General features: G+C 68.9%; 106 protein-coding genes, 5 tRNA genes and 1 pseudogene (2 of these 112 running past the window's edge). 74 read left to right on the forward strand and 38 right to left on the reverse strand.

Features of this window, described 5'->3' with window-relative positions:
* A protein-coding gene (gene glmS, locus BLQ14_RS11440; protein WP_092500700.1) for a glutamine--fructose-6-phosphate transaminase (isomerizing) crosses the window boundary here: on the reverse strand, positions 1 to 1,536 show its 5' portion. Its footprint begins 291 nt before the window's first position; the window shows 1,536 of its 1,827 coding nt (coding positions 1-1,536); its start codon is at positions 1,534 to 1,536; the stop codon falls past the left edge of the window.
* A gap of 3 nt (positions 1,537 to 1,539) precedes the next feature.
* Entirely contained in the window at positions 1,540 to 2,895 is a 1,356-nt protein-coding gene (gene glmU, locus BLQ14_RS11445; RefSeq protein ID WP_092500701.1) for a bifunctional UDP-N-acetylglucosamine diphosphorylase/glucosamine-1-phosphate N-acetyltransferase GlmU, read from the reverse strand.
* A 101-nt stretch (positions 2,896 to 2,996) separates the two neighbouring features.
* Here glmU and BLQ14_RS11450 point away from each other — a divergent pair, with 101 nt between their 5' ends.
* Both BLQ14_RS11450 and BLQ14_RS11455 read left to right on the forward strand, forming a co-directional pair.
* The gene (locus tag BLQ14_RS11450; protein ID WP_092500702.1) at positions 2,997 to 3,707 is read left to right on the forward strand and encodes an HAD family hydrolase; all 711 of its coding nucleotides are present in this window, start codon (positions 2,997 to 2,999) and stop codon (positions 3,705 to 3,707) included.
* 116 nt (positions 3,708 to 3,823) lie between these two features.
* The gene (locus BLQ14_RS11455) at positions 3,824 to 5,962 is read left to right on the forward strand and encodes a malate synthase G (RefSeq protein WP_092500703.1); all 2,139 of its coding nucleotides are present in this window, start codon (positions 3,824 to 3,826) and stop codon (positions 5,960 to 5,962) included.
* A 226-nt stretch (positions 5,963 to 6,188) separates the two neighbouring features.
* Here the strand turns inward: BLQ14_RS11455 and BLQ14_RS11460 are convergent, their stop codons facing one another.
* Positions 6,189 to 6,854 (reverse strand): DUF1028 domain-containing protein, encoded by a 666-nt coding sequence (locus tag BLQ14_RS11460; protein WP_092500704.1) that lies wholly within the window; start codon positions 6,852 to 6,854, stop codon positions 6,189 to 6,191.
* Between the two features lie 140 nt (positions 6,855 to 6,994).
* Here BLQ14_RS11460 and BLQ14_RS11465 point away from each other — a divergent pair, with 140 nt between their 5' ends.
* From BLQ14_RS11465 to BLQ14_RS11555, 19 genes are all read left to right on the forward strand, one after another.
* Positions 6,995 to 8,584: an ABC transporter substrate-binding protein gene (locus BLQ14_RS11465; protein WP_092500705.1), complete on the forward strand. Its 1,590-nt coding sequence runs from the start codon at positions 6,995 to 6,997 to the stop codon at positions 8,582 to 8,584.
* An 80-nt stretch (positions 8,585 to 8,664) separates the two neighbouring features.
* A complete protein-coding gene (locus BLQ14_RS11470; RefSeq protein WP_092500706.1) occupies positions 8,665 to 9,612 on the forward strand; it encodes an ABC transporter permease in 948 nt (315 codons plus the stop codon).
* Positions 9,609 to 11,483: a dipeptide/oligopeptide/nickel ABC transporter permease/ATP-binding protein gene (locus BLQ14_RS11475; protein ID WP_092500707.1), complete on the forward strand. Its 1,875-nt coding sequence runs from the start codon at positions 9,609 to 9,611 to the stop codon at positions 11,481 to 11,483. The genes BLQ14_RS11470 and BLQ14_RS11475 overlap by 4 nt, the downstream gene beginning before the upstream one ends.
* On the forward strand, positions 11,480 to 12,445 hold the full coding sequence (locus BLQ14_RS11480) for an ABC transporter ATP-binding protein (protein WP_092500708.1): 966 nt from the start codon (positions 11,480 to 11,482) through the stop codon (positions 12,443 to 12,445). The genes BLQ14_RS11475 and BLQ14_RS11480 overlap by 4 nt, the downstream gene beginning before the upstream one ends.
* Positions 12,405 to 13,181: a FadR/GntR family transcriptional regulator gene (locus BLQ14_RS11485; RefSeq protein ID WP_092500709.1), complete on the forward strand. Its 777-nt coding sequence runs from the start codon at positions 12,405 to 12,407 to the stop codon at positions 13,179 to 13,181. The genes BLQ14_RS11480 and BLQ14_RS11485 overlap by 41 nt, the downstream gene beginning before the upstream one ends.
* Before the next feature lie 126 nt (positions 13,182 to 13,307).
* The gene (locus tag BLQ14_RS15300; protein ID WP_143004489.1) at positions 13,308 to 13,499 is read left to right on the forward strand and encodes a hypothetical protein; all 192 of its coding nucleotides are present in this window, start codon (positions 13,308 to 13,310) and stop codon (positions 13,497 to 13,499) included.
* Between the two features lie 297 nt (positions 13,500 to 13,796).
* The gene (locus BLQ14_RS11495) at positions 13,797 to 15,050 is read left to right on the forward strand and encodes a tyrosine-type recombinase/integrase (RefSeq protein WP_092500710.1); all 1,254 of its coding nucleotides are present in this window, start codon (positions 13,797 to 13,799) and stop codon (positions 15,048 to 15,050) included.
* On the forward strand, positions 15,050 to 15,775 hold the full coding sequence (locus tag BLQ14_RS11500) for a hypothetical protein (RefSeq protein ID WP_092500711.1): 726 nt from the start codon (positions 15,050 to 15,052) through the stop codon (positions 15,773 to 15,775). Before BLQ14_RS11495 ends, BLQ14_RS11500 begins: the two co-directional genes overlap by 1 nt.
* Positions 15,776 to 15,811: 36 nt before the next feature.
* Positions 15,812 to 16,000: a helix-turn-helix transcriptional regulator gene (locus BLQ14_RS11505; RefSeq protein ID WP_092500712.1), complete on the forward strand. Its 189-nt coding sequence runs from the start codon at positions 15,812 to 15,814 to the stop codon at positions 15,998 to 16,000.
* The gene (locus tag BLQ14_RS11510; RefSeq protein WP_143004490.1) at positions 15,997 to 16,530 is read left to right on the forward strand and encodes a hypothetical protein; all 534 of its coding nucleotides are present in this window, start codon (positions 15,997 to 15,999) and stop codon (positions 16,528 to 16,530) included. Before BLQ14_RS11505 ends, BLQ14_RS11510 begins: the two co-directional genes overlap by 4 nt.
* Positions 16,530 to 17,723: an AAA family ATPase gene (locus BLQ14_RS11515; RefSeq protein ID WP_092500714.1), complete on the forward strand. Its 1,194-nt coding sequence runs from the start codon at positions 16,530 to 16,532 to the stop codon at positions 17,721 to 17,723. The genes BLQ14_RS11510 and BLQ14_RS11515 overlap by 1 nt, the downstream gene beginning before the upstream one ends.
* 237 nt (positions 17,724 to 17,960) lie before the next feature.
* Positions 17,961 to 19,475, forward strand: coding sequence for a terminase TerL endonuclease subunit (locus BLQ14_RS11520; RefSeq protein ID WP_176759546.1), 1,515 nt, complete (start codon positions 17,961 to 17,963; stop codon positions 19,473 to 19,475).
* Complete coding sequence (locus BLQ14_RS11525) at positions 19,466 to 19,822, forward strand: hypothetical protein (RefSeq protein ID WP_092500715.1); 357 nt, start codon at positions 19,466 to 19,468, stop codon at positions 19,820 to 19,822. The genes BLQ14_RS11520 and BLQ14_RS11525 overlap by 10 nt, the downstream gene beginning before the upstream one ends.
* The gene (locus BLQ14_RS11530; protein ID WP_092500716.1) at positions 19,815 to 20,156 is read left to right on the forward strand and encodes an HNH endonuclease; all 342 of its coding nucleotides are present in this window, start codon (positions 19,815 to 19,817) and stop codon (positions 20,154 to 20,156) included. The genes BLQ14_RS11525 and BLQ14_RS11530 overlap by 8 nt, the downstream gene beginning before the upstream one ends.
* Complete coding sequence (locus tag BLQ14_RS11535) at positions 20,149 to 21,405, forward strand: phage major capsid protein (RefSeq protein ID WP_092500717.1); 1,257 nt, start codon at positions 20,149 to 20,151, stop codon at positions 21,403 to 21,405. Before BLQ14_RS11530 ends, BLQ14_RS11535 begins: the two co-directional genes overlap by 8 nt.
* Positions 21,405 to 21,977: an HK97 family phage prohead protease gene (locus BLQ14_RS11540; protein ID WP_092500718.1), complete on the forward strand. Its 573-nt coding sequence runs from the start codon at positions 21,405 to 21,407 to the stop codon at positions 21,975 to 21,977. The genes BLQ14_RS11535 and BLQ14_RS11540 overlap by 1 nt, the downstream gene beginning before the upstream one ends.
* Position 21,978: 1 nt before the next feature.
* Positions 21,979 to 22,518, forward strand: a complete 540-nt coding sequence (locus tag BLQ14_RS11545; RefSeq protein WP_092500719.1) for a hypothetical protein — start codon at positions 21,979 to 21,981, stop codon at positions 22,516 to 22,518.
* Positions 22,519 to 22,520: 2 nt separating this feature from the next.
* Positions 22,521 to 23,576, forward strand: coding sequence for a phage portal protein (locus BLQ14_RS11550; RefSeq protein ID WP_092500720.1), 1,056 nt, complete (start codon positions 22,521 to 22,523; stop codon positions 23,574 to 23,576).
* The gene (locus tag BLQ14_RS11555) at positions 23,573 to 23,746 is read left to right on the forward strand and encodes a YodC family protein (protein WP_092500721.1); all 174 of its coding nucleotides are present in this window, start codon (positions 23,573 to 23,575) and stop codon (positions 23,744 to 23,746) included. The genes BLQ14_RS11550 and BLQ14_RS11555 overlap by 4 nt, the downstream gene beginning before the upstream one ends.
* A gap of 88 nt (positions 23,747 to 23,834) precedes the next feature.
* Here the strand turns inward: BLQ14_RS11555 and BLQ14_RS11560 are convergent.
* The 4 genes from BLQ14_RS11560 to BLQ14_RS11575 form a co-directional block, all read right to left on the reverse strand.
* Positions 23,835 to 23,909, reverse strand: a tRNA-Asn gene (locus tag BLQ14_RS11560).
* Positions 23,910 to 23,968: 59 nt separating this feature from the next.
* Complete coding sequence (locus BLQ14_RS11565) at positions 23,969 to 24,892, reverse strand: MBL fold metallo-hydrolase (protein ID WP_245657092.1); 924 nt, start codon at positions 24,890 to 24,892, stop codon at positions 23,969 to 23,971.
* Between the two features lies 1 nt (position 24,893).
* Positions 24,894 to 26,831 (reverse strand): elongation factor G, encoded by a 1,938-nt coding sequence (locus BLQ14_RS11570; RefSeq protein ID WP_092500722.1) that lies wholly within the window; start codon positions 26,829 to 26,831, stop codon positions 24,894 to 24,896.
* Between the two features lie 216 nt (positions 26,832 to 27,047).
* Positions 27,048 to 27,123: transfer RNA gene (locus BLQ14_RS11575), tRNA-Ile, on the reverse strand.
* A gap of 140 nt (positions 27,124 to 27,263) precedes the next feature.
* On the opposite strand from BLQ14_RS11575, the gene purM reads away from it, so the two are divergent.
* The 12 genes from purM to BLQ14_RS11635 all read left to right on the forward strand — a co-directional run bounded on the left by purM (position 27,264) and on the right by BLQ14_RS11635 (position 36,068).
* The gene (purM, locus tag BLQ14_RS11580) at positions 27,264 to 28,310 is read left to right on the forward strand and encodes a phosphoribosylformylglycinamidine cyclo-ligase (RefSeq protein ID WP_092500723.1); all 1,047 of its coding nucleotides are present in this window, start codon (positions 27,264 to 27,266) and stop codon (positions 28,308 to 28,310) included.
* Positions 28,311 to 28,312: 2 nt separating this feature from the next.
* The gene (gene purN / locus BLQ14_RS11585) at positions 28,313 to 28,930 is read left to right on the forward strand and encodes a phosphoribosylglycinamide formyltransferase (RefSeq protein WP_092500888.1); all 618 of its coding nucleotides are present in this window, start codon (positions 28,313 to 28,315) and stop codon (positions 28,928 to 28,930) included.
* A gap of 182 nt (positions 28,931 to 29,112) precedes the next feature.
* Positions 29,113 to 29,436 (forward strand): preprotein translocase subunit YajC, encoded by a 324-nt coding sequence (gene yajC / locus BLQ14_RS11590; protein ID WP_092500724.1) that lies wholly within the window; start codon positions 29,113 to 29,115, stop codon positions 29,434 to 29,436.
* A 55-nt stretch (positions 29,437 to 29,491) separates the two neighbouring features.
* Complete coding sequence (secD, locus tag BLQ14_RS11595) at positions 29,492 to 31,156, forward strand: protein translocase subunit SecD (protein ID WP_092500725.1); 1,665 nt, start codon at positions 29,492 to 29,494, stop codon at positions 31,154 to 31,156.
* Between the two features lies 1 nt (position 31,157).
* Positions 31,158 to 32,132, forward strand: coding sequence for a protein translocase subunit SecF (gene secF, locus BLQ14_RS11600; protein ID WP_092500726.1), 975 nt, complete (start codon positions 31,158 to 31,160; stop codon positions 32,130 to 32,132).
* Positions 32,133 to 32,141: 9 nt separating this feature from the next.
* A complete protein-coding gene (locus BLQ14_RS11605; protein ID WP_092500727.1) occupies positions 32,142 to 32,891 on the forward strand; it encodes a sulfite exporter TauE/SafE family protein in 750 nt (249 codons plus the stop codon).
* A gap of 12 nt (positions 32,892 to 32,903) precedes the next feature.
* On the forward strand, positions 32,904 to 33,254 hold the full coding sequence (locus tag BLQ14_RS11610) for an Mth938-like domain-containing protein (protein WP_092500728.1): 351 nt from the start codon (positions 32,904 to 32,906) through the stop codon (positions 33,252 to 33,254).
* Positions 33,255 to 33,322: 68 nt separating this feature from the next.
* On the forward strand, positions 33,323 to 33,940 hold the full coding sequence (ccmA, locus tag BLQ14_RS11615) for a heme ABC exporter ATP-binding protein CcmA (protein ID WP_092500729.1): 618 nt from the start codon (positions 33,323 to 33,325) through the stop codon (positions 33,938 to 33,940).
* On the forward strand, positions 33,937 to 34,593 hold the full coding sequence (gene ccmB / locus BLQ14_RS11620; RefSeq protein ID WP_092500730.1) for a heme exporter protein CcmB: 657 nt from the start codon (positions 33,937 to 33,939) through the stop codon (positions 34,591 to 34,593). The genes ccmA and ccmB overlap by 4 nt, the downstream gene beginning before the upstream one ends.
* Before the next feature lie 41 nt (positions 34,594 to 34,634).
* On the forward strand, positions 34,635 to 35,381 hold the full coding sequence (locus BLQ14_RS11625) for a heme ABC transporter permease (RefSeq protein ID WP_092500731.1): 747 nt from the start codon (positions 34,635 to 34,637) through the stop codon (positions 35,379 to 35,381).
* The gene (gene ccmD / locus BLQ14_RS11630; RefSeq protein ID WP_176759547.1) at positions 35,378 to 35,533 is read left to right on the forward strand and encodes a heme exporter protein CcmD; all 156 of its coding nucleotides are present in this window, start codon (positions 35,378 to 35,380) and stop codon (positions 35,531 to 35,533) included. Before BLQ14_RS11625 ends, ccmD begins: the two co-directional genes overlap by 4 nt.
* Positions 35,526 to 36,068 (forward strand): DsbE family thiol:disulfide interchange protein, encoded by a 543-nt coding sequence (locus tag BLQ14_RS11635; RefSeq protein WP_092500732.1) that lies wholly within the window; start codon positions 35,526 to 35,528, stop codon positions 36,066 to 36,068. Before ccmD ends, BLQ14_RS11635 begins: the two co-directional genes overlap by 8 nt.
* A 3-nt stretch (positions 36,069 to 36,071) precedes the next feature.
* On the opposite strand, the gene BLQ14_RS15630 is transcribed toward BLQ14_RS11635, so the two are convergent.
* The 3 genes from BLQ14_RS15630 to BLQ14_RS11645 form a co-directional block, all read right to left on the reverse strand.
* Complete coding sequence (locus tag BLQ14_RS15630) at positions 36,072 to 36,197, reverse strand: hypothetical protein (protein ID WP_281220852.1); 126 nt, start codon at positions 36,195 to 36,197, stop codon at positions 36,072 to 36,074.
* A gap of 227 nt (positions 36,198 to 36,424) precedes the next feature.
* Positions 36,425 to 40,120, reverse strand: coding sequence for an efflux RND transporter permease subunit (locus BLQ14_RS11640; RefSeq protein ID WP_092500733.1), 3,696 nt, complete (start codon positions 40,118 to 40,120; stop codon positions 36,425 to 36,427).
* Positions 40,117 to 41,676 carry an efflux RND transporter periplasmic adaptor subunit gene (locus BLQ14_RS11645; RefSeq protein WP_092500890.1) on the reverse strand — a complete coding sequence of 520 codons (1,560 nt, stop codon included), beginning with the start codon at positions 41,674 to 41,676 and terminating at the stop codon, positions 40,117 to 40,119. The genes BLQ14_RS11640 and BLQ14_RS11645 overlap by 4 nt, the downstream gene beginning before the upstream one ends.
* 290 nt (positions 41,677 to 41,966) lie before the next feature.
* Here BLQ14_RS11645 and BLQ14_RS11650 point away from each other — a divergent pair, with 290 nt between their 5' ends.
* The 3 genes from BLQ14_RS11650 to der all read left to right on the forward strand — a co-directional run bounded on the left by BLQ14_RS11650 (position 41,967) and on the right by der (position 45,605).
* Positions 41,967 to 42,620 (forward strand): tetratricopeptide repeat protein, encoded by a 654-nt coding sequence (locus BLQ14_RS11650; RefSeq protein WP_092500734.1) that lies wholly within the window; start codon positions 41,967 to 41,969, stop codon positions 42,618 to 42,620.
* 60 nt (positions 42,621 to 42,680) lie between these two features.
* Positions 42,681 to 44,027 (forward strand): PQQ-like beta-propeller repeat protein, encoded by a 1,347-nt coding sequence (locus BLQ14_RS11655; RefSeq protein ID WP_245657093.1) that lies wholly within the window; start codon positions 42,681 to 42,683, stop codon positions 44,025 to 44,027.
* A 111-nt stretch (positions 44,028 to 44,138) separates the two neighbouring features.
* Positions 44,139 to 45,605, forward strand: a complete 1,467-nt coding sequence (gene der / locus BLQ14_RS11660) for a ribosome biogenesis GTPase Der (RefSeq protein ID WP_092500735.1) — start codon at positions 44,139 to 44,141, stop codon at positions 45,603 to 45,605.
* 69 nt (positions 45,606 to 45,674) lie between these two features.
* On the opposite strand, the gene BLQ14_RS11665 is transcribed toward der, so the two are convergent.
* The 4 genes from BLQ14_RS11665 to BLQ14_RS11680 all read right to left on the reverse strand — a co-directional run bounded on the left by BLQ14_RS11665 (position 45,675) and on the right by BLQ14_RS11680 (position 47,891).
* Positions 45,675 to 46,055: a HesB/IscA family protein gene (locus BLQ14_RS11665; protein WP_092500736.1), complete on the reverse strand. Its 381-nt coding sequence runs from the start codon at positions 46,053 to 46,055 to the stop codon at positions 45,675 to 45,677.
* Positions 46,056 to 46,081: 26 nt separating this feature from the next.
* On the reverse strand, positions 46,082 to 46,798 hold the full coding sequence (locus BLQ14_RS11670; RefSeq protein ID WP_092500737.1) for a DUF3307 domain-containing protein: 717 nt from the start codon (positions 46,796 to 46,798) through the stop codon (positions 46,082 to 46,084).
* Positions 46,795 to 47,445, reverse strand: a complete 651-nt coding sequence (locus BLQ14_RS11675) for a hypothetical protein (RefSeq protein WP_092500738.1) — start codon at positions 47,443 to 47,445, stop codon at positions 46,795 to 46,797. The genes BLQ14_RS11670 and BLQ14_RS11675 overlap by 4 nt, the downstream gene beginning before the upstream one ends.
* A gap of 80 nt (positions 47,446 to 47,525) precedes the next feature.
* A complete protein-coding gene (locus tag BLQ14_RS11680) occupies positions 47,526 to 47,891 on the reverse strand; it encodes an SUF system Fe-S cluster assembly protein (RefSeq protein ID WP_092500739.1) in 366 nt (121 codons plus the stop codon).
* A 144-nt stretch (positions 47,892 to 48,035) separates the two neighbouring features.
* Here BLQ14_RS11680 and tgt point away from each other — a divergent pair, with 144 nt between their 5' ends.
* On the forward strand, positions 48,036 to 49,163 hold the full coding sequence (gene tgt / locus BLQ14_RS11685; RefSeq protein ID WP_092500740.1) for a tRNA guanosine(34) transglycosylase Tgt: 1,128 nt from the start codon (positions 48,036 to 48,038) through the stop codon (positions 49,161 to 49,163).
* Between the two features lie 118 nt (positions 49,164 to 49,281).
* On the forward strand, positions 49,282 to 49,524 hold the full coding sequence (locus BLQ14_RS11690) for a CDGSH iron-sulfur domain-containing protein (protein ID WP_092500741.1): 243 nt from the start codon (positions 49,282 to 49,284) through the stop codon (positions 49,522 to 49,524).
* A 22-nt stretch (positions 49,525 to 49,546) separates the two neighbouring features.
* Here BLQ14_RS11690 and hpt read toward each other — a convergent pair whose 3' ends face one another.
* A complete protein-coding gene (gene hpt, locus BLQ14_RS11695) occupies positions 49,547 to 50,131 on the reverse strand; it encodes a hypoxanthine phosphoribosyltransferase (protein ID WP_092500742.1) in 585 nt (194 codons plus the stop codon).
* Positions 50,132 to 50,212: 81 nt separating this feature from the next.
* On the opposite strand from hpt, the gene BLQ14_RS11700 reads away from it, so the two are divergent.
* From BLQ14_RS11700 to BLQ14_RS11720, 5 genes are all read left to right on the forward strand, one after another.
* On the forward strand, positions 50,213 to 50,686 hold the full coding sequence (locus BLQ14_RS11700; RefSeq protein ID WP_092500743.1) for a type II toxin-antitoxin system RatA family toxin: 474 nt from the start codon (positions 50,213 to 50,215) through the stop codon (positions 50,684 to 50,686).
* A 9-nt stretch (positions 50,687 to 50,695) separates the two neighbouring features.
* Positions 50,696 to 52,012 carry an MmgE/PrpD family protein gene (locus tag BLQ14_RS11705; protein WP_092500744.1) on the forward strand — a complete coding sequence of 439 codons (1,317 nt, stop codon included), beginning with the start codon at positions 50,696 to 50,698 and terminating at the stop codon, positions 52,010 to 52,012.
* Positions 52,013 to 52,129: 117 nt separating this feature from the next.
* Positions 52,130 to 52,642: a peptidylprolyl isomerase gene (locus BLQ14_RS11710; protein WP_092500745.1), complete on the forward strand. Its 513-nt coding sequence runs from the start codon at positions 52,130 to 52,132 to the stop codon at positions 52,640 to 52,642.
* Entirely contained in the window at positions 52,635 to 53,282 is a 648-nt protein-coding gene (locus tag BLQ14_RS11715) for a peptidylprolyl isomerase (RefSeq protein WP_092500746.1), read from the forward strand. Before BLQ14_RS11710 ends, BLQ14_RS11715 begins: the two co-directional genes overlap by 8 nt.
* Before the next feature lie 105 nt (positions 53,283 to 53,387).
* Positions 53,388 to 54,356, forward strand: coding sequence for a DUF3179 domain-containing protein (locus BLQ14_RS11720; protein ID WP_092500747.1), 969 nt, complete (start codon positions 53,388 to 53,390; stop codon positions 54,354 to 54,356).
* A gap of 137 nt (positions 54,357 to 54,493) precedes the next feature.
* Here BLQ14_RS11720 and BLQ14_RS11725 read toward each other — a convergent pair.
* A tRNA-Gly gene (locus tag BLQ14_RS11725) sits at positions 54,494 to 54,567 on the reverse strand.
* Positions 54,568 to 54,870: 303 nt separating this feature from the next.
* Between BLQ14_RS11725 and BLQ14_RS11730 the strand changes: the two genes are divergently transcribed.
* The 5 genes from BLQ14_RS11730 (at position 54,871) to BLQ14_RS11750 (ending at position 60,838) form a co-directional block, all read left to right on the forward strand.
* Positions 54,871 to 55,899 (forward strand): ABC transporter ATP-binding protein, encoded by a 1,029-nt coding sequence (locus tag BLQ14_RS11730; RefSeq protein WP_092500748.1) that lies wholly within the window; start codon positions 54,871 to 54,873, stop codon positions 55,897 to 55,899.
* A complete protein-coding gene (locus BLQ14_RS11735) occupies positions 55,892 to 56,989 on the forward strand; it encodes an ABC transporter ATP-binding protein (RefSeq protein WP_092500749.1) in 1,098 nt (365 codons plus the stop codon). The genes BLQ14_RS11730 and BLQ14_RS11735 overlap by 8 nt, the downstream gene beginning before the upstream one ends.
* On the forward strand, positions 56,986 to 58,719 hold the full coding sequence (locus tag BLQ14_RS11740; RefSeq protein WP_092500750.1) for a peptide ABC transporter substrate-binding protein: 1,734 nt from the start codon (positions 56,986 to 56,988) through the stop codon (positions 58,717 to 58,719). The genes BLQ14_RS11735 and BLQ14_RS11740 overlap by 4 nt, the downstream gene beginning before the upstream one ends.
* Before the next feature lie 75 nt (positions 58,720 to 58,794).
* The gene (locus tag BLQ14_RS11745; protein ID WP_092500751.1) at positions 58,795 to 59,859 is read left to right on the forward strand and encodes an ABC transporter permease; all 1,065 of its coding nucleotides are present in this window, start codon (positions 58,795 to 58,797) and stop codon (positions 59,857 to 59,859) included.
* On the forward strand, positions 59,852 to 60,838 hold the full coding sequence (locus BLQ14_RS11750) for an ABC transporter permease (protein ID WP_092500752.1): 987 nt from the start codon (positions 59,852 to 59,854) through the stop codon (positions 60,836 to 60,838). The genes BLQ14_RS11745 and BLQ14_RS11750 overlap by 8 nt, the downstream gene beginning before the upstream one ends.
* Positions 60,839 to 60,919: 81 nt before the next feature.
* On the opposite strand, the gene BLQ14_RS11755 is transcribed toward BLQ14_RS11750, so the two are convergent.
* Complete coding sequence (locus tag BLQ14_RS11755) at positions 60,920 to 62,206, reverse strand: DUF3422 family protein (protein ID WP_092500753.1); 1,287 nt, start codon at positions 62,204 to 62,206, stop codon at positions 60,920 to 60,922.
* A 163-nt stretch (positions 62,207 to 62,369) separates the two neighbouring features.
* Here BLQ14_RS11755 and BLQ14_RS11760 point away from each other — a divergent pair, with 163 nt between their 5' ends.
* Positions 62,370 to 63,329 (forward strand): NAD(P)-dependent oxidoreductase, encoded by a 960-nt coding sequence (locus tag BLQ14_RS11760; RefSeq protein ID WP_092500754.1) that lies wholly within the window; start codon positions 62,370 to 62,372, stop codon positions 63,327 to 63,329.
* 135 nt (positions 63,330 to 63,464) lie between these two features.
* A complete protein-coding gene (locus BLQ14_RS11765; RefSeq protein WP_092500755.1) occupies positions 63,465 to 65,291 on the forward strand; it encodes an ABCB family ABC transporter ATP-binding protein/permease in 1,827 nt (608 codons plus the stop codon).
* Between the two features lie 9 nt (positions 65,292 to 65,300).
* Here BLQ14_RS11765 and BLQ14_RS11770 read toward each other — a convergent pair whose 3' ends face one another.
* From BLQ14_RS11770 to BLQ14_RS11780, 3 genes are read right to left on the reverse strand one after another with little or no spacing between them, the layout of a single operon-like run.
* On the reverse strand, positions 65,301 to 65,882 hold the full coding sequence (locus BLQ14_RS11770; protein WP_092500756.1) for a retropepsin-like aspartic protease family protein: 582 nt from the start codon (positions 65,880 to 65,882) through the stop codon (positions 65,301 to 65,303).
* 49 nt (positions 65,883 to 65,931) lie between these two features.
* A complete protein-coding gene (locus BLQ14_RS11775; protein ID WP_092500757.1) occupies positions 65,932 to 66,570 on the reverse strand; it encodes a MarC family protein in 639 nt (212 codons plus the stop codon).
* The gene (locus BLQ14_RS11780; RefSeq protein ID WP_092500758.1) at positions 66,567 to 68,450 is read right to left on the reverse strand and encodes an ABC-F family ATP-binding cassette domain-containing protein; all 1,884 of its coding nucleotides are present in this window, start codon (positions 68,448 to 68,450) and stop codon (positions 66,567 to 66,569) included. Before BLQ14_RS11780 ends, BLQ14_RS11775 begins: the two co-directional genes overlap by 4 nt.
* A gap of 157 nt (positions 68,451 to 68,607) precedes the next feature.
* Here BLQ14_RS11780 and ndk point away from each other — a divergent pair, with 157 nt between their 5' ends.
* Complete coding sequence (gene ndk / locus BLQ14_RS11785; protein ID WP_092500759.1) at positions 68,608 to 69,030, forward strand: nucleoside-diphosphate kinase; 423 nt, start codon at positions 68,608 to 68,610, stop codon at positions 69,028 to 69,030.
* An 18-nt stretch (positions 69,031 to 69,048) separates the two neighbouring features.
* Here ndk and BLQ14_RS11790 read toward each other — a convergent pair whose 3' ends face one another.
* Both BLQ14_RS11790 and BLQ14_RS11795 read right to left on the reverse strand, forming a co-directional pair.
* Entirely contained in the window at positions 69,049 to 69,381 is a 333-nt protein-coding gene (locus BLQ14_RS11790; RefSeq protein WP_092500760.1) for a TfoX/Sxy family DNA transformation protein, read from the reverse strand.
* A 26-nt stretch (positions 69,382 to 69,407) separates the two neighbouring features.
* On the reverse strand, positions 69,408 to 70,142 hold the full coding sequence (locus BLQ14_RS11795; protein ID WP_092500761.1) for a CAP domain-containing protein: 735 nt from the start codon (positions 70,140 to 70,142) through the stop codon (positions 69,408 to 69,410).
* A gap of 141 nt (positions 70,143 to 70,283) precedes the next feature.
* Between BLQ14_RS11795 and BLQ14_RS11800 the strand changes: the two genes are divergently transcribed.
* Positions 70,284 to 70,359, forward strand: a tRNA-Thr gene (locus BLQ14_RS11800).
* A 325-nt stretch (positions 70,360 to 70,684) separates the two neighbouring features.
* Here BLQ14_RS11800 and BLQ14_RS11805 read toward each other — a convergent pair.
* Positions 70,685 to 70,768: transfer RNA gene (locus BLQ14_RS11805), tRNA-Tyr, on the reverse strand.
* Between the two features lie 159 nt (positions 70,769 to 70,927).
* Here BLQ14_RS11805 and rlmB point away from each other — a divergent pair.
* The 3 genes from rlmB to BLQ14_RS11820 all read left to right on the forward strand — a co-directional run bounded on the left by rlmB (position 70,928) and on the right by BLQ14_RS11820 (position 72,797).
* Positions 70,928 to 71,728 carry a 23S rRNA (guanosine(2251)-2'-O)-methyltransferase RlmB gene (rlmB, locus tag BLQ14_RS11810; RefSeq protein ID WP_092500762.1) on the forward strand — a complete coding sequence of 267 codons (801 nt, stop codon included), beginning with the start codon at positions 70,928 to 70,930 and terminating at the stop codon, positions 71,726 to 71,728.
* Between the two features lie 25 nt (positions 71,729 to 71,753).
* The gene (locus BLQ14_RS11815; protein ID WP_092500763.1) at positions 71,754 to 72,119 is read left to right on the forward strand and encodes a hypothetical protein; all 366 of its coding nucleotides are present in this window, start codon (positions 71,754 to 71,756) and stop codon (positions 72,117 to 72,119) included.
* A 204-nt stretch (positions 72,120 to 72,323) separates the two neighbouring features.
* Positions 72,324 to 72,797 (forward strand): CoA-binding protein, encoded by a 474-nt coding sequence (locus BLQ14_RS11820; protein WP_092500764.1) that lies wholly within the window; start codon positions 72,324 to 72,326, stop codon positions 72,795 to 72,797.
* Positions 72,798 to 72,820: 23 nt separating this feature from the next.
* Here the strand turns inward: BLQ14_RS11820 and BLQ14_RS11825 are convergent, their stop codons facing one another.
* Both BLQ14_RS11825 and BLQ14_RS11830 read right to left on the reverse strand, forming a co-directional pair.
* Positions 72,821 to 75,523: a cation-transporting P-type ATPase gene (locus BLQ14_RS11825; RefSeq protein WP_092500765.1), complete on the reverse strand. Its 2,703-nt coding sequence runs from the start codon at positions 75,521 to 75,523 to the stop codon at positions 72,821 to 72,823.
* Between the two features lie 109 nt (positions 75,524 to 75,632).
* Positions 75,633 to 76,658, reverse strand: coding sequence for a Gfo/Idh/MocA family protein (locus BLQ14_RS11830; RefSeq protein WP_092500766.1), 1,026 nt, complete (start codon positions 76,656 to 76,658; stop codon positions 75,633 to 75,635).
* Between the two features lie 239 nt (positions 76,659 to 76,897).
* On the opposite strand from BLQ14_RS11830, the gene BLQ14_RS11835 reads away from it, so the two are divergent.
* The 7 genes from BLQ14_RS11835 to BLQ14_RS11865 all read left to right on the forward strand — a co-directional run bounded on the left by BLQ14_RS11835 (position 76,898) and on the right by BLQ14_RS11865 (position 84,312).
* The gene (locus tag BLQ14_RS11835; RefSeq protein WP_092500767.1) at positions 76,898 to 78,106 is read left to right on the forward strand and encodes an LptF/LptG family permease; all 1,209 of its coding nucleotides are present in this window, start codon (positions 76,898 to 76,900) and stop codon (positions 78,104 to 78,106) included.
* A 3-nt stretch (positions 78,107 to 78,109) separates the two neighbouring features.
* On the forward strand, positions 78,110 to 79,231 hold the full coding sequence (locus BLQ14_RS11840; protein ID WP_092500768.1) for an LptF/LptG family permease: 1,122 nt from the start codon (positions 78,110 to 78,112) through the stop codon (positions 79,229 to 79,231).
* A gap of 117 nt (positions 79,232 to 79,348) precedes the next feature.
* Complete coding sequence (locus tag BLQ14_RS11845; protein WP_092500769.1) at positions 79,349 to 80,104, forward strand: DUF2334 domain-containing protein; 756 nt, start codon at positions 79,349 to 79,351, stop codon at positions 80,102 to 80,104.
* A 3-nt stretch (positions 80,105 to 80,107) separates the two neighbouring features.
* Positions 80,108 to 81,328, forward strand: a complete 1,221-nt coding sequence (locus BLQ14_RS11850) for a lipid-A-disaccharide synthase-related protein (RefSeq protein ID WP_092500770.1) — start codon at positions 80,108 to 80,110, stop codon at positions 81,326 to 81,328.
* On the forward strand, positions 81,325 to 82,326 hold the full coding sequence (locus tag BLQ14_RS11855; RefSeq protein ID WP_092500771.1) for a glycosyltransferase family 2 protein: 1,002 nt from the start codon (positions 81,325 to 81,327) through the stop codon (positions 82,324 to 82,326). Before BLQ14_RS11850 ends, BLQ14_RS11855 begins: the two co-directional genes overlap by 4 nt.
* A complete protein-coding gene (locus tag BLQ14_RS11860; protein ID WP_092500772.1) occupies positions 82,316 to 83,095 on the forward strand; it encodes a GNAT family N-acetyltransferase in 780 nt (259 codons plus the stop codon). Before BLQ14_RS11855 ends, BLQ14_RS11860 begins: the two co-directional genes overlap by 11 nt.
* Before the next feature lie 5 nt (positions 83,096 to 83,100).
* On the forward strand, positions 83,101 to 84,312 hold the full coding sequence (locus BLQ14_RS11865; RefSeq protein WP_092500773.1) for a glycosyltransferase family protein: 1,212 nt from the start codon (positions 83,101 to 83,103) through the stop codon (positions 84,310 to 84,312).
* Here the strand turns inward: BLQ14_RS11865 and BLQ14_RS15305 are convergent.
* A complete protein-coding gene (locus BLQ14_RS15305; RefSeq protein ID WP_106176376.1) occupies positions 84,288 to 85,130 on the reverse strand; it encodes a PaaX family transcriptional regulator in 843 nt (280 codons plus the stop codon). The two genes, BLQ14_RS11865 and BLQ14_RS15305, sit on opposite strands and share 25 nt — an antisense overlap.
* Positions 85,131 to 85,200: 70 nt before the next feature.
* Between BLQ14_RS15305 and BLQ14_RS15310 the strand changes: the two genes are divergently transcribed.
* From BLQ14_RS15310 to BLQ14_RS11885, 4 genes are all read left to right on the forward strand, one after another.
* Positions 85,201 to 85,638: a PaaI family thioesterase gene (locus BLQ14_RS15310; protein WP_106176375.1), complete on the forward strand. Its 438-nt coding sequence runs from the start codon at positions 85,201 to 85,203 to the stop codon at positions 85,636 to 85,638.
* A 141-nt stretch (positions 85,639 to 85,779) separates the two neighbouring features.
* The gene (gene paaI / locus BLQ14_RS11875) at positions 85,780 to 86,268 is read left to right on the forward strand and encodes a hydroxyphenylacetyl-CoA thioesterase PaaI (protein WP_425412108.1); all 489 of its coding nucleotides are present in this window, start codon (positions 85,780 to 85,782) and stop codon (positions 86,266 to 86,268) included.
* On the forward strand, positions 86,265 to 87,575 hold the full coding sequence (gene paaK, locus BLQ14_RS11880; protein ID WP_092500775.1) for a phenylacetate--CoA ligase PaaK: 1,311 nt from the start codon (positions 86,265 to 86,267) through the stop codon (positions 87,573 to 87,575). Before paaI ends, paaK begins: the two co-directional genes overlap by 4 nt.
* A gap of 4 nt (positions 87,576 to 87,579) precedes the next feature.
* Positions 87,580 to 88,197, forward strand: coding sequence for a TetR/AcrR family transcriptional regulator (locus BLQ14_RS11885; protein WP_092500776.1), 618 nt, complete (start codon positions 87,580 to 87,582; stop codon positions 88,195 to 88,197).
* A gap of 34 nt (positions 88,198 to 88,231) precedes the next feature.
* On the opposite strand, the gene BLQ14_RS11890 is transcribed toward BLQ14_RS11885, so the two are convergent.
* The 7 genes and pseudogenes from BLQ14_RS11890 to BLQ14_RS11920 form a co-directional block, all read right to left on the reverse strand.
* Positions 88,232 to 89,647: an FGGY-family carbohydrate kinase gene (locus BLQ14_RS11890; protein ID WP_092500777.1), complete on the reverse strand. Its 1,416-nt coding sequence runs from the start codon at positions 89,645 to 89,647 to the stop codon at positions 88,232 to 88,234.
* A gap of 5 nt (positions 89,648 to 89,652) precedes the next feature.
* Positions 89,653 to 89,967, reverse strand: coding sequence for an L-rhamnose mutarotase (gene rhaM / locus BLQ14_RS11895; protein ID WP_092500778.1), 315 nt, complete (start codon positions 89,965 to 89,967; stop codon positions 89,653 to 89,655).
* Positions 89,968 to 90,969 (reverse strand): ABC transporter permease, encoded by a 1,002-nt coding sequence (locus BLQ14_RS11900; RefSeq protein ID WP_092500779.1) that lies wholly within the window; start codon positions 90,967 to 90,969, stop codon positions 89,968 to 89,970.
* Complete coding sequence (locus BLQ14_RS11905) at positions 90,966 to 91,952, reverse strand: ABC transporter permease (protein WP_092500780.1); 987 nt, start codon at positions 91,950 to 91,952, stop codon at positions 90,966 to 90,968. The genes BLQ14_RS11900 and BLQ14_RS11905 overlap by 4 nt, the downstream gene beginning before the upstream one ends.
* On the reverse strand, positions 91,949 to 93,499 hold the full coding sequence (locus tag BLQ14_RS11910) for a sugar ABC transporter ATP-binding protein (protein WP_092500893.1): 1,551 nt from the start codon (positions 93,497 to 93,499) through the stop codon (positions 91,949 to 91,951). The genes BLQ14_RS11905 and BLQ14_RS11910 overlap by 4 nt, the downstream gene beginning before the upstream one ends.
* Positions 93,500 to 93,575: 76 nt before the next feature.
* Positions 93,576 to 94,523: pseudogene (gene rhaS / locus BLQ14_RS11915) on the reverse strand (rhamnose ABC transporter substrate-binding protein).
* Positions 94,524 to 94,621: 98 nt separating this feature from the next.
* Positions 94,622 to 95,428, reverse strand: coding sequence for a DeoR/GlpR family DNA-binding transcription regulator (locus tag BLQ14_RS11920; RefSeq protein ID WP_092500781.1), 807 nt, complete (start codon positions 95,426 to 95,428; stop codon positions 94,622 to 94,624).
* A 188-nt stretch (positions 95,429 to 95,616) separates the two neighbouring features.
* On the opposite strand from BLQ14_RS11920, the gene BLQ14_RS11925 reads away from it, so the two are divergent.
* Both BLQ14_RS11925 and BLQ14_RS11930 read left to right on the forward strand, forming a co-directional pair.
* Positions 95,617 to 97,719: a bifunctional rhamnulose-1-phosphate aldolase/short-chain dehydrogenase gene (locus BLQ14_RS11925; RefSeq protein WP_092500782.1), complete on the forward strand. Its 2,103-nt coding sequence runs from the start codon at positions 95,617 to 95,619 to the stop codon at positions 97,717 to 97,719.
* Positions 97,720 to 97,756: 37 nt separating this feature from the next.
* A complete protein-coding gene (locus BLQ14_RS11930) occupies positions 97,757 to 98,995 on the forward strand; it encodes an L-rhamnose isomerase (protein WP_092500783.1) in 1,239 nt (412 codons plus the stop codon).
* Positions 98,996 to 99,038: 43 nt separating this feature from the next.
* Here the strand turns inward: BLQ14_RS11930 and BLQ14_RS11935 are convergent, their stop codons facing one another.
* Positions 99,039 to 99,977 carry a LysR substrate-binding domain-containing protein gene (locus BLQ14_RS11935; RefSeq protein ID WP_092500784.1) on the reverse strand — a complete coding sequence of 313 codons (939 nt, stop codon included), beginning with the start codon at positions 99,975 to 99,977 and terminating at the stop codon, positions 99,039 to 99,041.
* 194 nt (positions 99,978 to 100,171) lie between these two features.
* Here BLQ14_RS11935 and chvE point away from each other — a divergent pair, with 194 nt between their 5' ends.
* The 6 genes from chvE to BLQ14_RS11965 all read left to right on the forward strand — a co-directional run bounded on the left by chvE (position 100,172) and on the right by BLQ14_RS11965 (position 107,727).
* Positions 100,172 to 101,242, forward strand: a complete 1,071-nt coding sequence (gene chvE, locus BLQ14_RS11940) for a multiple monosaccharide ABC transporter substrate-binding protein (protein ID WP_092500785.1) — start codon at positions 100,172 to 100,174, stop codon at positions 101,240 to 101,242.
* 119 nt (positions 101,243 to 101,361) lie between these two features.
* Positions 101,362 to 102,900 (forward strand): multiple monosaccharide ABC transporter ATP-binding protein, encoded by a 1,539-nt coding sequence (gene mmsA, locus BLQ14_RS11945; RefSeq protein WP_092500786.1) that lies wholly within the window; start codon positions 101,362 to 101,364, stop codon positions 102,898 to 102,900.
* Positions 102,897 to 104,132, forward strand: coding sequence for a multiple monosaccharide ABC transporter permease (mmsB, locus tag BLQ14_RS11950; protein ID WP_092500787.1), 1,236 nt, complete (start codon positions 102,897 to 102,899; stop codon positions 104,130 to 104,132). Before mmsA ends, mmsB begins: the two co-directional genes overlap by 4 nt.
* Positions 104,132 to 105,874 carry an L-arabinonate dehydratase gene (gene araD / locus BLQ14_RS11955; RefSeq protein WP_092500788.1) on the forward strand — a complete coding sequence of 581 codons (1,743 nt, stop codon included), beginning with the start codon at positions 104,132 to 104,134 and terminating at the stop codon, positions 105,872 to 105,874. The genes mmsB and araD overlap by 1 nt, the downstream gene beginning before the upstream one ends.
* Complete coding sequence (locus BLQ14_RS11960) at positions 105,874 to 106,797, forward strand: Gfo/Idh/MocA family protein (protein WP_092500789.1); 924 nt, start codon at positions 105,874 to 105,876, stop codon at positions 106,795 to 106,797. Before araD ends, BLQ14_RS11960 begins: the two co-directional genes overlap by 1 nt.
* Positions 106,798 to 106,809: 12 nt before the next feature.
* Positions 106,810 to 107,727: a dihydrodipicolinate synthase family protein gene (locus tag BLQ14_RS11965; RefSeq protein WP_092500790.1), complete on the forward strand. Its 918-nt coding sequence runs from the start codon at positions 106,810 to 106,812 to the stop codon at positions 107,725 to 107,727.
* Positions 107,728 to 107,751: 24 nt separating this feature from the next.
* On the opposite strand, the gene ureG is transcribed toward BLQ14_RS11965, so the two are convergent.
* The 4 genes in view from ureG to ureC are tightly spaced (each overlapping or abutting the next) and all read right to left on the reverse strand, a layout consistent with a single transcriptional unit that may run on beyond the window.
* A complete protein-coding gene (gene ureG / locus BLQ14_RS11970; RefSeq protein WP_092500791.1) occupies positions 107,752 to 108,381 on the reverse strand; it encodes an urease accessory protein UreG in 630 nt (209 codons plus the stop codon).
* A complete protein-coding gene (locus BLQ14_RS11975) occupies positions 108,378 to 109,055 on the reverse strand; it encodes an urease accessory protein UreF (protein WP_092500792.1) in 678 nt (225 codons plus the stop codon). The genes ureG and BLQ14_RS11975 overlap by 4 nt, the downstream gene beginning before the upstream one ends.
* Positions 109,039 to 109,488, reverse strand: a complete 450-nt coding sequence (locus BLQ14_RS11980) for an urease accessory protein UreE (protein ID WP_425412111.1) — start codon at positions 109,486 to 109,488, stop codon at positions 109,039 to 109,041. Before BLQ14_RS11980 ends, BLQ14_RS11975 begins: the two co-directional genes overlap by 17 nt.
* Positions 109,485 to 110,335, reverse strand: partial view of an urease subunit alpha gene (gene ureC / locus BLQ14_RS11985; RefSeq protein ID WP_092500794.1) — the final stretch only. 859 nt of this gene lie beyond the right edge of the window; only the last 851 of its 1,710 coding nucleotides appear in the window; its start codon lies beyond the right edge, outside the window; its stop codon occupies positions 109,485 to 109,487. Before ureC ends, BLQ14_RS11980 begins: the two co-directional genes overlap by 4 nt.

Here is a 110,335-nt window from a genome sequence, read left to right on the forward strand (position 1 = left end):
CGACTTGTCGATCAGCGCGATGGGGCCGTGCTTGAGTTCTCCCGCCGCGTAACCTTCGGCGTGGATGTAGCTGATTTCCTTGAGTTTCAGCGCACCTTCCAGCGCGATCGGATAGATCGCGCCGCGCCCCAGATAGAGCACGTCGCGCGCCTCCGCGAGCCGCTCGGCGAGCGCGGCGATGCGCCCGTCGAGATCGAGCGCGCGCGCCACCAGCCCCGGCAGGCTGGCAAGCGCCCGGAGATGCCCGGCAAGCTCGCCCTCGTCGATCCTGCCCCGGTCGAGCGCGGCCTGAAGCGCAAGGCAGGCCAGCACCGCGAGCTGGCAGGTGAAGGCCTTGGTCGAGGCGACGCCGATCTCGGGCCCGGCGAGGATCGGCAGGGCAAGGTCGGATTCGCGGGCGATCGAGCTTTCGGGCACATTGACCACCGAAAGGATGTGCTCGGCCCGTCCCTGGCAGAAGCGCAGCGCGGCCAGCGTGTCGGCGGTCTCGCCGGACTGGCTGACGAAGAGCGCCGCGGTGCCGGCGGTGATCGGCGGCTCGCGGTAGCGGAACTCCGAGGCGATATCGACGTCCACGGGCAGGCCGGCGAGCTGCTCGAACCAGTATTTCGCCACCATGCAGGCATAGAAGGCGGTGCCGCAGGCAACGAGGCTCAGCCGGTCGACGCGGGCGAAATCGGGCGTGGCCTCGGGCAGGGCAAGGCCGCGGCCGTCTTCGGTGAGATAGTGACGGATGACATTGCCAAGCACGGTCGGCTGCTCGGCGATCTCCTTCATCATGAAATGGCGGTAGCCGCCCTTCTCGACCCGCGCCGCGTCGATCTCCACCACCCGCACGGGGCGGTTCGCCCGCCGTCCCTCGGCATCGTAGATTTCCACCGAATGGCGGGTCAGCACCGCCCAGTCGCCCTCCTCCAGATAGGTCAGCTCGCGGGTCAGGGGCCCAAGGGCGATGGCGTCCGAACCCACGAACACCTCGCCATCCCCATGCCCGATGGCGAGCGGCGAGCCGCGGCGGGCGACGATCATCAGATCAGGCTCGCCCTCGAAGAGGAAGGCGAGCGCAAAGGCGCCCTCAAGGCGCGCGATGGTCTGCTCGGCGGCGTCGCGGGGGGCGAGGCCTTGGTCGAGGAAGCTCTCGCACAGCACCGCCACCGTCTCGGTGTCGGTCTCGGTGCCGAAGGCATAGCCCTTCGCCTCGAGCGCGGCGCGCAGCTCCTTGAAATTCTCGATGATGCCGTTGTGCACCACCGCCACGCGCCCGGCCTGGTGGGGATGCGCGTTGGTCTCGGTGGCAGCGCCATGGGTGGCCCAGCGGGTGTGGCCGATGCCCGAGGTGCCGGTCAGCGGCTCGTGCACGAGCCGGTCGGAGAGATTGACGAGCTTGCCCACCGCGCGCCGCCGGTCGAGCCGGCCGGAGGCATCGACCGTGGCGATGCCGGCGCTGTCATAGCCGCGGTATTCGAGCCGCTTGAGCGCCTCGACGATGATCGGCGCCGCCTCGTGCCGGCCCAGAACCCCGACGATCCCGCACATCCCTCACCCCTCCTGTTCCGCCTTGCGCGCCTTGATCTGCCGCAGCCGCGCCATCAGTCGGCGCGCAAGCCCCGGCTTGACCTCTTGCCGCGCCCTCGCGATGGCAAGCGCGCCCTCGGGCACGTCCTCGGTGATCACCGATCCCGAGGCGGTCATCGCCTCCGCGCCCACCTTGACCGGCGCGACCAGCATGGTGTCCGAGCCGATGAAGGCGCGCGCGCCGATCTCGGTGCGGTGCTTCATCACCCCGTCATAGTTGCAGGTGATCGTGCCCGCGCCGATGTTCGCCGCCTCGCCCACCGCCGCATCGCCGATGTAGCTGAGATGGTTGACCTTGGCGCCGGGGCCGATCTCGGCCGCCTTGACCTCGACGAAATTGCCCACCTTCGCGCCTTCCCCGATCTCGGCGCCGGGCCGCAGCCGGGCGAAGGGGCCGATCACCGCCCCGTCGCTCACATGGCAGCCCTCCAGATGGCTGAAGGCGCGGATCTGCGCGCCCGTCTCCACCGTCACGCCGGGGCCGAAGACGACGTTGGGTTCGACCACCACGTCGCGCCCGATCACCGTGTCGAAGGAGAAGAACACCGTCTCGGGGGCGACGAGCGTGACGCCGTCCTCCAACGCCTCGGCGCGGCGGCGGCGCTGAAACACCGCCTCGGCGCGGGCAAGCTCGGCGCGGGAATTGACGCCGAGCGTCTCCTCCTCGTCGCAGCGCACGACGGTTGCGGTGAGCCCGCGCGCCCGCGCGATGGCCACGATGTCGGTGAGGTAGTATTCGCCGGCGGCGTTGTCGTTGCCCACCTCCTCGATGAGCGAGAACAGCGTCGGCGCATCGGCCATCACCACGCCAGAGTTGCACAGGGTGATCCGAAGCTCCTCGGGCGAGGCATCCTTGGCCTCGACGATGCGCTCGAGCGCGTCGCCCTCCACCACCAGCCGGCCGTAGCGGCCCGGCTCGGCGGCCTCGAAGCCCAGCACCACCAGATCGGCGCGCCCGCGCGCCGCGCGCATCGCCTCGAGCGTCTCGGGACGCACGAGCGGCGTGTCGCCGTAGAGCACCAGCGCGTCGCCCGCGAAACCCTCGAGAAGCGGCCGCGCCTGGGCCACCGCATGCGCGGTGCCGAGCTGCTGTTCCTGAACGGCCACCTCGATTGCGGGGTCGATCTCCTGCGCAAGCGCTCTCACCGCCTCCGCGCCGTGCCCGGCCACCACCACCACGCGGGCGGGCTCGAGCGCCCGGCCCGCGGCCAGCGCATGGGCGAGGAGCGGCGCTCCGGCAAGCTCGTGCAGAACCTTGGGTTTTTCGGATTTCATCCGCGTGCCGAGGCCGGCGGCCAGCACGATCAGCGAAAGCGCCATGGGCAATACCATCGTCAATTCCGCCTCAGGGTATTGCCCATCGCCCGGCACTCTGCAAGGGGAGGGGAGCGGGCGGCATCTTCCCGCCGACAGGAGGCGCGATGCGGACGGTGATCTTCGATCTTGACGGCACGCTTGCCGATACAAGCGGCGATCTCATCGCCGCGGCCAACGCCCGCTTCGAGGCGCTGGGGCTTGGCCGGCCGCTCGACCCGGTGGCCGATGCCGCCACCGCCTTCCGGGGTGGGCGGGCGATGCTGCGGCTCGGTTTTCAGCGCGTCCTCGGCCGGGTGGACGAGGCAAGGGTCGATGCCGAATACGCGCCCTTCCTTGCCGCCTATGCCGAAGCGCTCGACACCCACAGTCGCCTCTACCCCGGCGCGGCGGCTGCGCTCGAGGCGCTCGCGGGCGAGGGCTGCCGTCTGGGCGTGTGCACCAACAAGCCCGAGGCGCTGGCCGAGGAGCTTCTTTGCCGCCTCGGCGTGCGGGGCCTCTTCGCTTCGCTCATCGGCGCGGACACGCTCGAGGTGCGCAAGCCCCACCCCCGGCCGCTGCTCGAGGCGATTGCGCGGGCCGGCGGCGAGCGGGCGCGGGCGGTGCTCATCGGCGATACGGAGACCGACCGCGCCACCGCCGCGGCGGCGGGCGTTCCGGCCGTGCTCGTCACATTCGGTCCCGAAGGCGAGGCGGTGAAGGCGCTGGCCCCCGAGGCGCTCCTGCGCTCATACGGCGAGCTTCCCGCGGTGGTCGCGCGCCTCATCGGCCCTGCCGCCACTTCGGAGCGGGACGCGCAAATTGGTTCGGATATCTGACCGATTTCTTGCGGCTGGCCGAAAACGGGGCTAGTTTGCCCGCCGGTCCGGGGCGGCGTGTCCGAACCGCGGCCGCAACGAGGATATCTCGGCAAGACATTCAGTGAGGGACGGCGATGAGCGCGCGCGTTGAGAAATTCGGTCTGCAGGTGGATGCGGGGCTTGCCGCGTTCCTGGAGGAGGAGGCGCTGCCGGGCACCGGCGTGACGGCGGAGGCGTTCTGGAAGGGGCTTTCCGAGCTTGCCCATGAGTTCGGCCCGAGAAATCGCGCCCTTCTCGAGACGCGCGAGAAGCTGCAGGCGGCGATCGATGCCTGGCATGTGGAGCGCCGCGGCCAGCCGCATGACCCCGAGGCCTACGTGGCGTTCTTGCGCGAGATCGGCTATCTGGTGGAGGAGGGTCCCGATTTCGAGATCGACACCGACCGCATCGACCCGGAGATCGCCGAAATCCCAGGCCCCCAGCTTGTGGTGCCGATCACCAACGCCCGCTACGCGCTCAATGCCGCGAACGCGCGCTGGGGCTCACTCTATGACGCGCTCTACGGCACCGATGCTCTGGGCGATGCGCCCAAGCCCGGCCCCTACGACCCCGAGCGCGGCGCGCGGGTCATCGCCTGGGGCCGCGCCTTCCTCGACGAGGCGGTGCCGCTCGCCGAGGGCAGCCACGCCGACGTGGAGGCCTACCGGGTCGAGAACGGCCGGCTCGTGCCGGCCCTGCGCGATCCGGCCAAGTTGGCAGGCTACACCGGCGATCCGGCGAATCCGTCTTCGGTGCTTCTGAAGAACAATCACCTGCATATCGAGATCGTCATCGACCCCGACCACCCCGTCGGGCGCACCGACAAGGCAGGCGTGGCCGACATCCGCCTCGAGGCGGCCGTCTCGGCGATCATGGACTGCGAGGACTCGGTCGCCGCGGTCGATGCCGAGGACAAGACGCTGTGCTACCGCAACTGGCTTGGGCTGATGAAGGGCGACCTGACCGCCTCCTTCGAGAAGGGCGGCAGGACCATGACCCGCGCCATGGCGCCCGACCGCGCATTCACCGCGCCCGATGGCACGCCCTTCACGCTCAAGGGCCGCTCGCTGATGCTGGTGCGCAACGTCGGGCACCTGATGACCAACCCGGCCATCCTCACCCGTGACGGCGAGGAGATCTTCGAGGGGCTGATGGACGCGATGTTCACCACCCTCATCGCGATCCACGACCTCAAGGGCAACGGCGCGTTCCGGAACTCGGCCGCGGGCTCGATCTACGTGGTCAAGCCCAAGATGCACGGGCCTGCCGAGGTGGCCTTTGCCGACGAGGTCTTCTCCCACGTGGAGCGCGCGCTCGGGCTTGAGCCCTACACGGTGAAGCTCGGCATCATGGATGAGGAGCGGCGCACCTCCGCCAACCTCAAGGAATGCATCCGCGCCGCGAAGCACCGCGTGGCCTTCATCAACACCGGCTTCCTCGACCGCACCGGCGACGAGATCCACACCTCGATGGAAGCGGGGCCGATGATCCCCAAGGGCGAGATGAAGCACGCCACCTGGCTCAAGGCCTATGAGGATCGCAACGTCGACATCGGGCTTGCCTGCGGGCTCGCGGGCCGGGCGCAGATCGGCAAGGGCATGTGGGCCGCGCCCGACCTCATGGCGGCGATGCTGAAGGAAAAGATCGCCCACCCGCAGGCCGGAGCCAACTGCGCCTGGGTGCCTTCACCGACGGCGGCGACGCTGCATGCGACGCACTACCACAAGGTCGATGTCTTCGCCCGTCAGCGCGAGATCGCCGCGGGCGGCCCGCGCGCGAGCCTGCGCGCGCTTCTGACCATCCCGGTGATGGAGGGGCGCAACCTCGGCGAGGACGAGGTGATGCGCGAGATCGACAACAACGCGCAGGGCATTCTCGGCTATGTGGTGCGCTGGATCGATCAGGGCATCGGCTGTTCGAAGGTGCCCGACATCAACGACATCGGGCTGATGGAAGACCGCGCCACCTGCCGCATCTCGAGCCAGGCCATCGCCAACTGGCTGCACCACGGGCTTGTGGAACGCGAGAAGGTGATGGAGGCGATGAAGCGCATGGCGCAGGTGGTGGACCGGCAGAACGCGGGCGATCCGAACTACACGCCGATGGCGCCGTCCTACGATGGTGAAGCCTTCAAGGCCGCCTGCGCGCTGGTCTTCGAGGGGCGGGTGCAGCCCTCGGGCTACACCGAGCCGATCCTCCACCGCTACCGGCTCATGCGCAAGGCGCGCGGCTGAGGCGCGCGGCATGAAACAGGCAAGCGGCCCGTGCCATTCGGCGCGGGCCGTCCTGCTTCAGCAGGCCCCGCATCCGGCAGTGAGTCCGGCGGACCCGCTCCCCAGACAAGGTTCTTGCATCGACGTCAGCCCGTTCGCCGAACGGCGGCGGACGAGAAGGACATGAACCGCGCCGGGTTGGCCTGAGGGCGGCACCGCGCCTTGTGCCGCGGCGGGGCGGCGCCGGTCAGGCGAGGCCGCGCTCGCGGTCTGTCGCCACGGGCACGTGGCGCAGCCAGTCCGCATAGTCCCCGGTCGTGGCGCGGCGATGCAGCTCGCGCAGCGCGCACAGAGGGTCGTCGGGATGGAAATCGATGCGCAGGGTAAGCGGCGGCCGGTTCCGGCTCAGGACGAGGAGCGCCGCAGATTGCAACCCGCGATGGTCGCCACCCGCTTCCGCGGCCGCCTCGAGCGCCGCGAGCAGCCGCTCGTCGAGCGGGCCTGCGGTGGCGCGGAACCCGTCCACCAGCGCGGCCAGAACGCCCTCGTCGCTCAGCATGTTGCCGGCGGCAACGCCTCCGTCAAACAGCACGTGCCCCTTGGCATCGCCGTTTCGCGCGCCGGTGAAGGCGGCGCCTTCTCCTCCTTCGGAGAGCGCCGAGAGCTGCCGCCATTCGCGGCCGCGATCGCTGCCGACGACCCTGTCGAGTGCCGCCTGCGCAGACATGCCCTCGCGCAGCAGCGTCAACACATCCTCGCCCCAGAACGTGGATGGCGCCGCGCCCTGGCTGGCGGACATGCCCGCCCCCAGAGCGCCCCTCAGCACCCAGCCGCCCACGCACAGGCTTCCCGTGGCCGCCGCACCGCCGATGGCTCCCGTCTGCGCGTCGCGGGCGAGAATGGAAAAGGTCATCGCACACCTCCGTGCGCGAAGAATTATCATGATAAATTGACCGGCGCAATTTATCATGATAATTTGCACGCATCATGGATGGGCAGCGTCCGCGACCAGGCGCCCATGCCGAAAGATGCCAGACAGGGAGACCGTGACCGATGACCTTTCGCCATCCGACTCGCCGGGGCTTTCTCGCCTCGACCATGAGCAGCCTGGCCGCCCTTGCCGCGGCCGGGGCCATGCCGCGCCGGGCTCGTGCCGCCACGCCGCCGGGGGTTCTGGTGGTGGGGCAGATCGCCGAGCCAAAGGCGCTCGACCCTGCGGCGGTCACGGCGGTCAACGACTTCCGCATTCTCGTGAACCTCTACGAGGGCCTGACCCGCTACAAGCCGGGCACGCTCGAGGTGGCGCCTGGGCTGGCCACCGACTGGACGATCAGCGACGACGGCACGGTCTACACCTTCACCCTGCGCGAGGGCGTGCGCTTTCATGACGGTACGCCCTTCGACGCCGAGGCGGTGAAGTTCAACTTCGATCGCATGCTCGACGAGAGCCATCCCTACCACGACACCGGCCCGTTTCCGCTGGCGTTCTTCTTCGGATCGGTTGCCAAGACCGAGGCGCTCGATCCGCGCACGGTGCGATTCACGCTGAACGAGCCCTACGCGCCCTTCCTGTCGAACCTCGCCTATCCCACGGGGCTCATCGTCTCGCCCGAGGCGGTGAAGCGGCACGGCAAGGAGTTCGGCCGCAACCCGGTGGGCACCGGACCCTTCCGCTTCGTCGAGTGGCGCTCCAACGAGGCGGTGGTGATCGAGCGCAACCCCGATTACTGGGGCGAGAAGGCCGGCACCGAGGCGGTGATCTTCCGCCCGATCACCGACGCGAACACCCGCGTTGCCGAGATGCTGGCCGGCGGCATCGACCTGATGGTGGAGGTGCCGCCCACCTCACTGGCGCAGTTCCGCGGCGGAGGCTTCTCGATCGTCGAGCAGGCCGGCCCGCACCTGTGGTTCCTGATCCTCAACTGCAAGGAGGGCCCCTTCGCCGACAAGCGGGTGCGCCAGGCGGCCAATTACGCCATCAACAAGGAAGCGATCGTGAACGACGTGCTCGAGGGCACGGCCACGGTGGCCGCCGGACCCATTCCGCCGGCCTTCAACTGGGCCTACAACGACGCGCTCGAGCCCTATCCCTACGACCCCGACAAGGCCCGCGCGCTGATCGAAGAAGCCGGCGCGGCCGGCGCGAAGCTCGTCTTCTACGTCACCGAGGGCGGTTCGGGCATGCTCGATCCGGTGCCGATGGGCACCGCCATTCAGGCCGATCTCGAGGCGGTCGGCTTTGATGTCGAGATCAAGACCTTCGAATGGAACACCTTCCTCGGACAGGTGAACCCCGGCCTCGAGGGCAAGGCCGACATGGCCGAAATGGCCTGGATGACCAACGATCCCGACACGCTTCCCTACCTGGCCTTGCGCACCGAGGCCTGGCCCGACAAGGGCGGCTTCAACTCGGGCTACTACTCGAACCCGAAGGTGGACGAGCTGCTGGAGAAGGCGCGCACCTCCACCGATCAGGCCGAGCGCGCGCGCCTCTACAAGGAGATGCAGGTCATCGTGCATGATGATGCGCCCTGGGTCTTCGTCGCCAACTGGAAGCAGAACGCCGTCACCAGCGACCGGGTGAAGAACTTCCGGCTCGAGCCGTCCTTCCTTCTGCACCTTGCATCGGTGGTGAAGGAGTGACAGCGACGCAGTGACGCGACCGCCGCCGGCCCGCGCGGTCGGAGGCGGTCGCTCGCGACGGGCTTGCGGGGCATCGGAACTTGGGCGGCTACATTCTCAGACGGTTGATCTCGGCGGTGCCGGTGCTGCTCGGCATCACGGTGATCGTCTTTCTCATCATGTCGCTCATTCCGGGCGACCCGGCCACGGCGATTCTCGGCGCCTATGCCACGCCCGAGAACGTCGAGAAGCTCAACCGCGACCTCGGCCTCGATCGGCCGATGGTGGAGCGCTACTTCATCTGGCTCGGCAACATGCTACAGGGCGATTTCGGTCGCTCCTTCTCGCTCAACCGCCCGGTCATCGACGAGGTGGCGGAGCGCTTCTCGGCCACGCTGGTGCTTGCCGGGACGAGCTTCGTGCTCTGCGCGCTCTTCGGCATCGCCGCGGGCGTCGTGTCGGCCGTGCGGCAATACGGGCTTGCCGACAGGCTGATCACCTTCGCCGTGCTGATCGGCATCTCGGTGCCCTCCTTCTTCCTCGGCATGATCATGATCCTCTTCTTCGCCGTGCGGCTGCGCTGGTTTCCGGTAAGCGGCATGTATGCCATCTACGGCGGCGGCGACCTTGCGGACCTCCTGCACCATCTGGTGATGCCGGCCGTTGCGCTCGCGGCGGTGGCCGCGGGGGTGGTGGCGCGGCTGTCGCGCTCGGCCATGCTCGAGGTCCTCAGGCAGGACTACATCCGCACCGCCCGCGCCAAGGGGCTGCGCGAGCGGCGGGTCATATTCGGCCACGCGCTGCGCAGCGCGATGGTCTCGATCATCCCGGTGCTCGGGCTTCAGGCCGGTTTCGTGCTCTCGGGCGCGGTCTACATCGAGACCGTCTTCCAGTGGCCGGGCGTGGGGCGCATGCTGGTGGATGCGATCCTCAAGCGCGACCTGATGCTCGTTCAGGGCGGCGTGGTGTTCGTTGCCGCGGCCTATGTGCTGTTCAACATCGCCGTAGATGTCGCCCAGGCGCTGCTCGACCCGCGGATCAAGACATGACCGCCTTCCTTCAGCGTCTGGCCCGCAACCGTCTTGCCGCCGCCGGGGGCGCGATGCTGGCGCTCATCGTGCTGGTGGCGCTCGCCGTGCCGCTCCTGCCGCTGCAGGATCCGAACGCCACCGCCACCGCCGAGCGCTTCGCCCGCCCCCTCTCCGAGGGCCATCTTCTGGGCACCGACCATCTGGGGCGCGATCTGCTTTCCCGCCTCGCCCATGGCACCCGGCTGTCGCTGGCGATGGGGTTTGCCGCAGCGCTCATCGCCGCCGTGCTCGGCTCGGTTCTCGGTATCGTCGCGGGCTTTCTCGGCGGGCGGGTGGACAATGTCATCATGCGCGGCGTCGACATGCTGATGGGGTTTCCCTACGTGCTCCTGGCGCTGGCGATCGTCGCGGCGCTGGGGCCGGGGCTCGTCAACGCGCTGATCGCGGTGGCCGCCGTCAACGTGCCCTTCTTCGCCCGCAACATCCGTGGCGTGACGGTCGCGCTCGCGGGGCGCGAGTTCGTCGATGCCGCGCGGCTGTCGGGCATGGGCAACCTGCGCATCATGGCGGTGGAGATCCTGCCCAACGTGCTGCCGGTGATCGTCATCGCCCTGACCACGACGACCGGCTGGATGATTCTCGAGACGGCCGGGCTCAGCTTTCTCGGCCTCGGCAGCCAGCCGCCGCAGGCCGACCTCGGCTCGATGCTGGGAGAGGCGCGCGCCGCGCTCATCTCGCACCCCCATGTCGCGGTGGTGCCGGGGGTGATGATCTTTCTCGTGGTCATGTCGATCAATCTTTTCGGCGACGGCGTGCGCGACGCGCTCGACCCGCGGCTTGGGGCCGGGGCGCTGACCCGCCCGCTGCCGGCCACCGTGGTGGACCGGCCTGCGCCGCCCCCGCTGCGGGAGCCCGACCCGCCCGCGCTGCTCGCGATCGACGATCTCAGGACCGAGTTTCGCCTCGGCCGGCGCGTGCTGCCGGCCGTGGACGGGGTCAGCCTGTCGCTCGGGCGGGGCGAGGCGGTGGGGCTCGTGGGCGAGTCGGGCTCGGGCAAGTCGGTGACGGCGCTTTCGGTGATGCGCCTCGTGGCGTCGCCGCCCGGGGTCATTGCCGGCGGGGCGGTGCGGCTCGACGGCGAAGAAGTGATCGGCGCGCCGTTCGAGGTGCTGCGTGCCCTGCGTGGGCGGCGCGTGGCCTATGTGTTCCAGGATCCGCAGGCCACGCTGCACCCGCTCTACCGCATCGGCGACCAGCTGGCCGAGGCGATCCGCGCCCACCAGCCGATGGGGGCGCGGGCGGCGCGCGTACGGGCGCTGGAGCTGCTGCGCGATGTGCGCATGCCCCGCCCCGAGGACCGGATCGACGACTACCCGCACCAGCTGTCGGGCGGGCAGCGGCAGCGCGTCGGCATTGCCATGGCGCTTGCCAACAACCCTGACGTCATCATCGCCGACGAGCCGACGACGGCGCTGGATGTCACGGTTCAGGCGCAGATCCTTGCGCTGCTCGAGCGTCTGCGGCGCGAGCGCGGCCTTTCCATCCTGTTCATCACCCATGACTTCGGTGTGGTCGCCCAGCTCTGCGAGCGGCTCGCCGTGATGTACGCCGGGCGCATCGTCGAGGAGGGACCGACGGCCGAGGTTCTTGCCGCGCCGGCCCACCCCTATACCCGCCGGCTGATCGCCTGCGTGCCCGAGCCCGGTGCCGGGCGCCGGCGGCTCGAGGCCATCCCGGGCCTGCCGCCGCGGCTCGACGCGCTGCCGCCCGGTTGCGCCTTCGCCCCCCGCTGCCACCGTGCCCGGCCCGACTGCGGCGCGGGCGACATTCCCCTGCGCCGCGCGGGCGCGCGCGCGGTGCGCTGCCTCCATCCCGAGACGACGCCATGACGAGCATCCCGGCACTGAAGGTCGAGGACCTGCGCAAGACCTTCGGGGACCGCGCCCCGCTTCTGGGCCGCGCGCGGGCCGGGGTGCAGGCGGTGCGCGGCGTCTCCTTCGCGGTGGCACCGGGGGAGACGCTTGCCATCGTCGGTGAATCGGGGTCGGGCAAGTCGACGCTGGCGCGCATGCTGGTGGGCCTTCTGCCGCCCACCGCGGGGCGCATCGAGATCGAGGGCAGGGCGCTCGATACCGCCGACCCCGCCCGCTTCGGGCGGCTCATCCAGTATGTGTTTCAGGATCCCGCCGGCAGCCTCAACCCCCGCCGCAGCGTGCGCCGCATTCTCGAGACCCCGCTGAAACTCCTGCACCGGATGCCGCGGGCGGCACGCGAGAAGCGGCTTGCCGAGCTTCTCGCCGCCGTCAGCCTGCCGGCCGACGCGCTCGACCGCTACCCGCACGAATTCTCCGGCGGGCAGGCGCAGCGCATCGGCATCGCCCGGGCGCTGGCCGCCGATCCGCGCATCCTGGTGCTCGACGAGCCGGTGTCGGCGCTCGATGTCTCGGTGCAGGCGCAGGTGCTGAACCTGCTTGCCGACCTGCAGCGGCGCATGGGCCTGACCTATCTGTTCATCACCCATGACCTCGCCGTGGCCGAGGCGGTCTCCGACCGCGTCATGGTGCTCTACTTTGGCGCCGTGGCCGAACTGGGGCCGGCGCGCGAGGTCTTTGCAAGCCCGGCCCATCCCTATACGAAGCTTCTGGCCGACAGCGCGCCGGTTGTCGGCCGGGCGCTGCGGGCGCCCGAGGCGGCGGAAGCCGAGCTGCCCGACCCGCGCCATCCTCCCGCGGGCTGCGCCTTTGCCGGCAGGTGCCCGCGCGCCGACGCCCTGTGCCGCGCGCAGGAACCGCCACTGGAAGAGATCGGAGATGACCGACTTGCCGCCTGCCACCACCCGCTCCGCGAATGAGCCGAGGACAAGCCGGCCCTTCCGCGTTGCCGAGGCGATCAAGGGCTGGGTCGTCGAACAGGGGCTGAAGCCCGGCGACCGGCTGCCGCCGGAGGCGGAGCTGATCGAGCGCTTCGGCGTGTCCAAGGGAACGGTGCGCGAGGCCATGCGCCTGCTCGAGGCGCAGGGGCTCATCAAGACGCGCACCGGGCCGGGCGGGGGCAGCTTCGTTCACGAAGTCAGCCGTCAGCGCACCAAGGCGCTGCTGGCCAACTACTTCTTCTTCAAGCATCTGAGCATCGACGACATCTACGAGCTGCGCGCCGTGCTCGAGCCGAAGCTTGCCGCCTCACTCGCGGGCAAGCTGGCGCCGGAGGTTCTCGATGAACTCGGGGCGGTCATGGCAAGCTATGCCCGGCCGTCACGCACGCTCGAGGAGGAGCGCGCCCAGCACGTGGCCTCGTTGCGCTTTCACGCCATCCTCGCCGAACAAGCCAGGAATCCGCTTCTGGGCCTCATCATCGACTTCATGGTCACGCTGCTTTCCGATCTCACCGTCTACCGGCGGCTCTATTCGCCGCGCAACCTCGAGCTCTGGCGGCAGGGGTTCGACCACCAGTCGCGCCTGATCGCCGCGCTCAGGGAGGGCGACGCCGAAGCCGCCGAGGCCATCATGGCCGAACACATGCAGATCGCCTGGAAACTGATGCGTGCTCAGGAAGCGGTCATCGACAATGCCTTCATCTCCCACATCTAGCCGCCTGTGAGCTTCGGGCGTTTCGGCGTCAGGCCGGGATTGCCGGCACTTGAACATCGGGACGATCGCCGAGGCCGATGAGCCCGTGACCGGGCTGGAGGATGGCCTCGAGCGAGGCGCAGGGGCTTGGCCGTTCTGGTGGGCGGTCAGGCGGCGGTGCGCATGAAACCCGGCACGACGGCGCGGGAAGGCATCGCAAGCGCGCGGGACGTGATATTCGGAACCCCGGAAATTCCGTCCGGTATCAGCCGGTTGCGAGAAAACACGGGTGACGCGGCTCGACACCGCGCAGCAGGGGAGGTTCGAGACCTGATCTGACGCACACTTAGCACACAATTTCGCGAAACCCCGCGCACACTCGGCGCACACCGCAGAAAAACTCTAGTAAAATCAGGGGTTTGTTGGCTCCGGCGGCAGGATTCGAACCTGCGACGAATTGATTAACAGTCAAATTTCTCGGGGAAACGACGCCTAACAATGTAAAACTGTCGCGCAAAATTTTCCCATGGCTTGCAATTATTTGTGGCGCTCTTGTCCATCATGGCCTAACATCGGGTAACAGAACAAAACAGGGCTATCTGTTACCCCTGTGTTACCCCAGAGGACCAATTGACTATGGCGAGAGCATTGACAGCCAAGGCGGTGGAGGCGATGAAAGCCGACCCCGCAAGGCGGCGAGAGGTGCCAGACCCGGCGCTGTCTGGCCTTTATCTGGTGATCCAGCCAAGCGGGGCCAAATCGTGGGCATTGCGTTATCGCTACGGCGGCAAGCCCAGGAAATTGACGCTGGGCAAGTGGCCGGTGATGGGCGTGGCCGATGCGCGGGCGGCGGCATCTGATGCAATTGACGCGCTTGAGCATGGCGCAGACCCCGGCGCGGCAAAGCAAAAGGCCAAGGCGGATCGACGGCAGGCCGACCTATCCGAACGCGACAAGATCAAGACGCTGGTGGCACTCTATGGCAAGAGGCACCTTTCGACACTCAAAAGCGGCGCGACCGTCCAGCGTGAACTTGACCGCCACGTGGTCGCGAAATGGGGCGACCGGGATATTCAGGACATTGCCAAGCGTGACGTGATCGACCTGCTGGACGAAATCGCGGATAGCGGACGGATCGTGACCGCAAACCGGGTCCGGGCATACCTGTCCAAGTTTTTCAATTGGTGCGTGGACCGTGACGTGATCGAAGTATCGCCTGCAATGAACGTCAAGGCCGTGGCCAAGGAAACGAGCCGCGACCGGGTGCTGTCTGACGATGAACTGCGGTGGTTCTGGGCCGCGTGTGAATCTGAGGGCCAACCGTGGGGCACTCTAGGCAAGGTGTTGCTGCTGACGGGGCAACGGCTGTCCGAGGTGGCCGGTATGACCGACGCGGAACTGCAAGGCGATGAATGGCACATACCTGCGCACCGGACGAAGAACAAGCGCGCTCACATGGTGCCTATCACTGGCGCGGTGCGCGATGTTCTGGACGCTATCGAACGCATAGACGGGCCTGCGGGTCTCTATCACACGACCAACGGGCGGACGCCCCTGAGCGGCTATCACAAGGGCAAAGGTTACCTTGCCGCCCGCATGGTGCAGATTGCCAGCGATGAAGCTGGGAAGCCTGTCGAAATCCCACATTGGACCTTTCACGATCTGCGCAGGACGGCGGCAACCGGCATGGCGCGGCTGGGCATCCCGGTGCGCGTGACTGAGGCGGTGCTAAACCACGTCAGCGGGACAGGCGGCGGGATCGTGGGCGTGTATCAGCGGCACGACTATGCGGACGAAAAACGGCGGGCGCTTGAGGCGTGGGGCCGGTTTGTGCTGTCGCTGGCGCAAGGCCAGCCCGACAACCTGGTGCGGCTGGAAGAGGCGCGGTGATGCCCGATAGAATCACAAAAGACACCGGGATGATGCAACGAACCGATCTCAGGTATCGGATGGACGATCCGCGCGATGTGGATGCCTGTAACGCGGCCTTAAAAGCGTGGGCCGATTCCCTCCCCGTTGCCGAACCGGGCGACTGGCCCGGCGATGCCTTGCACCGGCACAATGCCGAGCGATGCCGAGCAATCCTTGCAACGGTAGATTTGGCGGATGATGGCAAGTGCGTGGTGAATACCGAAGCTCTGCGCGAAAAGGGCCTCGCGGAAAACTCGGCGCAATGGATAGCCGCGCACTGGCTGGCCGAATACAACGCGCTGAAACAAGGACGTGAGCGCTTGGAGGCTGGCGACGTAACACCCGAAAACCTGTCTCGGATGCTGATGGCGGCCGAAGAAATGGGCAGGCTACAGGAACGCATGTGGTGGCGCGCTGGTGTTGATCCGATCAGCGGCGAAAAGAGGGAGGCTCTAGCCTTGACCGGGCGACCCGTGAAGCGCGGGCAGAAAGACGGTGCCGCGATCACGAACAAGGCTCACGCTGCTATGCGTGAGGCACGGTTCGCCCGCATGAAGGAATTGGTGCCTGACTTGGGAGTAGAAAACGCGGCCCGCCAGTGCGAGGCCGAGGGCCTCGGGGGCTGGCAGGCGATCAGGCGGCAATGGGATCGCTACCGGGAAAAAAATACGGACACCCGGGCCACTGTCCGGCAAAACATGTGACAACTTAGCGTCACCCGATAACTCGAGGCGTGACGCATGGAAAAAAAGCTTTTGCCCGCAAGTGCGGTGCGCGACATTTGCGGCAACATCTCCGACATGACCCTTTGGAGATGGCTCGCCGACCCCGATCTGGACTTTCCAAAACCTGTCTACATTTCCAGACGCAGGTATTGGCGTGAGGCCGACATCATCGAGTGGCTGGACTCCCGCGAGGTGTCGGCGTGATCCAGAAATCGACCATCGCAAGCGGAAACCCCGCCGCGATGACCGAAGCGGCGGGGGCGAAAAGTCACTGTCAAGGTGTCTGCCGGGATAATACCTCGAGCCGGGCGGGGAACGCAAGCCCTCGCGAGCGTCGCGGCCGCAAAAAGTCGTTTTCCAGCCTAATGCAGCGGCGGCACCTGAAGGCCGTGCGGACCTTCGGTTACACCTTGACTCTGGGCGATGCGGACTCGTGGGCGGGCCTGTCGATAGTCCTGAGGGCCCGGCTGGAGCCCCGCGAGCGGGCGGCGCTGGCCTTCGCGGCGCTCGCGGCGCTCGACCGCGAGGACGCCATCTTTACCGCCGAGGCGGCGCTCTGCACGGGCGCGGGCCAGCCGATTCCGCCGCTGCTTGGCTTCATGGACGAGGCAGCCTTCTGGGCCGACATGGCCGAGCCGGACGAGCTGGACGCTTACGCTCTGGCCTGCGTGCAGGCGATGGCACCCAGCCGCCGCGCGGCCTTCCTTGAATACATGAAAGGGAGGGCCGCGTGATGAAGGAATTTGCAGACCTGGCCGCCCGCCTGCGCGAGCATCGTCTCGAATTTCCGCGCGAGCCGATCGAAGGCGACCACCCACGAAGCCCGCGAGGGGCGACCATAATTCAGCCTGCACCGGCGCGCGAGAGCCAGTTTTATTCGGCGGCATCGCTCAAGGGCAAGCCCGTTCCGCCGCGCGAGTGGCTGGTGCACGGGCTGGTGCCAAACCGGACGGTCACGCTGTTCAGCGGCGACGGGGGCACCGGCAAAAGCCTGCTGGCGCTCCAGCTTGCCGTCGCGGTCGCGGCGCAAACACCGTGGCTGGGCAGGGCTGTGACTCCGGGGCGCGTCATCTTCCTTTCCGCCGAAGATGACGACGACGAATTGCATCGCCGCATCGACGACATCCTTCGGGCGGAGAGCCGGAGCTATGATGACCTTGAGGGCCTGACGCTTCGTTCACTGGCTGGCGAAGACGCGCTGCTGGCCGTGGACACGCAATTGCAACTCATGGCCAGCGCCCTGTTCGAGGAACTGGACGCGCGGGCGGCCGAAGAGTCCCCGGCCCTGATCGTGATCGATACTCTAGCCGATGTTTACCCGGCCAATGAAAATGACCGCGCCAAGGTGCGCCAATTTGTCGGCATCCTCCGGGGCCTGGCGATCCGGCGCAAGTGCGCGGTCATGCTGCTCGGGCACCCGAGCCTGACCGGCCTCAATAGCGGCACGGGAACGTCAGGATCGACGGCATGGAATAACTCTGTCCGGTCGCGGCTCTACCTGTCGAGGATCACCGACAACGGCTTTGAGCCCGACCCGGACGCGCGAATACTGGCCACGAAGAAGGCCAACTACGGCCGGACCGGCGACGAAATAAGCTTGAAGTGGCGCGAGGGAGTGTTCGTCGCCGAGGCGCAGGGCACCGGCCTGGATGCGCTGGCAGCCGGGGCCAAGGCCGAACGCGTCTTCCTGAAGCTGCTGGACGCCATGACGGCGCAGGGGCGCTACGTCTCTGCCAGCCCCGGCCCGACATACGCGCCGACACAATTCGCGAGCCTGCCCGAGGCCGAGGGATGCACGAAAAGGGCGCTGAAGGGCGCAATGGAGGCGCTGTTCTCGCGCGGCGAGATCGTAATTGCCACCCACGGCAGCGGCGCAAAAGCCCGGTCACACATCGCCAGGAAGGGGGCCGAAAATGCTCAGAATTGAGGGTGCAACCCCCCGTGCAACACTTCGTGCAACCCCCGGTGCAACCCCCCGCCAACGCCCGGTCAACGAGGGTGCGACACTCTCCCCTTATACCCCATGCGTTGCACCCGCCCTCGGGGGCGGGGTGCACGCAAAGAAGAAGGGGCGGCATCTGGTCCCAATGCCGCCGTTTCCATGCAGGCCAGAAACCGAGCGCCAGAGTTGCGCTTTCGCGCTGTGTCGATCGGAGGTGACACAATGAAGGCATCGAGCAAGGCGATCCGCTTCCTGGAAAGCCTCAAGATCCCCGAGGGCCCGAAAGCCGGGCAGGCGTTGAAGCTGGCTCCGTTTCAAAAGCAATTCGTCAAGGGTGCCCTGGCGGACGGCATCAACGTCGCCTGTCTGAGCATCGGCAGGGGCAACGCGAAAACTGCCCTGTCGGCTGGCATCGCCCTGGGCGCGGTCATGGGCATCTGGGATCGTCAGCCCCGGCGGGAAGTCCTGATCGCGGCCCGCACGCGGGATCAGGCGCGGATCGCGTTTGACTTCGTGGTGGGCTTCATCCGGTCGCTTCCCGAGAATGAGCAAGCGGCCTTCACGATCCGGCGCAGCCCCCGGCTTGAAATCGAGTATGACGGCGACGGCGGCGGACACTTCGTCCGGGCCATTGCGGCGGACGGCAAGACGGCTCTGGGATCGGCTCCGACGCTGGTTCTGATGGACGAGCGGGGCCATTGGCCGGCGGATCGCGGCGACGAGCTGGAGCACGCCCTGTTGTCCGGTCTGGGCAAGCGTGGCGGCCGGGCGCTGATCATCAGCACGAGCGCGGCGGACGATGCGCACCCCTTCTCGGTCTGGCTGGACGAGGAACAGGAGGGCGTCTATCGGCAGGAGCACCGCCCCGCTCCCGGCCTTCCGGCGGATGACCTGGAAAGCCTGAAGATCGCCAATCCGGGCGCTGAATACGGGATCGGATCCAGCCTTGAATGGCTGCAAGCGCAGGCGCGGCGGGCGATTGCGCGGGGCGGATCGACCCTGACGGCTTTCCGGCTCTACAACCGCAATGAGCGTGTCAGCGGCGAAACCCGCGATCTGCTGTTGACGGTCGATGAATGGCTGGCCTGCGAGACGGCGGACCTGCCGCCCCGGCAAGGCCAGGTGGTCATCGGCATCGACCTGGGCGGCTCTGCCAGCATGACCGCAGCGGCGTTCTACTGGCCGGAGACGGGCCGTCTTGAGGCTCTGGGCACCTTCCCTTCCAAGCCTTCCCTGCTGGATCGTGGGCAAGCGGACGGCGTGGGCGGGCGCTATGTCGAGATGCAGGACCGGGGCGAGCTTTTCACCCTGGGAGACCAGACTGTGCCGGTTGTTCCGTGGCTGGTGGACGTTCTGAGCCATGTCGCGGGCGAGACTGTCGCGGCGATCACGGCGGACCGATACAAGCAGGCCGAGCTTGGCGAGGCGATCGACCGGGCGGGCATTCGGTGCCCTGTTGTCTGGCGCGGTCAGGGCTTCAGGGACGGCGGCGAGGATTGCGAGCGGTTCCGGCGGGCGGTGTTCGAGGGCAAGGTGAAGACCGCCCCCTCGCTGCTGCTGCGGTCTGCCTTCGCGGATGCGGTCACGCTGCGCGACCCGGCAAACAACCTGAAACTGGCAAAGGCGCGGTCGCGTGGCCGGATCGACGCGGCGGCGGCAACGGTGCTGGCGGTCGCTGAGGGGGCCCGGATGATGGGCCGCCCCGCTCACAAGGGAGGGCGCATTGCATGGGGCTGATGGAGACCGCTTCGCGGCTGATTGCGAAACACGGCCAGGCGGCAACGCTGCTGCGCCCCGGTCCGGGGACAAGGGACGCTTACGGGCAATACATCCCCGGCCCGGATATCGAATACCCCGTCACGGTCCTGGCGGCTACCTACGCGGTCGAGATGCAACTGATCGCGGGCGGCTTCCTGGAGGTGGGCGATCAGCGGCTTTTCCTGTCGGCCGAGGGCCTGACCGTGACGCCCTCCACAACCGACCGGCTGCGCATTGGCGGCCAGGTGTTCCGCACGATCCGCGTTTCCCCGCTGGCCCCGGCTGGCGAGGTGATCTTCTGGGAGTTGCAGGTGCGTGATGAGTGACCGGAAGGAATATTTCCGCCATTCCCGGCGGATCACGCGCGGCCCGCGCTGGAAGGCTCTGCGGATGCAGGCGCTCGAGCGCGACGATTGGCGCTGCGTCCAGTGCGGCAGCCGGCACCGGCTGGAGATCGACCACATCGAGCCGGTCAGGGATCGGCCCGAATTGGCCTGGTCGCTGTCCAACCTGCAAACCCTCTGCGGGCGGTGTCATGCCCGCAAGACCCGTATCGAGATCGGCCTAGGCCGACCCGACCCCGCCCGCGAGGCGTGGAAAAAGCTGGTCCGTCAGACGGGCCAAACCCTCATCGAGCACAAAGGAAAGGCAGATGCTTGATTCTGTTAAAATCGCACGGCGGCAAAGCGAAATCCGCCAGAAGCTTTCGGAACTGGTCGGCAAGCAGAACCCGACCGAGGACGAAACCCGGCAGATGGAAGAGCTTGACCGCGAGTATCGGTCGAACGAGACCCGCTATCGCGCGGCGCTCATTGCCGAGGATCAGGAACGGCGCGAAGCCGGGGCCGACCTGGAAACCCGGTCGAGCCGCGAATGGGCCGAGATCATGGCCGGTTTCGAGGTGCGCCAGGTTGCCCTTGCCCTGGACGAGGGGCGGAGCCTGGACGGGCAGACGGCCGAGATCGTCAGCGAACTGCGGTCGCGTGGCGGCTATCGCGGCATCCCGTTGCCGTGGGAGGCGCTGGAAATCCGGGCCGGGGAAACCGTGGCGAGCGGCACCCCCGATCCGATCCGCACCGCCCCGATCATCGAGCGGCTGTTCGCGCGGTCTGTCGCGGCCCGCATGGGCGGCCAGATGATCAACGTGGACGTGGGCGAGGTCGAGTATCCCGTCACCACGTCGAGCGTGACGGCGGGCTGGGCGGCGTCCGAAACCGGCAACGTGACCGGCCCGAGCGCCTACACGACCGTTGATAGGCCCCTGAAGCCCGATTACAACCTGGGCATTCAGATGCGCATCACGCGCAAGACGCTGAAGCAGTCCGGCAGCGGGCTTGAGCAGGCGGTCAGGCGCGACATGAACGGCGCTATCGAGGAAGCCCTTGACAGGGCCGTGTTCCTGGGCAGCGGCGCTTCGGGCGAGCCGACCGGCCTTTTCGCGGGTGCATCGGCCTGGGGCATCAGCGAGCAAGCGGTTGGCGCGGCCCCGACCTGGGGGGCGTTCCGTTCCGAGGTGGTCAGCTTCATCACCGGCAACGCGGCCAGCGGCCCCGGCGATGTTCGGCTTCTGATCCGTCCCGAGGTCTGGGACGCGATGGATGCGAGCATCTGGGACGCGGGCAGCGGGATCACCGAATGGGACCGTCTGTCGGACGCCCTGGGCGTGGTGACGATGAGCCACAATGCCCTTGCCGATCCGGCGGGATCGCCGCTGGCCACCAGCGCGGTGATGACGACCACGGCGGGCGGTGTTCCCCCGTTCTTCGTTGGGACGTGGGGCGCGATCGACCTGATCCGCGATCCGTATTCGGATGCGCAATCGGGCGCGCTGCGGATCACCGCGCTGGCCACGATGGACGTGACCATCTCCCGCGCGGTTCAAACCCGCATCCTGACGGATATTCAGTGATGCTGTGGGCCGGTTCCAAGGGCGGGCTTGAGGTCCGCACCTCTGCGGGCGGGGCAACCGTTCTGCGGGGCCGGTTCCCGTATGCTGTCCCGACCGTTCTGAAGGACGGTCGGGAACGGCTGCGGGAAGTGTTCGAGGCGCGAGCCTTCGCGGCATCGGTCGCGGCTGGTGGCGACATTCACTTGCTGGTGCACCACGACTTCGACCGCCCGCTTGCATCGCGCGGGGCGGGAAGCCTCGAGATCAGCGACGGCGATGACGCCCTGACCTTCGAGGCGACCATTGCCCCGGAAATGCGCGGCGTGAGCTATGTTGCGGACTTCCTGGGCACGCTGTCGGCGGGGCTTGTGGGCGGGATCAGCCCCGGCTTTCGCGTGGCCGAAGGCGGCGCGCTGGTCAAGCGCGATAGCGAAGGGCTGTTGCGGGTGGTGCGTTCTGCCGAACTGATCGAGATCAGCGCGGTGACGAAGCCCGCCTATCCCCAGGCGCAGATCGAGGCTCGCAACTGGACGCCATGCACGGCGGCCGAGGATCGGACGCTTGTTCATGCGCTCAATCGGTGGAGGCTCTGAGATGGCGGTGACGTTGAAAGAGGTCGAGGCAATCCCGGGCAGCTATCCGCCTGCCCCGGGGCTGCTGAGCGATGCGGCTTCGATGCTGAATCACGCGGCGATCTGGCAGCGGATCGAGGCTTATTGCCGCGATCGCTGGACGGCGCGGCAAGTGGTCTGGACGGTCGAGGGGGGCGGCACATGGGAACCCCCGTTGTCGCCCGCGACCGTGAACACGGTCGAGGTCTGGGAAGGCGGCGCGTGGGTGCCATGCACCCCGGCTGCATCGCCCCTGGGAGGCTATGAGCTGCCCGGTGAGGGCCCTTATCGGATCACGGCGGACGTGGGGGGCGGGGAAGTCCCTGCGGCTGTCTCCGAGGCGTTCAGGCGGCTTGCCGAATACCTGGCGGACGCGACGGATCGGGCGGGCGTGTCCAGCTATTCCGTCAACATGGGCGGGGCGATCCAGGAAAGCTATCAGCGCAGCCCGGCATGGGTGGCGCGGGCGATGGAATTGAGCGGCGCGGCGGACCTGCTGCGGCCTTACAAAAGGAGGGCCTGAGCATGTGGCCATTCAAGCGAAAGAAGGCTGAGGAAACGCGATCGAGCGGATCGGGCTTCACGGCCGAGATCATGGCGGCGCGGGAAGCCTATGTTTCCGGGCGGCGCGGCATTGCCGAACTGACGGCCACCGTGCAGGCCGCTGTGGCGCTCTGGGAGGGCGGTCTGGGGCTTGCCGATGTGTCGGGCACCGACCTGCTGGACCGCCGTTCTCTGGCGCTCTGTGCGCGGTCTCTGGCCTTGCGCGGCGAGGCTCTGTTCCTGGTCCGTGACGCGGGGCTTGTTCCGTGTTCCGATTGGGATCTGAAAACCCGCGACGGGCGGCCCACGGCTTACCGCGTGTCGGTTCCCGAGGCTGGCGGCGGTCGGAGCTTCACGGCGCTGGCGGCCGAGGTGCTGCACTTCCGCATCGGCTGCGACGTGTCAGCGCCCTACCAGGGGACTGCCCCGCTCAAGCGGGCGCAGCTGACGGCGGGGCTGTTGAACGCGGTCGAGACGGCGCTGGCCGAGATTTACGAAACGGCCCCGATTGCAAGCCAGATCGTGCCGTTTCCCGAGGCACCGCAGACCGACCTGGAAGCGATAGCGCGCGGTTTCCGTGGCAACCGTGGCAAGGTGCTGATCCGCGAATCGGTCAACGTGACGGCGGCGGGCGGACCGGCCCCGATGCAGGACTGGAAGCCGCACGACCTTTCCCCGGACCTGTCGAAGACCATGACGCGCGAGACGCTCGAGGCGGCGCGGAATGCAATCAACCTGGCCTTCGGCATTCTTCCCGGCCTGGCCTCGCCCACGGCGACCGGCCCGATGGTCAGGGAAGCGCAACGGCATCTGGCGCAATGGGTGCTGCAACCGATCGCCACGGGCATTGCCGAGGAAGCGACGGAGAAGCTGGGAACGGCGGTCACGCTGGACGTGATGCGGCCGCTTCAGGCCTTCGATGCAGGCGGACGGGCGCGGGCGCTCAATGTGATTGTGGGTGCCCTGGCGCAGGCGAAGGAGGCGGGCGTTGACCCGACCGACGCGCTCAAGCTGGTCGATTGGGGGAATGAGGTATGACTGAGAAATTCAAACAAGGCGATCTGGTCGAGCTCAAATCGGGCGGGCCAACCATGACCTATGGCGGGGAGGCGATGTATGGGGACGCGATTTGCTACTGGTTTGAGGGGACCAAGCGCCAATGCGCGAGTTTCCCCCATTCTGTTTTGAAGCGTGTGGAAGGCGAATAAGCGTTACCCCAAACGTTACCCCTGAGCCAGAAGTAAGCAACGCCCCGCGAGGGGCGTTCGTTTATTCAGCTGTTTTCTTTGGATTTTTTGGCTCCGGCGGCAGGATTCGAACCTGCGACCAATTGATTAACAGTCAACTGCTCTACCGCTGAGCTACGCCGGAACGCGAGAGGGCATATAGCAAGGGCGTTTGCCGGCGTCCAGAGGCAAGACGGCAGTTTTTCACCTCTGCCGCGCGATCAGGCGAAAGCGCGCCCCGGGGCTGAGGTCAGGCTCGGCCTCGACCTCGTTTTTCTGAAACATCTCAACGAGATGCGCGAAGACATTGCGGCTCGCGGCGGGCAGGAGCGCCTCCGGCACATCGCTGTAGATGCGCCGCGCGAGGCCAAGGGCGGTATCGGGCGCTTCGGCGAGCGCCTCGGCGATCTGGCGCCCGCGTGACCGCCGGTGCGCGATGAGCCAGTCGAGGCGCGCGGCCGGATCCGAGATCGGCGCGCCATGGCCGGGGTAGAAGATGCGCGCCTTGCGCGCGGCAAGGCGCGCGCAGCTTTCCATGAACTGGGCGAGATCGCCGTCGGGCGGGGAGACGAGCGAGCTTGCCCAGCCCATCACGTGATCGCCGGTGAAGACCGCCTCGCCCCAGGCGAGGCTCAAGTGATTGCCGAAATGCCCCGGCGTGTGGATCACCTCAAGCTCCCAGCCGGCTCCGGCGATCCGCTCGCCATCGGCAACCACCACATCGGGCGCGAAGGCCGAATCGACGCCCTCGCCACCGCCGGCAAGCCCCGCCCGTGCCAGCCGCTCCATCACCGCCGATCGGCCCGCGCGCGCATCGCCGAAGGCGATGACCGGCGCGCCGGTGGCCTCGGCGAGGGGGCGGGCGAGGGGGGAGTGGTCGAGATGGGCGTGGGTGACGATGATGTGGCTCACCCGCTCGCCCTTCTTGAGCGCCGCGAGAAGCGCGCGCATGTGCGCCGGATCGGCAGGCCCGGGGTCGATCACCGCCACATCCCCCTCGCCGACGATGTAGCTGTTCGTCCCCCAATGGGTCATCGGCGAGGGGTTGGGCGCGATCACCCGGCGCAGGCCGGGAGCGAGCCGCTCGACGCGGCCCGCAGGCGGGCGCTGCAATGTCTCTTCGCTCACCTCAGGCCTGCGCCTCGGCCCGGGCACGGGTCACCGCCTCCGCCGCGCGCCCGTGCAGCTCCTCGTAATGGTCGAACTCGGCCTCGTACCACCCGGTGCCCTGCGTCGCGCCACCCAGCGCGCGGTCGATCTCGTCATGGGCGGCGGCCGGGATCAGGGCGTTGAAGATGTCCCAGCCCGGCGCGTCCGGGTTGGCGTCAAAGCCCAGCACCTGCCCCTTGAGCGAGGAGACGAGCTGAACCAGCGCCCCGGAAAACTGAGAGGGGATGTGAAAGGTCACCCGGTCGATGGGCTGCAGAAGCACCGGCCCCGCCTCGGCCAGCGCCTCTTTCACGCCCATGCGGCCGGCGGTGCGGAAGGCGAAGTCGGAGCTGTCCACCGAATGCGACTTGCCGTCGGTGAGCGTCACCGAGATGTCGATCACCGGAAAGCCGAGCGGCCCCTCCGCGAGCGCATCGCGCGCGCCCTGCTCGACGGCGGGGATGTAGTTGCGCGGCACCGCGCCGCCCTTCACCACCTCGTCGAACGAAAAGCCCGCCCCGCGCGGGGCAGGCCTGACCTCGAGCACCACATCGGCGAACTGCCCCGCGCCGCCCGACTGCTTGCGGTGGCGGTAGTGCTTGGCGACCGGCCGCGAGATGGTTTCGCGATAGCTCGCTCCGACGGGCGCCTCGCGCACTCTCACGCCAAATTCCTTATCGAGGAGCGTGAGAACCCGGCGCAGATGCATCGGCCCCTGCAGCCTGACGACCGTGTGGCCGGTGGCCTGGTCGGTGCCCAGCTCGAGCCCCGGCTCGATCTCGGCAAGCCGCGCCAGCGCCGCCGAAAGCCGCGCCTCGTCCTTGTCGCTCTCGGGCAGAAGCAGGCGCGCAAGGCTTGGCGGATGGCCGCGCGACCAGGCGGGCAGGGGGCGGGCGCCCTCGGCATCGAAGAGATGGCCGGGGTTCAGGTGATCGGACTTCACCGCCAGCCCGATCTCGCCGGGCGCAAGGCGCTCGAGCGGGGTCTTGCCGTCAAGCGCCGTCATCGAGCTGAGCGTGCCCCCGCCAAGCGGCTTGCCCGCGGAAACGCCCTCATCGAGCGCGCGGATCATCACCGTCTTGCCCACATGCTTGCGCATCGCACCATGCAGCCCCACGGCAAGCGCGCCTTCGCCGCCAGTGACCCGTTCGCGGGTGATCTCCACCCCCGGTGCCTCGTGGCGCAGCGCCTTCATCAGCCGGTTGACCCCGTTCATGTGGCTCGCCGCGCCGAGGAAGACGGGCATGACCCTGTTCTCGGCCAGCACCTTGCGGGTGATCTCGAAAAGCTCCTCGGTGGGCGGGGCCTTGTCCTCGATCAGCTCCTCGAGCAGGTGATCGTCGAAATCGGCCAGATGCTCGAGGAGCTCGGCCCGCGCCTCCTGCTCGCGGTCGAGCGCGGCCTCGGGAAGCCCGACGAGCTTGGAGGGCTGACCCTCCTGGTATTCCCAGGCGCGCTCGGAGATGAGATCGACCGCGCCCACCACCTTGTCGCCTTCGCGAATCGGCACCTGCCGCAGCACCAGCGCATGGCGGGCGAAGCCCTGAAGAGCGGAGGCGATGTCGCGCACCCGGTCCTTGGCCTCGTCCATGCGGTTGATGAACAGCAGGCAGGGGGTGCCGGCCTCTTCCACCAGCCGGATGTAGGGCGCGGCCAGAACCGCCGCCCCCGCCTCGGCCGGCACGCAGATGATGGCCGCATCCGCGCCCCCCAGCGCCTGCCCCGCGAAGCCGAGGTTCTCGGGCCCGCCGGCGATGTCGATGCCCACCCAGGGCTCGCCGAGATAGGTGAAGCTCACCGTGGTCAGCGGATCCTCGCTCTCGGCATGGCGCACGGGCTGGCCCTCGAGCCCGGCCATCGCCTCGATGAGAGTCGTCTTGCCCGACTGCGACGGTCCCATAACCACGAAGCAGCGCATCTTTCGTCCTCCCTTGTGCCTCGACCGGGGCTGCGGCGCATGTCGCCGCCTGCCGCGGGCCCGACGCCAGCCATCGGGCGCCGCGGATCCGGCATGTCCGCCGGCCCTTGTGGTGATGGTTCACGCCCGCAGCCCGGCCCGTCAAGGCAAAGCTGGCCGCAAGGCCGCGATGGCCGGCCCAGACGGCAGGAAAACAATGTCCGCCATGGGAAACCGTGGTAGGCCCGGCAGGACTCGAACCTGCAACCAAAGCGTTATGAGCGCTCCGCTCTGACCATTGAGCTACGGGCCCGCCGACATCCCGCTTACCAGACATCGCCCGCCGGTCAAGCCACGGCGCGCGCCGCGCGTCGCGTCCGGCGTCCTCTCCCGAGCCAGTGGACAGCTTCGCGCCGATGCGCTATCGCGCCACGCCAAAGCGGAGGCGCACAGATGAGCGAACGCAAGACCGGTGCACGCTACGCCGAGGCGGGCGTGGATGTGGAGGCAGGCTACGATCTGGTCCGCCGCATCGGCCCTGCCGCTGCGCGCACGGAGCGGCCGGGCGTTCTCTCCGGGCTCGGCGGCTTCGGCGCGCTGTTCGACCCGAAGGCAGCCGGCTATGCCGACCCGATTCTCGTCGCCGCCACCGACGGGGTGGGCACCAAGCTGCGCATCGCCATCGACACGGGCGAGCTGGGCGGCGTGGGCATCGACCTCGTTGCCATGTGCGTCAACGATCTAGTCTGTCAGGGGGCGGAGCCGCTGTTCTTCCTCGACTATTTCGCCACCGGACGGCTCGACCCGGCCCATGCGGCCGAGGTGATCGAGGGCATCGCCGAGGGCTGCGCGAGGGCCGGATGCGCGCTCGTCGGCGGCGAGACGGCCGAGATGCCCGGCATGTATGCGCCGGGCGACTTCGACCTTGCCGGATTTGCCGTCGGCGCGATGGAGCGGGGGCGGGGCCTGCCGCTCGAGCCGGCCGCGGGCGACGTGCTTCTCGGCCTTGCCTCCGACGGTGTGCATTCGAACGGCTTTTCGCTGGTGCGCAAGCTCGCCGCCGAGGCGGGGCTCGACTGGTCATCCCCCTCTCCCTTCGGCGAGGGCACGCTCGGAGCTGCGCTTCTGGCGCCCACACGCATCTATGTCCGCCCCGCGCTTGCGGCCATCCGTGCCGGCGGTGTGAAGGGGATTGCCCATATCACCGGCGGAGGGCTGGTGGAGAACGTGCCCCGCGCCCTTGGCCCGGCGCACGCCGCCGAGATCGACCTTGACGCGTGGGAATGGCCCGGCGTCTTCACCTGGCTTGCGCGTCAGGGCGGGCTCTCGCGCCGCGAGATGGCGGAGATCTTCAACTGCGGCATCGGCATGGTGCTCGTGGTGGAGCCCGCCCGCGCCGACGTGCTCGCGGCGCTGCTCGAAGGGCAGGGCGAGCGCGTCCACCGCATCGGCCGGGTCGTTGAGGGCCAAGGCGTGCGCTTCACCGGGGGCGCGGCGTGAGCGTGGCGAAGAAGCGCGTCGCCATCCTCATCTCGGGCTCGGGCTCGAACATGGTGCGGCTCATTGAATCGATGCGGGGCGCGCATCCCGCCCGGCCCGTCCTCGTCCTCTCCAGCGATCCCGAGGCGAAGGGGCTCGAGAAGGCCCGCGCGCTGGGCGTGCCCACGGCGGTCGTCGATGCACGCGCCTGTCGCGGCGACCGCGCCGCCTTCGAGGCGGAGCTTGCCCGTCTTCTTGACGACGCCCGCCCCGACATCATCTGCCTTGCCGGCTTCATGCGCATCCTCTCGCCCAAATTCGTTGCGCGCTACGCGGGGCGGATGCTCAACATCCACCCTTCGCTGCTGCCGAAGTTCCGCGGTCTCAACACCCACGCCCGCGCCCTTGCCGCCGGCGAGACCGAGCATGGCGCCACCGTCCACGAGGTGACGGCCGAGCTCGATGAAGGCCCCATCCTCGGCCAGGCGCGCGTGCCGGTGAAACCGGGCGACACACCCGAAACCCTCGCCGCGCGCGTGCTCAGGATGGAGCACCGCCTCTACCCCGCGGTGCTCGAGCGCTTCGCCCGCGGCGAGCGCACCCCGATCGAGATGGTCGCCGAGGCCGACGGGAACTCCTGACCTCAGCCCCATCACCCTGATGCAAATACCCATCTCGAGGGGTTCCGGGCACGCCCCCGGCCTGCCGGGCGCTGCACCACGCCGCGCCTTGCCAAGCCCCCGCCCGATGCATAGGTTGCGCGCCAACCCGCGCGGGGGCCGCACGGCCCGCACCGCCGTTACGCTGACAGGAAGGGACAGATATGTTCGCAACACCCGCCTATGCCCAGGCAGCCGGGGGAGGCTCGGCCTTCGCCAGCTTCATCCCGCTCATCCTGATCTTCGCGATCATGTATTTCCTGCTGATCCGGCCGCAGCAGAAGAAGGCCAAGGAGCATCAGCAGATGGTCGCGGCCCTGCGCCGGGGCGACTTGGTGGTCACGCAGGGCGGCATCATCGGCAAGGTCTCCAAGGTCAAGGACGACAATGAGGTCGAGGTGGAAATCGCCGACGGCGTGAAGGTGCGGGTGGTGCGCGGCACCATCGCCCAGGTCATCAACAAGACCGAACCGGCCGCCAAGGAGTGAGTCGCCGGCCACCGCCAACCCGCCGCAGCGGCGACAGCGCAAGAGGCTCCCGAGCATGCTGCAAATCCCTCTCTGGCAACGGATTGTCATCTGGGGCCTTGTCGCCATCGGGGTCGTGCTGGCGCTGCCCAACGCCTTCTATTCCCGGGTGGAGCGGCACAATGATGCGGTGAAGGCCATCGAGCAGGGCGTGACCGACCCGCAGGTTCTGGCCGATGCCGCGCTCTGGCCCGACTGGCTGCCCTCGCGGCTGGTTGCGCTCGGGCTCGATCTCAGGGGCGGGGCGCATCTTCTGGCCGAGGTGGAGGTCGAGCAGGTGTTTGCCGACCGGCTGGATGGCTACTGGCCCGAGATCCGCGACGCGCTGCGCCAGCACCGCGACGAGATCGGCACCTTCCGCCGTCTTGACGGGCCGCCGGACGAGCTGCGCATCCGCATCTCCAACCCCGCCGGGCTGCAGAAGGCGGTCGAGGTGGTGCGCGGGCTCGCCTCGCCCGTGGTCTCGCTCGGCTCGGTGGGCGCGACCGACATCGAGGTGCGCGCCGAGGCCCCCGACATCGTCGTGGTCTCGCTCAGCGAGGCCGAGAAGGCCGCGATCACCGACCGCACCGTGCGCCAGTCGCTCGAGATCATCCGCCGCCGCGTCGACGAGGTGGGCACCCGCGAGCCCACGATCCAGCGCCAGGGCGAGCGGCGCATCCTCATCCAGGTGCCGGGCGTGGGCTCGGCGGCCGAGCTGAAGGCGCTCATCGGCACCACCGCGCGGCTCACTTTCCACCCCGTCGTGGGGCGCACCACCGACCCCGACCAGCGGCCCGGGCCGGGGCAGATCATCGTCCCCTCCATGGACGAGCCCGGCGTCTACTACATCCTCGAGAAGACGCCCGTCGTGACCGGCGAGGATCTCGTGGATGCCGAACCGGCCTTCGACCAGAACGGCCGCCCCGCGGTGCATTTCCGCTTCAACCCCACCGGGGCGCGCAAGTTCGGCCGCTACACCGCCGAGAATGTCGGCTCGCCCTTCGCCATCGTGCTCGACAATGAGGTGATCTCCGCCCCGGTGATCCGCGAGCCGATCCCCGGCGGCTCGGGCCAGATCACCGGCAATTTCACCGTCGAGGAGTCGACCCAGCTCGCGATCCTCCTGCGCGCGGGCGCGCTGCCGGCGGAGCTGACCTTCCTCGAGGAGCGCACCATCGGCCCCGAGCTTGGCGCCGACAGCATCGAGGCGGGCAAGCTCGCCGCCATCGTGGCGGGAATCGCGGTGCTGGTCTTCATGGCGCTCAGCTACGGCTGGTTCGGGATCATCGCCAATGTGGCGCTGATCCTCAATGTCGCCATGATCTTCGGGCTTCTGTCGCTCATCGGTGCGACGCTGACGCTGCCCGGCATCGCCGGCATCGTGCTGACGATCGGCATGGCGGTGGACGCCAACGTGCTCGTCTTCGAACGCATCCGCGAGGAACTGCGCACCGCCCGCGGGCCGGCGCGGGCCATCGAACTGGGTTATGAAAAGGCGCTTTCGGCCATTCTTGACGCCAACATCACCACCTTCATCACCGCGGTGATCCTCTATGTCATGGGCTCGGGGCCGGTGCGCGGCTTTGCCGTCACGCTCGGGCTCGGGATCGTCACCTCGGTCTTCACCGCCGTGTATCTGACGCGGGTGATGATCGTGATGTGGTTCGAGCGCCGCCGCCCCCGCAAGATCGAGGTCTGAGATGCGCCGCCTTCGCCTTGTTCCCGCCGAGACGAACTGGGATTTCTTCCGCACTGCGCGGATCACCTTCAGCGCCTCCGTGGTGGCCGTGGTGATCTCGCTCGCCGCGTTCCTGATCCTCGGACTCAACTACGGCATCGACTTCCGCGGCGGCACCACCATCCGCACCGAGTCGCATTCGGCGGTGGATGTGGGCGCCTACCGCCAGAGACTGCAGGAACTCGGGCTTGGCGACGTGTCGGTGACGGAAGTCTTCGACCCCACCTTCGAGTCGGACAAGCACGTGGCCATGGTCCGCATCGAGGCGCAGGCAGGCGAGGAGGCGGCCTCCGCCGAGCTGGTGGCGAAGGTCGAAGAGGCGCTGCGATCGGTCGATCCCACCATCGTATTCACCTCGGTCGAATCGGTAGGGCCCAAGGTTTCGGGCGAGCTGATCCGCACGGCCGTCATCGCCGTGCTGCTCGCCATCGCGGCGGTGCTCTTCTACATCTGGCTTCGCTTCGAGTGGCAGTTCTCCGTGGGTGCGGTCGCCGCGCTGGTGCATGACGTGATCATCACCATCGGGGTCTTCTCGATCTTCCGCATCCAGTTCGACCTTGCGACCATCGCCGCGCTTCTCACCATCGTCGGCTATTCGCTCAACGACACGGTGGTCGTGTTCGACCGGGTGCGCGAGAACCTCATCAAGTACAAGAAGAAGCCGCTTGTGGAGGTGCTGAACCTCTCGATCAACGAGACGCTGAGCCGCACGGTGATGACCTCGGTCACCACGCTGATCGCGCTGATCGCGCTTCTGATCCTCGGCGGCGACGTGATCCGCGGGTTCGTCTTCGCAATGACCCTTGGCGTGGTCGTCGGCACCTATTCGTCGGTGTTCGTGGCCTCGACCATCCTGCTCTGGCTCGGCACCAAGCGCGACTGGTCGAAGCCCGACGCCAATCAGGGCAACCAGTTTTCGACGTCAGAGACGCCCTGAGGCGGGGCGATGGGCGGCATCGCCGAGGCGCTGGCGCTCGAGGGGCTGTGGCTTCTTCTGCTCGGAGCGGCGCTGGCCGGGCTCGTGCGGGGCTTTTCGGGCTTCGGCACGGCGATGATCTACCTGCCCTTCGCCGCGCGCGTGCTCGACCCGGTCTGGGTGCTGGTCACGCTTCTTGTCATCGACCTCATCGGCCCGCTGCCGCAGGTGCCGCGCGCCCTGCGCGAGGGGGAGCCGCGCGACATTGCCCGCCTCGCCGGGGGCGCGGCGCTGGGCGTGGTGGCCGGGGTGACGGTGCTGGTGAGCTTTTCGCCCGAGCCCTTTCGCTACGCGGTGTCGGTGCTGACGCTGACGCTTCTCGTGCTCCTCGTCTCGGGGCTGCGCTGGCGCGGCGAGCTGCGCGCGCCGATGATCTGGGCCACGGGCGCGCTCGGCGGCTTTCTTGGCGGCGCTGTCGGGCTGCCGGGGCCGCCGGTGATCCTGCTCTACATGGCCCGGCCCTTGCCGCCGCAGGTGATCCGCGCCAACATCATGGTGTATCTCTTGGCGGTGGATGCGCTCATGCTCGCCGTCTTCGCTTGGCGCGGGCTTCTCGAGGCGGCGCCCGTGATGGTGGGGCTTGTCGTGGCACCGGTTTATCTTGCCGGGGTGTGGGCCGGGGCGCGCATCTTCGACCCTGCGCGCGTGCGGCTCTACCGGGGCGTGGCCTATGGCATCATCGCGGCCTCCGCGCTCGGCGGGCTGCCGCTGTGGGATTGAGGAGTTCCCGAAATGCGCATGACCGAGATCGACTATGACGCCCAGCCGCCCGTTGATAGCTACGGTCCGGGCTTCTTCCGCGTCGCCGGGCGGGTGCACGAGGGTGGGGTGCTGGTGCTGCCCGAGGGGCTCGAGCCCTGGCAGGGCTATGACGCCGCGCCGATCCTTGCCGCCGCCGATGCGCTCGACCTCGTGCTGGTCGGCACGGGGGCGGAGCTTCAGCTCCTGCCGGCGGCGTTCCGGGAGGCGATCGAGGCGGCCGGCATCGGGCTTGAGCAGATGGCCACGCCCGCGGCCTGCCGCACCTACAACGTCGTGCTGGCCGAGGGGCGTCGCGTCGCGCTGGCGGCGCTGCCGGTGTGACGATACGGCCGGGCCCGTGGTCAGCCACGCCGCTTTTCCGCCGTCACGACTTGCGCTAAGCGGGGCCGATGCTGCTTGACGTTCATGATCTTTCCTGTGCCCGCGGGGGCGTGCCGGTGCTCGAGCACGTCAGCTTCGCTCTTGCCGCGGGCGAGGTGCTGGTGCTGCGCGGGCCGAACGGGTCGGGCAAGACGACGCTGCTGCGCACCATCGCCGGGCTGCAGCCGCCGCTTGCCGGCGAGATCCGCGCCGCGCCCGGCGCCATCGCCTACGCCGCCCATGCCGACGGGCTGAAGGCCACGCTGACGGTGGCCGAGAACCTTGCCTTCTGGGCCGGCATCTACGGCACCGGCGACATCGCTGGGGCGCTCGCCGCCTTCGCGCTCGAGGGCCTTGCCGACCGGCCGGCGCAGAATCTGTCGGCCGGGCAGAAGCGGCGGCTGGGGCTGGCGCGGCTTCTGGTCACCGGAAGGCCCGTCTGGGCGCTGGACGAGCCCACCGTGTCGCTCGATGCGGCGGCGGTGGAGATGTTCGCCGAGGCGGTGCGAACGCATGTCGCGGCGGGCGGCGCGGCGCTCATCGCCACCCACATCGAGCTTGGCCTCGCGGGCCTCACGCTGGACGTGGGGCAGTTCCGCGCCTCCGCCGAGACGCGGGTCAGCGATTTCGACGAGGCGTTCCTGTGAGTCGGCTCTTCTTGCGTGACCTGAGGCTTGCGATGCGGGCGGGTGGGGGCTTCGGGCTCGGGCTTGGCTTCTTTCTGATCGTCACCGTGCTCGTGCCCTTCGGCGTCGGCGCCGAGGCGGGCGTTCTGGCCACCATTGCGCCGGGGATTCTCTGGGTGGGGGCACTCCTTTCCTGCCTTCTGTCGCTTGACCGCATCTTCCAGCTCGACTGGGAGGACGGCTCGCTCGACCTTCTGGCGACGGCGCCGATCCCGATGGAGTCGGTGGTGCTGGCGAAGGCGGCGGCGCATTGGGTGACGACGGGACTGCCGCTGACGCTCGCCGCGCCGGCGCTGGGCATTCTTCTCAACCTGCCGGGCGCGGCCTTTGGCTGGCTGACGCTCTCGCTTGCGCTCGGCACGCCGGCGCTGTCGCTCATCGGCGCCTTCGGGGCGGCCCTCACCGTGGGGCTCAAGCGCGGCGGGCTCTTGCTGTCGATCCTCGTGCTGCCGCTCTATGTGCCGACGCTGATCTTCGGGGCGGAGACCGTCAAGCGCGGGGCCGCGGGGCTTGCGGTGGAGACGCCGCTCATCCTGCTTGCGGCGATCACGCTGGGCACGCTTGCGCTTCTGCCCTTTGCCGCGGCTGCGGCCATTCGCATCAATCTTCGTTGACCGCCCTTGCCCGGAGCTTCGGGCAGACGTAAGTGAGCGCCATGGCCTCGATCTGGGAATATGCCAACCCCCGCAAGTTTCTGGCCACCACCGATGTGGTGCTGCCTTGGGTCACGGCGCTTGCCGCGATCACGCTTGTTGCCGGATTGATCTGGGGCTTCTTCTTCACCCCCGACGACTACAAGCAGGGCTCGACGGTCAAGATCATCTACCTGCATGTGCCGTCGGCCCTGATGGCCATCAACGCCTGGCTGATGATGCTGGTGGCCTCGCTGATCTGGCTGGTGCGGCGCCACCATGTCTCGGCGCTGGCGGCCCGCGCGGCCGCGCCCGTGGGCGCGACCTTCACGCTGATCGCGCTGGCGACCGGCGCCATATGGGGCCAGCCGATGTGGGGCACCTGGTGGGCGTGGGATCCGCGGCTGACCTCGTTTCTGATCCTGTTTCTCTTCTATCTGGGCTACATGGCGCTCTGGCAGGCGGTGGAGAACCCCGACACCGCGGCCGACCTGACCTCGGTGCTCTGCATCGTGGGCTCGGTCTTTGCGGTGCTCAGCCGCTATGCGGTCAATTTCTGGAACCAGGGCCTGCATCAGGGCGCCTCGCTGAGCCTCGATCGCGAGGAGCACGTGGCGGATGTCTTCTACTACCCGCTCCTTGTCTCCATCGCCGGGTTCGTTCTGCTGTTCATCGCGCTCGTGCTCCTGCGCACGCGCACCGAGATCCGCGCCCGGAGGCTCTATGCGCTGGCCGCGCGCGAGCGCATGGGGCAGGGAGCGGCGGGATGATGCCTGATCTTGGCAAATACGCGCTCGCCGTGCTCTCGGCCTACGGGGTGAGCCTTGTGCTGATCGCCGCGATCGTGGCGCAGAGCGTGCTGCGCGCGCGCCGGGTCCGACGCGAGCTCGAAAAGGCGGAAGCAAGACACCGCAATGGCTAGACTGTCCCCCCTGATGCTGCTGCCGCCCGCACTCTTCGCGGCTCTGGCGCTGACCTTCTACATCGGCATGCAGCGCGAGAACCCCGAGGCGCTGCCCTCGGCGATCGCCGGCAGGCCGGCCCCGGCTGTGAACCTTGAACCGCTGGGCCAGTTCGAAACCTTCACCGACGCCGATCTGCGCGCGGGCGAGGTGGTGCTCGTCAACTACTGGGCGAGCTGGTGCGCGCCCTGCCGGGCCGAGCATCCCAATCTCGAGAAGCTCGCCGATCGGGGCATTCCCATCTATGGCGTGAACTACAAGGACAAGCCCGAGAACGCCCTGGGCTTTCTCGCCGAGCTTGGCAACCCCTTCGCCCGCCTCGGGGCCGACCCCACCGGGCGCATGGCCATCGACTGGGGGCTTTACGGCGTGCCCGAGACCTATGTGATCGCGGGTGACGGCACCGTGATGCTACGCTTTGCCGGGCCGATCACGCAGAAGGTGATGGAAGAGAAGATCCTGCCCGCCATCGAGGAGGCACGGGCGCGGCAATAGTCCTCAGGCCGCGAGGCCCGAGGCAAGGATCATGGCCACGAAGAAACCCGCTTCGAGCGCCGGCATGGACAGCAGCGAGCGGCGCAGCATCAGGCGGAAGCGGGCGGCGAAGTCGGCGAAATCTGACATGAATCGGGCCTTTTCTTAACGGATGGCGCCGAATTACGGCAGCATTCGGACAATGCGAAGGAAAGATGGCGGAATGCGCCCGAAATTGGTCACACCGCGCCCCGAGGCGTAGCCAATGGCTTGGCGCGGGCGAGGATTGGCGCGGCTGGGGAAACGCCGCCTGCCGCCGCTGCGAGTCGCGCAGCTGCCTCGTCCTCCGTCCGTGCCCGTATCGTGCCCCGGCCGCCTCACTCGGCGGCGCGGGTTGCCAGCAGCTTGACGATTGCTTCGTCCTCGCCGCCGGTCGCGGGCGCGGCGTCCTCGCGGTCCTCCTCGGGAATGTCGGTGGGGAACTGCGGCAGGCCGGTATCCCACACGAGCTCGCGCAGCTCGGCCTTGCGCGCGGCGCGGGCAAGCGCATGGTCCCGCGCGATGCGGCTTGAGCGACCAAGGGCCAGACGCATCGTGAGCCGTCCGAAGGCGCGCGCGTAGCTCGCGATCCAGACCGGAATGGCGAGCATTGCCGGGGTGAAGACAAGCGTCAGAACGGTGGCGATGCCGAGCCCGAACACGACGGCCGTGGCAAGCTGCTTCCACCACAGCGCGGTGGGAGCGTCGATCGAATAGCCCCCGTTGATGAAATCAAGCGATATGCCGAGCATCATCGGCGTGAGCCCGGCGATGGTGGTGATCGTGGTCAGGAACACCGGCCTCAGCCGCGCCTCCGCGGTGCGCACGATGGCATCGATGCGGGGCATGATTCGCGAGAATTCCTGATAGGTATCGATCAGCACGATGTTGTTGTTCACCACGATCCCGGCAAGCGCCACCACCCCGGTGCCGGTCATGATGATCGAGAAGGGCTGGTTCATCACCAGCATGCCGATGAGAACCCCCGCGGTCGAAAGCACGACGGCCAGCAGGATCAGCGCGGCGTGATAGAAGGAGTTGAACTGCGCCAGCAGGATGATGAACATCAGCCCGAGCGCGCCCAGAAAGGCCGACTGCAGGAAGGCCTGGCTTTCGGCCTGCTCCTCCTGATCACCCGTCCATTCCCAGCTGATGCCCGCGGGCAGCGGGTTTTCGCTCTTGAGCCATTCGGTCAGCACGCCGATGCGTTCGTTGGCGTTGATCGGAATGGTGCGGGTGGTGCCGTCAGGGTCGGTCACGGTGCGGGTGAGGCCCGGCATCACATCGGCCTTCACGTCGAAATAGCGCTGCTGATCGACACGGTCGATCTGGGCGAGCTTCTCGACCGGCCGGATGGTGATGAAGTTCGACAGCGGCACGAGCCCGGCGCTGGTGCGCAGGCGCAGATCGTAAAGCGTCGAGAGCACCCGGTCTTCCTCGGGCAGGCGGGCGCGGATCTCGATCTCCTCGTCGGAGGAGGGCACGCGCATGGTGTCGAGCAGAAGCCCGCGGGTGACGAGCTGAACCATCCCGCCCACCGTGGCGACATCGGCGCCGAAGCGGCCGGCCTTGTCGGTATCGACATCGATCTGCCAGTCGATGCCGGGAAGGGGCAGGGTGTCCTCGATGTCGATGATACCTTCGGTCTCGGCGAATTTCGCCTCTACGATCCGCGTGGCGGCCACAAGGTCTTCCCAGTCCTCGCCCTTCAGGCGCAGATGCACCGGCTTGCCGGAGGCAGGCCCGCGCGAGAGGTTGAGAATCTCGGTGCGGATGCCGGGCAGTTCGGCGAGGCGCGCCTCGATCCGCGCCAGCGTCACCTTGCCGTTGTAGTAGGGGTCGATCTCGATCACCTCGTAGGGGATGAGATCGAAGAGCCATTCGGTGCGGGTGGTGCGCGGGCGATCCTCCCAGCGCACGAGCTCGATGTTGACCTGGCCGATGGTGTCGCGCGGGGCCTGGGCGCCGCCCGTGTTGCGGTTGAGCCCGCCCGCCCCGGCAAAGGCGAAGACGGAGGCCACGGCCGGATCGTCGAGCACCACCTCCTCGACCGCGCGCACCATCGCGTCCCGCTCCTCGAGCGAGAGGTTGCCACGCGCCCGCACATAGATGATTGCCTGGTCAGGCTCGGTGTCGACGAAGAATTCCACCCCGAGATTGTGCTTGCCGTAGTAGGAGAAGACCGAGACGACGAAGGCGAGCACGGCGGCCACGGTGACGAGCGGCATGATCGGGTTGCCCGCGACAAACCTGATGAGGTGGCCAAAGAGCGTGTGGCGCCGGCCGTACTCCACGCGCCGGGGCTTGCGACGGATCTTCACGGCATCGAGCGTGATCGACGTCATGATCGCCCCGGCAAGGAACAGGGCCGCGCCGGGCAGGTGCGCCATCCATCCGTCCGTCGGGGCCGCGCCGCCCGTCAGCCAGCCGGGGTTGAGAAGCTGCATCGCGCCGACATAGACGACGCCGAGCGCGACGGGCACCAGCGCCGCGCGCAGCGGCCAGACGGGCACGAGCCGGCGCAGCGCCTCGGCGGCATGATGGAAGCGCCGCGAGAGCCGCCCGGCCACCCCGCCCATCACCGGCAGATAGACAAGCGCGACGAGAAGCGAGGCCGAGAGCACGAAGATCAGCGTCACCGGCAGCATGCCCATGAACTCGCCCGGCACGCCCGGCCAGAACAGCATCGGCAGGAAGGCGCAGAGCGTCGTCGCGGTGGAGGAGACGATGGGCCAGAACATCCGCTTGGCCGCCTCGACATAGGCGTGCATCGGCCCCGTGCCCTCCTGAATGCGCTTGTCGGCGTATTCCACCACCACGATGGCGCCATCGACGAGCATGCCCACCGCGAGGATGAGGCCGAACATGACGATGTTCGACACGCTCACCCCCATGACGGCGAGAAGCGCGAAGGTCAGCAGAAACGAGGTGGGGATCGCAAAGCCCACGAGCAGCGCCGAGCGCGTGCCGAGCGCGCCGAGCACCACGATCATCACCAGCGCGATGGCCGTGAGCACCGAGTTCTCGAGCTGGCTGACCATCGAATCGACGATGTAGGACTGGTCGTTCGACGTGCCGAGACTGACGGCGGCGCGCAACTCCTCGGGCCAGGCGGCGCGCGCGGCCTCCACCTCGCGGCGCACCATCGCGGCCGTCTCGATGACATTGAAGCCCTTGCGCTTGACCACCTGCAGCGCCACGCTTTTCTCGCCGTTGTAGCGCGCGGTGCCCTCGCGGTCCTCGAAGGTGAGGCGAATGTCTGCCAGATCGCCGAGGAGCACCTGCCGGTCGCCCTCGCCCTTCACCGGCAGGGCGTAGATGTCTTCGCGGCTGTCGAAGCTTGCCGGGATCTTGAGCGAGAAGGCGCCGGTGGCCGTCTCGATCTCGCCCGCGGCGATGAGCTGGTTGTTGTTGCGCACCGCGTTTATCAGTTCACTGGCGGTGATGTTGTAGGCCTCGAGGCGCAACGGGTCGATGATCACCTCCACCATCTCGTCGCGGTGGCCGGTGAGCTTGGCCTCGAGCACCGCATCCATCGCCTCGAGCCGGTCCTGCAGCGCCTTGGCCGCGCGCACCATCTCGCGCTCGGGGAGCCGGCCGGTGAGATTGACGATGACGATGGGGAATTCGGAGAAGTTGATCTCGTTGATCGTGTACTTGTCCGCCCCTTCGGGAAACTCGGCCTCGGCGCGGTTCATGCGGTCGCGCACATCGGCGAGCGTCTTGGTCTTGTCCCAGCCGAACTCGAACTCGAGCGCCAGGCCGGCATAGCCTTCCGCGGCGGTGGCGGTCATCTTCTTCAGCCCGTCGAGATCGGCAAGCTCGGTTTCCATCGGCTTGACGAGGAGCTTCTCGGAGTCCTCGGCGGAGATGCCGGGGAAGGGGACGGAGATGAACAGCGCCGGGATCTCGATGTCGGGCTCGCCCTCCTTGGGCAGCGAGACATAGGCATAGCCGCCGGCGAGAATGGAGAGCAGGATGAAGGCAATGACCATCCGCGCCCGCGCCGCGGCCCAATCGACGATGCCGGTCATTGCCGCGCCTCCCGCCACGTGACATCCACCGCCTCGCCCTCGGTCACGTATTGCTGGCCGACGACGATGACATCGGCCTCGTCGGGCAGACCCGCAACCCAGACGCCGTCGCGCGCGTCGCGAATGATCTCCACCGGCGCGAATCCGGCGATCCCGCCCGGCTCGACGGTGCGCACGCCCAACCGCCCCTCGTCATCGAGCGTCAGCGCCGACTGGGGCAGGAAATGCGCGGTGCGCGCGGCCGATGCGATGATGATTTCCGCGGTCTGTCCATCGCGGATGGCGAGATCGGGGTTGGCCGCCTCGACCTCGACGCGGAAGGTGCGCGTGGCCGGGTCGGCGGAGCGGGCAAGGAAGGTGACGCGGCCGGCCACCTCGCGCCCGGTGGAAAGCCGCGCCGCAGCCCGGGCGCCGGTGGCGACCTCGTCGACCCGCGTCTCCGGGACGAAACCGACCAGCTTGATCGGGTCGAGCTGGAGGATGGTCGCGCACAGCCCGCCGGGCTGGAGAAGCGTGCCGAGCTCGGCCGTGTCGGTCTCGAGAAGCCCGGCGAAAGGCGCGCGGATCTCGATGCGTTCCAGCTCGGTGCGGGCGCTTGCCACCTGTGCCTCGGCGGTTTCGATCGCGGCGCGGGCGCTCTCCACCTGGGCGCGCGCGCTCTGCACCGCGGCCTCGGCCCCCTCGAGCTGGGAGCGGGCGCTTGCGACCGCGGCGCGCGCGCCGGCGAGGTTCGCGCGCGCCTGTTCCACCGCAGCCTTCGCCGCGGCGAGGTTCGCGCGCGCCTGCTCGACGCCTGCCCGCGCCGCCTCGAACTGCGACTTGACCTGTTCCACGCCTGCCTGCGCCGATTCGAAGGCGGCGCGGGCGGAATTGACCCGGGTTTCGGCAACGAAGCCCTGCTCGAAGAGTTTCACGGCGTTCTCGTAGTTCTTGCGTGCCTCGACCAGCCGTGCCTCCGCTTCCGCGCGCAGCGCCTCGACCAGCGGCAGCTGCGCCTCCGCCTGCCTGAGCGCCGCCTCGGCCGCGGGCACACGCGCCTCGGCTTCCGAGAGCGCCGCCTCGGCCGCCGGAACCCTCGCCTGCGCCTCGTCGAGGGCCGATTGCGCGGCCGGAACCCGGCTTTCGGCCTCGGCAAGCGCGGCTTCGGCTGCCGGCACCCGCGCCTTCGCCTCGGACAGCCGGGCGAGCGCATCCTCGAGAGCCACCTCCCGGGTTCCCGAATCGACCCGGCACAGGAGCGCGTCCTTTTCCACGAAGGCGCCCTTGCGCAGCGGCTCCGAGACGACCCGGCCCGAGGTCTCGGCCCTCACGTCCACCGCGCGCGACGCCTCGGTCTGACCGCGCGCCAGCACCGCCTGCTCGACCTCCTGTGCACGCGAGTGGATGGCGACCACGGAAACCGCCCTCGCCCGCGCCGGCGTGGACGGCTCGGCGGCGGCTTCGGCCGTCGGCTCCGCGTCGGCAGAGGCCAGCGCGAACAGAAGATCGCGCTCCATCACCCAGAAATAGAGCGCGACCGTGACGATCATGGCCGTGAGGATCGAAAAAAAGCGCATCTTGCACCCGTCGCAGCGCGCGCCGGACCTGTCGCGCCTCCAATCTCTTCCGATGTCCAGCGATACGTGCGCCGACGCGCGGCGGATCAGGAAACGGAAGGCGTTGCAGGTACCGGGGCGAAAATAGCCGAACATTCTGAACTGTCGAGTTCAGATTACGATTTTCTGCGGCGCAGCGCAAGCGGCCGCGGCGTAGCCGTGCCGGCGCCCCGTCTTGCCGCCCCCTCCCACCGCCCTTGGCAGGGGTCTGGCTTCACGATATGAGGGGCGGAAAGCCTTGGAGTGCAGGTGTGAGCGACGTCGACAGTTTCATCGAGGAAGTTGCCGAGGAGGTGCGTCGTGACCGCCTTTTCCGGCTGATGCGGCGCTATGGCTGGATCGCCATTGTCGCCGTGATCCTGCTGGTGGGCGGCGCCGCCGTCAACGAGTACCGCAAGGCGCAGGCGCGGGCAGCGGCCGAGGCGCTGGGCGATGCCATCTCCGCCGCGCTGGCGCAGGAGGACCCCGCCGCCAGGCTCGCCGCGCTGCAGGCCATCGAGGCTGAAGGCCGCGCCGCGGCGGTGGCGGCGTTTCTGGAGGCGGAGGCGGCGCTTCAGGCCGGAGAGAAGCCCGTGGCCGAGGCTGCGCTCGGACGCGTTGCCGCCGATGGCGCGCTTCCGGCCCATTACCGGGATCTGGCGGTGCTGAAGCTCGCCATGCTGCAGGCGGGCGAGGTCGCGGCCGAGGCGCGCATTGCCGCGCTTGAGGGCATCGCGGGGCCGGGTGCGCCTTACCGGCGCCTTGCGGAGGAGCAGATCGCTCTGGCCGAGATCGAGGCGGGCCGGTCAGACGCGGCGCTGGAGCGTCTTCGGCGTCTTGTCGAGGAGACCGGCACCGGGCAGGGCTTGCGTCAGCGGCTTTCGGAGTTGATTGTTGTGCTGGGCGGCGAGGCCGCGGAAAGCTGAGGCCGGCCGGGTCGAGACTGCAATCGATCCGGATGGCCCGTGGGCAGGAAGGGGGCAGCCGTGGTCGCGCGGAAAGAGGGGCTGAGTGAAAACGCGGGCGGCGCGGGGCGCGGGCTGACGCGCGCGTTGGGCGTCGCGGCGCTCTTGGCGCTGGCCGCCTGCGGGCAGGGCGAGGACATTCTTCCCGGCGAGCGGCTCAACATCCGCCCCGAACTGGCGGAAGCCGCGCCGATCGGCGCGATGCCGTTCTCCGCACCCGCCCCGGAGGTCAACCGCGCCTGGAGCCAGCGGGGCGGCAATGCCGCCCACCATCAGGAGCATCTCGCGCTTGCCCGCGAGCTGACCCGCCTGTGGTCGGCCGACATCGGCGCCGGCAACAGCCGCAAGCACCGCATCACCGCGCAGCCGGTGGTGGCGGGCGGGCGCATCTACACCCTCGATGCCCGCGCCACGGTGACCGCCACGACAAGCGCGGGCGAGACGCTCTGGCAGGCCGATCTCACCCCGCCGTCCGACCGGGCAGGGGACGCCTCGGGCGGCGGCCTTGCGGTTTCCGGCGACACCGTCTTCGCGACATCGGGCTTCGGGCGTCTTGTGGCGCTCGACGCCGCGACCGGGGCGCAACGCTGGGTGCAGGAGCTCGAGGCGCCCGCGACCGGTGCGCCCACCGTGCATGACGGGCTCGTCTACGTGGCAACGCGCGACAGCCGCGGCGTGGCGGTCAGGGCCGACAACGGCCGGGTTGTCTGGGAGCTGACGGGAATCGAGTCGCTCACCGGCGTCGGCGGTGGCGCCAGCCCGGCGATCGGCGGTAGCCGGGTGGTCTTCCCGTTCCCCTCGGGCGAGCTGGTCGCGGCGCTGCGGCAGGGCGGGGTGCGGCTGTGGAGCTCGGTGGTCGGGGGGCGGCGCAAGGGCCGCGCCTATGCCAACCTGTCCGACATCGCGGCCGATCCGGTGGTGGCGGGCGAGACCGTCTATGTCGCCAACGCCTCGGGCCGCGCCGTGGCGCTTGACCTCAATTCCGGCGAGCGGATCTGGACGGCGCGCGCGGGCACGGTCGAGCCGGTCTGGGTGGCGGGCGGTTCGGTCTTCATGGTCACCGATCTGAACGAGCTGGTCCGGCTTGACGCGGCCACGGGGGCACTGATCTGGAAAACGGAGCTGCCCTTCTACCGGCGCGAGAACCCGCGCCGGCGCGAGACCATCACCGCGCATTGGGGCCCGGTGCTGGCCGGCGGGCGGCTCCTTCTGGTGTCGAGCGACGGGCGGCTGCGCAGCTTTGATCCGGAGACGGGCGAGGCGCTCGGTGCACTCGAGCTGCCGGCGGGCGCCGCGGCCGGCGTCGCCATTGCCGACGCGACGCTCTATGTGGTCACCAGCGACGGGCGGCTGCACGCCTATCGCTGACCGGCACGGGCGCGCCGAGGGCGCGGGGCGCGCGGCTTCGCGGGCGGTGCTTGAGCCGGGCGCCGCGAGGTCATATGTGCTGGCGGCCTGAGAGTTGCGGGAGCCTGTGCGATGTCATTCACCGTGGCCATAGTCGGTCGGCCCAATGTGGGAAAGTCGACGCTGTTCAACCGGCTGGTGGGCAAGCGCCTGGCGCTCGTCGATGACCGCCCGGGCGTGACGCGCGACCTCAGGGAGGGAGAGGCGCGCCTGGCCGGGCTGCGTTTTACCGTGATCGACACCGCAGGTCTCGAGGATGCCACCGATGACAGCCTTCAGGGCCGCATGCGCCGGCTGACCGAGCGCGCCGTCCGCATGGCCGATGCCTGCCTGTTCCTCGTCGATGCGCGCGCCGGCATCACGCCGCTTGACCGCGAGCTTGCGCAGATGCTGCGCCGGGCGGAGGCGGATGTGATTCTCGTCGCCAACAAGGCCGAGGGCGCGGCGGGCGAGGCGGGCGCGCTCGAGGCCTACGAGCTCGGGCTTGGCGAGCCGATCCGCATCTCGGCCGAACATGGCGAGGGCATGGGCGACCTTGCCGCAGCCCTGCACCCGCTGATCGAGACCTCGGAGCAGCAGACCGGGCAGGCGGAGGCGGCGGCGCCGCGCACCGATGTCGCCGTGGCGGAGGGCGACGAGACGGCCTATGCGGCGCCGACGCGCAGCCACCCGCTGCAGATTGCCGTGGTGGGGCGGCCCAACGCCGGAAAGTCCACGCTGGTCAATGCCATTCTCGGCGAGGAGCGGCTTCTGACCGGCCCCGAGGCCGGCATCACCCGCGATGCGATTTCCGTTTCCGCCGACTGGGGCGGGGTTCCGGTGCGCATCTTCGACACCGCCGGCATGCGCAAGCGCGCCCGCGTGCAGGACAAGCTGGAGAAACTCTCGGTCGCCGACGCGCTCAGGGCGGTGCGCTTCGCCGAGGTGGTGGTGGTGGTCATCGATGCCCAGGCACCTTTCGAGACGCAGGATCTGCGCATTGCCGATCTCGCCGAACGGGAAGGGCGCGCCGTGGTCGTCGCCGTCAACAAGTGGGACCTCGTCGAGGACAGGCAGGCAAGGCTCGCCGAGCTTCGCGAGGCCTTCGAGCGCCTGCTGCCGCAGCTGCGGGGCGCGCCGCTGGTCACCGTCTCGGCGCTGACCGGAAAGGGGCTGGAGCGGCTGGTTGAGGCGGTGACACGAGCGCACGAGGTGTGGAACCGGCGCGTGCCGACAGCGGCGCTCAACCGCTGGCTGGCGGAGGTCGTCGCCGCGCATCCGCCGCCGGCGCCGGGGGGGCGGCGCATCCGCCTGCGTTATGCAACGCAGGTCAAGACCCGCCCGCCGGGCTTCGTCATCATGTGCTCGCGTCCCGACGAGCTGCCGGACTCCTACCGCCGCTACCTCGTCAACGCGTTGCGGGAGGATTTCGACATGCCGGGCACCCCGATTCGGCTCACCCTGCGCAGCCAGGCGGAAAAGAATCCCTTCCGCGGCAGGCGCAAGCCCGGCCCCTCGAGCCTGCGCAAGCATCTCGAGCGCGGCGCGCGGCGCGGCTGAGGGGCGCAGGGCTTCGAGGAGCGCCCGTGCGCGCCTCGGGCGGGGAAATCCGAAGCGGGGTGACGGAAATCAGGGCTCGCCGCGGTCGGCGGCGAGCTCCTCGACATCCCTGAAGCGGATCGACTCGCCGCAGCCGCAGGCATCGACGACATTGGGATTGCGGAAGCGGAAGCCGGACTCGAGAAGCGAGGTCTCGTAGTCGATCTCGGTGCCGAAGAGGAACATCTGCGCCATCGGCGCGATGGCGACCACGGCGCCGTCCTGCTCGACGACCTCGTCATTCGGGTCGAGCTCGCGGACATAGTCCATGGTGTATTCCATGCCCGCGCAGCCCCCCTTCTTGACGCCGATGCGCAAGCCCTTCGCGCCCTCGCGCTCCATCAGCCTGCGGATCTGGGCCGCCGCCGCCGGGGTGAGCGTCACGGCCTGCTTGCCGGGAATTCCGAACATGGGTTGCCTCCTGTTGCGGGGGAAATCTAGCGGCTTGCGGGCAGGAGTCCAACGGCCGGCAGCCGCTCGGCCAGCGCCAGGGTGGCGTAGGCCGTCGCCAGTGCCCAGCCGAAGGAGGCGAGCGTGCCGACGATGACATACTCGCCAGCGCGCTGGTCGCGCGAGGAGACCTCGAAGCGCAGCACGGATTTCGCCGCGATCAGGAACCCGATGGCCGCGGGCTGCCCGACCATCACCAGAAGGAAGATCAGCCCGCGTTCCAGCATGCCGATCAGCATGCCGCCGCCCGTGAGCCCGCGCGGCAGATCCTCCACCGCCAGCGGCGCCATCAGGAATTCCACCGCGAAGCCGCCGGCGCGGGTTGCAAGGATCAGCCCCGCGGCCAGCGCCATCGCCCCCGGCGCCCAGTCGAGTCGCGCCCAGAGCCCGCCGGCCCAGAGATCCGGGACCAGCACCGCCGCCGCGATCAGCGTGGCGAGGTGTGCAGCCTGGTCGCCGAGAAAACGCGCCAGCCCGCGCGGCAGATGCGCCTTCACGGCGTCGATGACCACATGCGCCGCGGTCAGCACCGCGACTTCCCAGGCGTCGATCCGGCCCAGCGCGGCGGCGGCGGTGACAAGCACAACGAGCCCGTGCAGCGCCAAGGCAGCGGGGCGGCGCTTGTTGGCGACCATCCAGCGCGATTGCAGCACGAAATCGGCCAGAGCATGGGCGAGGAGGAGCGCGGCGAAAGTCTCGATCATCTTGCGGCCTCCTGCTCCCGGGCAGCCTTTTCCCACAGGGCGAGCGCCTCCTTCAGCGCCTGTGCGCGGGCGCCGGACAGGCGATAGCTCACCGCCTGCTTGGAAATGCCAAGGACACCGCCGATCTCGGCCATCGTAGGACCGCGCGGGTCCAGCGCCAGGGCGGTGGCCTCCGCCTGTTGCGGGGTCCAGAGGCCGAAACGGTCCTCGACCAGCCGCACGACGGCGTGGTGCAGGGGGCCGATCCCTTTGCCGGCGATCGCCAGCAGCCGACGACGGGGCATCGCGTCAAGGCCGCGGCCCGACAGCTCGAACGCCGTGCCGGAGGCATCGGCAAGCGTTCCTGCGCCGACATGGCGCGCGGTGCCGATGCCGATGGAGACGCGCGTCATCAGGCCCTGCCCGGAGCCGCGCAGCCGGGCCACGATCACGCAGGCGGCGCGCAGCGCGAGGGACGGCTCGGCAACAAGGAACTGCCAGCCGTCGCCTCGGAACCGGGTGAAACGCGGGCGCGCGTCGCCCGACTGCCAGCCGGCGATGATCCGTGCGGTGTCGGCGAGGAGATCCATGGCCGCCTCGAGCCGGCTGGCGTCGGCCTCGGTCGAGTTGACAATGTCCCCGGTCAGAACGGCGACCTGCGTGCCCATGTCAAGAGGATACGCTTGACTTTCGACAAGTCAAGCGGTTTGGCTTTACCGATAGAAAGTCAAGTCGATATACTTGACAGTCACATGAACCCCAGTTCCAGCCGCGCGGCATCGGACATCATGTCCATGCCCCAAGGCGGGTCCCAGGTCAGCTCCACATCGACCTGTTTCACGCCCGGCACCGCGTTGACGGCCTCGGCGACCCAGCCGGGCATGTCTCCCGCCACAGGACAGCCGGGCGCGGTGAGCGTCATGATGATGCGCACGGCATTCTCCTCGTCGATCTCGATGGTGTAGATCAGCCCCAGATCGAAGATGTTCACCGGAATTTCCGGATCATAGACCGTCCGGCAGGCCTCGGCCACCGCCTCGTAGAGGGGATGGTCGGTGCTCGAGGGTGCGATGAGCGGTGTGCCTTCCAGTCGCTCCGGCGTCTCTGCGGTCATGCTGGCCTCTCTGGCAAATCCCGAGCGGAGATATAGGGATTTGGGGGGGCGAGGTCCAGCATCGCGGGCGCGGGCGGTGCCGGAGCGGCTCGCTGCCGGGGCATTCGGTTTGACAAAGCGTCGCGAGGGCGCAAATGGGGCGGCATGTCTGGCTTTCGCTTCACCATTCACGCCACCGACGGCAAGGCGCGCACGGGTCTCATCGAGACCCCGCGCGGCGAGATCCGCACGCCCGCCTTCATGCCGGTGGGCACGGCCGGCACCGTGAAGGCGATGCTGCCGGAGAACGTGCGCGCCACCGGGGCCGACATCATTCTCGGCAACACCTACCATCTGATGCTGCGCCCGGGCGCGGAGCGTATCGCCCGGCTTGGGGGCTTGCACCGCTTCATGAACTGGCCGCGCCCGATCCTCACCGACTCGGGCGGGTTTCAGGTGATGAGCCTGGCCGAGCTGCGCCGGATCGACGAGCGCGGCGTGACCTTCCAGAGCCACATCGACGGTGCGCGTCACGAGCTCACGCCCGAGCGGTCGATGGAAATCCAGCGGCTTCTGGGTTCCGACATCGTGATGGCCTTCGACGAGTGCCCCGCGCTGCCGGCGGACCGGGCGCGCATCGAGGAGTCGATGCGCCTGTCCATGCGCTGGGCGGCGCGCTCGCGCGAGGCCTTCGGCGAGCGGCCGGGACATGCGCTGTTCGGCATCCAGCAGGGCGGGCTCGAGCGCGACCTGCGCGCCGAATCGGCCGAGGCGCTGAAGGCGATCGGCTTTGACGGCTATGCCATCGGCGGGCTGGCGGTGGGCGAGGGGCAGGCGGCGATGTTCGAGGTGCTCGACTATGCGCCCGACATGCTGCCCGCGGACCGGCCGCGCTACCTGATGGGCGTCGGCAAGCCCGACGACATCGTCGGTGCGGTCGTGCGCGGGGTGGACATGATGGATTGCGTGCTGCCCACCCGCTCGGGGCGGACGGGGCAGGCCTTCACCCGGCGCGGCGTGGTCAACATCCGCAACGCCCGTCACCGCGACGACCCGCGCCCCCTTGACGAAGCCTGCGCGTGCCCGGCCTGCCGCAGCTACTCGCGCGCCTATCTGCACCATGTGGTGCGGGCGGGCGAGATCATCGGCGCGATGCTGATGACCTGGCACAACCTGCAATACTATCAGGATCTGATGGCGGGCCTGCGCGAGGCCATCGCCGGTGGTCGGCTCGATGCTTTCGTGGCGGAATTCGAGGCGCTCAGGGCCGAGGGCGACATCGAGCCGCTCTGAGGGACCGCCGGCGGGCGTGTTGGCCTGGCGCCTCCGGCCGGCGTCCAGTCTCCCGATTGCATCTCGTGGGCGCATGCTACATGCATGTGCGGTGCTATCCAGAGGAGAGGGAGGCACGATGAAGGCGCAGGTGGCGGGCCGTGAGCCGATTGCCGTGGATGTGATCGAGGGCAGGAGCTACTTCTGGTGTGCCTGCGGGCGGTCGAAGAGGCAGCCCTTCTGCGACGGCAGCCACAAGGGCACCGGGTTCGAGCCCCTCGAATGGACGGCCGACCGTTCGGGCAGAAAGTTCTTCTGCGCCTGCAAGCAGACCGCCACACCGCCCTTCTGCGACGGCAGCCACAGGAAGCTGGCCGACTGATCCGCCGGCCGGCCGGCCCCGGCTAGCCGGCCGCGCCGCTCCGCGGGCCGGCGGTGGAATCGTCGTCCTCAGCCTCGAGAAAGCGCACCTTGCCGATGTAGGGCAGGTTGCGGTTGGCCTGGGCGAAGTCGATCCCGTAGCCGACAACGAATTCGTCGGGGATCTCGAAGCCCGTCCATGTGGCGCGGATGTCCACCTCGCGCCGCGAGGGCTTGTCGAGCAGCGCAATGGTTTCCAGCCGCCGGGGCCCGCGCGAGCGCAGCAGGTTCAGGACGTGGTGGAGGGTGAATCCCGTGTCCACGATGTCCTCCACCACCAGCACGTCGCGCCCGCCGATCTCGGAGGAGAGATCCTTCAGAATCCGCACTTCGCGGCTCGATTCCATCGCGTTGCCATAGGAGGAGGCCTCGAGGAAATCGACCTCCACGTTCATGTCGGCAAGCTCTCGCACGAGGTCGGCGATGAAGACGAAGGAGCCGCGCAGGAGGCCCACCACGATCAGCCGGTCGGTGCCGGCGAAATGGGCGCGGATCTCGCCGGCGAGCGCCTCCACCCGCGCGGCGATTTCCTTGGCCGAGATCATCCGGTCGATCACATAAGGCCGCATGCGGCTCCCTTTCCCTTGCATTCCGCGTCCGAGTTATCGAAATGAACGGACATTGTCACCCGCCCGCAGCGCGAAGAGGCCATGCCCCGACACGCCGAGACCCGCACCGTCCCCTGGAGCGCCGATGAGATGTTCGCGCTGGTGGCCGATGTCGCGCGCTACCCCGAGTTCCTGCCCTGGACGGCAGCGGCGCGCATCCGCTCGCGGCGCAAGGAGGGGGCGGTGGAGGTGATGGAGGCCGATCTCGTCATCTCCTTCAAGGTCTTTCGCGAGCGTTTCGGCAGCCGTGTGACGCTCAGGCCCGAGGAAGGCGTGATCGAGACGGAATATCTCGACGGCCCCTTCCGCTACCTGAGGTCGGAGTGGCGCTTTCGCGATCTGCCCGAGGGCGGCTCAGAGGTGAGCTTCTTCGTCGATTTCGAATTCCGCAACGCGATCCTGCAGAAGGTGATCGGCGTGGTGTTCAACGAGGCCATGCAGCGCGTGGTCGCGGCCTTCGAGCGGCGGGCGACCGAGCTCTATGGTCCGGGCCGCGCGGCGGCGGGCATGAGCTGAGGGCGGGCGATGGCCAGCGGCGTCACCGGGAGTCTCGCGCGCTTTGCGCTGACGCCGCTCGACACCTCGGCCGATGCGGCGCGGGCGATGCTGCGCCTGTCGCTTCTCGACTGGGCGGCGGTGGCGATTGCCGGGGCGGGCGAGCCGGTGGCGGGGATCGTGCGCGCGGCCGCGCTGGAGGAGGGCGGGCGCGCCGAGGCCACGGTGATCGGCACGGGCGTGCGGCTGCCCGCCCGCGCGGCCGCGCTCGTCAATGGCACGACGAGCCACGCGCTCGACTATGACGACACCCATTTCGCCCATATCGGCCATCCGTCGGTGGCGGTGATCCCGGCCGCGCTCGCCATGGCCGAGCGGGTCGGGGCAGGGGGCGCGGCGTTTCTCGAAGCGGCTCTTGTCGGGGTGGAGGCATCCATCCGCGTGGGTGTCTGGCTCGGGCGGTCGCACTATCAGGCCGGGTTTCACCAGACGGCGACGGCGGGCAGCTTCGGCGCGGTGCTCGCCGCGGCGCGGCTCGCGGGGCTCGACCGGGAAAGGATCGTTCACGCGCTCGGCCTCGCGGCCACGCGCGCCTCGGGGCTCAAGGCGCAGTTCGGCACCATGGGCAAGCCCTTCAACGCCGGCATCGCCGCGGCCAACGGGGTGGAGGCGGTGCTTCTCGCCGCGCGCGGCATGACCTCGCGCCCCGAGGCGCTCGACGGGCCTCAGGGTCTTGCCGCCACCCACCACGGCGAGGCCAACGACGCGGCTTTCGCCGGGCTCGGAGAGGAATGGCTGACGCTTGGCATCAGCCACAAGTTTCACGCCTGCTGCCACGGCACCCATGCCGCGCTCGAGGCCTTGCGGGAGGCGCGCGCGCAGGGCGCCGGGGACGCGGTTGAGGCGGTGGAAATCGTGATCCACCCGCGCTGGCTCAACGTCTGCAACATCGCCGCGCCGGAAACCGGGCTCGAGGCCAAGTTTTCCTATCGGCTCACGGCGGCCATGGCGCTTGCCGGGCGCTCGACGGCGGCGCTCGAGAGCTTCTCCGATTCCGCCTGCGCCGACCCCGCGCTTGTCGCGTTGCGCGAGCGGGTGCGCGTGACGGCCGAGGAGGCGGTGCCCGAGACGGCCGCGCGCGTGCGCCTGCGCTTCGCCTCGGGCGAGGTTCGGGAGGCGTTTCACGACCTCTCCGAGCCGCGCACTCCGGCGGAGCTCCGGCCGCGCATCGCCGGCAAGGTGCTGGCGCTTTTGGGGGCGGAGCGGGCCGCGCGGCTTGTCGCAGCCGTCCCGGAGGGCGGTGCGGCGGATCTGCCCGCGCTTGCCGCCTGTCTCGCGGAAGCGTGAGCGCGCCGGCGCGTGGGTGCCGCCATCCCGCCTTGCCGCGCGCGCCCCGGCGGCCTAGTGTCTCGGCCAAGGCAGCCCCGGCAGGGCTGGCAGGCAAAATCCCTGAAAGGACATCAAATGGCCGAGATCGCCGATCCCGAGAACACCATTGTCATGGAGCTGAAGACCGGCCGGGTGGTCATTGAGCTTCTGCCCAATGTCGCTCCGCGGCACGCCGAGCGGATGAAGGAGCTCGCCCGTGCCGGCAAATACGACAATGTCATCTTTCATCGGGTGATCGAGGGCTTCATGGCCCAGTCCGGCGATGTCGAACACGGCAACGCGGAGCAGAACTTCAATCTGCGGCGCGCGGGCACCGGCGGTTCGGATCTGCCCGACCTGCCGGCGGAGTTCTCGCAGATCCCGCATGACCGTGGCACGCTCGGCGCGGCGCGCACCGCCGACCCCAACAGCGCCAACTCGCAGTTCTTCATCAATTTCGCCGACAACCATTTTCTCAACGGCCAGTACACCGTCTATGGCCGGGTGATCGAGGGGATGGAGCATGTCGATGCCATCGCCCGCGGGGAGCCGCCGGTGAACCCCGACCGGATCATCTCCATGCGCGTGGCCGCCGATCTCGATGGATAGGCGGCGGCTTCTTCTCATGGCGGGCGCGGCGCTTCTGGTCGCGCTTGCCGCGCTTGGCTGGCGTGCGGTCAATCGCACCGAGCCAAACCCGCCACCCGCGCCTGCGACGACAGAGCAGCCGGCTGCCGCGATTCCGGCCGAGGGGCCCCGGCTCGTCATCGAGGTGGATGGCGAGGCAAAGGGCACGGTGGTGATCGCCCTTGCCGCGGACGTTGCCCCCAACCATGCCGAGCGGCTCTGCACGCTGGCCGAGGCCGGCGCCTATGACGGGGTGGTGTTTCACCGCGTGATCGACGGGTTCATGGCGCAGACCGGCGATGTCGCCTTCGGCCGGGAGGGCGGGGATCTTTCGCGTGCCGGAACCGGCGGGTCCGACCTGCCGGATCTCGCGGCGGAGTTCTCGTCGATTCCCTTCGAGCGGGGTGTGGTGGGCATGGCGCGCGCGCGTCATCCCGACAGCGCCAATTCGCAGTTCTTCGTCATGTTCGCGCCGGGGCCGCATCTGAACGGTCAGTACACGGTGGTCGGCCGCGTGATCGAGGGAATGGAGGTTGTGGACGCGATCAAGCGCGGCGAGGGGCGCAATGGCAAGGTGTTCGGCAGGCCGGACGTGATGCGACAGGTTCGCTGCCTGCGCTGAGGCACGTGCGATGCTGAGGGCACGGGCGATCAGGATCGCGTGAGCGGCCCTGTCGCGCTGCGCGCGGCTCTGGCACACTGCCCGCAGATGCGGGAGGAGCGAGCCATGCGCCATTTCACCCTTGCCGCGGCGCTCTGGGCCGGGCTTGCCGCCGCCGCCGCGGCCAACCCCGATTTCTGGAAACACGAGTGGCCGAAGACCGATTTCAGCCGCACGAGCGTGACAAGCTGGACCGAGATCATGTCGGGCGGCCCGCCGAAGGACGGCATCCCGGCGATCACCGGCCCGGCCTTCATTCCCGTCTCCGAGGAGACGCGCCTTGACGACCGCGAGCCGGTGATGGCGCTGGAGCTTCCGGGCGAGACGCCGCGGGCCTATCCGGTCCGCTATCTCATCTGGCACGAAATCGTCAACGATGAGGTCGGCGGCGTGCCGGTGGCCGTCACCTACTGCCCCTTGTGCAACTCCGCGCTCGTCTTCGACCGGCGGGTCGACGGCGAGGTGCTCGAGTTCGGGGTGACGGGCAAGCTGAGAAACTCCGACATGATCATGTATGACCGCCAGACCGAAAGCTGGTGGCAGCAGGCGCTGGGGCTCGGCATCGTCGGGGTGATGACGGGAAAGGAGCTTGCGGTCATCCCCTCATGGATGGAGAGCTGGGCGGAGTTCCGGGCCCGCAACGCGGAAGGGCTGGTGATGGACGCGCCGCCCTGGCCGCGCAACTACGGGCGCAACCCCTATGTGGGCTATGACAGCTCGTTCCGCCCGTTCCTCTACAACGGCGAGATGCCGCCACACGGCATTCCGGCGCTGATGCGGGTGGTGCGGGTCGGAAACCGCGCCTGGACGCTGGAGCGCATCGCGCGCGCGGGCGAGATTCGCGAGGCTGGCGTGGTGATCAGCTGGCGGCCGGGGCAGGCCTCGCCGCTCGACCAGCCGGCGATCGGGCAGGGGCGGGACGTGGGCACGATTCGGGTGCGCGACGAAGCGGGGCGCGATCTGCCCCATGATCTGATGTTCGCCTTCGCCTTTCACGCCTTCTTCCCCGAGGGCGAGTGGATGCTCGGGGAGTGAGCGCAGTGGCGGGGCCGCGCCGCCGCCCCGTGCCTGCGGCGCGGGTATTTTCACCAGGGTGATGAGAGGTGCCCGCGCGCGAGCGCCCCCTCGGTTGTGCCTGTGGCACGGTTGCCGTCCTCGGAAAAGAGGGAGATTGGAGCGGGTGAAGGGAATCGAACCCTCGTCGTCAGCTTGGGAAGCTGCTGCTCTACCATTGAGCTACACCCGCAGCGCCGACGGAGATATGCCGCGAAGACGCGGCCATTTCAAGCCTTCATCGCTGACGAGGGGGCGCTTCGAGGCGCCGCCCGCGCGGCCGTGCCGGCGATGGTGCCCGCCTCCTCCGCGTCGGTGTGGAGGCCGCGCCTATGATATCGCAGCGTCACCTCCGCCCGGGGTGCGAGGCGCGCTTGCTGCGGGTGCGTTTCGTGATAACGTCCTCGCCTGACCAGTCGGTCAGGAACGCCTCGGCATGTGCGCCCGCAGGTCGCGTGGCACGGGGCAGGAAAGAGGACATGTCAGGGAGACCTCCATGCCCGCCGGGGCGCAACCGATACTGGATGTGAAGGGGCTTCGAACCGTCTTTGCCACGCGGCAGGGCGAGGTGCATGCCGTCAATTCGGTGAGCTTCGATCTCTATCCCGGCGAGCTTCTGGGCGTGGTGGGCGAATCAGGCTCGGGCAAGTCGGTGACGATGATGTCGCTCATCGGCCTTCTTCCCTCGCCGCCCGCGGAGGTGCGTGAAGGACAGGTCCTGTTCGAGGGCATCGACCTTCTGAAGGCCGACGCCGAGACGCTCAGGCGCATCCGCGGGGCGCGGATCGGCTTCGTGTTCCAGGATCCGATGACCTCGCTCAACCCCGTCTTCACCGTGGGCTTTCAGCTCATGGAGCCCCTGCGCAAGCACATGGGGATGACGAAGGCGCAGGCGCGCGCGCGGGCGCGCGAGCTTCTGGAGCTGGTGGGAATCCCCGATGCGGGCCGGCGGCTCGATGACTATCCTCACCAGTTCTCGGGCGGCATGCGCCAGCGGGTGATGATTGCCATTGCGCTCGCCTGCGACCCGAAGGTGCTGATTGCTGACGAGCCCACCACCGCGCTTGACGTGACCATTCAGGCGCAGATCCTCGAACTCATCAAGGAGCTGCGCCAGAAGCTCGGCATGGCGATCATCTGGATCACCCATGACCTTGGCGTGGTTGCCGAGATCGCCGACCGGGTGATCGTGATGTATGGCGGCCAGATCGTGGAACAGGCGCCGGTGGAGGCGCTGTTCGAGGATCCCCGCCACCCCTACACCCGCGCGCACTTGCAGACGGTGCCGCATGTGCGTGGCCCGCGCGCGCCCCGCCTGCGCGTGATCGAGGGCCAGCCGCCGATCCTCGGCGCGCCGCCCACCGCCTGCCCGTTCCGCTTCCGCTGCCGCCACCGTTTCGAGCGCTGCGACCGCGAGAACCCGACCCGCCGCGAGGTTGCGCCGGGACATGACGCGGCCTGTTTCTGGTCCCCCGAGGAGGAGAGAACCGCGCCCGTCGCCGCGGCCGGAGGTGCGCATGCTTGACACGGCAGCGTCGCCCGCGCCCGAGGCTTCCGCAGGTGCGGCCCGCCCGCTTGTCGAGGTGCGGGGGCTGAAGATGTATTTCCCGATCCACACCGGGCTTCTGCGCAGGCACACGGGCGACGTGAAGGCCGTCGATGATGTCTCCTTCGACATCCTCGAGGGCGAGACGCTGGGGCTCGTGGGGGAGTCGGGCTGCGGCAAGTCCACCTGCGGGCGGGCGGTGCTGCGGCTCTATGACATCACCGCCGGTTCGATCCGGCTTGAGGGCCGCGAGATCGGGCAGCTGAGCCAGGAGGCGCTGCGCCCCCTGCGCCCGCGCATGCAGATGGTCTTTCAGGATCCGCAGGCGAGCCTCAACCCGCGCATGACCGTGGCCTCGATCATCGGCGAGCCGCTTGTCGAGCACACGTCGATGAGCCGGGCCGAGCGGCTCGAGCGGATCTGGGAGCTGATGGACGCGGTCGGGCTCAACCGCGACTTCGCCAACCGCTACCCGCACGAGTTCTCCGGCGGTCAGCGTCAGCGCATCGGCATTGCCCGGGCGCTCGCGCTGAACCCGAAGTTCATCGTCTGCGACGAGCCGATCGCCGCGCTTGACGTGTCGATCCAGGCGCAGGTGGTGAACCTTCTGGAGGATCTGCAGGAACAGCTCGGCCTTACCTATCTCTTCATCAGCCACGATCTGTCGATGGTCCGCCACATCGCCGACAGGGTCGCGGTGATGTATCTCGGCCGCATCGTCGAGCTCGCGCCGCGCGATGATCTGTACGCCGAGCCGCTCCACCCCTACGCGAAGGCGCTGCTTTCAGCCGTGCCCGAGCCCGACCCGAAGATCGCCCGCGCCGCCCGCCGCATCATTCTCAAGGGCGACGTGCCGAGCCCGGCGAACCCGCCCAAGGGCTGCAACTTCTCGACCCGCTGCCCGCGGGTGATGGAGATCTGCCGCCGGATCGACCCGGCGCTGACCGAGGTGGCACCCGGCCGACAGGTGGCCTGCCACCTCTACACCGACGCAAGCGAGAGCGCGGAGGAAACCGCGCCGGAACGAGGCGAGAGCAACGACACACGGCAACAAGGAGAGGAAGAATGACCGTGAGACGTACGCTGTTTGGTGCCGCGGCGCTGCTGGCGCTGGCACCAATGGCCTTTGCGGCAGGCGAGCGCGGCCGCGACGGCGAAGTGAGAATCATCTACTGGCAGGCGCCCTCGATCCTGAACCCGTTCCTCTCGGGCGGCACGAAGGATGTCGAGGCGGCCTCGATGATCATCGAGCCGCTGGCCCGCTATGACGAGAATGGCAACCTCGTGCCCTGGCTGGTCGAGGAGATCCCGACGGTCGCCAACGGGGGCGTCAGCGCCGACCTCCGGCAGATCACCTGGAAGATCAAGCCGGGCATCGTCTGGTCGGACGGCACGCCCTTCACCTCGGCGGACGTGAAGTTCACCTGGGAATACTGCTCGCATCCCGAAGGCGGCTGCGCGCAGCTCACCAAGTTCGAAGGCGTCACGTCAGTCGAGACGCCCGACGATCTGACCGTGATCGTCAACTTCGACAAACCGATGCCGAATCCCTACGGGCCCTTTGTCGGCGGCGAGAGCCCGATCATCCAGAAGGCGCAGTTCGAGAACTGTGTCGGCGCCCGCGCGCCCGAGTGCACCGACGCCAACTTCGCCCCGATCGGCACCGGCCCGTTCAAGGTGGTCGAATTCCGCCCGAATGACGTGATCCGCATGGTTGCCAACGAGAACTACCGCGAGGAGGGCAAGCCCGCCTTCGCCACGGTTCTCTTCAAGGGCGGCGGCGACGCCACGGCCGCGGGCCGCGCGGTGATGGAGACCGGCGAGTTCGACTACGCCTGGAACCTGCAGCTCGCGCCCGACGTGATCGCCGAGATGGAGAAGGGCGGCAAGGGCAAGCCCATTGCCGGTTTCGGCCCGCTCGTCGAGCGGATCATGCTCAACAACACCAACCCGGATCCCTCGCTGCCGCCCGAGCTGCGCTCGGTGTCGATCATCGAGAACTACGAGCAGAAGAACCCGCATCCCTTCCTGCGCGACCCGGCCGTCTACAAGGCGATGTCGATGGCCATCGATCGCCCGCTTCTGGTGGAGATCGGCTATGGCCAGGCGGGCAAGGTGACCTGCAACTGGGTGCCGGCGCCCGAGATCTACAACTCGCACACCTTCGACGCCACCTGCGGCGTGCAGGACATCGCCGGCGCCAACAAGCTGCTCGATGACGCCGGCATCGTCGACACCGACGGCGACGGCATCCGCGAGAAGAACGGCGTGCCGCTGAAGATCCTCTACCAGACCTCCACGAACGCCGTGCGCCAGGACTTCCAGGCGCTCATCAAGCAGTGGTGGAGCGAGATCGGCATCGAGACCGAGCTGCGCAACATCAACGCCAGCGTCTTCTTCGGCGGCGATCCGGGCAGCCCGGACACCTTCCAGAAGTTCTATGCCGACGTGCAGATGTACGCCAACACCTTCAACGGCACCGACCCGCAGGCGTATCTGGCCAACGGCCTGTGCGACAAGGCGCCGCGTCCCGAGACGCAGTGGCAGGGCGAGAACATCTCGCGCTTCTGCATGAAGGAGTATGACGAGCTGTGGAAAAAGCTCTCCGAGACCGCCGACATCGAGGAGCGGGCCGCGATTGCGCGTCAGCTCAATGACATGGCGGTGGAGAACGGCATGATGATCCCGCTCGTGCACCGGGGCCGGCTGTCGGCGCACTCCAACACGCTGGGCGGCGTCAAGCTCAATGTCTGGGACAGCGAGCTGTGGAACGTGGCCGACTGGTATCGCATCAAGTGATCGGCTGAATCTGCAACCGGCGCGGGGCGGGCATTCCGCCCCGCGCTCCCCCGAGAGGGCTGAACCGAGGCGTCCATGCTGAACTACACGATACGTCGGCTGATCCTTGCGGTGCCGACGCTTCTGTTCATCGCTCTGACGATCTTCCTTCTCCTGGAGCTCGCCCCCGGCGATCCGGTGGCGCACATGCCGCTGACCATCCCGCCGGAGGTGCGCGAGCTGATGCGCAAGGCGCTGGGGCTCGGCGAGCCGGTGCACATCCGCTTCTGGAAGTGGCTGGTGCAGTTCTTCTGGGTCGAGCCGCAGGTCTTCATCGACTGGCTGACGACGAAGAGCGCCATTGCCGGCATCCTGCCCGACACGCAGTTCTACGTCTCCTGCGCGGGCGGCGATCTGGCCACCTGCGACGCGCGCATCCTGTCATGGCAGTTCCGCTCGCCGGTGATGGACATCGTCCTGCAGCGCCTGCCGCAGACGCTGTGGGTGGTGGGCACGGCCTATCTCGTGGCCATCGTCATCGCCATTCCCGTGGGTGTCTATTCCGCCTACCGGCAATATTCCTGGTTCGACAACGCCGGCACCTTCATCACCATGGTGGGCTTCTCGGTGCCGCCCTTCTTCTCGGGCGTGCTGGTGATCGTGATCTTCTCGGTGCAGCTCGGCTGGTTTCCCTCGATCTACGACACCACTCACCGCGTGACCGACTGGGACAGCTTCGTCTTCCAGCTCAGGCAGATGGTGATGCCGGTGATGGTGCTCGCACTGCAGATCACCTCGCAGATCAGCCGCTTCATGCGCGCGAGCATGCTCGACAACCTCAATCAGGACTATGTGCGCACCGCCCGCGCCAAGGGCATGACCGAGCCCACGGTTGTGCTCGTGCATGTGCTGCGCAACTCGATGATCCCGGTCGTCACCGTGATCGCGCTCGGCATTCCCTCGATCTTCGGCGGCGCGATCATCACCGAGCAGGTGTTCAAGGTGAACGGAATCGGCGAGATGCTGATCAAGGCCATCGAGGCCAACGACATCCCCACCGTGCAGACGCTGACCTTCATCTTTGCGGTGCTGATCGTCGTCTTCAACCTCATCGCCGATCTGCTCTACGGCATTCTCGACCCGAGGATCCGCTATGACTGAACCTGCCGCTCCCTCCGCAGAGACGCTCGCTCCGGAGCTCGCCACTCGCCCGCCGCGCAGCCAGTGGCGCGACGTGTGGGACCAGTTCAAGAAGCACCGCGGCGCGCTCGTTGGCGCGGTCATCTTCGTCTCCATCTTCGCCGCCGTCTTCGTCGGCCCGCTGTTCTACCCCCATGATGCGCAATATGTGCCCACGGGGCGCGACTTCATCCGGCTGCGCGACATGCGGCCGGTCTATGTTCTCTTGTGGGATCCCGGCGCGAAGGCGGACTGGTCACACCCGCTCGGCACCGACAATATCGGCCGCGACGCGCTTGCGCGGATGATGATGGGCGGGCAGGTCTCGCTCACCGTCGGCCTGGCCGCCATGGCCCTCTCGCTTCTCCTCGGCACCTTCATCGGCGTGCTCGCAGGCTATTTCCGGCGTCTCGACGGCCCGCTGATGCGCCTGACCGACCTCTTCCTCGCCCTGCCGCTCCTGCCGCTGCTCCTCGTGGCGGTGCTGCTCTTCCGCGAGCCGCTGAAGGCCGCCTTCGGGGTGGAGGGCGGCATCTTCGTGCTGATCGTCACGCTCGTCGGCATCACCTCATGGATGCAGACCGCCCGCATCGTGCGCGGCGACGTGCTGGCGCTGAAGGAGCGCGAATTCGTGCTGGCGGCCCGCTCGATCGGCACGCCGAGCCGGCGCATCGTGCTCCGCCACATCCTGCCCAACGTCCTCTCGCCGATCATGGTCTCGGCCACGCTCGGCATCGCCACGGCGATCATCACCGAATCGGCGCTCTCCTTCCTCGGCTTCGGCTTTCCGCCCGACTTCCCCACCTGGGGGCGGCTTCTGAACGACAGCGTCGACCGCATGACCCTCTATCCCGAGCGCGTGCTCTGGCCCGGCCTTGCCATCTCCATCACCGTGCTTGCGGTGAACTACATCGGTGACGGGTTGCGCGACGCGCTCGACCCGCGCATCCGCGGCCGCTGAAGGCGGCTCCGCTGTTCATCATCCTGGGTGAAAATACCCCGGGGGGAGCGCGCAGCGCGGGGGGCAGCGCCCCCCTTGCCGCTATTCGACATGCTTGCGGATGCGCCGGATCAGCGCCCAGACCGCCAGCACCACCGGCGGCGTCAGCCCCGCCGCAAGCCAGCCCTTGTCGATGCCGATCTCCTTGGCCAGCGGCGTGGCGAGATAGACGGCGAGGTTGAGCGCATAGTAGCTGATCGCCACCACCGAAAGCCCCTCCACCGTCTTCTGAAGCCGCAGCTGCAGATCGGCGCGCCGGTCCATGCTGGCCAGAAGTTTCTGGTTCTGCGCCGAGCGCTCCACATCGACGCGGGTGCGCAGAAGCTCGCCCGCCCGCGCCGCCCGCTCGGCCATGGTTGCGAGCTGCCGCTCGGCCGACTTCACCGTGCGCATGGCCGGGTCGAAACGGCGCATCATGAACTCGCGCAGAAGCTGGCGGCCCTCGAAGCGCTCCTCGCGCAGCACCTCGATGCGGTCGTGCACGATCGCCTCATAGGCGGCGGTGGCGCCGAAGCGGAAGCTCGACTTGGCGAGCAGCGTCTCGAGCTCCGAGGAGATCTCGAGCAGAGCGGCAAGAAGCGCCTCCGCCTCTTCGCCGCGCGCCGACATGCCGTCGACAAGCTGCGAGAGCCGCGCCTCGAGGTCGGCGATCCGGGCGGACATGCCGCGCACCCGGAAGAGCCCGAGCATGGCCATGGCCTTGTAGGTCTCGATCTCCGCCAGCCGCTGCACGATGCGCCCCACCCGCCGCGGTCCGGTACCGGGCTCGACGAAGACGGCAAAGCGTATGTGCCCGGCCGAATCGATGCGAAAGTCGCTCGCCACCACCGCGGTGCCCTCCACGACCCGCGCGGCGGCGAGGCTTTCGGGCACGAACCACTCTCTCAGCCGCTTGCTGATCTCGGCCGTCCCACCCTCGGGCACGGGCTCGACGCGGATCAGCGCCGAGGTCAGGCGGGGGGCCGGCAGGGCGGCGAGCCAGTCCTCGGGAAACACGCCGAAGGCGGCCGGGTCGAAGGGCCGCGCCTCCACCCCGTCGGCGAAGATGGTGTAGGTGACGAACTCGGTGTGGCTTTCCCATTTCAGCCGCACCCGTCCGAGATCGACGAAATGGTGATTTGCCTCGGGGGGCGGGTGATCGGCGCCGAAGCGGTCGAGGAGCGCGATCAGATGCGCCCGGTCAAGGGCGCGGTCGCGCTGGGCGGCCCCCTGCGGCGGCTTGATCGCCAGAAGCGCGGCGTGACAGGGCGCCGTCAGCGCCGGAAACGGGCGCGCGTGCAGCTCGTTGGCGATCCTGTAGCGGAGCGGATGGTCCTTGATGACACTCATGCCGGGCGCGTCCCTTCACTGTCCCGGCGCGAGGCTAGCGCGAGGCACGGCGGCATTGAAGCGGGCGGTGCGTCGGGAAGGGGACATTGCCGTCGCTTGCGGGCAAATGCCGCAGGCGGGCGCGCGTTATTCAGCAGATCAGGCAAGGGAAGGGGAGGGACGGATGCACATCGGTTTCATCGGGCTTGGCAATGTCGGGGGAAAGCTCGCGGGTTCGCTGTTGAGAAACGGGCTCGAGCTCACGGTGTGCGATCTCGACCGGCGCGCGGCGGCGCCCTTCCTCGAGCGGGGCGCGCATTGGGGCGAGAGCCCCGCGGAGATGGCCGAGGCCTGCGACATGGTCATCACCTGCCTGCCTTCGCCTGCGGCATGCGCGGAGGTGATGGAGGGGGAGGAGGGGCTCATCCAGGGCCTCGGCCCCGGCAGGATCTGGGCGGAGATGTCGACGACGGACGCGCGCGAGGTGCAGCGGATGGCGGCGCTTGTGGCAGAGAAGGGCGCGGAGGCGATCGACTGCCCCGTCTCGGGCGGCTGCCACCGGGCCGCGACGGGCAACATCTCGATCTTCGCGGGCTGCGCGCGGGAGACATTCGAGCGCGCGCTGCCCGTCCTCAAGGTGCTCGGCCGGCGCATCCTGCACACCGGGCCCGTAGGCACGGCATCGGTGCTGAAGGTGATGACGAACTATCTGGCCACCGCCAATCTGGTCACCTTGTGCGAGGCGATGACGACGATGGCCGCGGCCGGCATCGATCTCGCGACGACCTACGAGGCCATCCGCATCTCCTCGGGCAACAGCTTCGTGCATGAGACCGAGAGCCAGCTCATCCTGAACGGCTCGCGCGACGTGAACTTCACCATGGATCTGGTGCTCAAGGACATCGGCCTGTTCCAGGCGCTTGCCGAGGAGAGAGGCGTGCCGCTTGTCATCTCGCCGCTCCTGGTGGAGATGTTCCGCGAGGCGGTGGCCGCGTGGGGGCCGCGCGCCCAGTCGGACACCATCATCCGCCGCTATGAGGAGGCCACAGGGCTTGACGTGCGCGCGCCCGGCTTTCCGGCCGAGCTTGTCGATGACGAGCCGGAGGAGCCGGGGCAGGAGGTGCTGCCGCGCGGGCGCGGCTGAGCCACGGATCGCGTGGCGCGGGCTTGCGCCCGCGTGCCTCCGGCGGGGGTATTTGCACCAGGATGATCATGAGGGGCGGGTCTTGTGGCCGCCTGTGGGGCGGCTTATGTCACGGGCTCCGGCCGGGAGAGAATGATGCGCAGGAGCCGCCGCGGGGAAGCGGGCCCCGTTGATTTCGATCGGGCGCAAAGCTGGCGGACCATCCGCCGGGTCGCGCCCTACATATGGCCGCGGGGTGCGGCATGGGTGAAGGTGCGGGTGGTGGTGGCGCTCGGCCTGCTTCTGCTTGCCAAGATCATCGCCGTGATCACGCCCTTCTTCTACAAGGCGGCGGTCGATGCGCTGAGCCCGGCCGAACCCTCGCCGGCCTGGACGCTGGGCGCGGGTGCGGTGGGGCTGACCGTGGCCTATGGCATGGCGCGCGTTCTGAGCACCGGCTTTCAGCAGCTCCGCGATGCGGTGTTCGCGCGCGTCGCGCAGCGGGCGCTTCGGGCGATTGCGCTTGAGACCTTCCGGCACATTCACGCGCTCTCGCTGCGCTATCACATCACCCGGCGCACCGGCAGCCTCTCGCGCGTGATCGAGCGCGGGGTGAAGGGGGTGGAGTTTCTCCTGCGCTTTCTCGTCTTCTCGATGGGGCCGTTGGTGCTGGAACTCGTTCTGGTGGCGGCGGTGCTCGCCACGGTGTTCGACCTGCGCTATCTCGCGGTCGTCTCGGTGACCATCGCGGCCTATGTGCTCTTCACCTTCCGCGTTACCGAGTGGCGGGTGAAGATCCGCCGCGAGATGAACGAGCAGGACGCGGAGGCCAACCAGAAGGCCATCGACAGCCTGCTGAACTTCGAGACGGTGAAGTATTTCGGCGCCGAGGAGCGCGAGGCGGCGCGCTATGACGCCTCGATGGCGGGCTACGAGAAGGCGGCGCTGAAGACCACCTATTCGCTCGCCTTCCTCAACTTCGGCCAGGCCTTCCTGATCACCGCGGGGCTCGTGGGCGTGATGGTGATGGCGGCAATCGGCGTACAGGCCGGGCAGCTGACCGTGGGCGATTTCGTCATGGTCAACGCCTACATGATCCAGATCACCATGCCGCTCAACTTCCTTGGCACGGTCTACCGCGAGATCCGCCAGTCGCTGGTGGACATGGGCGAGATGTTCGACCTGCTCGAGCAGCCGCCCGAGGTGACGGACCGGCCCAACGCGAAGCCCCTGCAGGTGACCGAGGGGCGGGTGGAGTTCGACCGCGTGGTCTTCGGCTACGAGCCCGATCGGCCGATCCTGAAGGGCGTGACGATCATCGTGGAGGGCGGCCACACGGTGGCCATCGTCGGCCCCTCGGGCTCGGGCAAGTCCACCATCGGGCGGCTTCTGTTCCGCTTCTATGATGTCAATGATGGCGCCATCCGCATCGACGGGCAGGACATCCGCGACGTGACGCTCGAGAGCCTGCATGCCGCCATCGGCGTGGTGCCGCAGGATACCGTGCTGTTCAACGACACGATCTATTACAACATTGCCTATGGCCGGCCCGACGCCAGCCGCGAGGAGGTGGAGGCGGCCGCACGTGCGGCCAAGATCCACGATTTCATCATGTCGTTGCCGCAGGGCTATGACACGGTGGTCGGCGAGCGGGGGCTGAAGCTTTCGGGCGGTGAGAAGCAGCGTGTGGGGATCGCGCGGACGATCCTGAAGAACCCGCCCATTCTGCTGCTCGACGAGGCGACGAGCGCGCTCGACACCGAGACCGAGCGCGAGATTCAGGCCGAGCTCGAGGCGATGGGGCGGGGGCGCACGGTGATCATGATCGCGCACCGGCTGTCGACCGTGGTGCGGGCCGACCGCATCGTGGTGCTGGAGGAGGGCCGGGTGGTGGAGGAGGGCCGCCACGAGGAGCTTCTCGCCCGCGGCGGGCGTTATGCCTCGATGTGGCAGCGGCAGGCGGCCGAGCAGGAGGCGGCCTGAGGCCGCGCATCAGGGCGTGAGGATCAGCCGCCCGCCGCTGATCTCGATCTTCGAGAAGCGCTGCAGGTAGCTCATGCCGAGGAGCGAGCCGGGCATCTCGCCCTCGCTCACCCGCACCCAGACATTGCGGTGCGTCACCGGGCCGAGCGTGAACTCGCGCACCCGCGCGCGCGCGGTGCGCACCGTGCCGTTGGCGGTGGAGGCGATGCCGGTGAAGGCAAGCCGGCTCGTGTCGATGCCGGCGCGGGCGGCATCCTCGAGGGTGAGCACGATTGCCGTGGCGCCGGTGTCGATGACGAACTCGATCGGAGCGCCGTCGACAAGCGCGGTCACATAGTAATGCCCGTCGCGGGCGCGCGGCACCTCGATTCGGGTTCCGTCCGTCCAGATCGCCTGGCGGGGCATGATCTCCTGCCGGATGTCCGACCACAGCCCGTAGGAGGCGATGGCGCCGATGAAGATCAGCGCCCAGAGCGCGGCGTTGCGCGCCAGCGTGCCGAGGCGGCGGCGATTGGCAACGATCAGGCTGCCGCCGATGGCCGCGAGCAGGAGACCCAGATAGAGGAGATAGGCGGTGTCGTAGCTGGTCATGTGCCCTTCACATAGGGTGCGCGCGCCGCCTGCGCCAGTGCCGGGCGCCTCAGCCGGGAAGAAGCCCCGCGCCGCGGAGTCCGTCGAGCACGAACTGCACCGACAGCGCGGCCAGCAGCATGCCCAGAAGCCGGGTGACGACATTGATGCCCACCGGGCCGAGGGCGCGCTCGATCAGCCCGGCGGCAAGGAACATCACCAGCACTGCCGCGAGCACGCTCAGCATGACGAGGTGAATGGCAACGATGCCCTGCCAGCCCAGATCGGGCCGACCGGCCAGGAGGATCATGGTGGCGATGGCGCCGGGACCGGCGATGAGGGGCGTGGCGAGGGGAAAGACGGAAGGGTCTTCGTGCGGATGTGCCTCGTCGGCCTCGCGCGCCTGGTCGGCCCGGCGCTTGCCGCGGCGCTCGAAGAGCATGTCGAGCGCGGTCAGAAAGAGAAGCAGGCCGCCGGCGATGCGGAAGGCGGGCATGGTGATGCCGAGAAATCCGAGAACATGCTCGCCGAAAAGCCCGAAGAGGATGAGAAGCCCGGCCGCGATGGAGACCGCGCGCAGCGCCACCGCCCGCCGCGCCGCCGCGCCCATGCCGCCTGTGAGCGCGACAAAGAGCGGTGCAAGCCCGATCGGGTCGATGACCACGAAGAGCGCCACGAAAGCGGTGACGAGAAAACCCGTCTCGATCATCGGACCTCCCTCTCCATCTCCGCCTCCTCGAGCTTCTCGAGGGCCGCGAGCCACAGCGCTTCAGCCCGCGCCATCGCCTCCTCAACCTCGGCAAACTTGCGCTGAAGGCGCGCGATCTCCTCTGGGGGGCCTTCGTAAAGCGCCGGATCGGCAAGCCGCGTGGACAGTTTCTCGCGCATCTCGGTGAGCTTTTCCACCCGTTCCTCGGCGCGGCGCGCCTCGGCCCTCAGCGCCATGATTTCCGCGCGCGCGCTCTCGCGGGCGCTGCGGCGCGCCTGACGGGCCAGGGTCGCCTGCGCCTTGGGCGTTGCCTCGCCGTCGGCTTCGGCCAGCAGCAGCCTGCGGTAGGCCTCGAGATCGTCCTCGAAAGGCGCCACCCGCCCGCCGCGCACGAGCCAGAGCCTCTCGGCCACCAGCGAGAGCAGATGCATGTCGTGGCTGACGAGCACCACCGCGCCGCCGTAGGCGTTGAGCGCCTCCACCAACGCCTCGCGGCTTTCGATGTCGAGGTGGTTGGTGGGCTCGTCGAGGATCAACAGATGCGGGGCATCGAGCGTGGCGACGAGGAGCGACAGGCGCGCCTTCTGCCCGCCCGAGAGCTCGCTGACAGGCAGCTCCGCCTGCCCGGCGAAAAGCCCGAAGCCGGCAAGCCGGGCTCTGAGCCGCGCCGGCGGCTCGGCCGGGCGCAGCCGCGCAAGGTGCTGAAGCGGGGTTTCGTCCTCTCGCAGCTCCTCGATCTGATGCTGGGCGAAATAGCCCACCTTGAGCCCGCGGGCGCGGCGGATCGTGCCGGCCATGGGCGCAAGCCGGCCGGCGAGAAGCTTGGCCAGCGTCGACTTGCCCTCGCCGTTGCGCCCCAGAAGCGCGATGCGGTCGTCGGGGTCGATGCGCAACGTCAGTCCCTTGAGGACTGCCCGGCCGTCGTAACCTGCCGCGACGCCTTCCAGTGCGAGGATCGGCGGGGAGAGCTTGCCGGGCTCGGGGAAGGTGAAGACGCGCCGGCCGGCCTCGGCGGGGGGCGTGACCGGCTCCATCTTCGCCAGCATCTTCAGCCGCGCCTGCGCCTGTCGCGCCTTGGTCGCCTTGGCGCGGAAGCGGTCGACGAAGGATTGCAGATGCGCCCGCCGCTCGGCCTGCTTCTTCGCCTCGGCCGCCTGCGCCTCGCGGCGGGCGGCGCGGGCGCGGACAAAGGCGTCATAGCCGCCCTGGTAGAGGGTGAGACGGCAGCTCTCCAGATGCAGGATGGCGCCGACCGCCCGGTTGAGCAGATCGCGGTCGTGGGAGATGAGCAGCACCGTGTGCGGATAGCGCTGCAGGAAGCCCTCGAGCCACAGCGTGCCCTCGAGATCGAGATAGTTGGTCGGCTCGTCGAGCAGCAGAAGATCGGGGGCGGAAAAGAGCACCGCCGCGAGCGCCACGCGCATGCGCCAGCCGCCGGAGAAGTCCGAACAGGGCCGCGCCTGCGCGTCCTCGTCGAAGCCGAGCCCCTTGAGGATGCGTGCGGCCCGTGCCTCGGCCGACCACGCGTCGATCTCGGCCAAGCGGGTCTGCACCTCGGCGATGCGCGTGGGGTCGGTGGCGGTCTCGGCCTCGGCCAGAAGGCGCGCGCGCTCGGTGTCGGCGTCGAGCACCGTCTGAAGCAGCGTGCGCGGGCCGGAGGGCGCCTCCTGATCCACGCCGCCGATGCGGGCGCGGGGCGGCAGGCGGATCTCGCCCCCCTCGAGCGGCAGCTCGCCCCGGATCAGCCGGAGGAGCGTGGTCTTTCCCGCGCCGTTCTCGCCCACGAGCCCCACCTTGTGCCCGGTGGGAATGGTGGCGGAGGCGTGATCGAAAAGCTTCCGTCCGCCGATGGAAAAGGAGATGTCGTCGATCACCAGCATTGCGGCGGCTTGCCCGAGGGCAGGGGAGCTGTCAACGCCTCGCGCGCGGGCGCGGGCGGCTTTTCAAGCGCGCCCGCCCGTGCTAGGGGGCGCGCGCCCATTCAAGCGGCCCCCGGCCGCCATGACCCTGAAACCCGACAATCAGCGAGGCATTCACATGGCCATCGAACGCACCCTTTCCATCATCAAGCCCGACGCCACCCGGCGCAACCTCACCGGCGCCATCAACGCCAAGTTCGAGGCGGCGGGCCTGCGCATCGTGGCGCAAAAGCGCATCCGCCTGACCAAGGAGCAGGCCGGCCGCTTCTACGCCGTGCACAAGGAGCGCCCCTTCTATGACGAGCTGTGCGAGTTCATGGCCTCGGGCCCGGTGGTCGTGCAGGTGCTCGAAGGCGAGAACGCGATCGCGAAGAACCGCGAGGTGATGGGCGCGACCGACCCCGCCGAGGCCGCCGAAGGCACCATCCGCAAGGAATTCGCGCTCTCGAAGGGCGAGAACTCGGTGCACGGCTCGGACGCGCCCGAGACGGCGGCGCAGGAGATCGCCTTCTTCTTCTCCGAGCTCGAGATCGTCGGCTGAAGTGCCGGCTGGGGCGCCTCAGCGCCCGATCCTGACGCCGATCTCGTCAAGGGCCCGGGCCAGCGTGCTCGGGCCCTTTTCCTTCGCCTCGGCCACCAGCGCGTCGAAGTGCGCCCTGAGCCAGGCCTTTTCCTCGCCCCGGCAGTCGTTCCACGGCCGGCCCTGAAGCCCCATGACAAGCGCGCAATAGCCGATGAAATGCGGCCGCGTGCCGGCCTCGAGAAGCCGCGCATAGGCGGCATCGGCGCCGAGCGCGCGCAAGGTCTCGGCATCGGCAATGCCCGCCTCGGCCAGGGCCGCGGCGGTGGCCGGGCCGATGTTGCGGATGTCGGTGAGCGGCGTGGCTGCCATCGGTCCTTCTCCGCCCGGCCCCCGGCTCACGGCGCTCCGGCCGGGTCCGGCGCGCGGCCGAACCAGACATGCCACACCCGCCCCCTGCCGGGCAATGGCGCCTCGCCCACGCCGATCGCTCCCCAGTCGCTCTCGCCCCAGATGCCGGTGTTCTCGATCACCGCGCGGTGGGCGGGCGAGGCAAGCCAGAGCGCAAGCGCCTCCTCGGCCCGCGCAGGCCCCAGCGCGCTGATCTCGTAGCCGCTCGCGCAATATCCGCTGCGCAGCCGCCGCGGCGCCTCCCACATGCCGGCGGCATTGGCATGGTCGGGGGTGTAATCCATGTCCGACCAGCTGTGCAGGTTCGTCCCCGGCCGGAAGCCGCCATGCGCGCCGATGATGTTGTAGGCGGTGTCGCCCGCATGCCGGCCTGCCACCGCCGTGAGGCTCTTCGAGAGCGGGATCTCGCCAAGTCCGAGGCTTCTGCGATGCGCGGTGATCAGCGCATGGAGCCGCTGCTCGCGCGGCGAGAGCGAATCCTCGGAGGTATCCCGCATGAAGTCGAAGGGCAGGGCGGCATGGTCGATGCGCCGCAGGCGCGCCGTGAGGGTGGCGCAGTTGCGCGGGGCGGTCGGCGTGGTGGCGGCAGTCGAGCGCTGCGCGGCCCGATGGGCGGTGGAAGGCTCGATGCGCGAGGCCGTCGAAATGTAGCGGTTGTGGCCGCAGGCAGTGAGCACCAGAAGGCTCAGGATGATCGGGCCCGATATGAGAAGGCGCCACATGTGCTGGAAACTCGCTCGTTGACTGCCTGTCGTCTGCGCGTCGCACTAGCAGACGCGCGCGTGCCTGTCAGCCGCGCAGCTGGCGCAACGAGGCCGATTGCACAGCCGTCGGCGGTGTTCTAAGTGAAGGGCGTCAGTCGTGCCGGCATAGCTCAGCTGGTAGAGCACGTGATTTGTAATCTCGGGGTCGGGGGTTCGAGTCCCTCTGCCGGCACCACCAACGCCAATTGCCCCAGGCGCGCAAGGACCGCCGTTCGCGGCGCGCCCGCGGGGGCCTGCCCGATGGCGTGATTTGCGGCGAAATTGACGGTTCCCACACACGCAGCTGCTGGGTGCCAGCATCGGCGACGGTTGCGCGGCGCATGTCGTCACGTCCCTCAATCCCGGCGGCAACGGAGCCACCGTATCAAACGCGCCCCAACGGATGATGCGCCCCTCGCACCCCTCGCGCGCACGCAATCTGGTCCGACAATCCCGGAAAGGTGTTTGGCCGCGTTGATGCCGCTGGCGCGCGGAAGTCGTCCATCAGGAGGTCATGTTGATGGTGGGCGACCCTGGAATCGAACCAGGCATGGGTCTCCCCGGCGGAGTTACAGTCCGCTGCCGCACCTTGCAGCACGTCGCCCGCGTCGCGTCCGTCTGGCGTTGTGAATCCCGCCTCCGGGCCGCGCGCGAGGCGGAGATAGCGCCGGTGCCGATGAGCGTCAACAGGAAAAACCCTTGCACCGCGACGCGGCCTTCGTCATGGGCGGGGGCAGGCATCGGATGGAGGGCCGGAGCGGGCGATGAAGAAGCCGAAGTGGGTGATCGAGAAGGAGCGCACGCGCCGCGCCGCGCGGGAAGAGACGCTGTGGCTCTTCGGCCTGCATGCGGTGCGGGCCGCGCTCGTGAACCCGGCGCGCGAAAAGCTGCGGCTGGTGGCCACGCGCAATGCGCTCGAGCGGCTCGGGCACGAGGCGCTGGCTGCCGCGCGTCTCGAGCCGGAAATCGCCGATGCGCGCCGCTTTCCCGTGCCGCTCGATCCGGGTTCGGTGCATCAGGGGGTGGCGCTCGAGGTCCGGCCGCTCGAATGGGGATCGCTGGGTGACGTCTGCGCGCCTCAGCGCCGCCGGGAAGACGCGGACGCGCCGCGCGTGGTGCTGCTCGACCGGGTAAGCGACCCGCACAATGCCGGCGCGATCCTGCGCACGGCGGCCGTGTTCGGGGCAAGGGCGGTGATCGCGCCGCGCCGTCACGCCGCGCCCGAAAGCGGGGCGCTGGCCAAGGCGGCTTCTGGCGCGCTCGAGCTGCAGCCCTATCTGCGCGTGCCCAACCTCGCGCGCGCCATGACGGAGCTCAAGAACATGGGCTACACGCTGATCGGGCTCGACGGGGCGGCGGATGCCGAGCTTGAGGCGGTCCTCGCCCCGCGCCGGGCCGGCCCGATCGGGCTGGTGCTTGGCGCCGAGGGGCCGGGGATGCGGGCTCTGACACGCGAGAGCTGCGACCATCTGGCGCGAATCGCGGCCACAGGCGCATTCGCCTCGCTCAACGTCTCCAATGCCGCCGCGGTCGCCCTATATGCGGCGGTGAGGGCGCCAGGCTAGGCGGCCGGCGAGGGAAGGGGAGCCAATGCATCGGGCCACGAAGATCGCCACCTGCAGCTATTGCGGCACGCGGGCGGCACTGGTCCTCTCCGGGGAAGGCGTCCGTCACGAGCTCAGCTGCGCGGCCTGCGGCGCGCCGTTGCACGAGCTCAAGGCGATGCCCCGGCCCGCGGCACCGCCCGAAGATGCGCCACGGCGCGACAAGTCGTGCGGCGCCCCTCGGCGGGCGCGGGCGTCGACGGGTGATGGCGCCTCGGCGCCGAAGCGCGCCAATCCCGGCTACCGCCCGCAACCCGCCCGCCGCCGGAAACCGCGCAAGGGCGCCTTCCGTCGGATCTGGGAGAAGGTCGCCGATGGTGTCGAAGACCTTTTCGACGACATCTTCGACTGACCCGCGTGGGACGACCAAGGTGCCTCGGGCGGCGATGTTTCCCTTACGTTCACATTTTTATTACATCGGCTGGAATTCGCCGAGGGGGTTCCTAACTCAAGTGGTGGGCGCGGATACGGAACATTCGCGCTTCACTTCACTGTCCCTCGTTCCGTACCTTGCGCCCGGTGTTTGCCGGGCGCCTTTTTTTGCCGGGAGGATGGCGTGAGCTACAGCGACGAGGAACTGATCCGCATCCTGAAATCGACGAAGGTCATCGCCTGCGTGGGCGTGTCCATGAACCCCGTCAGGCCCAGCTACTTCGTCGCGCGTTATCTCAGCCTCAAGGGGTATCGGGTGATTCCGGTCAATCCGGGCCACGCGGGCGCGCGGCTCTTCGGCGAGGAGGTGCGGGCCGATCTTGCCTCGATCCCGCCCGAGATCCCGGTGGACATGGTCGACATCTTCCGCCGTTCCGAGCATGTGCCGCCGATTGTGGAACAGGCGATCGAGCATCTGCCGCGCCTGCGCACGGTATGGATGCAGATAGGCGTGGAAAACGCCGAGGCCGCCGCCATGGCCGAGGCGCGGGGGCTCACGGTCATTCAGAACCGCTGCCCGAAGATCGAGTATCAGCGCCTCTTCGGCGAGCTGCGGATGGGCGGGTTCAATACCGGGGTGATCTCCTCGAAGCTCTGAGCATTGCCGCGCGGGGCGCTGGCTCATGGCGCGCCGGCCTCTGCGGTGGCCTCGGGGCGGCCGGCGAGGCTCAGCCGCAGCTGCTTCTCGACCTCGAGGATGACGAAGAACGCCATGCCGAGGGCAATGACGAGAAGCCCGTCGAAGAGGCTTATCCCCGCCGTGCCCAGCACCGCCTGCGCAGGTGGTGCGTAGGTGACGAGAAACTGCGCCGGCACGATCACGGCAAGACTCAGCCACAGGGGCCGCGTGCCGCGAAACGCACGCCAGCTCAGCGAGGTGCCGTGGATGTTGCGGATGAAGAAGAGGTGGAAGATCTCGAGCACCACCAGCATGTTCATCGCCATGGTCTGGCCGACCGCCAGCGGATAGCCGCGGTCGCTGGCATAGGAAAAGACCCCGAAGACGGCGGCGAGGAAAAGCGCGGTCACGAAGACGACATGCCACACCAGCGCCCCGGTCAGAAGCGGCGCGTTGCGCGGCCGCGGCGGGCGCAGCATGGTGCCGGGCTCGGTCGGCTCGAAGGCAAGCGCGAGCCCCAGCGTCACCGCGGTGATGAGGTTCACCCAGAGGATCTGCACCGGGCTCACCGGCAGCGCGAGGCCGAGGAGAAGCGCCGCGCCAACCGTCGCCGCCTCGCCGGCCGAGGTGGGCAGGATCCAGCTAATGACCTTGCGCAGGTTGTCGAAGACGGTGCGCCCCTCGCGCACGGCGGCGGCGATGGAGGCGAAGTTGTCGTCGGTCAGCACCAGATCGGCGGCCTCCTTGGCCGCCTCCGAGCCGCGCTTGCCCATGGCGATGCCGACATCGGCGCGCTTGAGCGCGGGCGCGTCATTGACCCCGTCGCCGGTCATCGCCACGGTCAGCCCGTGTGACTGGAGCGCCGCGACAAGGCGCAGCTTGTGCTCGGGCGAGGTGCGGGCAAAGACATCCGCCTCACGCACCGCCACGGCCAGTTCGGCCTCGCCCATGGTGGCAATCTCGGCGCCGGTCATCACCCGGTCGGGGCGGGCAAGGCCGATCTGGCGGGCGATGGCCACGGCGGTGCCGGCGTGATCGCCGGTGATCATCTTCACGTCGATGCCCGCGCGGCGGCAGACGGCGACCGCCTCGATCGCCTCGGCGCGCGGCGGGTCGATGAGCCCGACGAGGCCCACCAGGGCGAGATGCCCGTCAAGGTGATCGCGCGCCAGATGCGCCGCGTGCGTCTCGCCCACCGCGAGCGCCAGAACCCGGTGCCCGCCCGCGGCGAGACGCTCGGCCTCCGCCTCCCACGCGGCGCGGCGGAGGGGGCGGCGCGCGCCGCCCGCAAGCTCGTCGCTGCACATCGCCAGCATCACCTCCGGCGCGCCCTTGACGAGGATGCGCCGCGCGCCGTCGGCATTCTCGACCAGCACCGCCATGAAGCGATGCGCCGCATCGAAGGGAATCTCGTCGATCCGCCGCCAGCCGGTGGTATCGATGTCGGTCTTGCCGGCGAAGGCGAGAAGCGCGCCTTCCATCGGATCGCCTTCGACCTGCCACTCACCCGCGACATCCGACAGCGCGGCGTCGTTGCAGAGCGCGGCCACCTCGACGAGCGGCGCAAGCTCGCGGGCGTCGGCTGGCGGGACGATCTCGCCATGCGGCGCGTAGCCTTCGCCTGTGACCTCGTGGCGGCCCGAGGCAAGGGCGATGGCGCGCACGGTCATCTCGTTGCGGGTCAGCGTGCCGGTCTTGTCGGTGCAGATCACCGAGACCGCGCCGATGGTCTCGATGGCGGGCAGCCGGCGCACGATGGCGTGCCGCTCGGCCATGCGCCGCACGCCGATCGCGAGCGTGATGGTGAGCACCGGCGGCAGACCTTCGGGGATCGCCGCAACCGTGAGGCTGACCACCGCCATGAACAGCTCGCCAAAGGGCATGTGGCCGACGAAGTAGCCCCAGGCCAGCAGCAGCGCGGCCACGATCAGGATCAGGGCGGTCAGCCAGCGCGCGAAGCGGTCCATCTGCGCGACGAGCGGGGTGGACAGCTCGCGGACCTCCTCGAGCATGCCGCTGATGCGGCCGATCTCCGTCTGTGTGCCGGTGGCCACCACCACGCCGCGGCCCGATCCGGCCACCACGAGCGTGCCCGAAAAGGCCATCGAGGCGCGGTCTCCGAGCGGCGCATCGGCCGGAACCGGCTCGGTGCGCTTCTCCACGGCCACCGACTCGCCGGTCAGGATCGCCTCCTGCACCTTCAGCGCGTGCGCCTCCAGAAGGCGGATGTCCGCCGGCACCCGGTCGCCCGGCTCGAGGATGACGATGTCGCCGGGCACCAGCTCCTCGGCCGGCACCGAAAGCCTCCGGCCGTCGCGCAGCACCGAAGCGCGTGGCGAGAGCATGGCGCGGATGGCGGCAAGCGCGTTCTCGGCCCGGCCCTCCTGAATGAAGCCGATGATGGCGTTGATGAGCACCACCGCGAGGATCACGGCGGTATCGACCCAGTGCGCCAGCAGCGCCGTCACGAGGCTCGAGGCGAGCAGCACGTAGATGAGCGGGTTGTGGAACTGCCGCAGGAACCGGATGAAGGGGTGCGGCGGGCTCGGCTCGGGCAGGGCATTGGGCCCCCACTCCTTGAGCCGCCTTTCGGCCTCGGCGCCGTCGAGACCGGCGAGGCTGGTGCCGAGCAGCTCCAGGCAGTCCTCCGCCGGCATTGCGTGAGGGGCGGAAAGCGGGGCGGGCCGTCCTGTGGGCTCCGTCATCGCTGCGGGTTCCCTGATGTCGCCGAAAGCTGCTGCGGGTCGAGGAGTTCGGACCTGAAGAAAACCGCAAGGGCGGGCGAACATCAACCGCGCATCGGCGCGAAGGTGGTTACTCTCCCGCCTTGGCCATGGCGGCGTAGCTGGGTGAGATCCGCTCTTTCTGCGTTTCGGCGCGGGCCAGCACCTCGAGCACCTCGAGCCCTTCGGCGACGCTTGCGCGCGGCGTGCGGCCGGTCGTGATGCAGTCGATGAAGTGCTGCAGCTCGGCAGTCAGCGGCAGCGTCTGCGGCAGATCGATGTAATGCGGCTCGGCGCTCTCGAAGCGGATTCCGTCGCCGTCATTCCAGACCTTGTGGTTGTAGAGCGCGAGTTTCCGGTCATGCGGCTGAAGGTCGTCGACCACCGCCATTGCCGCATCGCCGATGACGGTGAACTTGCGCTCGCGGTGCGGGGCAAGCCGCGAGATGAAGGTGTGCGAGCGCGCCCCCGAGGCGAAGGTCATGTGCAAATGTGCAAAGTCGGGGGCCTCGGTGATCATCGCCGCGCCTTCCAGATGCACCGTCTCCGGCGGCTCGCCGGTGATCGCCAGAAGCAGCGAAAGGTCGTGCGGCGCGATGTCCCACAGCGCATCGGTGTTGGTGAAGAACTTCCCCAGCCCGATGCGGGTGGAATAGACGTAGCGGATGCGCCCGAGCGCGCCGTCGCGCACCAGCCGCTCGAGTGCCTCGAAGGCGGGATGGAAGCGCAGCACATGGCCGGTCATCGCCACCACGCCGCGCTCGCGGGCGGCGGCAACGACGGCGCGCGCGCCGTCGATTTCCAGTGCCATGGGCTTTTCGACCAGCACATGCTTGCCCGCTTCGATGACCTTCAGCGCGGTAGCCGCGTGCAGCTCGGCCGGAAGCGCGAGCACCAGCGCGTCGATATCGGGCGCGGCGATGAGCTCCTCGGGGCGCATGGCGCGGCAGTCGTGCTCTGCGGCGAGACGCCCTGCCTTGGCGGCATCATTGTCGGCCACCGCCGCGAGCACGCCGAGCCCGGCGAGCGTGCGCACGTGGTTCGCGCCCCAGTCCCCGCATCCGATCACCCCGACACGCGGCGGATGCCTTTCCCCCAACCGAATGAGTTCTGCCATTGAGACTGCCTTCGACGCCAGCTTTTCCCGCGGTTGGCCGGCCTTAAGAGCTTCCGCGGCCATTGTCAAAACCCTAGCCCTGCGGCAAAGCCGCTTACAAGCGCTTTGTGGAGCGGATCGACGCCTGTAGGCGCGCGTGCAACACCGCAGGGTGCCGATTTTCGCCGCCATCGGCGGCATTCCGCCGGCATGCGGCGGCACCGGGGGTGCCACGGGTCGGGACTGGCGCGCACGCCGCGATGACGCTAAACGGACGGCAGGCGGATGCGGCGCGAGTTGACCGGCTGATCGACATGTATCTCTTCCAGCGCCTGAAATTCCGCAAGATGCTCGGCCACACGGCCAGTGTCTTCGCCTTTACCGGCGTGATCGTGACCACCACGCAGGTCCTCAACCAGCTCTTCCGGCTGATCGATGCCTCGGCGCAGCTGACCGTGGTGCTGAAGATGTACCTCTTCCTTGTCCCGACGATCACGGTCTCGGTGCTGCCGCTCGCCTATCTGATCGCTGCAATGCATGTCTTCGATCAGATGGACGAGGATCGCGAGAGCGTCATCATCCTCGGCGCCGGGGCGCATCCTGTCTTCCTCTTGGTTCCGGCGGGGCTGCTGGCGGCGATGCTGTCGCTCGTCGTGCTGTGTCTCTCGCTCTTCGTCGAACCGCTCGCCAACCGCGCCAACCGGGCGCTCATCGACGGGCTGACCTTCGACGTGGTGAAGGTGATCGCCGGGGACGGGTCGCTCAAGGAGGTGCAGAAGGGCCTGTTCATCCGCGGCGGCGGCTATGACGACGAACGGCTCATCGACGGGCTGTTCGTGCTCGACCGCCGCAATCCGGGCGAGGAGGTTGTCTATGTCGCGCGCAAGGCGGAGATCGTCGAACCCGAACAGGGCCAGCGCTTCCTGCGTCTTCTCGACGGCGAGATCCAGATACGGGACCGGCGCGGCAACCTCATCCACCGGGCGCGGTTCAGCGAGTATGTCTCGGAAGCCGGGGCGATCGTGACCGACCGCTCGCGCGCCTCGGTCGGTCCCCGACAGACACCGACGGGCGAGCTTGCCCGCATGGTGGCGACGGGCGATTACGGCGGCTTCTCGCCCACGGCGGTGCGCAAGGAGCTCGTGCGCCGCTACACCGACTGGCTCTATCCGCTCGCCTTCTTCGGCATCTGCGCGCTTCTCGTGTCGCGCTCGCGCTTCTCGCGCGAGGGGCTGCGATGGCGGCTGCCGCTCGCGGTGCTGGCCGGATTCGCCCTCAAGGCGGCGGGGCTCACCATCCTCGGCAGCGCCGGGGCCGGGGGGCTGGCGGCGGGCTTCAGCTACGGCCTGCCCGCGGGCGCCGCGGCGCTGCTCGTTGCCGCCGCGATGCTGAGCGCCACGCGCCCGCGCCGGCCGGGACGACGGGCGCGGCGGCGCCTGCAGGCGGCGATGGCCTCGGGGCTGGGCTGACGGATGCTGCGGTATCCGCGCCTGTTCCGCTACCTGTTCTCCCAGCATCTCCGCATGGGGCTGTCGGTGACGCTCGGCATCTTCCTTCTGGTCGTGCTCGGGCAGTTCGCGGACATGTCGAGCTACCTCTCCGAGCTGCCCGGCTGGTCGCCGCTGCAGAGCCTCAGGATCGCGCTCTTCCGCACGCCCACGCTCATGCAGGCGATCCTGCCGCATGTGGTCCTGATCTCGGCGGCGCTTGCCCTCGCGCGGCTCGGCCGGCGCCTCGAGATCGCGGTCATGATGCAGAACGGGCTCTCGCCGGCGCGCATACTCTTTCCGGTCATGCTGGTCTCGCTGTGCGCGGGGGTGATCTTTTCGGCCGTTGTCAGCCCGTGGGCCGCCCGCGCCTTTGCCGAGGCCGAGAAGACGCTGCAGTCGGTGGCGGGGCGGGCCGGCGGGGCGCACCGCTCCCCGCGGCAGATGGTCTTGCGCGCGCCCGAGGGCGGGTCGCTTTACGTGCTGATCGACCATGTCCCGCCCGAGCCCGAGATCCTGCACGGGCTTGCGATCTACCGCGTTGATGCCGACAACAGGCTGCTGGAAACGCTCGAGGCCGCCCGTGCTCGGCGCATCGGCGCCGATCTGTGGCGGCTCGAGGAGAGCCGGCGGCTCCATCTTGCCCCGGGGGAGCAGGCGCGCATTGCGCCCGAGGGCATCTTGCGCCTCGACCCTGCCGCGCTTGCGGAGGTCGCCGCCGACCCGCAGGCGCTTTCGCTCTACGAGTTGCCGCAGGCGATACGCGTGGCCGAGGCCACCGGCGCGCCGAGTGCGGCCTTGCGGCTGCGCCTGGCCTGGCTGCTGGCGCTGCCGGTGATGCTGGCGGCGGTGTCCTGGCTGGGCGGGGCGATCGTGCTGCGCCCGCTCTATCGCAACGCCTGGAAGGGCGACACCGGCGCGGTGCTGGCGGCGGCTTTCGTGATCTACACTGTCACGACGCTGTTTGACGCGCTCGGCGCGCGGGCCGTCGTGCCGGTTTGGGTTTCGGTCGTCGTGCTGCCGGTCATGGCGCTCGCGGGCGGGTGGCTGATCCTCCTGCGCCGCCACGGCGGGCTGGGCCGGTCGCTGGCGCGGCGGCTGCGCTGAGGGGCGGCCTGATCGCGGCGAGGCCGCGCCGGCCGGGCGGGTTTGCCTGCGGCCGCGTGATCGACTAGGGAGGGCGGCGAACGGGCGCGCTGGAGCCACCCGCGGGATGAAGGGCACATGTCCGAGCACTGGCACAGGGTCTATCTGCCGGAGATCCATGATCTCTACCCCGGCATGCATCCGGGAGCGGAGGCGCTTCTGGCGCTGCTGCCCGCAGCGGCGCGGACACATGTGGCCTGGTCGGTGGTGCCCGACTGGCAGGGCCGCGCGCCGCTCGATCCCGCCGCGCCGGCCACCCGCGCCATCGCCGCGCTGCCCGGCGCGAAGGTGCTGCACGGTCTCACCCACAGCCTCGGCCCCGATCTTCTCAACTGGCTTCTCTACGGCCATGACAACCGCTCCGAGTTTCGCCGCCTGGGCCGTGCCGAGGCCGCCGCGCGGCTCGAGCGGGCGGTGGGGCTCTTCAGCGCCGCCTTCGGCACCCCGCCGCAATGGTTCTGCGCCCCGCGCTGGCAGCTCTCGCGCGCTGCCCGCGCCGAGCTTGCCGCCCGCGGTTTCCGCGGGCATCTCGGCCGCACCGGCATCGATGTCTACGGCGAGGGATGGGTGGCCATGCCCGCCCTCAACTTCGACGAGGGCGAACGCGCGTGGCGCACGACGCTGGCCATCCGCGCGCGCCGGCCCCTGATCCGCCGGCTGCTCGCGCGCGGCACGCCCTTTCGCCTCGTCGTCCACCCGGGAGACGCCCTGCACGCCGGCACCGCGGCGCAGCTGCGCGCGCTCTCGGATGCGCTGACGGCGGAGGGGTGGCGCCCGGTGGGGCTCAATGAGGCAGTCCGTCTGGGGCTGGCCGCTGCGCGCCGGGCCGCCTGAACGATGGAACGGCGGCTCTTGATCGTCTCCAACGGCCACGGCGAGGACGAGATCGCCGGCAGGCTCATCGATGCGCTGCGCGCGGAGGCCGGCGCGGCAGCGCCGGACCTTGTCGCCTGGCCGATGGTGGGGCAGGGGCAGGGCTACGAGCTGCGCGCGGTGCCGCGGATCGGTCCCGAGGGCAGGCTGCCGTCGGAGGGATTCAGCACGCTGAGCCTCGCCCATCTTGCCCGCGATCTCGCCGGCGGCTGGCCGGGCCTGCTCTGGCGGCAGTACCGCTTCGCGCGGAGCCTGCGCGGGCGCTTTCCGCTGCTGCTCGGGGTCGGCGACATCATGCCCCTCTTCGTGGCCGAGCTTTCCGCCACGCCCATGGCCTTTGTCGCCTGCGCCAAATCCAGCCACTACGGCGGCGCCTTCGACCACAACGCGCTGGAGCGGCTGATGATGCGGCGGCGCTGCGTGGCGGTGTTTCCGCGCGACGCGCTCACCCACGAGCGCCTCGTGCGTCTCGGCGTTGCGAGCCGCAACCTCGGCAACCCGATGATGGACGGGCTGGCGCCGGACGATCCCGCGGGCCTGCGCGCTGAGGCGCCGCTTGCCGTCGCGCTGCTGCCCGGATCCCGGCGCGACGCCACCGACAACGCGCTGCTGCTGGCCGCGGGAGCGGATGCGGCGCTGGCCCGCGGCCTGCCCGCGGGCACGCGGTTCCTGATCGCCGCGCACGATGCCGTGGATTTCGCCCGGCTTGCCGCGTCCCTGCCGGCGCCGTGGCTGCGCACGATCGCCCCTTCGGGCAGCCGCGGCGAGGGCGCGGGACACGCGGCGGTGATGTTCTCCCATCCCTCGGGCGCGGCGCTTCTGGCCGTCAAGGGGCGCTTTGCCGATGTGCTTCACGCCAGCGACATCGCCGTCGGCATGGCCGGCACCGCCAACGAGCAGGCGGTCGGCCTTGGCCTGCCGCTTGTCGCGGTGCCGGGGCGGGGCAACCAGGGCCGCGCCTATGTGCGCATGAAGATGCGCTTCTTCGGCCCCGCCGCCGTCACCGCCGAACCCGACCCCGAGGCGATCGGCGCCGTCCTCGCCGCGCTTGCCGCCGATCCCGCGCAGCGGGCGCGCATGGCCGAGGCCGGGCGCGCGCGGATGGGCAGGCCGGGAGCGAGCCGCGCCATCGCCCGGGAAGTGCTTGCCGCGTTTCAGAAAGAGCTGGAGAGGCAGCGACCATGACCGCGCCTGGCGTGACCTTTCTCGTCACCGCCCACAACGAGGCCGCCCACATCGGCGCGACCGTGCGCCATCTGCTGGCGCAGGAAGGCGTTCCGGGCGGTTTCGAGATCCTGCTCGTGGACGATGCCTCCACCGATGGCACCGCCACGGCCGCGCGCGAGGCGGCAGCGGGCGATGCGCGGCTGCGGGTGATCGGCTCCCGTCGCGATCCGGCATCGCCCCTGACCACGCGCCAACAGGCGCTCGACCTCGGTTTTGCCGAGGCACGGGGGGAGGTCGTGCTGCTCGTCGATGCCGACAGCGCGATGCGCCGCGACTGGGCCGCGCGCATGGCCGCGCCGGTTCTCGCGGGCCGGGCCGATGCGGCGGCCGGGCCGGTGGGGTTCGTGCCGTCGCGCTCGTGGATCGCGAGGTGGCAGAGCTGCGACGCGCATTACTACTTTCTCGTCTGCCGTCTTCTGGCACGGGCGGGTCTTGCGGCCGGCGTCTTCTTCGGCAATTTTGCGGTGCGCCGTGCCGTCCATGCCGAGCTTGGTGGCTTTTCCGGAATCGGCTTCGCGCTGACCGAGGATCTTGCCTTCGCCCAGGCGCTCCACGCCGCGGGCAGGCGCATCGCCTTCCTGCCCGGCCCCGGGACGCGGGTTGATGTGCATGCCTGCCCCGATTTCCCGAGCCTCGTCGCCCGCAGCCTGCGCGTGACCTCGGGCGGTCCCTCCGTTCTGGCGGCGGTGCTCACGATCTGGCCGCTGACGCTTCTGGGGCTGCTCCTTGCCGCGCTGGTCAGCGGCGCGCCGGCGCTGTGGTGGGCGGCGGGGCTGCGCTGGCTTGCCGGGGCGGGGCTTGTGCGTCTTGCGCTTCGGGCCCATGAAGACCCGCGCGTTCGCCGATTCGCATGGTTCTACGAGCCGCTGGCCTTCGTGCTGGCCGCCGCCGTGCTGTGGCGGGTCGCGCGCGGTCAGGCACGCATCGGCTGGGGAGGACGCAACTATGAGCGTTGACAGCACCGCCACGCCGCGCCGCGGGCCCGGCGCGCGCGCCGCGCGCCGGCGCGGGCTCATCCGCCCGCTCGAGCCGCGCGACCGCGCGGCGGTACGCGAGATCGCCTGCCGCACCGCCTTTCGCAACATGGGCGCGGCGCGCATGTTCGAGGATCTCGAACTGCACGCCGATTACTGGACGGCCTACTACACCGACCACTACCCCGAAGACAGCCGAGTCATCGAGCAGGAGGGCCGCGTGATCGGCTATTTCTTCGGCTGCCCGGATCACGCGCATTTCACCCGCGTCATGGCGCGGCGCATCGTGCCACGGGTCGTGGGCAAGGCGCTCTGGCGCCTCGCCACGCGGCAGTACAAACAGCCGCAGACGGGCCGCTACCTGCGTCACATGCTCCTTCATGGCGCGCGCGAGGCGCCGCGCATCCCCTATGCACAATACCCGGCCACCTACCACTGCAACATCCTGCGCGAGGGTTATGGGCAGGGCTATTACACCGAGCTCGTGCTCGACTATCTCGACCGGCTCGAGGCGCGCGGCATCACCGGCATCCATGGCCACATCACCGAGCCCGCGGGCAGCCGTGGCGTTTGGCATCGTTTCGCGAAGGAGGTTCCGGGCGTGCGCGTCGCCGCCTTCGACGAGCGGCCGACCCGTCTGTTCGAGGTGGTGCTGGGCGAGACGACGCCGATGGTCAATCGCGCCTGGGCGTTCTCCATCGCCGACTACCGGGCGGCAACGACATGGCTGCGCGAAACCAAGGGACTGTGAGAGCGATGCCTTCCCGGCCCCGCCAGCTTGTCGTGACCATCAACGGCCCCGGCGAGATCGCCGCCTGGCTCACGCCCTTCGCCGCGGCGCTGAAGCGGCGCGCGCCCCACATCCGCATCTCGGTCGCGCTTCTGCCCTGCGTCTTCTCCTCGGGCGCCGAGCTTTCGGTGCTCGAGCGGCTCGAGACGGTGGATGCGGCCTGTGGCGTCTCCGACAGCTGGGCGATGATCCTGCGCGGCCGCCTGCCACCCGGCTTCCTGCGCGAGGCCGAGACGCTCGTCTTTCACTTCGGCGGCGAGGTGGCGCTCACCCGCGCGCTCGCCTGGCGGCTCGGGGCCGAGATCTTCGCCTATGCCGATCACGCCCTTGGCCCCGCCCGCGCCTTCGCCCGCATCTTCTACAGCGGCCTGACCCGCCCGCCGGGCGCCCGCGCGGAGGATTTCGTGGGCGAGCTGATGGTTGACGCGGCGCGCATGATCCGTGGCGGGGCAGCGGGGCAGGGCGGCGGGCATCCGGTGATCGGCCTCTATCCGGGCAGCCGCGACTACATGGTGCGCTATCTTCTGCCCTTCCTCGCCGTGGCCGCCGACGCGATCGCCGCGCGCCACCCCGATGCCGAGTTCCTGATCGCCCAGGCGCCCTTCGTCTCCGATGCGCTGATGGCCGACTTCCCCCCGCCGGTGCGGGCCGAGGCCTGGGACGGCACCGCCCTGACGCTGCAGACAGGTGAGGACGGCCGCTTCCTGGTCACCGAGGCCGGCACGCGGCTGCGCCTGACCACCAACGCCGAGGTGCTGGCCCGCGCCGATCTCGCCATTTCGCTTCCGGGGACCAACTCGGGCGAGATGGCCGCGGCCGGCGTGCCGATGGTGACGATCCTGCCCACGCACTTCGCCGATCTCGCCCCCTTGCCGGGGCTGGCCGGCCATGTCGGACGCCTGCCGCTCGTCGGTCGGCCGCTCAAGCGCTTCCTCGCCCATCAGGCGCTCAAGGGCTACGACTTCCTCGCCCAGCCCAACCGCCGCGCGGGCCGCCGCCTCGTGCCCGAGCTCGTCGGCCTCTTCACCACCGCAGAGGTTGCCGCCGCTGTCGAGCAGATGCTCGCCACCGACCTCAAGGCGCTCGGCGCCGAGGTGCAAAAGGCGATGGGCCCGCCCGGCGCGGCCGAGAAGCTGGCGGCGGAGGTCGCCGCCTATTTCGAGGCGCGGGCGGGCTGACGGCGCCGCCCGAAGCGCGCGTCAAGCCAAGGGTCGGCCGGCTCCGACAGCCGCCGGTGCAGCGACAGGAAGCGCGCCCGCACCGCCTCGCCGGGCCAGTCATCGGGAAAGAAGCGCGCGGGCAGATCGGGATGGCGCAACAGGCAGCGCCGCCAGCGATGCACGATGAGCGCCCTGAGTGCCGCGGCAAGCGCCGGGTCGGGCCCGGCGCGATCGAGCCGCGCGTCCAGCGCCTGCATGTCGGCGTCGAGCCGGCGGTAGGCCGCGGCGAGCTCGGGCGGGCCGAGGCGCGCACGCAGCCAGCCGGGCAGCCGCGCCGCCTCGCCGGTGAAGCCGAGGAGCGCCTCGGGCGCGTCGATGCCCTGCCGCTCCGAAAGCCACAGGCCCGGCCCGATGAGGGCTGCCCCTGAGGCGCTCATCTTCCGCTCGATCACGGCGCGCTCCGCCCCCTTCATGCCGGGCTCGGCAAGCCAGAGGGTGAGCCCTTCGCCGCCGCCCGGCCCCTCGGCATAGATGCGCGCGCGGGCCGGGCCGAACGCCTCCATCCCCCGCGCGCTCAGCGCATAGCGGCTCGCCCGCCCCGCGCGGCTGCGCTCGAGCCAGCCGTCGCGCACCAGCCGGTGCAGCGCCACCCGCAGCGCGCCGGGCCCGATGCCGAGAAGCCCGGTGAGCTCGCCCAGCATCGCGCCGGTCGCCTCGCCCCCGCGCGGTGCGACCACGTCACCGAAGATGGTCACGATCACCGACCACACCCTCAGCGCCTCGCCGCCCTGCGCGCGCGCCACCAGCGGATGCGGCCCCTCGTCTCTCTCGCCCATGCCGCCCCTATAGACGCGCCAGCACCCGCGCGCCAGAAAGAGCGCAAGGCCCAGCCCGCGGGAGGAGACGATGACAGAGACGACATTCGGCGTGAATGAGGCGCGCGCGCTTCTTGAGGAGGTGTTCGCCCCCTGGGTGGTGGCGATGGAGCTCGAGCCGCTCGAGCTCGGCGGGAGGGTCGCGCGCTTCCGCCTTCCCGCATCGGAGGCGCTGCAGCTCAAGGGCGGCCCGGGCAAGGGCGCGCTCTGCGGCCAGGCCATCGCCGCCGTCGCCGACACGGCCTCCGTCCTCGCCCTCTCGGGCCTGAACGGGCGCTTTCGCATCTGCACCACCGTGGCCATGAACGTGAACTTCCTCCGCCCCATCGGCCCAGGCCCCGTGGAGATCGCCGTGCAGGTGGAATCAAACGGCCGCGCGCTTGCCGCCACCGAGGTGCGCTTGGCCGCCGAAGCCAGCGGCAAGACCGCGGCGCTCGCCACCCTCGGCTTCATGTATCTCGAGGACTGACCCCCGGGCGCGCCCCCATGCCCCATCACCCTGGTGCAAATACCCATGCGCGGCCGGGGCCGGGCGGGCGGTCCACATTATTGACCAACCGTTCGGTTTATGCAAACTCGCTCCTGCCGCCGGGAAGAGGGGAGGAGCCCGATGCAAGATACCGCAGCGCGGGAACCGCTGAGCGCCGAGGAACGCGCACGCCGCGCGGCGGCGGCGATGTGGGCGGAGGACCGCGCCTCGCAGTGGCTCGGCTTCGAGCTCGTCGAGGTCGGCCCCGGCCGCGCGACGCTGGCCATGACCGTCGCGCCGCACCATGCCAACGGCCATGGCATCTGCCACGGCGGCATCATCTTCAGCCTCGCCGACTCGGCCTTCGCCTTCGCCTGCAACAGCTACAATCGCAACGCCGTCGCCCAGCACAACGTGATCAGCTACATCGCGCCGGGCCGCGTGGGCGACCGTCTCACCGCGCGGGCGCGCGAGATCAGCCTGCGCGGCCGCTCCGGCCTCTATGACGTGACCGTCACAGACCAGAACGGCCAGCTCATCGCCGATTTCCGCGGCGCCTCGCGCATCATCGCCGGCCAGCACTTTCCCGAGAATTCCGACACGACCGCCACCGAGGAGAGCACCGGATGAAGGATCTCGCCCCGCGCCGTGAAGAGCTCGACCCGATCGAGATCGCCTCACGCGACGAGATCGAGGCGCTGCAGCTCGAGCGGCTGAAATGGTCGCTCGCGCACGCCTATGAGAACGTGCCCTTCTACCGCGCGAGCTTCGATGCCGCGGGTGTGCACCCTTCGGATCTCAAGACGCTCGCGGATCTCGCGAAATTCCCCTTCACCCAGAAGACCGACCTGCGCGACAACTACCCCTTCGGCCTCTTTGCCGTCCCGCGCGAAGAGATCATCCGCCTGCACGCCTCCTCGGGCACGACCGGCAAGCCCACGGTCGTGGGCTACACCCGGCGCGACATCGACACCTGGGCCGAGGTGGTGGCCCGCTCGATGCGCGCCTCGGGCACGCGGCCTGGCGACATCGTGCACATCGCCTATGGCTACGGGCTGTTCACCGGCGGGCTCGGCGCCCATTACGGGGCCGAGCGGCTCGGCTGCACTGTGGTGCCGGTCTCGGGCGGCATGACGCCGAGGCAGGTGATGCTGATCCGCGACTTCCGCCCCACCACCATCATGGTCACCCCCTCCTACATGCTCAACATTCTCGACGAGTTCCGCCGCGAGGGGCTCGACCCGCGCGACACCTCGCTCGAGGTCGGCATCTTCGGCGCCGAGCCCTGGACCAACGCCATGCGGCGCGAGGTGGAAGAAGCCTTCGACATGCACGCGGTCGACATCTACGGGCTTTCCGAGATCATCGGGCCGGGCGTGGCCAATGAATGCGTCGAGACGAAGGACGGGCTGCACATCTGGGAGGATCACTTCTACCCCGAGATCATCGACCCGGCCACGGGTGAGGTGCTGCCCGACGGCGAACTGGGCGAGCTTGTCTTCACCACGCTGACCAAGGAAGGCATGCCGATGATCCGCTACCGCACGCGGGATCTGACGCGCCTTCTGCCGGGCACCGCGCGAAGCATGCGGCGGATGGAGAAGATCACCGGGCGTTCGGATGACATGATCATCCTGCGCGGGGTCAATGTCTTCCCCACCCAGATCGAGGAAATCCTGCTGGCGACCGAGGGCCTTGCGCCGCATTTCCAGATCGAGCTCTACCGCGCGGGGCGGATGGACGCGATGCGGGTGCACTGCGAGTGCCTGCCCGGTGCCACGGCGGCGGAGGCGCGCGACGCCGCCGCGCGACGGCTGGCCAAGGCGATCAAGGATACGGTAGGCATCTCGGTGGAAGTGGCCGTTGCCGATCCCGGCGGGGTGGAGCGCAGCCAGGGCAAGGCGCGGCGCGTGGTCGACAACCGGCCGAAGGAGTAGGTTCATGGGCCGAAGCCTCGCCCGCGACCATGACGAGAAACGCGAGCGCATCCTGGCGGCGGCAACGCGGATCTTTGCCGCCGAGGGATTCGACCGCGCCTCGATGAGTCGGCTGGCAGCCGCCTGCGGCATCTCCAAGGCCAACATCTACCACTATTACGACAGCAAGGATGCGCTGCTCTTCGACATCCTCGACAGCCATCTGAGCGCGCTGCGCGACCGGGTCGCTGATGCCGCGCGGGTGCCCGGCACCCCCGAGGAGCGCCTGCGCCATGTGGTCACGGAGATCCTTCTGGCCTATCGCGGCGCCGATGACGCCCACCGGCTGCAAATCGGGGCACTCACCGCCTTGCCGGAGGAAAATCAGGAGATCCTGCGCGGCTACCAGCGCGAGATCGTCTCGGAGGTATCCCGCATTCTCGCCGAGCTCGCGCCGCATCTGGCCGAGGATCGCGCGCGGCTCAAGGCCACCACCATGTCGCTCTTCGGCATGCTCAACTGGCACTACATGTGGAACCGCGACGAGAGCGAGGCGGGTCGCCGCGCCTATGCCGATCTCGTCACGGAACTGATGCTGCACGGGGTGAGGCAGACCGCCAGCGCCGCCGCGCCGGCCCGCTGAAGGGGGCGCGGAGCCGCCGCCCGCCGCGGCGGACTCAGCCGGCCCGCTCCGAGACCTGCCGCCAGGCCTTCGCATGGGCGCGAAGCCGTGCGGCCAGCTGCGGCGTCACGCCGGGCAAGGGGTCGCCTGGGGAATGCGGCGGGGCTTCCGAGGCGGGCGGTTTGACCGGCGCGCCGGCGTCAAGAGCCAGAAGCGCCGCGCCCACGCTGGTGCCGGTGGCGCTGGTGACGGGGCGAACCGGGGCCTGCATGGCCGCCTGCAGCATCGCAAGCCACGCCCGGTTGCGCGCGAAGGGGCCTTCGACGATGATCGGCCCGGCATGGCCGGCAAGTTCGAGGCAGGTGGCCGTCATCATCGCAAGATAGAAGGCGACGGCGGCGGCGCGCTCGGCGGTGCCCGCTTCGGGCTCGGGGCCGGTCCAGCGGGCCTGCCGGCCGGGGAACGGCCCGCATTCCGAAACGACGGCGGGCAGCAGCATGGTGCCGGACTCAAGCACGCGCTGCATGGCCTGCGCGTCGGCCTCGGGGCAGTCGGCCGCGCCCAGAAGGTCGTGCTCGCGCCCGCCCATGAACCGTGCCGAGGGGACCGGCGCGCCAAGCGCGTTGACGTTGATCAGCGTGTCGCGCGCCGGGTCGAGCGTGACCGCCCGACCGCCCACCGCCATCGCGATCACCCAGGTCCCGGTCGAGACCACCGAGAAGGGCGGGCGGTTGGCCAGAAGATGCGGCAGCAGCGAGGCGTTCGAGTCATGGATGCCGCAATGCACCGGGGTGGACGGCTCAAGCCCGGTCTGGTGCGCGATCTCGGGCAGGATCGGGCCCAGAATCTCGCTTGGGCGCCGGGGCGGGGCGATCAGGCCGCCAAGATCGAGCCGCGCGACGAGCGAGGAGAAGCGCCCCGCGTGGGGCTGCCACAGGTCGGTGTGACAGCCAAGCGAGGTGACGTCGCTGGCGGGCACACCGCTGAGGCGAAAGGCCCAGTATTGCGGCCAGGGCAGGAACAGGCGCGCGCGCCGGCGCAGCTGCGGCATCGCCTGCAGCTGCCAGAACACCTGCGCGCCCAGGTTCAGCCCGTGGGCGAGCCTCGGCGAGCCCGTCTCGGCGAATGGCGGACGGATGCGGTCGTATTCGGCGGCAACCCGGTCCGGCCCGTCATGTTCGTAGTCGAGCACCGGCGCGGCCAGCGCGCCGCTTCCGTCGACGAAGGCGCCGGCGGCGCCGTGGGTGGTGACCACGATCCGCCCGATGCCGTGGCCCTCATGCAGCCGCGCCAGGCCCTCGCACAGGAAGGCCCAGATGCCTTCGGTGTCGAAATGCGGCCAGGGCGGCCCCGGCTGCATCCGGTTCGGCCGCTTGAGCACCGCGATCTCGGTCAGCGCGGCGGGATCGACCAGCGCCAGCTTGACGTTGGTCTTGCCGATGTCGATGACGGCGATGTTGTCCCGGCCCATGCCGCTCAGTCCATGTGGAACAGGGTTTCGAGCGGCACCGCGACCGGTTCGTTGTCGGGGTGGACCTCCATGATGTCGGCCATGTGGTCCCACCAGCGGCGCATCACCGGATGGCGCGGCAACTCGTCCATGCCGTGGTCGTCCCGCCGCCAGAGCACCGCGAAGAGCGCGTCGGTCTCGGGATCGAGGTGGATCGAGTAGTCCGAGATTCCCGCCTGTTTCAGCAGCTGCACCAGTTCGGGCCAGATCGCCTCATGCCGGCGGCGGTATTCGTCGCGGCAGCCGGGCTTCAGGCGCATGCGAAAGGCGTATTTCTGCATTCATCCCCTCCATTTCCGCCACAGGCGCGGCAGCGCGATCACCGCGATCAGAAGCGCGCCGATCACGATCGACATCACGATGCCCGGCACGTTCAGAAGCCCCAGCCCGAAGGTGACAAGCCCCATCACGAACGCCGCGATCACCACGCCCGGAATGCTGCCCGCCCCGCCAAGGATGCTGACCCCGCCAAGCACCACCATGGTCACGACCTCAAGCTCCCATCCCATCGCGATCGACGGGCGTGTCGAGCCCAGCCGCGAGGTCAGACACACCGCCGCCACCCCGGACATCAGCCCCGTGAGCAGGAACAGGATGAACTTCACCCGCTCCACGCGGATGCCCGAGAAGGCCGCCGCGGTGGCATTGTTGCCGATCGCATAGACGGCGCGGCCGAAATTTGTGGCATGCAGAAGAATGCCGAACAGCAGCGCGAAGAGCGCGAAGAGGACGAATTCCACCGAGATCACCCAGAAGGCATAGCCCTGCCCGAACCAGGCGAAATCCGCCGGGTAGCCGCGATAGGCCTGGTCGCCCAGCACGATGTAGCTGATGCCGCGATAGAGGCTCATCGTGCCGATGGTGACCACGATGGAGGGTAGGCCAAGCCCCGTGACCAGCGCGCCGTTGAACGCCCCGCAGGCAAGGCTCACGGCAAGGCCGATCGCCACCAGCCCCGGCGTGCCGACCCCGACCTGGGCCGCCGCGCCCATGGCCGTGGAGGCCAGCGCGATGGTCGAGGCCACGGACAGGTCGATCTCGCCGGCGATGATCAGCAGCGCCATGGCGAAGGCGATCATCGCCTTTTCGGTGAAGTTGAAGGTGGCGTCCGACAGGTTCCAGGGATCGAGGAAATAGGGAGAGGCGAAGCTGTTGGCGATGAAGATGGCCACCGCCACGGCCAGAAGCAGCGTCTCCCAGCTCTTCAGGGCGCGCCGCGCCGGGTGCTCCAGCCGGTCGGGGATCGCGCGCACCGCCTCGCGGGTCAGGTTCATGTCGGTCATCGGGCAGCCTCCGCCTGACGCAGGATGATGCGGCCGCGGGTCCGGCCCGCCTTGGCGTTCAGGATCACCGCGATGATGATCGCCGCGCCCGAGATCGCCATCTGCCAGAAGGGCGAAACGTTGATCACCGGCAGCGCGTTCTTGATGACGCCGAGGAACAGCGCGCCAAGCACGGCGCCCGCGACGCTGCCGACCCCGCCCATGATCGCCACCCCGCCGATCACGCAGGCCGCGACCACGTCAAGTTCGAAGCCCGCCGCCAGATCGACATAGGCCACCGCATAGCGCGCCACCCACAGATAGCCCACAAGCCCCGCCAGCGCGCCCGACAGCGCGAAGGCCAGAAAGCGCGTGCGCCCCACGTCGATGCCCGCATAGGTCGCCGCATCGGGATTGCCGCCCGCGGCATAGAAGGCCCGTCCGGTTTCGGTGCGCGACAGCAGCACCGCCAGCAGGACGACCACGAGGATCGCGATCCAGCTCATCACCGGCAGCCCGAGGATCTGCGCGCGCGGAAAGGCTTTGAAGGCATCGCTCATCTCGTGCGCGTTCACCCATTTCCCGCCCGAGATCAGAAAGGCCGTGCCGCGATAGATCGTCATCGTGCCCAGCGTGACCACGATGGGCGGGATGTCGAGCTTCCAGACCAGAAGCCCGTTGACCATGCCGAGACCGCAGCCAAGCGCCACCGCGACGGCAAGGATCGCCGCGACCGGCAGATCGGGAAGGGCAAGGTTCAGCATCGCCACGACCATGCCCGTCAGCGCCAGCGTCGCCGCCACCGAAAGATCGATGCAGCGGGTCAGGATCACCACCATCTGGCCGAGCGCCAGGATGATCAGCGGCGCGGTATCGTTGAACACCGCCACAAGGTTGCCCGGCGCCACGAAGGCCGGAAAGCGCGACGCGATCAGCGCCAGCATCAGCGCGATGGCCACCGCCAGCATCGCCTCGCGCGTTTTCAGAAGTCTCGTCAGCGTCATTGACCCGTCTCCCCGATCCCCGCGGCATGGCGCACCAGCGTCTCGGGGGTCAGATCGCCGCCCGAGAGTTCGGCCGCGATCCGGCCCTCGCGCATCACGATCACGCGGTCGGACATGCCGAGAATCTCGGGGATTTCCGAACTGACCATGATCACGGCAAGCCCCTGCGCGGCGAGTTCGGCCATGAATTCGTGCACTGCCGCCTTCGACCCGATGTCGATGCCCTTGGTGGGCTCGTCGAGAATGATGACCCGCGGGCGCGTGGCCAGCCACTTGGCGATGACCACCTTTTGCTGGTTGCCGCCCGACAGCGTGCCAAGCGGCGTGTCCAGCGATGCCGCGCGCAGATCGAGCCGTTCGCAGTAGTCGCGCGCAAGGCGGAATTCCTCGGCCAGCCGCAGGAAGCCGTTGCGCGAGATGCGCGCCAGCGAGGGCAGCGTGACGTTCTGGAAGATCGGCATCGCGCCGATCGCGCCCTGCCGGCCGCGGTCCTCGGGCACATAGACGATGCCATGGGCCACCGCGTCGGCGGGCGAGCGGATCGCGACCGGCTGTCCGTCTATGCGCAGGCTACCCGCCGCGGGGCGCGTCATGCCGAACAATGCCTGGCAGAATTCCGACCGTCCCGCGCCGACAAGGCCATAGAAGCCCAGGATCTCGCCCGCCCGCAGGGTGAAGGAGATGTCGGCGAATTCGGTCGGGTGCGCGTAGCCCTCGACCTGCAGGACCGGCGCGCCGATGCGGGGGGTGCGGCTGGGAAAGATCTGGCTCACGTCGCGACCGACCATCTGGCGCACCAGATCGGCCTCGCTTGCCTCGGCGATGAGACCCGCGCCCACCATCTGGCCGTCGCGGAAGACGGTGTAGCGGTCGGCGATGCGGAAGATCTCGTCGAACTTGTGGCTGATGAACAGGATCGCCTTGCCCTGCGCCTTGAGCCGCTCGATCAGCGTGTAGAGTTCCTCGATCTCCTTGTGGCTCAGCGCGGCGGTCGGCTCGTCCATGATGACCACCCGCGCCTCGATCGACAGCGCGCGGGCGATGGCGACGAGGTGTTTCGAGGCGATGCCGAGATCGCGCAGGGGTGTGCCCGGGTCGATCTCCGCGCCAAGGCCCTGAAGGAGCCGCGCGGCGCGCGCGCGCATCGCGCGGGTGTCGATGAGCCCGAAGCGCCCCCGCGGGGCATGGCCGAGAAAGATGTTCTCGGCCACCGTCAGATCGTCGAACAGCACCGTCTCCTGGTGGATCGCGGTGATGCCGGCAGCGGCGGCGGCCTGCGGCGAGTCAAGGCGCGCGGGGGCGCCATCGAGGAGGATCTCGCCACCGTCGGGCTGATAGATGCCGGTCAGGATCTTGACCAGCGTGGACTTGCCCGCGCCGTTCTCGCCGATGAGCGCCGTCACCTGGCCCGGATAGAGCTCAAGCGCCACGTCCGAGAGCGCGCGCACGCCGGGGAAGGTCTTGGTGATGCCTCTGAGCGCCAGGATGGGCGCGTCATGGGGCAGGGGGGAAGGGCCCGCCGCCGCGGGCGGGATTTCTTGGCGCATGTCCTTCAGCATGGTCCTGACCGGGCGAGACGAGGGGAAGCGGGGCCCGGCGCGGCGCGCCGCGCCGGGCGGCCGCTCAGAAGATGTCCTTGAACTGGTCGATGTTCGACGCGTCATAGACGAAGGGCTCGGCCATTGCCGCCGAATTCGTCTCGTCCAGCGTGACCTTGCCCATGCGGCCGATCGGGATCTCGGCGCCGGGCCGGGCCTCGGCCTCGCCCCGTGCGAGGTGGTAGGCGATCATCGCGGCGGAGTAGCCGAGATCGATGGGATTCCAGATGGCGAAGCTCTTCGAGGCGCCGGACTTCACATGCGCCGCCATCTCCGAGGGCAGGCCAAGGCCGGTGACGTTGATCTGCCCGATCTTGCCGGCGTCGGTGACCGCCTGGGCGGCCGCGACGATGCCCACCGAGTTGGGGGCGATGATCGCGTCAAGCTCGGGGTAGGACTGGATCAGCCCCATCGCCTCGCGATAGGACTTGTCCGCGAGGTCGTCGCCTTAGACCACGCCCAGAAGCGTGATGTTGGGATAGTCCGGCATCGCCTTCTTCATCTCGGCGATCCACGTGTTCTGGTTGGTGGCCGTGGCCGAGGCCGAAAGCACCGCCACCTCCCCGGTCTGGTCGGGCAGATGGTCGGCGGCAAGCTTGATCAGCATCCGCTCGATCAGCTCGTTCGAGGAGGGGTTCAGGTGCATCTGCCGGCCCTCGGGAGCGACACCCGAATCCCACGAGATCACCGTGATGCCGCGGTTCATCGCCTTCTTCAGCACCGGCACCAGCGCGTCGGGATCGTTGGCCGAGATGGCGATGGCATCGACGCCCTGGGCAATGAGGCTGTTGATCACCTCGATCTGGCCCTCCGCGGTGGTGTCGGTCGGCCCGGTGTAGATGATCTCGACGTTGCCCAGTTCGGCGGCCGCCTCCTCGGCGCCCCCGGCCGCGGCCTCGAAGAAGCCGATGCCGAGCGCCTTGACCACGAGGGCGATGCGCGTGGTCTCCTGCGCCATGGCCGTGGTGCCCATCAGGCTTGCGGCAAGGCCGATGCCGGCCGCGAGCGCGGTGAATTGCCTGCGTTTCATGAGTTTGTTCCTCCCATCATGGTACAGGTCTGCGAGGCGCGTCAGGAGGCCGCCTCTTCCTCCGCCTGCGCCGCTCCGGTGGAGACGACGCGCAATGTGATCCCGGCGGCCTCGAGCATGGCGGCCGCCTTGTCGGGGATGCCCTCGTCGGTGATGATCGTGTCGATCCGCTCCAGCGGGCAGAGCACGAGGCTCGAGCGCTGGGCAAACTTGGAGCTGTCCACCAGCACGACCAGCTCGTCAGCCTGGCCGATCAGCTTCTGTTCGGCCTGGATCAGGAGCGGGTCCGCCTCCATCAGGCCAACGGGCCCGATGCCCTGCGCCCCCATGAACATGCGCCGCGCATAGAAGTTGCGCGTCACGTCATTGTCGAAGGGCGACAGGATGATGTTCTGCTCGCGGTAGATCGCGCCACCGGGCACCATGATCGTGTTCTTGGAATGCTTCAGCAGGTGCTCGGCGATCGGGAAGGAATTGGTGAAGATCTGCAGCCGGCGGGACGCCAGCGGATGCACCATCTGGAAGGTGGTCGTGCCGCCGTTGATGATGATCGCCTCGCCCTCTTCGCACAGCTCGACGGCGGCGCGGGCGATGGCCTGTTTCTGGCGCGTGCGCAGCGTCTGGTTGACCGAAAAGGGCCGCCCCGCGAGGCCCACGAACTGCGGCGGCGTCAGCGCCTCGGCCCCGCCGCGCACCCGGCGCAGCTTCTTCTGCATGTGAAGCGTGGCGATGTCGCGCCGGATCGTCGCCTCGGACGCGCCGGTCAGCGCGCACAGCTCCGGCACGGTCGCCACGGGGCGCTCCTGAACCGCCGACAGGATGATCCGGTGCCGTTCCGTTTCGTGCATGGCGTCCTCCCTCGGCTGCCGAGAATTGTGAGGATTCGCGGGATTGTCAATCAAAAACGATCACAAACAATCATGCTGCGTTGCAGAATGATTGAAAGTGATCGATAATGATTGACAATGCGCCGCATCCCGCGCAGCCTGCGCGCGAACGGGCATGTTGCCGCCAGGGCAGAAGATGGGAGGATGACTTGCTGAAGTCCGTCGAAGATCAGCTGCTTCAGAACCGCTGGGACGAGGCCGAGGCGGCCGGGAAGAGTGAAGCCGAGCTGCTTCTCTATCGCTCGAATCTGCTCGGCTCGGACAAGCGGGTGACGAACTATGGCGGGGGCAACACCTCGGCCAAGATCATGGAGCGCGATCCGCTGACCGGCGAGATGGTCGAGGTGCTGTGGGTCAAGGGCTCGGGCGGCGACATCGGCTCGATGAAGCTTGACGGCTTCGCGACGCTCTACATGGACCGGCTGCGCGCGCTGAAGGGGCTGTATCGCGGGGTCGAGCACGAGGACGAGATGGTCGGCTATCTGCCGCACTGCACCTTCAACCTCAATCCGCGCGCGGCCTCGATCGACACGCCCTTGCATGCCTTCGTGCCGCACCGCCATGTCGATCACGTCCATGCCGATGCGATCATCGCGATCGCGGCCTCGGCCGATTCGCGCGCGCTGACGCAGGAGATCTTCGGCGGCCGCGTCGGCTGGCTGCCGTGGAAGCGTCCGGGCTTCGAGCTGGGGCTGTGGCTGGAGAAGTTCTGCCAGGACAATCCCGATGCCGTGGGGGTGGTGCTGGAATGCCACGGGCTGTTCACCTGGGGCGACACGGCGCGGGCCTGCTATGACACCACGATCGAGGTCATCAACACCGCCACCGCCTGGCTGGCCGAGCGCGCCGAGGGTGTCGCGCCCTTCGGCGGGGCCGTTCATCAGAGCCTGCCGGCGGAAGAGCGCCGCCGCATCGCCGCGCGGCTGATGCCCGCGATCCGCGGCCTGATCGGGCGCGGGGAATACAAGGTCGGCCATTTCGACGATTCGCAGGCGGTGCTGGATTTCGTCAATTCGCGCGCCATGCCCGATCTTGCGCCGCTTGGCACGTCCTGCCCGGACCATTTCCTGCGCACCAAGATCCGGCCGCTGGTGGTGGGGTTCGACCCCGCGCGCGGCAATCTCGAGGAGGTTCTCGCGGGGCTGCCGCAGGCGGTCGAGGCCTACCGCGCCGACTACGCCGCCTATTACGAGCGCTGCAAGCGGCCCGACAGCCCGCCGATGCGCGACCCCAACGCGGTGGTCTACCTTGTCCCCGGCGTCGGCATGATCACCTTTGCTCGCGACAAGGCGACGGCGCGCATCTCGGCCGAGTTCTACGTGAACGCCATCAACGTCATGCGCGGCGCGAGCCTTGTGAGCAGCTATCGCGGCCTGCCCGAACAGGAGGCCTTCGACATCGAATACTGGCTGCTCGAGGAGGCCAAGCTGCAGCGGATGCCAAGGCCCCGATCGCTGGCCGGGCGGGTGGCGCTGATCACCGGGGGTGCGGGCGGGATCGGCGCGGCGGTGGCCGACCGCTACCTGTCCGAGGGCGCCTGCGTGATGCTGGCCGACATTTCGGCCGAGGCGCTGGAGGCAACGCAGGCCCGGCTGGTGCAGCGGCACGGCGACGATGTGGTGCGCAGCGTGGTGATGGACGTCACCGACGAGGCCGCCGTGGCCCGTGCCATCGCCGAGACGGCGGTCGAATTCGGCGGGCTCGACATCCTGGTGTCGAATGCCGGCATCGCATCGTCCGCGCCGGTCGAGGAGACCTCGCTTGAGCTGTGGAACCGCAACATGGCGATCCTGTCCACCGGTTACTTCCTCGTCAGCCGCGAGGCCTTCCGGCTGATGCGCGCCCAGGGGCTGGGCGGGTCGGTGGTGTTCGTGGCCTCGAAGAACGGCCTTGCGGCCTCGCCCAATGCCTCGGCCTATTGCACGGCCAAGGCCTCGGAAATCCATCTGGCGCGCTGCCTGGCGCTGGAGGGCGCCGGGGACGGGATCCGCGTGAACGTCGTCAATCCCGATGCGGTCCTGCGCGGCTCGCGCATCTGGGAGGGCGAGTGGCTGGAGCAGCGCGCCGCGACCTATGGCACCGACAAGCAGGGGCTGGAAGAGATGTACCGCCAGCGCTCGCTGCTGAAACGCTCGGTCCTGCCCGAGGACGTGGCCGAGGCCTGCTATTTCTTCGCCGCCGACCTGTCGGCCAAGTCGACGGGCAACATCCTCAACGTCGATGCGGGCAACGTGCAGGCCTTCCCGCGCTGAGCGGGAAGGTCGGGGAAAGACCGAGGGAGGACAGGCCATGAGCTATGCGGACGCGCGCGAGAGATTTGCCGAGTGGGGCGTCGATACCGAAGCCGCGATCGCCCGTCTGGGGCGGATCCCGATTTCGCTGCATTGCTGGCAGGGCGACGATGTCGTCGGGTTCGAGCGCCGGCGCGGCCATTCGGGCGGCGGCATCCAGGCGACCGGCAACCATCCGGGCCGCGCGCGCAATCCCGGGGAGCTGCGCGCCGATCTGGAATTCGCCTTTGCGATGGTCCCCGGGCCGCACCGGCTGAACCTGCATGCGATGTATCCCGACACCGACGAGGCCCCCGACCGCGACGAGATCGAATACCGGCATTTCGCGCCCTGGGTGGACTGGGCGCGGGAGCAGGGCGCGGGGCTTGACTTCAACCCCACCTTCTTTGCCCACGAGAAGGCCGACGACAACCTGACGCTGGCCCATCCCGATCCCGCGATCCGCGCCTTCTGGATCGAGCATGGCCGCCGCTGCCGCGAGATCGCCGAGCGCATGGGCCGGGAGCTGGGCAGCGCCGCGGTCAACAACATCTGGGTGCCCGACGGGTTCAAGGACAACCCCGTCGATCGCATGAGCGCGCGGCGGCGGCTCGAGGAATCGCTCGACGCGATGCTTCAGGCGCGCCATGACCCGGCGCACATGCTGGACGCGGTGGAATCGAAGCTCTTCGGCATCGGGGTCGAGGCCTGCACGATCGGCAGCCACGAATTCTACATGGGCTACGCGATCCGGCGCGGCACGCTTCTGTGTCTCGACATGGGGCACTTCCACCCCACCGAGAATGTCGCCGACAAGCTGAGCGCCGTGGCGCCTTTCGTGCCGGGCATCCTGTTGCACGTCAGCCGTCCGATGCGCTGGGACAGCGACCATGTGATCCTGCTCAACGACGACGTTCTCGCCCTCGCGCAGGAGCTGGTGGGCGCCGACCTTCTGGACCGCACCCATGTGGGGCTCGATTTCTTCGATGCCACGATCAGCCGCACCGCGGCCTGGGTGATCGGCACGCGCAACATGCAGAAGGCGCTTCTGCGCGCGCTGCTCTTGCCGTGGGAGCGCCTGCGCGCGGCCGAGGCGGCGTTCGACTTCACCACGCGCCTTGTGCTGACCGAGGAGGTCAAGGACCTGCCGTTCGGCGCGGTCTGGGCCGAATTCTGCGCGCGCGAGGGCGTGCCGTCGGGGCCGGCGCTGATGTCCGAGCTAGACGCCTATCAGGCGCGGGTGGCGGACCGGGGCTGACGCACCGCTCACGCACCGCACCGCTCACGCACCGGGGGCGGTTTCAGCCGCGGGGCGGCGCCAGCTTGCCGGTCAGGATGCCGAGAAACCGACGCGCGAGCGGCGAGGGCTCGCGATCGCGCAGGCGCAGGATGTGATAGGGGCTCAGAACGATTTCGGGGCGCGTGCGGATGGTCCGCAGCCCGTCATTGCGGAAACCCTCGAGTAGCCCGGCCACCTCCCGTGTCACCGGCGCGAGCGCCTGGGTCTCGGACAGCAGCGCCATCGAGACGAGCAGCGAGGCGGTGTCGATGACATCCGGCGGAGGGGTGAGCCCCCGGCTCATGTAGGCCTGTTCGATGGCGACGCGGATCGGCATGCCTGCGCGCTGCATCACCCAGGGAAAGCCGCGCAGCGCCTCGAGCGGCACCGGCTGGGGCGCGGTGGCGAGCGGGTGGCTGGCATGGGCCATCAGCACGACCTCCTCCACCCGCCCCGACAGGATTTCGAACTGGCGAGGATCGATACCCTCGGGCACGCGACCGACGACGAGATCGTAGTCGCCGCGCAAGAGCCCTGCCGCGAGCTCGGCGCTCGGCGCGACGTCGATGCCGACCCCGGCCCGGGGCGCTTCGGCCCTGAGCTCGAGAATCGCCGGAACGACATAGGCCACGGCCGGGCCGGTGACGGTCCCGATGTCGATTCGCCCGGCATGTCCGCTGCGCCAGGCCTCGATCTCGACCCCAGCCTGATCGAGCCGGTGCACGATGGCCGATGCATGGGCCACGACCACCTCGCCAAGCCCGGTTGGCGACATGCCGCGCGCGTGCCGTTCGAACAGTGGCGCGCCGAGCAGCCTTTCCGCCTCGGCCAGCGTGCGGGAGGCGGCGGGCTGGGTGATGCGCAGCCGCTCGGCCGCAAGATTGAGCTGACCGAGCCGGGCAATGGCGTCGATCAGCCGGAGATGGCGAAGCGCGAGCTTCCTGAAGGCGAGGTGCGACATGGTGGCCCGAGTTTCATACCAATTTTGTTATGATGTTCGCCTCATTATGCATTTGATTGGCATGTCGCACCACCGCTAACTGGCGCTGCTGAAGGCGGCCGCACGGCGACGGAGAGGAGGCTTTCGCCCGCGCCGGGGCTGCCCAGCGATGACAAGCGGGCGCGGACGGCCCCGCCATCCCAGGGAGGAAACTGATGAGACGTTTCATTGCCGGAATTTCTGCCCTTGCTCTTGGCATCGGGCTCAGCATTTCGCCGGCGGTCGCGCAGGAGAAGGGCGTGATCGGCATCGCGATGCCGACCAAGTCGTCGTCGCGCTGGATCTCGGACGGCAATTCCATGGTCGAGGAATTCGCCAAGGCCGGCTATGCCGCCGATCTGCAATACGCCGAGGACGACATCCCCAACCAGCTGGCGCAGATCGAGAACATGATCACCAAGGAGGTCGATGCGCTGGTGATCGCTGCGATCGACGGCACCACCCTGTCGAACGCGCTCGCCAATGCCGCCGCGCTCGGCATTCCGGTGATCGCGTATGACCGCCTGATCCGCGACACGCCCGACGTGGATTATTATGCCACATTCGACAACTTCAAGGTGGGCGTGCTGCAGGCCGAGAGCCTCGTGAAGGGACTCGAGGAGCGCTTCGGCGATGTCAGCCCGTGGAATGTCGAGCTGTTCGGCGGCAGCCCGGACGACAACAACGCCTACTTCTTCTACGACGGGGCGATGAGCGTCCTGCAGCCGCTGATCGACGCGGGCCGCATCCGCATCAAGTCGGGCCAGATGGGCATGGACACGGTTGGAACCCTGCGCTGGGACGGACAGGTTGCCCAGGCGCGGATGGAGAACCTCCTCTCGGCCCATTACACCGACGATGTGGTGCACGGGGTGCTCTCGCCCTATGACGGGCTGTCGATGGGCATCATCTCGGCGCTCAAGGGCGTGGGGTATGGGTCGGGCGACCTGAAGATGCCGATCGTCACCGGCCAGGATGCGGAGCTGCCCTCGGTCAAGGCGATCCTCGCCGGCGAGCAGTATTCGACCGTCTTCAAGGACACGCGCGAGCTGGCGAAGGTGGCGGTGAAGATGGTGACCGCAATCCTCGAAGGCGGCGAGGTGCCGATCAACGACACCACGACCTATCACAACGGGGTCAAGGTCGTGCCTTCCTATCTGCTCGAGCCGGTTCCGGTCGATGCCAGCAACTGGGAAGAGGTTCTCGTCGGCTCGGGCTATTACGAGAAATCCCAGATCACCCAGTGACCCTCCCTGCCGGTTCCGGCATGGAACCGGTCCGAAACGGCGGGGCCGGCGTCGGCCCCGCCGCCCTTGCAGGAGGGGCCTGCATATCCGGTCCGAGACCACTCCGAGGGAGCGCTTCCATGCACCCGCTTCTCGAGATGCGCGGCATCACCAAGACCTTTCCCGGCGTGCGCGCGCTGGACAATGTGAACCTCACCGTGCGCGAAGGCGAGATTCACGCCCTCGTCGGCGAGAACGGCGCGGGAAAGTCGACACTGATGAAGGTTCTCTCCGGCGTCTACCCGCACGGCACCTACGAAGGCGAGATCCTTCTTGACGGCGCGCCGGTCGCGTTTCGCTCCATCCGCGACAGCGAGGCGCGCGGAATCATCATCATTCATCAGGAACTGGCGCTGGTGCCGCTTCTGTCGATTGCCGAGAACATCTTCCTGGGCAACGAATGCGCCCGCGGCGGCGTCATCTCCTGGCGCGAGACCTGGGCGCGGACCGAGGCGCTGCTGGCCAAGGTCGGCCTGGACGAGGCGCCGCAGACGCCGGTCGACCGGCTCGGCGTGGGCAAGCAGCAGCTGGTGGAGATCGCCAAGGCGCTCTCCAAGCGCGTGCGGCTTCTGATCCTCGACGAGCCCACGGCGGCGCTTTCCGAGGCCGACAGCGAGAAACTCCTTGATCTTCTTTTGGAACTTCGGGCGCAGGGCGTGACCTCGATCATCATCAGCCACAAGCTCAACGAGGTGCGCCGCGTGGCCGACCGGGTGACGGTGCTGCGCGACGGCGCGACCGTGGCCACCCACGACGCGCGGGCCGAGACGCTGACCGAGGACATGATCGTGCGTGACATGGTCGGCCGGCCGATGGAAAACCGCTATCCACCGCGCGAGGAGCGGCGGGCGGGGGAAGTTCTCATGGAGGTGCGCAACTGGCGCGTGGCCCATCCCGAGCATGCCGAGCGGATCGTGGTGCGCGATGTCTCGCTGCGTCTGCGCGCGGGCGAGGTGGTGGGCATCGCCGGGCTCATGGGCGCGGGGCGCACCGAACTCGCGATGAGCCTGTTCGGCGAAAGCTGGGGGCGCAAGCTGGCGGGCGAGGCGCTGATCGAGGGCCGGCCGGCGGACATCTCGCGCGTGGACCGGGCGATCGCCGCCGGGCTTGCCTATGTCACCGAGGACCGCAAGGAGCTGGGCCTTGTCCTTGAGGAGCCGATCACCTTCAACGTGACGCTGGCCAATCTGGCCGGCGTGTCGCGGCGGGGCGTGCTGAGCCGCCGCGAGGAGGCCCGCGTGGCCGAGCGCTATCGCGAGGCGATGGCCATTCGCACGCCGGGCGTGCACCAGAAGGTGGTCAACCTGTCGGGGGGCAACCAGCAGAAGGTGGTGCTTTCGAAATGGCTGTTCGCCGACCCGCGGGTGCTGATCCTTGACGAGCCCACCCGCGGCATCGATGTCGGCGCGAAATACGAGATCTACACCATCATCAACCGGCTCGCGGCGGAAGGGCGGGGGATCCTGATGATCTCCTCCGAGATGCCCGAGCTTCTGGGCATGTGCGACCGCATCTACGTGATGTGCGAGGGCGCGATCGTGGGCGAGTTGTCCGCGGACGAGGCCAGCCAGGAGCGCATCATGTCCCTCATCGTCAAGCATCGGAGACAGGCGGCATGACGAGTGAAACGGCAACCGGCGCTGGCGCCGCCGCGGGCGGCGCGGTGCGGGCCTATCTGACCGGGCATCTGCGCGAATACGGGCTGTTGATCGCGCTGGTCGCGATCATGGTCTTCTTCCAGATCCTGACCGACGGCACGCTGTTGCGGCCGGTCAACATCACCAACCTGTTCCTGCAGAACAGCTACATCATCATCATGGCGCTGGGGATGCTGATCGTCATCGTCGGCGGCAACATCGACCTGTCTGTGGGTTCGGTCCTGGGATTCGTCGGCGCGCTGGCGGCGGTGATGATCGTCAACTGGCAGATGCCGGTCTGGATGACGGTGATCGCCTGCCTGCTGACCGGCATCGTGATCGGCGCGGCCCAGGGCTACTGGGTGGCCTATTGGGGCATTCCCTCCTTCATCGTGACGCTGGCGGGCATGCTCGTCTTCCGCGGGGCGTCGCTGTGGCTCCTGGAGGGCCAGTCGATCGGGCCCTTCCCGATGGAGTTCCAGCGCCTGTCCACCGGCTTCGTGCCCGATCTCCTGCCCTGGCTGGGCGAGGCGCTCGCGGCGCTTGCCGGGGTGCGGCGGGTGCACGGGCTGACCATGGCGCTGGCGGCGCTCGCCTCGGCGGCCATCCTGTGGCTGGGTCTGCGGGCCCGCGCGCGCGACCGCGCCTACGGGATGGAGCTCGAGCCCGCGGCCTTCTTCGCGTTGCGCAATGCCATCGTCATCGGCGCGATCCTGTTTCTCAGCTGGAAGCTCGCGACATTTCGCGGCCTGCCCAATGTGCTGGTGACGATGGCGGTGCTGACGCTGATCTACGCCTTCATCACCGAGCGCACCACGCTGGGGCGGCGCATCTATGCGCTGGGCGGCAACCGCAAGGCCGCCGCGCTGTCGGGCATTCCGACCGAGCGTCTGACCTTCCTGACCTTCGTCAACATGGGGTTCCTGGCGGCGCTTGCCGGCCTGATCTATGCCGCGCGGCTGAACGTGGCCACGCCAAAGGCCGGCTTTGCGCTGGAGCTTGACGTGATCGCCGCGGTGTTCATCGGCGGCGCCTCGATGTCGGGCGGGGTCGGGCGCGTCGTCGGCGCGGTGGTCGGCGCCTTCATCATGGGCGTGATGAATAACGGCATGTCGATCATGGGCATCGGCATCGACTACCAGCAGATGATCAAGGGTCTGGTGCTGCTCGCCGCCGTGGTCTTCGACGTCTACAACAAGCGGAAACAGGCGTGATGTCCTTCAAGCCGGCGAAATGGCCGCGCCGCCTGCGCTCGCAGGCGTGGTACGGCGGCACCTCGCGCGACGCGATCTATCATCGCGGCTGGCTCAAGAATCAGGGCTATCCCGACGACCTGTTCGACGGCCGTCCGGTGATCGGCATCCTCAACACCTGGGGAGATCTGACGCCCTGCAACGGCCATCTGCGCGAGCTGGCCGAGAAGGTGAAGGCGGGGGTGTGGGAGGCCGGGGGCTTCCCGCTGGAGGTTCCCGTCTTCTCGGCGTCGGAAAACACCTTCCGGCCCACGGCGATGATGTACCGTAACCTCGCGGCCATGGCCGTGGAGGAGGTGATGCGCGCCCAGCCCATCGACGGCGCCGTGCTGCTGGTGGGCTGCGACAAGACCACGCCGTCACTGATGATGGCCGCGGCCTCGGTCGATCTGCCGTCCATCGTGGTGTCGGGCGGGCCGATGCTGAACGGCTGGTTCCGAGGCGAGCGGGTCGGCGCGGGCACGCATCTGTGGCGCTTCTCCGAAGCGGTGAAGGCCGGCGAGATGAGCGAGGCCGACTTCCTCGAGGCAGAGGCCGCCGTCACCCGTTCCTCGGGCACCTGCAACACGATGGGCACGGCCTCGACCATGGCCTCGATGGCCGAGGCGCTGGGCATGGCGCTGTCGGGCAATGCCGCGATCCCGGCGGTGGATTCGCGCCGCCGCGTGATGGCCCAGCTGTCGGGGCGGCGCATCGTGCAGATGGTCCGCGACGATCTGCGGCCGAGCCACATCCTGACCCGCACCGCCTTCGAGAACGCGATCCGCGTCAATGCCGCGCTTGGCGGCTCGACCAATGCGGTGATCCATCTTCTGGCGCTGGCCGGCCGGGCCGGGGTGAATCTGACGCTGGATGACTGGGACCGGCTGGGGCGCGACGTGCCGACGATCGTCAATCTCCAGCCCTCGGGCGACTACCTGATGGAGGAATTCTACTATGCCGGCGGTCTGCCGGTGGTCATCCGCGCGCTGGTCGAGGCGGGCCTCGTCGATGGCGGGGCGCTGACCGTCTCGGGCCGCACGCTCGCCGAGGAGGTCGCGCCCGCGCGCAACTGGAACGAGGACGTGATCCGCCCGCTCGACCGTCCGCTGACCCGGTCGGGCGGGATCGCGGTGCTGCGCGGCAATCTCGCCCCCGACGGGGCGGTGCTGAAGCCCTCGGCGGCCAGCCCGCACCTGATGCGCCACCGCGGCCGCGCCGTGGTGTTCGAGGACATTGACGACTACAAGGCCCGGATCGGGCGCGAGGACCTGGACGTGGACGAAAGCTGCGTGCTGGTGCTGAAGATGTGCGGCCCGCGCGGCTATCCGGGCATGCCCGAGGTCGGCAACATGGGCCTGCCGCCCAAGCTCTTGCGCAAGGGGGTGACGGACATGGTGCGGATTTCGGACGCGCGGATGTCGGGCACGGCCTATGGCACGGTGGTGCTGCATGTGGCGCCCGAGGCCGCGCGGGGCGGGCCGCTCGCGGTGGTGCGCGACGGCGACATGATCGAGCTGGACGTGCCCGCCCGGCGCCTGCATCTCGACATCCCCGAGGCCGAGCTGTCCCGCCGGCTGGCCGAACTGCGTCTGCCGCAGCTGCGCCCCGAGGGCGGCTATGGGCAGCTGTTCTTCGACCATGTCATGGGCGCCGATACGGGGGCCGATTTCGATTTCCTGCGCGGCTGTCGCGGCCATGACGTGCCAAGGGAAAGCCACTGATGACGATGGATCTTGCCCTTGTCGGGATCGGGAAGATCGCGCGCGATCAGCACATCCCGGCGCTGTCGCGTTCGCCCGATTTCCGCCTGGCCGCCGTGGCCAGCCGCAACGCCGAGCTGGGCGGCGTTGCCAGCTTCCGCAGCCTTGCCGAGCTGCTGGAGGCGCGGCCGGACATTCCCGCCGTCTCGCTGGCGACGCCGCCGCAGGTGCGCTTTGACGACGCGCGCCGTGCGATCCTGGCCGGGCGGCACGTGATGCTGGAGAAACCGCCGGGCAAGACCCTCTCCGAGGTCGAGGAACTCGCCCGGCTGGCGCGGGCGCGGGGGGTGACGCTGTTTGCCACATGGCATTCGCGCCATGCCGCGGCGGTGGGCCCGGCGCGCGACTGGCTGGCCGGGCGCGAGATCCGGGCCGTCGACATCGCCTGGCTCGAAGACGTGCGCCAGTGGCATCCGGGACAGGAATGGATCTGGCAGCCCGGGGGGCTGGGCGTGTTCGACCCCGGCATCAACGCGCTGTCGGTGCTGAGCGCGATCCTGCCCGACCCGGTTCACCTCGCCGAGGCCGAGCTGGAATTTCCCGAAAACCGCGCGACCCCGATCGCGGCGCGGCTGGTCTTTTCCCATCCGGCGGGCATTCCCGTGACCGCGCGCTTCGACTGGCGCGAGGCCGGGCCGCCGCGCTGGCAGATCGTCATCGACACCGATCAGGGCCGCGCGGTGCTCGACCGCGGGGGGGCGGTGCTGCGGCTGGGGCCCCGCGTGCTGGCCGAGGGGCCGGACAGCGAATATCCTGCGCTCTATGCCCGCTTTGCCGCGCTGATCGCGCGGAGCGAAAGCGAGGTCGATCTCTCGCCCATGCGCCACGTGGCCGATGCCTTCCTGATCGGACGGCATGTCGCGACCGCGCGCTTTGACTGGTAGGAACTTGACGCCATGAAACACGGATTGAGGGGCATCCTGCCCGTCGCACCCACGCCCTTTCTCGACGATGGCCGCGTGGACGAGGACGGCATGCGCCGCGTGCTCGATTTCCTGGTCGATGCCGGGGTGGATGCGATCTGCATTCTCGCCAACTATTCGGAACAGTTCGCCCTTTCGGACGAGGAACGCGACAGGCTGATGCGGATCAGCCTTGGCCATGTCGCCGGCCGGGTGCCGGTGATCGTCACGATCAGCCATTTCCATACCGGCACGGTCGTCGCCCGCGCCCGCGCGGCCGAGGCGATGGGCGCGGCGATGGTGATGATGATGCCGCCCTATCACGGCGCCGGGCTGAAGGCCGATGCGCAAGGCATCTTCGAGCATTTCGCCGCCGTCAACGATGCGATCGGCATCCCGATCATGGTGCAGGACGCGCCGCTGTCGGGGGTTGAGCTGCCGGTACCACTACTTGCGCGCATGGCCCGCGAACTCGAGCGCGTCAGCTACTTCAAGATCGAATGTCCCTTTGCCGCCGACAAGCTGGCGGCGCTGATCGCCGAGGCCGGAGAGCATGTCGAAGGCCCCTTCGACGGCGAGGAGGGCGTGACGCTGCTGGCCGATCTCGATGCCGGCGCCACGGGCACGATGACCTCGGCGCTGTTGCCCGACCGGATCCGGCCGATCGTCATCGACTATCTCGAGGGGCGACACGGCGATGCGCTTGCCGGATGGCAGGCCTGCCTGCCGCTCATCAACCACGAGAACCGCCAGTGTGGTCTGCGCGCGGCCAAGACCGTGCTGAAGGAAGGCGGTGTGATCCGCTCCGATCACGTCCGCCACCCGCTGCGGCCGATGTCGTCGCGCACGCGCGCGCGGCTTCTCGACCTCGCGCACCGGCTCGACGTTCTGGCGCTCAGATGGGGCAGATGAGGCGCCGCCGCCGCCGCGACTCCGTCAGCCACTGGCGGTGAGCGTCAGCCCTCCCAGGCTTGCGAGCGCGGCGGTGATCTCGTCCACGCCACGGCCGTTGCGCAGCTCGGCGTAGACAACCGGCCGGCCTGCCCGCATGGCGGCGACATCGGCGCGGTAGCGCTGCATCGACACGCCCACATGAGGGGCGAGGTCGACCTTGTTCACGACGAGAAGGTCGGAGCGCGTGAGCGCCGCGCCGCCCTTGCGCGGGATGTCGCCGCCAGCGGCCACGTCGATGACGTAGATGGTGAGATCGACGAGTTCGGGGCTGAAGGTCGCGGCCAGGTTGTCGCCGCCCGATTCGATGAGGACAAGCTCGAGATCGGGAAAGGCCGCGCGCAGCTCCTCCACGGCGGCGAGGTTGATCGAGGCGTCCTCGCGGATGGCGGTGTGCGGGCAGCCTCCGGTTTCGATGGCGCGGATGCGCGCGGCCGGCAATGCCTGGGCGCGCATCAGATACTCGCCGTCCTCGCGTGTGTAGATGTCGTTGGTGATGACCGCCATCGACAGGCGGGGGGAAAGGGCGCGCGCGAGCTTCTCGGTGAGGGTGGTCTTTCCCGCACCCACCGGCCCGCCGATGCCCACGCGCAGGGGACCGTTTGGCGACGTCATGAGCGGAAGATCCTCGTTGGCAGGGTTTCGTGTTCGAGGCTGGCGATGTCCGAGGCTATGGCGCAGCCGCCGATGTCGTCGGCCGTGGCCTTACGGGCGCTGTCCGCGACCGATTCCATGAGCGGGGCCAGCGCGGCAAGAATGGCTTGCCCCTCGCTCTGTCCGAGCGGGATGTGCCGAACGCCAATGGTCACGAGATTGGCGGTGAAGTTCTGCAGGTGGAGAAGCAATGTCGGGCCGAGCGGCAGCCCCGCCCGGCCGGCAGCCGCCCCGACCGCCACGGGCAGGGGGCAGGGGGCGAGCTCGATCTCGCCCGCGGCGGCAAGCGTGCGGGCGAAGGCCGCGCCTTGCGCGCGCGCCTCCGTCTCGCGCTCGGCCCCCGGTGCAAGTGCGGCGGCAAGCTCGGCCAGCTCCCCGAGCGCGGCCGCGTCTCCGCTGCGCGCCGCCCGCCATGCGCAGGCGATCAGGATGGCATCGTTGCGCCCGGCGCCATGCGCGAGCACGCCGGCGAGCCAGTCCGACAGGCCCGCGCCGTCGCGCACCCGCCCGGCCGCGACCTCCGCCTCGAGCCCGTGCGACCAGGCGAAGGCGCCGGTGGGAAAGGCGGGCGACAGCCAGCGCGTGAGCGTCAGCAGCGTGGCCCCATCGATGGCCGCTTCAGTGGCTGTGGCCATGGGTCCTCCCGTGACCGTAGGCGCCGCCCTCGGGGGTGAAGGGCGCCTCCACCTCGCGCAGCACCGCGCCAAGCCCCCTCAGCATCTCCGCGATGACGTGATCGCGGCGCACGAGGAGCCGGTCGGCCTCGATCTGGCATGGGGTGTGGCGGTTGCCGACATGCCAGGCGAGGCGCGGAAGATCGCCGCGCACCTCGATGAGCGGCTCGACCGCGGCAATCACCTCCACGAGGCGCCCGTCGGCGAGCTCCAGCGCATCTCCGTGCTCGAGCGAGACGGTCTGCGGAAGATCGACCAGTATGGCCTCGCCGCCCCGTGTCATCAGCCGCCTTCGGCGCAGGAAGCGTTCCTCATAGCCGAGTTCCACGACATCCGCCGCCCCGGACCATTCCCCGGCGCGGCGCAGCCGATATGCCACCGCGACCGCCATCAGAACAGGAAATACCGTTGCGCCATGGGCAGAACCTCGGCGGGCTCGCAGGTGATGAGCTCCCCGTCGGCGCGAACCTCGTAGGTTTCGGGGTCGACTTCGATGCGCGGCAGCGCGTCATTGAGCAGCATCTGCGCCTTGCCGATCCCGCGCGTGTTCTTAACCGCCAGCGTCCTTCGCCTTAGGCCGAGCGCCTCGCCAACGCCGGCCGCCTGCGCCGCAGCGCTGACGAAGGTGACGGCGCACTCCTCCACGGCGCGCCCGAGCGCCCCCCACATGGGCCGCGAATGCACGGGCTGGGGCGTGGGTATCGAGGCGTTCGGGTCGCCCATCTGGCTCATCACGATCATTCCTCCGAGAAGTACCATCTCGGGTTTCACCCCGAAGAAGGCCGGATCCCACAGCACCAGATCGGCGCGCTTGCCTTCCTCGACCGATCCGATCTCGTGGGCGATTCCGTGCGCGATGGCGGGGTTGATGGTGTACTTTGCGATGTAGCGGCGCACGCGGAAATTGTCGTTCTCGCCCGTCTCCTCGGGCAGGCGCCCGCGCTGGAGCTTCATCTTGTGCGCCGTCTGCCAGGCGCGGATGATCACCTCGCCCACGCGCCCCATCGCCTGGCTGTCCGAAGCGACGATCGAGAAGGCCCCGATGTCGTGCAGGATGTCCTCCGCGGCGATGGTCTCGCGCCGGATCCGGCTTTCGGCGAAGGCCACGTCCTCGGGGATGGCGGGGTCGAGGTGGTGGCACACCATGAGCATGTCGAGATGCTCCTCGAGCGTGTTCACCGTGTAGGGCCGGGTCGGGTTGGTCGAGGCGGGCAGGACATTGGCCTCGCCCGCGAGGCGGA

Origin of the sequence: Meinhardsimonia xiamenensis (assembly GCF_900102905.1) — a bacterium.
GTDB lineage: Bacteria > Pseudomonadota > Alphaproteobacteria > Rhodobacterales > Rhodobacteraceae > Meinhardsimonia > Meinhardsimonia xiamenensis.

Bases quoted from the DNA above. Each gene is read 5' to 3' on its own strand.
- BLQ14_RS11845 (WP_092500769.1), top strand. From the start codon at position 79,349: ATGTCCGAGCACTGGCACAGGGTCTATCTGCCGGAGATCCATGATCTC.
- BLQ14_RS11835 (WP_092500767.1), top strand. From the start codon at position 76,898: ATGACGCTAAACGGACGGCAGGCGGATGCGGCGCGAGTTGACCGGCTG.
- BLQ14_RS11460 (WP_092500704.1), bottom strand. From the start codon at position 6,854: ATGACCTTTTCCATTCTCGCCCGCGACGCGCAGACGGGAGCCATCGGC.
- BLQ14_RS11550 (WP_092500720.1), top strand. From the start codon at position 22,521: ATGTGGCCATTCAAGCGAAAGAAGGCTGAGGAAACGCGATCGAGCGGA.
- BLQ14_RS11710 (WP_092500745.1), top strand. From the start codon at position 52,130: ATGGCCGAGATCGCCGATCCCGAGAACACCATTGTCATGGAGCTGAAG.
- BLQ14_RS11515 (WP_092500714.1), top strand. From the start codon at position 16,530: ATGAAGGAATTTGCAGACCTGGCCGCCCGCCTGCGCGAGCATCGTCTC.
- BLQ14_RS11740 (WP_092500750.1), top strand. From the start codon at position 56,986: ATGACCGTGAGACGTACGCTGTTTGGTGCCGCGGCGCTGCTGGCGCTG.
- secF (WP_092500726.1), top strand. From the start codon at position 31,158: ATGCGCCGCCTTCGCCTTGTTCCCGCCGAGACGAACTGGGATTTCTTC.
- BLQ14_RS15305 (WP_106176376.1), bottom strand. From the start codon at position 85,130: ATGGGCGAGAGAGACGAGGGGCCGCATCCGCTGGTGGCGCGCGCGCAG.
- BLQ14_RS11645 (WP_092500890.1), bottom strand. From the start codon at position 41,676: ATGCGCTTTTTTTCGATCCTCACGGCCATGATCGTCACGGTCGCGCTC.
- chvE (WP_092500785.1), top strand. From the start codon at position 100,172: ATGAGACGTTTCATTGCCGGAATTTCTGCCCTTGCTCTTGGCATCGGG.
- BLQ14_RS11900 (WP_092500779.1), bottom strand. From the start codon at position 90,969: ATGACCGACATGAACCTGACCCGCGAGGCGGTGCGCGCGATCCCCGAC.
- BLQ14_RS11540 (WP_092500718.1), top strand. From the start codon at position 21,405: ATGCTGTGGGCCGGTTCCAAGGGCGGGCTTGAGGTCCGCACCTCTGCG.
- BLQ14_RS11495 (WP_092500710.1), top strand. From the start codon at position 13,797: ATGGCGAGAGCATTGACAGCCAAGGCGGTGGAGGCGATGAAAGCCGAC.
- BLQ14_RS15630 (WP_281220852.1), bottom strand. From the start codon at position 36,197: ATGTCAGATTTCGCCGACTTCGCCGCCCGCTTCCGCCTGATGCTGCGC.
- BLQ14_RS15310 (WP_106176375.1), top strand. From the start codon at position 85,201: ATGACAGAGACGACATTCGGCGTGAATGAGGCGCGCGCGCTTCTTGAG.
- paaI (WP_425412108.1), top strand. From the start codon at position 85,780: ATGCAAGATACCGCAGCGCGGGAACCGCTGAGCGCCGAGGAACGCGCA.
- der (WP_092500735.1), top strand. From the start codon at position 44,139: ATGTCATTCACCGTGGCCATAGTCGGTCGGCCCAATGTGGGAAAGTCG.
- BLQ14_RS11975 (WP_092500792.1), bottom strand. From the start codon at position 109,055: ATGGCCACAGCCACTGAAGCGGCCATCGATGGGGCCACGCTGCTGACG.
- BLQ14_RS11750 (WP_092500752.1), top strand. From the start codon at position 59,852: ATGACTGAACCTGCCGCTCCCTCCGCAGAGACGCTCGCTCCGGAGCTC.
- BLQ14_RS11745 (WP_092500751.1), top strand. From the start codon at position 58,795: ATGCTGAACTACACGATACGTCGGCTGATCCTTGCGGTGCCGACGCTT.
- BLQ14_RS11930 (WP_092500783.1), top strand. From the start codon at position 97,757: ATGAGCTATGCGGACGCGCGCGAGAGATTTGCCGAGTGGGGCGTCGAT.
- BLQ14_RS11475 (WP_092500707.1), top strand. From the start codon at position 9,609: ATGACCGCCTTCCTTCAGCGTCTGGCCCGCAACCGTCTTGCCGCCGCC.
- BLQ14_RS11910 (WP_092500893.1), bottom strand. From the start codon at position 93,499: ATGCGCCAAGAAATCCCGCCCGCGGCGGCGGGCCCTTCCCCCCTGCCC.
- BLQ14_RS11795 (WP_092500761.1), bottom strand. From the start codon at position 70,142: ATGTGGCGCCTTCTCATATCGGGCCCGATCATCCTGAGCCTTCTGGTG.
- BLQ14_RS11790 (WP_092500760.1), bottom strand. From the start codon at position 69,381: ATGGCAGCCACGCCGCTCACCGACATCCGCAACATCGGCCCGGCCACC.
- ccmD (WP_176759547.1), top strand. From the start codon at position 35,378: ATGATGCCTGATCTTGGCAAATACGCGCTCGCCGTGCTCTCGGCCTAC.
- purM (WP_092500723.1), top strand. From the start codon at position 27,264: ATGAGCGAACGCAAGACCGGTGCACGCTACGCCGAGGCGGGCGTGGAT.
- BLQ14_RS11605 (WP_092500727.1), top strand. From the start codon at position 32,142: ATGGGCGGCATCGCCGAGGCGCTGGCGCTCGAGGGGCTGTGGCTTCTT.
- BLQ14_RS11555 (WP_092500721.1), top strand. From the start codon at position 23,573: ATGACTGAGAAATTCAAACAAGGCGATCTGGTCGAGCTCAAATCGGGC.
- BLQ14_RS11675 (WP_092500738.1), bottom strand. From the start codon at position 47,445: ATGGGCACGCAGGTCGCCGTTCTGACCGGGGACATTGTCAACTCGACC.
- BLQ14_RS11965 (WP_092500790.1), top strand. From the start codon at position 106,810: ATGAAACACGGATTGAGGGGCATCCTGCCCGTCGCACCCACGCCCTTT.
- BLQ14_RS11850 (WP_092500770.1), top strand. From the start codon at position 80,108: ATGGAACGGCGGCTCTTGATCGTCTCCAACGGCCACGGCGAGGACGAG.
- BLQ14_RS11635 (WP_092500732.1), top strand. From the start codon at position 35,526: ATGGCTAGACTGTCCCCCCTGATGCTGCTGCCGCCCGCACTCTTCGCG.
- BLQ14_RS11715 (WP_092500746.1), top strand. From the start codon at position 52,635: ATGGATAGGCGGCGGCTTCTTCTCATGGCGGGCGCGGCGCTTCTGGTC.
- BLQ14_RS11825 (WP_092500765.1), bottom strand. From the start codon at position 75,523: ATGACGGAGCCCACAGGACGGCCCGCCCCGCTTTCCGCCCCTCACGCA.
- BLQ14_RS11700 (WP_092500743.1), top strand. From the start codon at position 50,213: ATGCCCCGACACGCCGAGACCCGCACCGTCCCCTGGAGCGCCGATGAG.
- BLQ14_RS11755 (WP_092500753.1), bottom strand. From the start codon at position 62,206: ATGAGTGTCATCAAGGACCATCCGCTCCGCTACAGGATCGCCAACGAG.
- BLQ14_RS11720 (WP_092500747.1), top strand. From the start codon at position 53,388: ATGCGCCATTTCACCCTTGCCGCGGCGCTCTGGGCCGGGCTTGCCGCC.
- BLQ14_RS11640 (WP_092500733.1), bottom strand. From the start codon at position 40,120: ATGACCGGCATCGTCGATTGGGCCGCGGCGCGGGCGCGGATGGTCATT.
- BLQ14_RS11480 (WP_092500708.1), top strand. From the start codon at position 11,480: ATGACGAGCATCCCGGCACTGAAGGTCGAGGACCTGCGCAAGACCTTC.
- ccmA (WP_092500729.1), top strand. From the start codon at position 33,323: ATGCTGCTTGACGTTCATGATCTTTCCTGTGCCCGCGGGGGCGTGCCG.
- rhaM (WP_092500778.1), bottom strand. From the start codon at position 89,967: ATGCAGAAATACGCCTTTCGCATGCGCCTGAAGCCCGGCTGCCGCGAC.
- BLQ14_RS11485 (WP_092500709.1), top strand. From the start codon at position 12,405: ATGACCGACTTGCCGCCTGCCACCACCCGCTCCGCGAATGAGCCGAGG.
- BLQ14_RS11455 (WP_092500703.1), top strand. From the start codon at position 3,824: ATGAGCGCGCGCGTTGAGAAATTCGGTCTGCAGGTGGATGCGGGGCTT.
- glmU (WP_092500701.1), bottom strand. From the start codon at position 2,895: ATGGCGCTTTCGCTGATCGTGCTGGCCGCCGGCCTCGGCACGCGGATG.
- BLQ14_RS11730 (WP_092500748.1), top strand. From the start codon at position 54,871: ATGCCCGCCGGGGCGCAACCGATACTGGATGTGAAGGGGCTTCGAACC.
- BLQ14_RS11860 (WP_092500772.1), top strand. From the start codon at position 82,316: ATGAGCGTTGACAGCACCGCCACGCCGCGCCGCGGGCCCGGCGCGCGC.
- hpt (WP_092500742.1), bottom strand. From the start codon at position 50,131: ATGCGGCCTTATGTGATCGACCGGATGATCTCGGCCAAGGAAATCGCC.
- BLQ14_RS11815 (WP_092500763.1), top strand. From the start codon at position 71,754: ATGCATCGGGCCACGAAGATCGCCACCTGCAGCTATTGCGGCACGCGG.
- paaK (WP_092500775.1), top strand. From the start codon at position 86,265: ATGAAGGATCTCGCCCCGCGCCGTGAAGAGCTCGACCCGATCGAGATC.
- BLQ14_RS11855 (WP_092500771.1), top strand. From the start codon at position 81,325: ATGACCGCGCCTGGCGTGACCTTTCTCGTCACCGCCCACAACGAGGCC.
- BLQ14_RS11525 (WP_092500715.1), top strand. From the start codon at position 19,466: ATGGGGCTGATGGAGACCGCTTCGCGGCTGATTGCGAAACACGGCCAG.
- BLQ14_RS11960 (WP_092500789.1), top strand. From the start codon at position 105,874: ATGACGATGGATCTTGCCCTTGTCGGGATCGGGAAGATCGCGCGCGAT.
- BLQ14_RS11680 (WP_092500739.1), bottom strand. From the start codon at position 47,891: ATGACCGCAGAGACGCCGGAGCGACTGGAAGGCACACCGCTCATCGCA.
- BLQ14_RS11765 (WP_092500755.1), top strand. From the start codon at position 63,465: ATGCGCAGGAGCCGCCGCGGGGAAGCGGGCCCCGTTGATTTCGATCGG.
- BLQ14_RS11760 (WP_092500754.1), top strand. From the start codon at position 62,370: ATGCACATCGGTTTCATCGGGCTTGGCAATGTCGGGGGAAAGCTCGCG.
- BLQ14_RS11920 (WP_092500781.1), bottom strand. From the start codon at position 95,428: ATGCACGAAACGGAACGGCACCGGATCATCCTGTCGGCGGTTCAGGAG.
- BLQ14_RS11520 (WP_176759546.1), top strand. From the start codon at position 17,961: ATGAAGGCATCGAGCAAGGCGATCCGCTTCCTGGAAAGCCTCAAGATC.
- BLQ14_RS11890 (WP_092500777.1), bottom strand. From the start codon at position 89,647: ATGGGCCGGGACAACATCGCCGTCATCGACATCGGCAAGACCAACGTC.
- BLQ14_RS11775 (WP_092500757.1), bottom strand. From the start codon at position 66,570: ATGATCGAGACGGGTTTTCTCGTCACCGCTTTCGTGGCGCTCTTCGTG.
- BLQ14_RS11625 (WP_092500731.1), top strand. From the start codon at position 34,635: ATGGCCTCGATCTGGGAATATGCCAACCCCCGCAAGTTTCTGGCCACC.
- ndk (WP_092500759.1), top strand. From the start codon at position 68,608: ATGGCCATCGAACGCACCCTTTCCATCATCAAGCCCGACGCCACCCGG.
- BLQ14_RS11570 (WP_092500722.1), bottom strand. From the start codon at position 26,831: ATGCGCTGCTTCGTGGTTATGGGACCGTCGCAGTCGGGCAAGACGACT.
- BLQ14_RS11535 (WP_092500717.1), top strand. From the start codon at position 20,149: ATGCTTGATTCTGTTAAAATCGCACGGCGGCAAAGCGAAATCCGCCAG.
- BLQ14_RS11670 (WP_092500737.1), bottom strand. From the start codon at position 46,798: ATGATCGAGACTTTCGCCGCGCTCCTCCTCGCCCATGCTCTGGCCGAT.
- tgt (WP_092500740.1), top strand. From the start codon at position 48,036: ATGTCTGGCTTTCGCTTCACCATTCACGCCACCGACGGCAAGGCGCGC.
- BLQ14_RS11840 (WP_092500768.1), top strand. From the start codon at position 78,110: ATGCTGCGGTATCCGCGCCTGTTCCGCTACCTGTTCTCCCAGCATCTC.
- secD (WP_092500725.1), top strand. From the start codon at position 29,492: ATGCTGCAAATCCCTCTCTGGCAACGGATTGTCATCTGGGGCCTTGTC.
- BLQ14_RS11530 (WP_092500716.1), top strand. From the start codon at position 19,815: ATGAGTGACCGGAAGGAATATTTCCGCCATTCCCGGCGGATCACGCGC.
- BLQ14_RS11690 (WP_092500741.1), top strand. From the start codon at position 49,282: ATGAAGGCGCAGGTGGCGGGCCGTGAGCCGATTGCCGTGGATGTGATC.
- yajC (WP_092500724.1), top strand. From the start codon at position 29,113: ATGTTCGCAACACCCGCCTATGCCCAGGCAGCCGGGGGAGGCTCGGCC.
- BLQ14_RS11865 (WP_092500773.1), top strand. From the start codon at position 83,101: ATGCCTTCCCGGCCCCGCCAGCTTGTCGTGACCATCAACGGCCCCGGC.
- BLQ14_RS11610 (WP_092500728.1), top strand. From the start codon at position 32,904: ATGCGCATGACCGAGATCGACTATGACGCCCAGCCGCCCGTTGATAGC.
- BLQ14_RS11780 (WP_092500758.1), bottom strand. From the start codon at position 68,450: ATGCTGGTGATCGACGACATCTCCTTTTCCATCGGCGGACGGAAGCTT.
- BLQ14_RS11905 (WP_092500780.1), bottom strand. From the start codon at position 91,952: ATGACGCTGACGAGACTTCTGAAAACGCGCGAGGCGATGCTGGCGGTG.
- BLQ14_RS11505 (WP_092500712.1), top strand. From the start codon at position 15,812: ATGGAAAAAAAGCTTTTGCCCGCAAGTGCGGTGCGCGACATTTGCGGC.
- BLQ14_RS11830 (WP_092500766.1), bottom strand. From the start codon at position 76,658: ATGGCAGAACTCATTCGGTTGGGGGAAAGGCATCCGCCGCGTGTCGGG.
- BLQ14_RS11735 (WP_092500749.1), top strand. From the start codon at position 55,892: ATGCTTGACACGGCAGCGTCGCCCGCGCCCGAGGCTTCCGCAGGTGCG.
- araD (WP_092500788.1), top strand. From the start codon at position 104,132: ATGTCCTTCAAGCCGGCGAAATGGCCGCGCCGCCTGCGCTCGCAGGCG.
- BLQ14_RS11885 (WP_092500776.1), top strand. From the start codon at position 87,580: ATGGGCCGAAGCCTCGCCCGCGACCATGACGAGAAACGCGAGCGCATC.
- rlmB (WP_092500762.1), top strand. From the start codon at position 70,928: ATGAAGAAGCCGAAGTGGGTGATCGAGAAGGAGCGCACGCGCCGCGCC.
- BLQ14_RS11450 (WP_092500702.1), top strand. From the start codon at position 2,997: ATGCGGACGGTGATCTTCGATCTTGACGGCACGCTTGCCGATACAAGC.
- BLQ14_RS11770 (WP_092500756.1), bottom strand. From the start codon at position 65,882: ATGACCAGCTACGACACCGCCTATCTCCTCTATCTGGGTCTCCTGCTC.
- mmsB (WP_092500787.1), top strand. From the start codon at position 102,897: ATGACGAGTGAAACGGCAACCGGCGCTGGCGCCGCCGCGGGCGGCGCG.
- ureG (WP_092500791.1), bottom strand. From the start codon at position 108,381: ATGACGTCGCCAAACGGTCCCCTGCGCGTGGGCATCGGCGGGCCGGTG.
- BLQ14_RS11705 (WP_092500744.1), top strand. From the start codon at position 50,696: ATGGCCAGCGGCGTCACCGGGAGTCTCGCGCGCTTTGCGCTGACGCCG.
- BLQ14_RS11665 (WP_092500736.1), bottom strand. From the start codon at position 46,055: ATGTTCGGAATTCCCGGCAAGCAGGCCGTGACGCTCACCCCGGCGGCG.
- BLQ14_RS11465 (WP_092500705.1), top strand. From the start codon at position 6,995: ATGACCTTTCGCCATCCGACTCGCCGGGGCTTTCTCGCCTCGACCATG.
- BLQ14_RS11500 (WP_092500711.1), top strand. From the start codon at position 15,050: ATGCCCGATAGAATCACAAAAGACACCGGGATGATGCAACGAACCGAT.
- BLQ14_RS11935 (WP_092500784.1), bottom strand. From the start codon at position 99,977: ATGTCGCACCTCGCCTTCAGGAAGCTCGCGCTTCGCCATCTCCGGCTG.
- mmsA (WP_092500786.1), top strand. From the start codon at position 101,362: ATGCACCCGCTTCTCGAGATGCGCGGCATCACCAAGACCTTTCCCGGC.
- BLQ14_RS11545 (WP_092500719.1), top strand. From the start codon at position 21,979: ATGGCGGTGACGTTGAAAGAGGTCGAGGCAATCCCGGGCAGCTATCCG.